The organism is Paenibacillus macquariensis (assembly GCF_900156375.1).
GTDB lineage: Bacteria > Bacillota > Bacilli > Paenibacillales > Paenibacillaceae > Paenibacillus_AQ > Paenibacillus_AQ macquariensis.
This window is the reverse complement of the sequence record NZ_FTNK01000010.1, coordinates 1-115,343: the sequence shown is the minus strand read 5'-3', so window position 1 is coordinate 115,343 and position 115,343 is coordinate 1. Positions and strand designations below refer to the sequence as shown.

The 115,343-nt window shown below is 42.5% G+C and carries 100 protein-coding genes, 9 tRNA genes, 1 rRNA gene, 1 other RNA gene and 4 pseudogenes (1 of these 115 running past the window's edge); 14 read left to right on the top strand and 101 right to left on the bottom strand.

The window, feature by feature from the left end; all coding sequences use genetic code 11:
- The 5 genes from BW961_RS18050 to BW961_RS18030 form a co-directional block, all read right to left on the bottom strand.
- Positions 1-972 carry the start of an ABC transporter permease gene (locus BW961_RS18050; RefSeq protein ID WP_068579902.1) on the bottom strand. Its footprint begins 1,374 nt before the window's first position, so only the first 972 of its 2,346 coding nucleotides appear in the window; the start codon lies at positions 970-972; the stop codon falls past the left edge of the window.
- A gap of 1 nt (position 973) precedes the next feature.
- Positions 974-1,735: an ABC transporter ATP-binding protein gene (locus BW961_RS18045; protein ID WP_068579900.1), complete on the bottom strand. Its 762-nt coding sequence runs from the start codon at positions 1,733-1,735 to the stop codon at positions 974-976.
- A gap of 151 nt (positions 1,736-1,886) precedes the next feature.
- Positions 1,887-3,146: a HAMP domain-containing sensor histidine kinase gene (locus tag BW961_RS18040; protein WP_068579898.1), complete on the bottom strand. Its 1,260-nt coding sequence runs from the start codon at positions 3,144-3,146 to the stop codon at positions 1,887-1,889.
- Entirely contained in the window at positions 3,143-3,826 is a 684-nt protein-coding gene (locus BW961_RS18035) for a response regulator transcription factor (protein ID WP_068579896.1), read from the bottom strand. Before BW961_RS18035 ends, BW961_RS18040 begins: the two co-directional genes overlap by 4 nt.
- Before the next feature lie 254 nt (positions 3,827-4,080).
- Positions 4,081-4,743, bottom strand: a complete 663-nt coding sequence (locus tag BW961_RS18030) for a helix-turn-helix transcriptional regulator (RefSeq protein WP_068579894.1) — start codon at positions 4,741-4,743, stop codon at positions 4,081-4,083.
- Positions 4,744-4,905: 162 nt separating this feature from the next.
- On the opposite strand from BW961_RS18030, the gene BW961_RS18025 reads away from it, so the two are divergent.
- The gene (locus BW961_RS18025; protein WP_326110830.1) at positions 4,906-6,261 is read left to right on the top strand and encodes an MFS transporter; all 1,356 of its coding nucleotides are present in this window, start codon (positions 4,906-4,908) and stop codon (positions 6,259-6,261) included.
- Between the two features lie 144 nt (positions 6,262-6,405).
- Here BW961_RS18025 and BW961_RS18020 read toward each other — a convergent pair whose 3' ends face one another.
- The 9 genes from BW961_RS18020 to BW961_RS17980 form a co-directional block, all read right to left on the bottom strand.
- On the bottom strand, positions 6,406-6,927 hold the full coding sequence (locus BW961_RS18020) for a GNAT family N-acetyltransferase (protein WP_068579892.1): 522 nt from the start codon (positions 6,925-6,927) through the stop codon (positions 6,406-6,408).
- Between the two features lie 2 nt (positions 6,928-6,929).
- Positions 6,930-8,132, bottom strand: a complete 1,203-nt coding sequence (locus BW961_RS18015) for a Gfo/Idh/MocA family protein (RefSeq protein ID WP_068579889.1) — start codon at positions 8,130-8,132, stop codon at positions 6,930-6,932.
- Positions 8,129-8,989, bottom strand: coding sequence for a metallophosphoesterase family protein (locus BW961_RS18010; protein WP_068579887.1), 861 nt, complete (start codon positions 8,987-8,989; stop codon positions 8,129-8,131). The genes BW961_RS18015 and BW961_RS18010 overlap by 4 nt, the downstream gene beginning before the upstream one ends.
- Positions 8,990-9,002: 13 nt before the next feature.
- Positions 9,003-9,908: a carbohydrate ABC transporter permease gene (locus BW961_RS18005; protein WP_082867302.1), complete on the bottom strand. Its 906-nt coding sequence runs from the start codon at positions 9,906-9,908 to the stop codon at positions 9,003-9,005.
- Between the two features lie 10 nt (positions 9,909-9,918).
- Positions 9,919-10,809 (bottom strand): carbohydrate ABC transporter permease, encoded by an 891-nt coding sequence (locus BW961_RS18000; RefSeq protein WP_139331684.1) that lies wholly within the window; start codon positions 10,807-10,809, stop codon positions 9,919-9,921.
- Between the two features lie 120 nt (positions 10,810-10,929).
- The gene (locus BW961_RS17995) at positions 10,930-12,294 is read right to left on the bottom strand and encodes an ABC transporter substrate-binding protein (protein ID WP_068579885.1); all 1,365 of its coding nucleotides are present in this window, start codon (positions 12,292-12,294) and stop codon (positions 10,930-10,932) included.
- Positions 12,295-12,327: 33 nt separating this feature from the next.
- Entirely contained in the window at positions 12,328-13,206 is an 879-nt protein-coding gene (locus BW961_RS17990; protein ID WP_068579883.1) for a DUF6923 family protein, read from the bottom strand.
- Positions 13,207-13,343: 137 nt separating this feature from the next.
- Positions 13,344-14,213 carry an AraC family transcriptional regulator gene (locus BW961_RS17985; protein WP_082867301.1) on the bottom strand — a complete coding sequence of 290 codons (870 nt, stop codon included), beginning with the start codon at positions 14,211-14,213 and terminating at the stop codon, positions 13,344-13,346.
- A 292-nt stretch (positions 14,214-14,505) separates the two neighbouring features.
- Entirely contained in the window at positions 14,506-15,291 is a 786-nt protein-coding gene (locus tag BW961_RS17980; protein ID WP_068579881.1) for an SDR family NAD(P)-dependent oxidoreductase, read from the bottom strand.
- A gap of 240 nt (positions 15,292-15,531) precedes the next feature.
- Here BW961_RS17980 and BW961_RS17975 point away from each other — a divergent pair, with 240 nt between their 5' ends.
- On the top strand, positions 15,532-16,185 hold the full coding sequence (locus BW961_RS17975) for a TetR/AcrR family transcriptional regulator (protein WP_068579879.1): 654 nt from the start codon (positions 15,532-15,534) through the stop codon (positions 16,183-16,185).
- A 76-nt stretch (positions 16,186-16,261) separates the two neighbouring features.
- Here the strand turns inward: BW961_RS17975 and BW961_RS17970 are convergent, their stop codons facing one another.
- The 3 genes from BW961_RS17970 to BW961_RS17960 all read right to left on the bottom strand — a co-directional run bounded on the left by BW961_RS17970 (position 16,262) and on the right by BW961_RS17960 (position 21,976).
- Positions 16,262-18,067 carry a glycoside hydrolase family 3 protein gene (locus tag BW961_RS17970; protein WP_068579874.1) on the bottom strand — a complete coding sequence of 602 codons (1,806 nt, stop codon included), beginning with the start codon at positions 18,065-18,067 and terminating at the stop codon, positions 16,262-16,264.
- Positions 18,068-18,250: 183 nt separating this feature from the next.
- Positions 18,251-18,898, bottom strand: coding sequence for a hypothetical protein (locus tag BW961_RS17965; RefSeq protein ID WP_068579873.1), 648 nt, complete (start codon positions 18,896-18,898; stop codon positions 18,251-18,253).
- 291 nt (positions 18,899-19,189) lie between these two features.
- Positions 19,190-21,976 carry a glycoside hydrolase family 3 C-terminal domain-containing protein gene (locus BW961_RS17960; protein WP_068579872.1) on the bottom strand — a complete coding sequence of 929 codons (2,787 nt, stop codon included), beginning with the start codon at positions 21,974-21,976 and terminating at the stop codon, positions 19,190-19,192.
- Between the two features lie 283 nt (positions 21,977-22,259).
- Between BW961_RS17960 and BW961_RS17955 the strand changes: the two genes are divergently transcribed.
- The 4 genes from BW961_RS17955 to BW961_RS17940 all read left to right on the top strand — a co-directional run bounded on the left by BW961_RS17955 (position 22,260) and on the right by BW961_RS17940 (position 25,756).
- A complete protein-coding gene (locus tag BW961_RS17955) occupies positions 22,260-23,009 on the top strand; it encodes a C40 family peptidase (protein ID WP_068579871.1) in 750 nt (249 codons plus the stop codon).
- A gap of 133 nt (positions 23,010-23,142) precedes the next feature.
- Positions 23,143-23,700 (top strand): TetR/AcrR family transcriptional regulator, encoded by a 558-nt coding sequence (locus BW961_RS17950; RefSeq protein WP_068579870.1) that lies wholly within the window; start codon positions 23,143-23,145, stop codon positions 23,698-23,700.
- A gap of 154 nt (positions 23,701-23,854) precedes the next feature.
- Positions 23,855-25,447: an oleate hydratase gene (locus BW961_RS17945; protein WP_082867298.1), complete on the top strand. Its 1,593-nt coding sequence runs from the start codon at positions 23,855-23,857 to the stop codon at positions 25,445-25,447.
- 15 nt (positions 25,448-25,462) lie between these two features.
- Complete coding sequence (locus tag BW961_RS17940) at positions 25,463-25,756, top strand: hypothetical protein (RefSeq protein ID WP_068579868.1); 294 nt, start codon at positions 25,463-25,465, stop codon at positions 25,754-25,756.
- Between the two features lie 316 nt (positions 25,757-26,072).
- On the opposite strand, the gene BW961_RS17935 is transcribed toward BW961_RS17940, so the two are convergent.
- The 29 genes and pseudogenes from BW961_RS17935 to BW961_RS17815 all read right to left on the bottom strand — a co-directional run bounded on the left by BW961_RS17935 (position 26,073) and on the right by BW961_RS17815 (position 58,248).
- Positions 26,073-26,939, bottom strand: coding sequence for an SDR family oxidoreductase (locus BW961_RS17935; RefSeq protein WP_068579867.1), 867 nt, complete (start codon positions 26,937-26,939; stop codon positions 26,073-26,075).
- Positions 26,940-26,941: 2 nt separating this feature from the next.
- On the bottom strand, positions 26,942-27,445 hold the full coding sequence (locus BW961_RS17930) for a hypothetical protein (protein WP_170878580.1): 504 nt from the start codon (positions 27,443-27,445) through the stop codon (positions 26,942-26,944).
- A 111-nt stretch (positions 27,446-27,556) separates the two neighbouring features.
- Positions 27,557-28,123 carry a MarR family winged helix-turn-helix transcriptional regulator gene (locus BW961_RS17925; RefSeq protein ID WP_076576933.1) on the bottom strand — a complete coding sequence of 189 codons (567 nt, stop codon included), beginning with the start codon at positions 28,121-28,123 and terminating at the stop codon, positions 27,557-27,559.
- 171 nt (positions 28,124-28,294) lie between these two features.
- Positions 28,295-28,957 carry an NAD-dependent epimerase/dehydratase family protein gene (locus BW961_RS17920; RefSeq protein ID WP_068584477.1) on the bottom strand — a complete coding sequence of 221 codons (663 nt, stop codon included), beginning with the start codon at positions 28,955-28,957 and terminating at the stop codon, positions 28,295-28,297.
- A gap of 58 nt (positions 28,958-29,015) precedes the next feature.
- A pseudogene (locus BW961_RS29960) lies at positions 29,016-29,162 on the bottom strand (MarR family transcriptional regulator); the annotation flags it as partial.
- A gap of 595 nt (positions 29,163-29,757) precedes the next feature.
- The gene (locus tag BW961_RS17915; protein WP_068584480.1) at positions 29,758-30,393 is read right to left on the bottom strand and encodes a prolyl hydroxylase family protein; all 636 of its coding nucleotides are present in this window, start codon (positions 30,391-30,393) and stop codon (positions 29,758-29,760) included.
- 263 nt (positions 30,394-30,656) lie between these two features.
- Positions 30,657-31,565 carry a hypothetical protein gene (locus BW961_RS17910; RefSeq protein ID WP_244555989.1) on the bottom strand — a complete coding sequence of 303 codons (909 nt, stop codon included), beginning with the start codon at positions 31,563-31,565 and terminating at the stop codon, positions 30,657-30,659.
- Entirely contained in the window at positions 31,562-32,119 is a 558-nt protein-coding gene (locus tag BW961_RS17905) for an RNA polymerase sigma factor (RefSeq protein WP_068584484.1), read from the bottom strand. Before BW961_RS17905 ends, BW961_RS17910 begins: the two co-directional genes overlap by 4 nt.
- 276 nt (positions 32,120-32,395) lie before the next feature.
- Positions 32,396-33,616 carry an MFS transporter gene (locus tag BW961_RS17900; protein WP_068584487.1) on the bottom strand — a complete coding sequence of 407 codons (1,221 nt, stop codon included), beginning with the start codon at positions 33,614-33,616 and terminating at the stop codon, positions 32,396-32,398.
- Between the two features lie 15 nt (positions 33,617-33,631).
- A complete protein-coding gene (locus BW961_RS17895; RefSeq protein WP_068584491.1) occupies positions 33,632-34,672 on the bottom strand; it encodes an ROK family transcriptional regulator in 1,041 nt (346 codons plus the stop codon).
- Positions 34,673-35,145: 473 nt separating this feature from the next.
- On the bottom strand, positions 35,146-38,409 hold the full coding sequence (locus tag BW961_RS17890; protein ID WP_212568135.1) for an S-layer homology domain-containing protein: 3,264 nt from the start codon (positions 38,407-38,409) through the stop codon (positions 35,146-35,148).
- A 629-nt stretch (positions 38,410-39,038) separates the two neighbouring features.
- Positions 39,039-41,153, bottom strand: a complete 2,115-nt coding sequence (locus BW961_RS17885) for a glycoside hydrolase family 52 protein (protein ID WP_068584498.1) — start codon at positions 41,151-41,153, stop codon at positions 39,039-39,041.
- Positions 41,154-41,204: 51 nt separating this feature from the next.
- Positions 41,205-41,383 (bottom strand): annotated as a pseudogene (locus tag BW961_RS30930) (carbohydrate ABC transporter permease); the annotation flags it as partial.
- Positions 41,381-41,593 (bottom strand): annotated as a pseudogene (locus BW961_RS30925) (carbohydrate ABC transporter permease); the annotation flags it as partial. The pseudogenes BW961_RS30930 and BW961_RS30925, both read right to left, overlap by 3 nt.
- 94 nt (positions 41,594-41,687) lie before the next feature.
- Positions 41,688-43,010 carry an extracellular solute-binding protein gene (locus BW961_RS17875; RefSeq protein ID WP_068584507.1) on the bottom strand — a complete coding sequence of 441 codons (1,323 nt, stop codon included), beginning with the start codon at positions 43,008-43,010 and terminating at the stop codon, positions 41,688-41,690.
- 108 nt (positions 43,011-43,118) lie between these two features.
- The gene (locus BW961_RS17870; protein WP_068584510.1) at positions 43,119-43,907 is read right to left on the bottom strand and encodes a response regulator; all 789 of its coding nucleotides are present in this window, start codon (positions 43,905-43,907) and stop codon (positions 43,119-43,121) included.
- A gap of 1 nt (position 43,908) precedes the next feature.
- Positions 43,909-45,663 carry a sensor histidine kinase gene (locus tag BW961_RS17865; RefSeq protein WP_068584513.1) on the bottom strand — a complete coding sequence of 585 codons (1,755 nt, stop codon included), beginning with the start codon at positions 45,661-45,663 and terminating at the stop codon, positions 43,909-43,911.
- 291 nt (positions 45,664-45,954) lie between these two features.
- On the bottom strand, positions 45,955-48,729 hold the full coding sequence (locus BW961_RS17860; protein WP_068584521.1) for an S-layer homology domain-containing protein: 2,775 nt from the start codon (positions 48,727-48,729) through the stop codon (positions 45,955-45,957).
- A gap of 232 nt (positions 48,730-48,961) precedes the next feature.
- Positions 48,962-50,185 (bottom strand): amidohydrolase, encoded by a 1,224-nt coding sequence (locus tag BW961_RS17855; protein WP_082867439.1) that lies wholly within the window; start codon positions 50,183-50,185, stop codon positions 48,962-48,964.
- 44 nt (positions 50,186-50,229) lie between these two features.
- Positions 50,230-50,751: pseudogene (locus BW961_RS17850) on the bottom strand (ankyrin repeat domain-containing protein); the annotation flags it as partial.
- A 34-nt stretch (positions 50,752-50,785) separates the two neighbouring features.
- Positions 50,786-51,058, bottom strand: coding sequence for a hypothetical protein (locus BW961_RS29955; RefSeq protein WP_068584524.1), 273 nt, complete (start codon positions 51,056-51,058; stop codon positions 50,786-50,788).
- A 73-nt stretch (positions 51,059-51,131) separates the two neighbouring features.
- Positions 51,132-51,332 (bottom strand): cold-shock protein, encoded by a 201-nt coding sequence (locus tag BW961_RS17845; protein WP_068584527.1) that lies wholly within the window; start codon positions 51,330-51,332, stop codon positions 51,132-51,134.
- Between the two features lie 374 nt (positions 51,333-51,706).
- Complete coding sequence (locus BW961_RS31755) at positions 51,707-51,943, bottom strand: EamA family transporter (RefSeq protein WP_342190430.1); 237 nt, start codon at positions 51,941-51,943, stop codon at positions 51,707-51,709.
- A 93-nt stretch (positions 51,944-52,036) separates the two neighbouring features.
- Positions 52,037-52,366: a DMT family transporter gene (locus BW961_RS31750; protein WP_342190429.1), complete on the bottom strand. Its 330-nt coding sequence runs from the start codon at positions 52,364-52,366 to the stop codon at positions 52,037-52,039.
- A gap of 245 nt (positions 52,367-52,611) precedes the next feature.
- Positions 52,612-53,142: an MBL fold metallo-hydrolase gene (locus tag BW961_RS17835; RefSeq protein ID WP_326110848.1), complete on the bottom strand. Its 531-nt coding sequence runs from the start codon at positions 53,140-53,142 to the stop codon at positions 52,612-52,614.
- 218 nt (positions 53,143-53,360) lie between these two features.
- Positions 53,361-54,683 carry a BaiN/RdsA family NAD(P)/FAD-dependent oxidoreductase gene (locus tag BW961_RS17830; protein ID WP_068584531.1) on the bottom strand — a complete coding sequence of 441 codons (1,323 nt, stop codon included), beginning with the start codon at positions 54,681-54,683 and terminating at the stop codon, positions 53,361-53,363.
- Between the two features lie 33 nt (positions 54,684-54,716).
- The gene (locus BW961_RS17825) at positions 54,717-56,021 is read right to left on the bottom strand and encodes an aminoacetone oxidase family FAD-binding enzyme (protein WP_068584534.1); all 1,305 of its coding nucleotides are present in this window, start codon (positions 56,019-56,021) and stop codon (positions 54,717-54,719) included.
- A gap of 265 nt (positions 56,022-56,286) precedes the next feature.
- A complete protein-coding gene (locus BW961_RS17820) occupies positions 56,287-57,051 on the bottom strand; it encodes a sensor domain-containing protein (RefSeq protein WP_068584537.1) in 765 nt (254 codons plus the stop codon).
- A gap of 309 nt (positions 57,052-57,360) precedes the next feature.
- Positions 57,361-58,248 carry a DMT family transporter gene (locus BW961_RS17815; RefSeq protein WP_068584541.1) on the bottom strand — a complete coding sequence of 296 codons (888 nt, stop codon included), beginning with the start codon at positions 58,246-58,248 and terminating at the stop codon, positions 57,361-57,363.
- Between the two features lie 281 nt (positions 58,249-58,529).
- Between BW961_RS17815 and BW961_RS17810 the strand changes: the two genes are divergently transcribed.
- Positions 58,530-59,159, top strand: a complete 630-nt coding sequence (locus tag BW961_RS17810; protein ID WP_068584544.1) for a YfbR-like 5'-deoxynucleotidase — start codon at positions 58,530-58,532, stop codon at positions 59,157-59,159.
- A 996-nt stretch (positions 59,160-60,155) separates the two neighbouring features.
- On the opposite strand, the gene BW961_RS17805 is transcribed toward BW961_RS17810, so the two are convergent.
- A complete protein-coding gene (locus BW961_RS17805; protein ID WP_068584547.1) occupies positions 60,156-61,685 on the bottom strand; it encodes an MFS transporter in 1,530 nt (509 codons plus the stop codon).
- A complete protein-coding gene (locus tag BW961_RS30640) occupies positions 61,682-61,819 on the bottom strand; it encodes a hypothetical protein (protein ID WP_156510116.1) in 138 nt (45 codons plus the stop codon). Before BW961_RS30640 ends, BW961_RS17805 begins: the two co-directional genes overlap by 4 nt.
- A 175-nt stretch (positions 61,820-61,994) precedes the next feature.
- On the opposite strand from BW961_RS30640, the gene BW961_RS17800 reads away from it, so the two are divergent.
- Entirely contained in the window at positions 61,995-62,447 is a 453-nt protein-coding gene (locus BW961_RS17800; protein ID WP_068584549.1) for an Lrp/AsnC family transcriptional regulator, read from the top strand.
- Between the two features lie 551 nt (positions 62,448-62,998).
- On the opposite strand, the gene ssrA is transcribed toward BW961_RS17800, so the two are convergent.
- From ssrA to BW961_RS17750, 10 genes are all read right to left on the bottom strand, one after another.
- Positions 62,999-63,363: a transfer-messenger RNA gene (ssrA, locus tag BW961_RS17795) on the bottom strand.
- A gap of 244 nt (positions 63,364-63,607) precedes the next feature.
- On the bottom strand, positions 63,608-64,090 hold the full coding sequence (gene smpB, locus BW961_RS17790; RefSeq protein ID WP_068584552.1) for an SsrA-binding protein SmpB: 483 nt from the start codon (positions 64,088-64,090) through the stop codon (positions 63,608-63,610).
- 153 nt (positions 64,091-64,243) lie between these two features.
- Positions 64,244-67,180 (bottom strand): ribonuclease R, encoded by a 2,937-nt coding sequence (gene rnr, locus BW961_RS17785; protein ID WP_082867441.1) that lies wholly within the window; start codon positions 67,178-67,180, stop codon positions 64,244-64,246.
- 263 nt (positions 67,181-67,443) lie between these two features.
- Complete coding sequence (secG, locus tag BW961_RS17780) at positions 67,444-67,674, bottom strand: preprotein translocase subunit SecG (RefSeq protein ID WP_068533328.1); 231 nt, start codon at positions 67,672-67,674, stop codon at positions 67,444-67,446.
- A 213-nt stretch (positions 67,675-67,887) separates the two neighbouring features.
- Complete coding sequence (gene eno / locus BW961_RS17775; RefSeq protein ID WP_068584554.1) at positions 67,888-69,174, bottom strand: phosphopyruvate hydratase; 1,287 nt, start codon at positions 69,172-69,174, stop codon at positions 67,888-67,890.
- A gap of 49 nt (positions 69,175-69,223) precedes the next feature.
- Positions 69,224-70,768 carry a 2,3-bisphosphoglycerate-independent phosphoglycerate mutase gene (gpmI, locus tag BW961_RS17770; RefSeq protein WP_068584557.1) on the bottom strand — a complete coding sequence of 515 codons (1,545 nt, stop codon included), beginning with the start codon at positions 70,766-70,768 and terminating at the stop codon, positions 69,224-69,226.
- Between the two features lies 1 nt (position 70,769).
- The gene (tpiA, locus tag BW961_RS17765) at positions 70,770-71,522 is read right to left on the bottom strand and encodes a triose-phosphate isomerase (RefSeq protein WP_068584561.1); all 753 of its coding nucleotides are present in this window, start codon (positions 71,520-71,522) and stop codon (positions 70,770-70,772) included.
- 107 nt (positions 71,523-71,629) lie between these two features.
- Positions 71,630-72,811 carry a phosphoglycerate kinase gene (locus BW961_RS17760; protein WP_068584564.1) on the bottom strand — a complete coding sequence of 394 codons (1,182 nt, stop codon included), beginning with the start codon at positions 72,809-72,811 and terminating at the stop codon, positions 71,630-71,632.
- A 207-nt stretch (positions 72,812-73,018) separates the two neighbouring features.
- Entirely contained in the window at positions 73,019-74,029 is a 1,011-nt protein-coding gene (gap, locus tag BW961_RS17755) for a type I glyceraldehyde-3-phosphate dehydrogenase (RefSeq protein WP_068584567.1), read from the bottom strand.
- Positions 74,030-74,127: 98 nt separating this feature from the next.
- Positions 74,128-75,177: a sugar-binding transcriptional regulator gene (locus BW961_RS17750; RefSeq protein WP_068584569.1), complete on the bottom strand. Its 1,050-nt coding sequence runs from the start codon at positions 75,175-75,177 to the stop codon at positions 74,128-74,130.
- 258 nt (positions 75,178-75,435) lie between these two features.
- Here BW961_RS17750 and BW961_RS17745 point away from each other — a divergent pair.
- Positions 75,436-75,510, top strand: a tRNA-Arg gene (locus tag BW961_RS17745).
- A 187-nt stretch (positions 75,511-75,697) separates the two neighbouring features.
- The gene (gene clpP, locus BW961_RS17740; RefSeq protein WP_068584573.1) at positions 75,698-76,297 is read left to right on the top strand and encodes an ATP-dependent Clp endopeptidase proteolytic subunit ClpP; all 600 of its coding nucleotides are present in this window, start codon (positions 75,698-75,700) and stop codon (positions 76,295-76,297) included.
- A 65-nt stretch (positions 76,298-76,362) separates the two neighbouring features.
- Here clpP and BW961_RS17735 read toward each other — a convergent pair whose 3' ends face one another.
- The 15 genes from BW961_RS17735 to BW961_RS17665 form a co-directional block, all read right to left on the bottom strand.
- Positions 76,363-77,445, bottom strand: a complete 1,083-nt coding sequence (locus BW961_RS17735; protein WP_068584576.1) for a PdaC/SigV domain-containing protein — start codon at positions 77,443-77,445, stop codon at positions 76,363-76,365.
- A gap of 125 nt (positions 77,446-77,570) precedes the next feature.
- On the bottom strand, positions 77,571-78,674 hold the full coding sequence (locus BW961_RS17730) for a PdaC/SigV domain-containing protein (protein ID WP_068584578.1): 1,104 nt from the start codon (positions 78,672-78,674) through the stop codon (positions 77,571-77,573).
- 122 nt (positions 78,675-78,796) lie between these two features.
- A complete protein-coding gene (locus BW961_RS17725) occupies positions 78,797-79,204 on the bottom strand; it encodes a GIY-YIG nuclease family protein (protein ID WP_068584585.1) in 408 nt (135 codons plus the stop codon).
- A gap of 124 nt (positions 79,205-79,328) precedes the next feature.
- Positions 79,329-80,102 (bottom strand): DUF2087 domain-containing protein, encoded by a 774-nt coding sequence (locus tag BW961_RS17720; RefSeq protein ID WP_068584675.1) that lies wholly within the window; start codon positions 80,100-80,102, stop codon positions 79,329-79,331.
- A 209-nt stretch (positions 80,103-80,311) separates the two neighbouring features.
- The gene (locus BW961_RS17715; RefSeq protein ID WP_170878584.1) at positions 80,312-81,331 is read right to left on the bottom strand and encodes a polyamine ABC transporter substrate-binding protein; all 1,020 of its coding nucleotides are present in this window, start codon (positions 81,329-81,331) and stop codon (positions 80,312-80,314) included.
- Positions 81,332-81,470: 139 nt separating this feature from the next.
- Complete coding sequence (locus tag BW961_RS17710; RefSeq protein ID WP_068584587.1) at positions 81,471-82,277, bottom strand: ABC transporter permease; 807 nt, start codon at positions 82,275-82,277, stop codon at positions 81,471-81,473.
- Entirely contained in the window at positions 82,274-83,128 is an 855-nt protein-coding gene (locus BW961_RS17705; RefSeq protein WP_068584590.1) for an ABC transporter permease, read from the bottom strand. Before BW961_RS17705 ends, BW961_RS17710 begins: the two co-directional genes overlap by 4 nt.
- A complete protein-coding gene (locus BW961_RS17700; RefSeq protein ID WP_068584593.1) occupies positions 83,125-84,105 on the bottom strand; it encodes an ABC transporter ATP-binding protein in 981 nt (326 codons plus the stop codon). Before BW961_RS17700 ends, BW961_RS17705 begins: the two co-directional genes overlap by 4 nt.
- A 400-nt stretch (positions 84,106-84,505) precedes the next feature.
- Positions 84,506-85,255, bottom strand: a complete 750-nt coding sequence (locus BW961_RS17695) for an SIMPL domain-containing protein (RefSeq protein ID WP_068584596.1) — start codon at positions 85,253-85,255, stop codon at positions 84,506-84,508.
- A 213-nt stretch (positions 85,256-85,468) separates the two neighbouring features.
- Positions 85,469-86,965: a methyl-accepting chemotaxis protein gene (locus BW961_RS17690; RefSeq protein WP_068584598.1), complete on the bottom strand. Its 1,497-nt coding sequence runs from the start codon at positions 86,963-86,965 to the stop codon at positions 85,469-85,471.
- A 196-nt stretch (positions 86,966-87,161) separates the two neighbouring features.
- Positions 87,162-87,431, bottom strand: a complete 270-nt coding sequence (locus tag BW961_RS17685; RefSeq protein ID WP_068584600.1) for an HPr family phosphocarrier protein — start codon at positions 87,429-87,431, stop codon at positions 87,162-87,164.
- Positions 87,432-87,529: 98 nt separating this feature from the next.
- Entirely contained in the window at positions 87,530-88,459 is a 930-nt protein-coding gene (gene whiA / locus BW961_RS17680; protein ID WP_068584607.1) for a DNA-binding protein WhiA, read from the bottom strand.
- 5 nt (positions 88,460-88,464) lie between these two features.
- Positions 88,465-89,451, bottom strand: coding sequence for a gluconeogenesis factor YvcK family protein (locus tag BW961_RS17675; RefSeq protein WP_068584680.1), 987 nt, complete (start codon positions 89,449-89,451; stop codon positions 88,465-88,467).
- Positions 89,452-89,465: 14 nt separating this feature from the next.
- A complete protein-coding gene (rapZ, locus tag BW961_RS17670; RefSeq protein ID WP_068584610.1) occupies positions 89,466-90,371 on the bottom strand; it encodes an RNase adapter RapZ in 906 nt (301 codons plus the stop codon).
- 66 nt (positions 90,372-90,437) lie between these two features.
- Positions 90,438-91,388 carry an ROK family glucokinase gene (locus BW961_RS17665; protein WP_068584612.1) on the bottom strand — a complete coding sequence of 317 codons (951 nt, stop codon included), beginning with the start codon at positions 91,386-91,388 and terminating at the stop codon, positions 90,438-90,440.
- A 410-nt stretch (positions 91,389-91,798) separates the two neighbouring features.
- On the opposite strand from BW961_RS17665, the gene BW961_RS17660 reads away from it, so the two are divergent.
- Genes BW961_RS17660 through BW961_RS17645 form a run of 4 tightly spaced genes read left to right on the top strand, consistent with a single transcriptional unit; the run spans position 91,799 to position 95,177 of the window.
- Entirely contained in the window at positions 91,799-92,719 is a 921-nt protein-coding gene (locus tag BW961_RS17660) for an ABC transporter ATP-binding protein (RefSeq protein ID WP_139331683.1), read from the top strand.
- Positions 92,719-93,456, top strand: a complete 738-nt coding sequence (locus BW961_RS17655; RefSeq protein ID WP_068584685.1) for an ABC transporter permease — start codon at positions 92,719-92,721, stop codon at positions 93,454-93,456. The genes BW961_RS17660 and BW961_RS17655 overlap by 1 nt, the downstream gene beginning before the upstream one ends.
- A gap of 6 nt (positions 93,457-93,462) precedes the next feature.
- The gene (locus BW961_RS17650; RefSeq protein WP_068584615.1) at positions 93,463-94,578 is read left to right on the top strand and encodes a sensor histidine kinase; all 1,116 of its coding nucleotides are present in this window, start codon (positions 93,463-93,465) and stop codon (positions 94,576-94,578) included.
- A complete protein-coding gene (locus BW961_RS17645) occupies positions 94,575-95,177 on the top strand; it encodes a response regulator transcription factor (RefSeq protein ID WP_068584617.1) in 603 nt (200 codons plus the stop codon). Before BW961_RS17650 ends, BW961_RS17645 begins: the two co-directional genes overlap by 4 nt.
- Before the next feature lie 145 nt (positions 95,178-95,322).
- Here BW961_RS17645 and trxB read toward each other — a convergent pair whose 3' ends face one another.
- From trxB to BW961_RS17505, 28 genes are all read right to left on the bottom strand, one after another.
- Positions 95,323-96,276 (bottom strand): thioredoxin-disulfide reductase, encoded by a 954-nt coding sequence (gene trxB, locus BW961_RS17640; RefSeq protein ID WP_068584619.1) that lies wholly within the window; start codon positions 96,274-96,276, stop codon positions 95,323-95,325.
- A gap of 47 nt (positions 96,277-96,323) precedes the next feature.
- Complete coding sequence (locus BW961_RS17635; RefSeq protein ID WP_068584622.1) at positions 96,324-98,036, bottom strand: tetratricopeptide repeat protein; 1,713 nt, start codon at positions 98,034-98,036, stop codon at positions 96,324-96,326.
- Positions 98,037-98,160: 124 nt separating this feature from the next.
- Positions 98,161-99,108, bottom strand: a complete 948-nt coding sequence (locus BW961_RS17630) for a ribose-phosphate diphosphokinase (protein WP_068584625.1) — start codon at positions 99,106-99,108, stop codon at positions 98,161-98,163.
- Positions 99,109-99,181: 73 nt separating this feature from the next.
- Entirely contained in the window at positions 99,182-100,006 is an 825-nt protein-coding gene (gene hisJ, locus BW961_RS17625) for a histidinol-phosphatase HisJ (RefSeq protein WP_068584630.1), read from the bottom strand.
- A gap of 16 nt (positions 100,007-100,022) precedes the next feature.
- Positions 100,023-100,718: a bifunctional phosphoribosyl-AMP cyclohydrolase/phosphoribosyl-ATP diphosphatase HisIE gene (gene hisIE, locus BW961_RS17620; protein WP_068584634.1), complete on the bottom strand. Its 696-nt coding sequence runs from the start codon at positions 100,716-100,718 to the stop codon at positions 100,023-100,025.
- A complete protein-coding gene (gene hisF / locus BW961_RS17615; protein WP_068584637.1) occupies positions 100,715-101,473 on the bottom strand; it encodes an imidazole glycerol phosphate synthase subunit HisF in 759 nt (252 codons plus the stop codon). The genes hisIE and hisF overlap by 4 nt, the downstream gene beginning before the upstream one ends.
- 85 nt (positions 101,474-101,558) lie before the next feature.
- Positions 101,559-102,299 (bottom strand): 1-(5-phosphoribosyl)-5-[(5-phosphoribosylamino)methylideneamino]imidazole-4-carboxamide isomerase, encoded by a 741-nt coding sequence (gene hisA / locus BW961_RS17610; protein ID WP_170878578.1) that lies wholly within the window; start codon positions 102,297-102,299, stop codon positions 101,559-101,561.
- A 63-nt stretch (positions 102,300-102,362) separates the two neighbouring features.
- Positions 102,363-102,998 (bottom strand): imidazole glycerol phosphate synthase subunit HisH, encoded by a 636-nt coding sequence (hisH, locus tag BW961_RS17605; RefSeq protein WP_068584641.1) that lies wholly within the window; start codon positions 102,996-102,998, stop codon positions 102,363-102,365.
- Positions 102,999-103,001: 3 nt separating this feature from the next.
- The gene (hisB, locus tag BW961_RS17600) at positions 103,002-103,610 is read right to left on the bottom strand and encodes an imidazoleglycerol-phosphate dehydratase HisB (RefSeq protein WP_068584687.1); all 609 of its coding nucleotides are present in this window, start codon (positions 103,608-103,610) and stop codon (positions 103,002-103,004) included.
- A complete protein-coding gene (gene hisD, locus BW961_RS17595) occupies positions 103,600-104,901 on the bottom strand; it encodes a histidinol dehydrogenase (protein WP_068584689.1) in 1,302 nt (433 codons plus the stop codon). Before hisD ends, hisB begins: the two co-directional genes overlap by 11 nt.
- A 91-nt stretch (positions 104,902-104,992) precedes the next feature.
- On the bottom strand, positions 104,993-105,637 hold the full coding sequence (hisG, locus tag BW961_RS17590) for an ATP phosphoribosyltransferase (RefSeq protein WP_068584644.1): 645 nt from the start codon (positions 105,635-105,637) through the stop codon (positions 104,993-104,995).
- Positions 105,638-105,669: 32 nt separating this feature from the next.
- Entirely contained in the window at positions 105,670-106,860 is a 1,191-nt protein-coding gene (locus BW961_RS17585) for an ATP phosphoribosyltransferase regulatory subunit (protein WP_068584645.1), read from the bottom strand.
- A 139-nt stretch (positions 106,861-106,999) separates the two neighbouring features.
- The gene (locus tag BW961_RS17580) at positions 107,000-108,199 is read right to left on the bottom strand and encodes an acyltransferase (RefSeq protein ID WP_139331682.1); all 1,200 of its coding nucleotides are present in this window, start codon (positions 108,197-108,199) and stop codon (positions 107,000-107,002) included.
- Between the two features lie 145 nt (positions 108,200-108,344).
- Positions 108,345-108,854 carry an acyltransferase gene (locus BW961_RS17575; protein WP_068584651.1) on the bottom strand — a complete coding sequence of 170 codons (510 nt, stop codon included), beginning with the start codon at positions 108,852-108,854 and terminating at the stop codon, positions 108,345-108,347.
- Between the two features lie 6 nt (positions 108,855-108,860).
- On the bottom strand, positions 108,861-109,502 hold the full coding sequence (ppaX, locus tag BW961_RS17570) for a pyrophosphatase PpaX (RefSeq protein ID WP_068584655.1): 642 nt from the start codon (positions 109,500-109,502) through the stop codon (positions 108,861-108,863).
- 8 nt (positions 109,503-109,510) lie between these two features.
- Positions 109,511-110,542 (bottom strand): prolipoprotein diacylglyceryl transferase, encoded by a 1,032-nt coding sequence (gene lgt, locus BW961_RS17565; protein WP_068584659.1) that lies wholly within the window; start codon positions 110,540-110,542, stop codon positions 109,511-109,513.
- Positions 110,543-110,552: 10 nt separating this feature from the next.
- Positions 110,553-111,491, bottom strand: coding sequence for an HPr(Ser) kinase/phosphatase (gene hprK / locus BW961_RS17560; protein WP_068584662.1), 939 nt, complete (start codon positions 111,489-111,491; stop codon positions 110,553-110,555).
- A gap of 310 nt (positions 111,492-111,801) precedes the next feature.
- Entirely contained in the window at positions 111,802-112,920 is a 1,119-nt protein-coding gene (locus BW961_RS17555) for an ABC transporter ATP-binding protein (RefSeq protein ID WP_068584666.1), read from the bottom strand.
- Between the two features lie 102 nt (positions 112,921-113,022).
- Positions 113,023-114,129, bottom strand: coding sequence for a PucR family transcriptional regulator (locus BW961_RS17550; protein WP_244555987.1), 1,107 nt, complete (start codon positions 114,127-114,129; stop codon positions 113,023-113,025).
- Between the two features lie 121 nt (positions 114,130-114,250).
- Positions 114,251-114,323 (bottom strand) — tRNA-Lys (locus BW961_RS17545).
- Between the two features lie 7 nt (positions 114,324-114,330).
- Positions 114,331-114,415: transfer RNA gene (locus BW961_RS17540), tRNA-Tyr, on the bottom strand.
- Between the two features lie 11 nt (positions 114,416-114,426).
- A tRNA-Phe gene (locus BW961_RS17535) sits at positions 114,427-114,499 on the bottom strand.
- 24 nt (positions 114,500-114,523) lie between these two features.
- Positions 114,524-114,601: transfer RNA gene (locus BW961_RS17530), tRNA-Asp, on the bottom strand.
- 17 nt (positions 114,602-114,618) lie between these two features.
- Positions 114,619-114,694 (bottom strand) — tRNA-Thr (locus BW961_RS17525).
- Between the two features lie 30 nt (positions 114,695-114,724).
- A tRNA-Val gene (locus tag BW961_RS17520) sits at positions 114,725-114,800 on the bottom strand.
- Between the two features lie 18 nt (positions 114,801-114,818).
- Positions 114,819-114,895: transfer RNA gene (locus BW961_RS17515), tRNA-Met, on the bottom strand.
- A gap of 36 nt (positions 114,896-114,931) precedes the next feature.
- Positions 114,932-115,023, bottom strand: a tRNA-Ser gene (locus BW961_RS17510).
- A gap of 102 nt (positions 115,024-115,125) precedes the next feature.
- Positions 115,126-115,343: ribosomal RNA gene (locus BW961_RS17505) — 23S ribosomal RNA — on the bottom strand; the annotation flags it as partial.

Below are 115,343 nucleotides of genomic sequence, written 5' to 3'. Positions count from 1 at the left end.
GCCTGCTGAAAGCGTAATGAACATAAACTGCAATGTTATGGAGGCAAGAATCTGTCTGCTCGTGTATCCTACTGCTTTGAGGACGCCGATATTAACCATGCCATCATCAATACTGTTTGTCACACGGAACTTGATGACAATCAAGGCGACAAGCACAATCACCGCTGCGAATGCAACCAAAATCATAGAAATAATATTGATTGTCATCGTGCCTACACTTTTCGTCATCTCTATATCCGTCTCCAAAAAAAGTGGAGCTAACGCATTCTTACTTAGATCAGGGAATTTCTTATTGTAATCATTAAGCAGCGTAGTCGACTGTCTATGATCGTTAAGGGCTGCGGACACAATGGTTCCTCCCGCTGTCTCTCCTAATTCATCCGACAATTGGCGATACTCTACATCCGGTAAAAGGAATTTCATGATGCCCATACTAGGTGTACCCAACATAGTCGCTTCAAAGAATCCTGCTATACGATAGCTATAGGCCTTATCCTGATAGTTCATGGTAAAGGTATCGCCTAGTTTGTATCCACCACTTGATTTAAAACTGTAAGACACATAGATATCATTGTCATGATTCGTATGTAGCTTCTCGACTAGCTTCAAAGGTGAGAAAGTTCGATTGGCATCCGCATTAAGTAGCGCAGCGCCACTATTCATATCGCTATCACCATATCGGAATTTGGCTGCATTCACTAATATAATCGATTCCATTTCGGTTTCTTTCACACCAGAATTGTTCTTAAAGAAGTCGCTATAGGCTTCCTTATAGTTTGCACGGTTCGTAATGATGCTAAGATGCGGATCATGTAGTTCCTCAACCTTGTCGTCATAGAAGGTATTCATTTGGGAAATAACGGTTATACCTACGTTGAGTAGCAGCGCCGCTACAAAAATCAGAATAAATAGTGAAAATGCCGCACTCTTACCTTTTTTGATATTGGCCAGGGCGAGATTAACGATTTTCATCCTACCACCCCATTTCGGCGAGGAAGGCTTTTAACTTCTCATGCCTTGCAGCATTGTGCGCCACATCGAAAGCATCCAGCTTTAGGTCTCCACAAATAACACCATCTCGTAGATACAGTATTCTGTTTCCTCTTAAAGCCGTTTTGATATCATGCGTGACCATAACAATGCTCTGTCCATTCTGATTAACCGCAGACATAACATCCAGTACGCTATCGCTTGCAGCAGAGTTTAGTGCACCTGTCGGTTCATCTGCAAAAACAATTTTTGGACTGTTGATTAATGCCCGTACGATACCTGCCCGCTGCGCTTCTCCACCAGAAAGCTGCGAGGGAAATTTACCCCATGATGCTTCATTTAGTCCAACTTGGGTAAGCAATTGTTTCGCTTTTGTAACGATGGCCCGCTTATTCTTACTTACTAGCAATCCGCTCGCTAGCGCATTATCCAGAACACTCATATTGTCTAGTAAATAGACCTGTTGGAACACAAACCCACAATTATTTCTTCTAAAAATCGCAAGTTGATCGTTATTCAGCTTGGAGATATTCTTCTCTTCAAAATGAATCTCGCCTAATGTCGGTTTATCCATACCACTAAGTGCATAGAGGAGCGTCGATTTACCTGAGCCTGAACTACCCATAATTACCGTAAAATCGCCCTTCACTAAGCTGATATCCAGATTCTTCAGGACATGCTGCTGAACGCCACCACTGGAAAATGTCTTACATAACTTTTCTGTTCTTAATAGCCCCTCTTGCATGGATTAACACTCCCTATATAGAAATATTTATTGTAGTTTCTATCTGATCTTGTCCTAGACAAATAAGACTGTAAGTTGGATTACAGTCCTATCATACAAGAGCAATTCTTATTTAATCTTTGTTCAGTTCTTAACTGTTTCTTAATTCGATTTAGGCGAGCTTAATTCTCAGGGTTACAGTAAGACCATCCCCACGGTTATGACACTCAATATCGCTCTGCATGTTCTGCATGAGATATTTAGAAATGAATAAACCAAGTCCTGATCCACTTTTGCCCTCTGCGTTATTCCCACGATAAAATTTATTGAATACTAGAGGTAATTCATCCCCATTAATGCCACTACCATAATCCATAATGCGAAGTTCTAAATGTGTATGCGTAACAAGCGAAGTAATCGTGACCACGGTGCCTGCGTACTTATAGGAATTGCTCAGAATATTGTCAAAAACTTGTTGTAGACGTGTTACATCCGTTAAAATAATACACTCCGGAATGGGATCCCAGCTAATCTGATCATCGTAATTCACATTCGCAATGATGCCATTTAGTACTTCGCTTAATTCCTCCATCACCGTTACCTTTAACTCTTGTAGTTCTTCTAAAGTCGCATGAAACATATCCGTCACCAATAGATTAATCTGCTCTGCTTTCATATAAATCGTATTTAACTGCTTGATCACTTTATCTTCGGTAGCCCGCATCAGCATCAATTCGCTCACTGCTTTAATAGAGGCAACTGGTGTCTTAATATCATGACTTAGGCTAGCAACAAGCTCCTTCTTGCTGCGATTAGCGACATATTCACTATGACGGGCTGTAGCTAATTCCTCACGCATAATATCGAAGCTCTCGGTAAACGCACCGAACGGGTTGTCCTTGTCCATTGTTAAAGGAATATCTAAATTCCCTCTCGCCACATTTACAGCAAAGCTCTGTAACTTTTTGAACGGTGTAAAAACAGTATGGTTTAAAAATATAATGTAGAGGACGCACAGCACCATTAACGTCGTAAATGTCAGCACTATGATGATTAGAAGCTGACTCTTCATATGCTGCACAACTTCTTTATTATCATTATGTATAATAAGCTTGCCTACGAGGCTATCTTTTTGCATCACGTCAATGATCGTATCTCTATTTCTGATGGCATCATTTATTGTCGTGGAGAGTTCCTCAGCTGTTTGGTAGAGTACAATTCCACTGTTATCTAGAACAGCAAATTGCTGATTTATGGTACTGTAATCTCTCTGTTCAATATGACCCCAATGGCTTTCAATCGTCTTTAACATCTTATTCGCTGCGATAATATCCACATGGTTATCTACCTTGGTCTCGATCACTAGCATAGCTAGGACAATACCAGCAATAAACATCGCAATGATGATTAAGAACAACCATTTGGCTCTCATATCCTACCATCCTCTAGAACGTATCCCGTTCCCCATACGGTGGTGATATATTGTGGCTCGTTGGGATTGACCTCAATTTTTTCACGTAAATGACGGATATGTACATTTAGCGTTCCATCCCCCGTAAACGAATCACCCCACACATTTTGGAACAGCTCTTCTTTTGTCACTACCCTGTTTTTATTTTTCGCCAAATAACAGAGCAGTTTATATTCCAACGCTTTAAGCTTGATATCTACACCGTTCACACGGACACGGCACAGCATACAGTCAATCTTGACCTGACCGAACTCTAGCATTTCAGTGGAACTGTTATTCCCATATCTTTTGAGTACCGCCTTTACTTTGGCAAGCAATATACTAAGCGTATAAGGTTTTTGTATGTAGTCGTCTCCGCCTATGTTAAGTGCAATGAGAATATCATCATCACTAGAACGTGCACTAATAAACAGAATCGGTATCTGCGTCGTTTGCCGTAGCCTTTTGCATAGATCAAATCCAGATGTATCCCCGAGGTTGATGTCCAGCAGGATCAGTGATGTTTCATTGTCTCGCAAAAACTGTTCACAACCATCTGCACTCGTTACATACGCTGATTTGACTTCGAACATATTAAAATACTCGCTCGTCGTCTCTGCAAGGACAATCTCGTCATCCACAATTAAACAATCAAAGTTCATATATACTCTCCATTAGACGATAGAATAATAACTGATTCGCACCCCCCATAATATACCACGCAGTAAGAAACTTCCGATATCTTTAATTGAACATCTACAGTACCTTTGAGTGGATCGGGATAGCAAAAAGGCATGCGCTATATCCGCAATATGCCTTCTTGATTGTACTACTTATTCTGTTTATGTTGTTCCCGCAATTTTAGCAGAATCGTTATAGCCTCTTTGATAGTCAATTGCTTTATATTTCGCGATTATTACGCTTCGGCACTTTCCTTAACCCTATATACACAATTTCTTCCTCCTGCCAACATATGCTCTACCCTTTCGATAAGAACGGTATTTCCCAGTACGGTCTGAAATAGCTGCAACTCATTCTTACATAATCCAGCACAAGCATTAGCAACATCACAGATCGGACAGTGCTTCTCAATTAACAAAAGACTGCCGTCATCTTGATCCTTAACCTCCGCCATATAACCTTCATTCGTTCGAATATCGGCTAGTTTCGAAAGCTTATCCCTTACGCCCGATGCGTCACCAAGGTACTGAAGATACTCATCTTGCATATTCTTATTCCTGACAGTCAGCAGCTTGTCTAACCCCTCGTTCCCGAAAGCCTCTTTCATAGAACGAATCAGACTAACTGACAATTCAGAATAGCCGCTTGGAAAGAACCGATTAGCTTCAGGTGTTAATCTCCATAACTTGGCTGGCCGACCCATGGGGCGGGCTTCTTCTTCATAAGTAACTAATCCTTCTTCTTTCAAGGCATTTAGATGTTGACGAATAGCCATCCCAGATAGCATAAATTCAGAGGCTAGTGCCATAACATCCATCCCACCCTCCTGCTTTAGCATATCAATGATCCCTCTTCGGGTTCGAGTTGAAGAATCCTTATTTGTTTCATTCCGCTTCATTAGGGACCCTCCTCCGTACAAACTGATGTGCATCACTCCCTACATTTTAAATATAAATATTTACAAAGTCAAAATGAAGTTGTATGTTTACTTTGTAAAGAAAATTGTTTACTAAGTATCCAGCACCATGGTATACATAAAAAAATTTGGAGGTATTACATTTTGTCTAAACATCAGAGTATTTTCAGCCCACGTTATTTTGCACTATCGATAGGCATCATTCTATCCGTCATGGCGGTTGGATTCGAAGGTTTAGCAGTAACCACGATCGCCCCTTCGATTGCTGCCGACTTGAACGGTATTGACCTCTTTGGTTGGATATTCAGTACGTATCTGCTTGCACAGATTATCGGAACCTTAGTCGTCGGTCGTATTATTGATAGACAAGGACCTGCTATACCGTTTACCTTCGCACTTCTGTTATTTGTCGTAGGACTAATTGTTGCTGCGACTGCAAGCGACATGTATATGATGATCGGAGCACGAGCGATGCAAGGCCTTGGTGCCGGTGCAATGATGACTTGCGTGTACACAGCAATATCATTGAGTTACCCTGATGAATTGCGGGCCAAGATACTCGGAGCCTTCGGTACGGCCTATGTTCTTCCGTCCATGCTTGGTCCATACGTGGCCGGTATTATCGCAGAGCAGTGGTCTTGGCGATTTGTATTCTGGGGAATATTACCGATCTTGATTCTGTCCGCACTGCTTAGCTTACCGGCCTTCAGGAAACTAAGGGCACAGGGTGTGCAAGCGGAAAACGGCGCTACCGCTACATGGATGGCCATATTATTAACGATAGGTACAGGGATTTTCTTAGTTGGCCTGGGCATGTTGCCAACAATTACGGGGATAATCTTAAGTATTGTCGGCTTAGCATTAATGGGATACCCACTACGCAAGCTGCTACCTAAGGGTACTCTTACCCTTCGAAGAGGTATGCCAGCTATTCTAGCAACACGTGGGTTATTCTTCGCTGCATATGTCAGCACACAGAATTTCTTAGTATTAGCATTAATCGATGTGAAAAAGATGACGCCGGATCAAGCTGGATTAATTGTGGCCAGCGCTGCACTAAGTTGGTGTGTCTTTGCTTATCTACAAGGACGATGGGATACGGCTGATCAGGGTCTTGGGCGTAATAAAAGAATTATGCTCGGTGTGCTCCTGCTTACAATTGGCATTGTAGTTGTATTGTGGATTCCAATCGTAACGACTGCCGTAGCTGTTATTGGGCAGATTATAGCGGGCATCGGGATGGGATTAGCACATCCCACGAGTGGCGCGGTGTCCTTTGCCCAAAGTGGCGAAGATGGGGCTGGTAAGACTTCTGCAAATTTGCAATTCGCGGATTCTTTCACACCAGGTGTAGTCATTGGTATAGGCGGTGCAATCCTTGTGGTTAGTCAGGTTGCAGGCTTGTCGATGCAATCTGGATTGATTGTAACGATGGGATTCCATCTCTTGTTAGTCATCATGAGTCTGTTCGCAAGTACTCGAATTAAACAGGCCACCTAAACAATTAACAAACCAATAGTCAGATAAATTTATGAGCATGTTGGTCCAGAATTCCACAATAAAAAGCCGTTCCTTGTTCTTTACAAACATGGAACGGCTTTTATCCCTCTATTATAATCCCATCAGTATAGGGCTACTTTCCCATTACATTCTGTCCTGTTGAAGAATCTGCTTCCATCTGCCAGGGTGACTATCATCTATGTACACAGGTTGGAATCCTAATTTCAAATAAATGCGGATCGCAGGTAGTCTGAAATCGTCTGTCTCCAAATATGCAGCTTCACCACCCGCTTCTCTTATCTTGTGCAAAGCCGCAAGCGTCGCTGCAAACCCAAGACCTTTACCCGAGTATTCTGGAAGCACGCCTACCATATGCAAATACCAATCATTATTGGAGCCACTACTCGTTTCCCATGCTGTAGCTGTCGCCACAGGTTGTTCCCCTCGGCAGATAAACAGAACACGATCGGAATAACACGGCACAGGGTCCCCGATTTTGTCCACAAATTTCACTTCTCTTGTGAAAGAGTGACGAATGAGCTCCTCCCAATTCCGTTCATCTCCTACCTGGAAATGACGAAATCGGTACCCTATTGGACAATGAAATTCAGGTAAGTCAGATAATATTTCTTTCTTCATAATGAGTTTGGAAAGGACCTGCCCCATCGTCATTTCCTCTCTTTCGCTTTGAAATCAGGAAATGATATTACTTTACCACCAGCTTCGACCGATTCCATCGACAAGGAAAATATAGAACTCCAAGTCACTGCATCATACACGTCCACGGAGGGTGTTCGATCCTCCTGAATGGCTGAAATAAATTCCTCCAACACGAGAAAATCCCCACCACCATGTTTCGTTTCGGAAGCGTATTTCCCCCATTCCTTCCATGTCGGATGGTCATGTAGGGGCTGATAGTTCCGTAAAGGTTCCCACATTTCCGACCCGTCTTCTATATTGTTAGGTGAGCGATCTTTGAACCATATCAAATCATCTTCCAGCTGATGACGACCTGTAATAAAAGCACCCTCGGTTCCCTGCAGTAAGTAATGCGTTTTATTATGTGGTCTTACAGAAGTCCAGTCGACACGTAGTTCAATCAGTACACCCTTCTCTGTTTGTAAGACGGCTACCGCACTATCGCCCTGTCTCCAGAAATCCTTCCGTGCTGCCGGGTGATCTTTACCGTAATGTTCGCCAAAGTAATGCTGTAATGATCTTGATTTGGAAACAAAGGTGGACACGCTTACCAGACGATCTCCGTTAGGCTTGTTCAGATTGATCCATTGCGCAAGCGGACCTATCGAATGGGTCGGATAGTTAATCCCATTATATTGTTGATGCAATTGGCCTCGCCACGTAAGGGACCCGTCTGGATGATGGGTCAAGTGACGCAAATCGTGGATATATCCACCTTCTAAATAAGTAATTTCGCCGAACATCCCTTGATCAGCCATATGTTTAATCGTCAGGTTCGAACGCGAGAAGCAATAATTCTCAGACATCATATATTTCAGTCCGGTTCGTTCTACAGTCTCGATAAGTTCCCAGGCTTCCTCTAACGTTTGGATCGAAATGACTTCACTCAAGACATGTTTCCCCGCGTTCAACGCATCGATGGACTGCCTTGCATGCAAATGCATCGGACTTAATATAAATACCGCGTCAATGGAAGAATCCTTCAGCATTTCGTGGTAATCTCGGTACGTTCGAATTTCAGGAAATTTCTCTTTCCATTGATTGAGCACCCACTCGTTCAAATCACAGGTCGCACTCAGTTGAATCCGATCCGAAAGAGAGTATAGGGCATTCATAAAACTTGCTCCTCGATTTCCACCTACGATAGCTAAGCGAACAGGTTTACGAATCATTTGTGCTCCACCCGCTTTCTTTCCGGATAAATGCGGCTTACGATGAGCTCTTGTGCTGTCTCATCCCCTTCCGCGTTCGGGTACTTCTCATAATCAATCATGTTACCAGTAAATTCTGAAGCCCACTCAGTCAATCGATCACTTGCCATGCTAACCATTTCCAACCTGACTTCATGGTCAAGGACAGTCACGATTCGAACAGCGGGAACATCGGGCACGGCTGCGGTCTGAATGAAATGCCAATTCTCTTGTCTGACGATGGAATGAATGTGATTATGACCGTTGAAATAAAATCCGATGCCCTGCCACTGTTCAAGTATCGGCCAAATGTCCAAGGTCGGGTCAAGTGACATCATGGGCTCGGTTGATCTAGCCGTCGTCCCATATAACGGGTGATGACCGAATACGAATAGTGGCTTATCCGTCTGTCTACTCATTTGTACTTCAAGCCAAGCTAACTGTTCTTCATCGATCGTTCCGCTCCAATCGTCACGGTTCTCACGCGCGGTATCCAGCAATAGGATTATGGCATCCGGTTCCTCGATGACACCGTATCGCTGTTGCCGAGTGATTGAAAGAATATCTTGTTTCGGGTAGTTGTACGTATCATGATTTCCTAGAATATGAAGGAAACGACCGCGAAGCTTTCTGCTGTCAATTCGCTTCATCATGTCATTGAATTCGGTTAATTCCCCCGCATGTGTCATATCCCCCACGGAGATATGATAATCGGCATCCATGGACAAGAAATTGTCCATAAAGTGCCCATAATACGCATCGCGAGCTTCTTCCATGGTTAGATTGCAGTCTGTCAGTTCCCTCGGGTAGTGTAAATCACCAATAATCGCTAGTTTCATATTAACTTTCCCCCTATCCTTTAATGCCAGAATTCATAAAGCTTCCGATTACCTGCCGCTGAAACAATAAAAAACCTATCATAAGAGGTGCGGAAACAATCAGCGTCGCTGCACATACGTCAGACCATTGCGCACCAGACTCAGTCGCCTTTGCGAACATCGCCAAACCTACGGTTAATAATCGGTTATCCTCTGAATTTGTTACGATAAGCGGCCATAAGAAGTCATTCCAATGAAAGCTGACGGACACGATAGCAAATGACACGTAAATTGGACGAGACAGTGGAACATAGATTCGCGACAGAATATGTAGACGCGAGGCTCCTTCTACGCGGGCGGCTTCATCCAGCTCCTTAGGTAATTGCTTGAAAGACTGCCTTAGCAGGAAGACGCCAAAGGAGGATGCAAAGTAAGGCAACATAATCCCAAGCTTCGTATCTAACAATCCCATTTCGTTCAACACTTGATAATTAGAAAAAATGAGAACATCCGGTGGCACCATAATTTGCACCAGGAATAACATGAATAAGAAATCCTTCCCTGCGAACTCGACCCGCGCGAACGCATAAGCAGCCATCGTCATTGTGACAAGTTGGACAACCAGAACACCACTGCACACAAGCAACGTATTCATGAAGAATTGTCCGAATGGCGCTGCCTGCCATACATGAATAAGATTATCGAACGTCAACCCCCATGACCACCCTGTACCAATGGTGGATTCTTTTGGAAGAAAGGCCGTTCTCACGACCCATATGAAGGGTATCATCCATACCACAGCAAAGCCGAAGCCGATCCCATTCCATAATATCTGAAGGATTCGACGTCGTGTACTTTCATAACGTAACGTGCGATTGTCTACCAATGGCTTACGGTATTTGCGATTCAACAACAGTGGCAGCTTTAATGGATTACCCATGAACTCCCTCCTATTCATAATGGATTTTATGGTCCCATCCAAAAAACTGTATGGAAGAAATGATGAGTAGCAATGCAATCATCACGACGGTCATCGTCGCAGCCATACCCTGATCGTAGAAATTGAAGGTCGTATCGTAGATATAGTACAGTAGCAAGTTACTCGCGTTGTTCGGCCCGCCTTTTGTCATAATCCAGAGATGGTCGACTAACTTAAAAGAATTCGTTATCGCTACAACAGCCACGAACAATGTGGTCGGCATCGTGAGCGGTATGGTAATTCGCCGTATGGACGTGAGCGCACCGACACCACTCACCGCAGCTGCTTCATATAAATCCTTGGGAATCTGTTGCATCCCCGCTAAATAAAAAATCATGAAGTAACCCGCTTCCTTCCATACCATCATGACAATTAAAGCCCCCATCACCGTATCCGGTGATCCAAGTAAATTAATCGGTTGATCTGCAATCCATGAAGCAAGTCTTGCCATAATCCCGAAATGCGGTGTATACAGAAACAACCAAATGTTCGCCACGGCGATCATCGGTATCATATTCGGATAGAAAAATGAAAGACGTGCAAGCCCACGGCCTTTTATCGCCTTGTCTGCAAACAGTGCCATCAAGAACGCTAACGCTAGTGAGGTCGGTACTGTTCCTATCGCAAACCCTATATTGTTACCGAACACTTTCATAAAGACTTCGTCTTTCAATAGATTCGCGTAATTACCAAATCCCACGAACATAGGTTCAGGCGTCGCTAGATTCTTCTCGTACATGCTAAGCCACAACGATTTCAGCATGGGGTAATAAGTAAACAGGCATAGAAACAGAAGCGAAGGTAATACAAGCCCCCAGCCGAATCCGTTTCGTCTAAGCTTCTCACTCCATCCGGCCATCATACCATCAAGTCCTCCCTGATTAAGGTTCCACGATAATTGAATGAACGAAATATGTCAGGACAAGCGAACACGGCTGTCCTGACATTACTCGAACATTTAGACTTTAACCTGCATTTATGATTACTTATTGAAGGGAGCGAGCGCTTGATCCGCTTCTTCTTGCGCTTTCTTAAGTGCACCAGCTGCATCAATCTCTCCAGCCAAAGCAGCTTGTATCTGATTGGTGATCGCCGTCGACACTTTCCCATGGTTATGGGTGGATAGTTCTCTGAACGCGTATTCCAGTTGATTCCGCGCAACAAGTGCTTGCGGGAAGTCCGCCGTGTATTTCTTCATCGCTTCCGTATCGTACGCAGATTTCCGTACACCGACATAACCTGATGAACTGCTGAATAATGCAGCTTGTTCTGGCGCTGTCATATACTTAACGAATTCCCAAGCCGCCGCTTGTTTCTCAGGAGATGTATCCTTGAAAATATACAAGTTCCCGCCGCCCGTTGGCGATCCGAATTGCTTCTGCGCTGGTGGAAACGCCACGCCGAACTCGAATTTGGCGTTATTCTTCACGTTCGTTAAGTTGCCGCTCGTGTGCATCATCATCGCTGTTTTACCTTGAATGAAGTCGGTTGGCACCGTAGCCCAATCAATCACGCCTTCTGGCATGGCCTTCTGTTTATGGGACAAATCTAGCCAGAATTGCAATGCTTCAACATTCTCCGGTGAATTGAACATCGCTTTTTTACCATCGGAAGACATTATGTTTTGCTTGGGATCGGTAGCGTTTTGCCTTGCAAGCATTTGAAACATCCAATAGGAATCATCATTACCCGGGATTTCCAAACCTGCATGACCATCCCTGTTTAATTTCTTGGCGTACGTCACAAGTTCATCCCATGTTACAGGTGGCTTCTCTGGATCTAAACCTGCCGCTTTAAACATTTCTTTGTTGTAGTACATAACAATCGTGCTCCGTTGGAACGGAATGCTGTAAGTTGTATCTTCTGTCTGCGTATCTTCTAGAAAGGCAGGATAGAAATCCGACATCTGAATATCCGTATCTTGAGCGATAAAATCATCAAGTGGAATGATCGCCTTCATATCCAGCATGCTGTACAATTCCGTCGACATCATGACAGCCACATCCGGCGGTTGTTTCGCCTGAACACCCGCTTGGATTTTCACCGTATTATCACCATAATTACCTGTGTACACAGGATTCACTTTAATATCCGGATGTTGTTCCATGAATGTGCTTGCCATCCCGTCGATCACTTTAGTCAGTGGACCACCAACATTAACTGGATAATAGAATGTGATCTCAACTTTCTTACTCTCCTTGGTTTCCGGTGTACTTGCAGTTGTTGAAGGTTGAGCGGTATTAACTTCCTTCTTTACCTCTGATGAGTTATTCGATTGGCCGCAACCTGTGATCGTCATTATAGAAACCAACAGCAACAACGCCGTTAACTTGGATTGCTTTAACATTTCTGCTATCCCCTTTTCCACTTCGATTCGGATTTAAAATGCATAATGGCGAAAGTTCAAACTGATGCGATTCGAACCTACGTCAAGAATATGAAGTTGTGCCCCATTGGCAGTTGGTAGAACCGCAATTCCTTGTGCTTCCGTGCCGCTAGGTAAATTACGATCAAAGACAACGGATACGCTGCCGGTATCCGTATCGATCTGATAGACCGTCTGGGTTGCATTATCCGACGATGCGTATAAGACACCGTTATACATTTCAGCCCCTTGGATTCGATCGATACTTTGTGTAAGAGGAACTGTTCTAATCAGATGCATATCATCAAGGCTAAACACATTCAATACACTGGCATTGCTCCACTGAGCTGTGTAGACCTGTCCGCGAGCGGCATCTACTGCAACCCAAGGCACGCCTCCAATATGTAAATTCAGCGGTAAGGCGTATGATGTGCCCGTATATTGCAAGGTATTTGCATCATAGAGGGCGATATAAGGATGCTCGTAATGATCGCCATCTTCAATGGGAGCATAAATTTTTCCATTGTAGTACGAGATATCACCTATGTGGTCTCCACCTTGGGCAGAAATTGCCGATGGAATAGCCAATTCATTTCGTGCCTTCACTGTTTTGCCGTCCAGTGCAGTGCGCAAGAGACCATAAGGCGAACTGAAGATCCATGAGTTGCCATCCGTCGTCACACCTTGGCCTCGTTCAAGAGCATCTAGCAACCAGAAAGTTTGCTTGGATACCTCATGCCAAGACCCACTAGCCGCTGCTACCTCTGCATCCATAACCACAGTTGTGCTTGTCGGGTTATCCAATCCGACATCGGCAGCGGATGCTACCATAGATAAAGCACTAGTCGCAAGAACGCCCGCACACATCAGACCGAATAATCTCGTTAATTTCATGTTTCTCTCCTCCTAATAAGGTTGTAGCTCGGCACCTTCGCGCCTTGCTTCAACCTCATTATAGGGCTAGCCTCTACCTCACCAATTGAACAAAACACGTCTTTCCTTGAACAAAACTCTCATTTGCATAAATTTAATCAAACACTCGCTTGATGAGGTTTCGATGAGATTTGATTAGCATACAGTTTCGGGGTAAGGCCTGTCTCACGCTTAAATAATCGGGTGAAATGCCCTTGATCGGCAAACCCAACCTGAGCGGCTATTTCCTTTAGACTCACTTTCCCTGAACGAATAAGAAATTTAGAACGTTCGATTCTTAAACGAATTAAATAATGATGTGGTGTAAACCCGGTTTGTTGTTTAAAGATACGGATGAAATGGGACTGGCTCATATTGGCCATCGAGGCTAGCTCCGTCAGTTGAATCTCTTCTTCTAAGCTTTCTCGCATAAATTGAATCACCTGAAAAATTTCTTGATTGGCTGGTGTTTTGCTATTTGAATGTTGGGGGATCACAGAGGAGTAGTGTTGTAACAAATGAATGATCAACATATTAGATAATGAATCGCTGTATATTTTTCCTTTAGCTCCGCCATTCTGCAATTCTTCAAGCATCCAGAGTCCTAGTTGTAGAAGCTTCGAATCTTTGACATGAAATTTGCGGTCTAACTGTATATGGCCTTCTGTCAGAAAGCCGGATTCACGAGCGATCTCTTCGATGACCGAAGGCGTAATTTCAATCTTGAGAAAATAGAGCGAGGTTCTACCCCAAGGGCAAAGAATACTCTCATTACATGGGGCAATGTGAATCGTATAATAATTTTCATAGTAGGCTGTGCAATGAATCCCTATCAAATACTTAGACTCCGACGAAGGGCTGAACGCTTGTTGAGGGCTATACCATTGTGAAACCTGAATCTTATCCCAACCATATGTATCGCTTGCAACAACAGGTTGGAACGCATTAGCCACGGGAGGTGATCCTTCAAATTGTTCCAATTCTTTCATATCTATCCCCCTTGTTACCCCCAATATATCAGTCTTGTATGCGCCCCACGTCAATGAGCTGTAAAGGCTATGTTAATTTCCCTACTGGGAACCATGCGAATTTCCCGTTCCTGTCGTTACATTGCCCTCTGCATAAATAATAGTTATCAATAAAGAAGGCATGCTGTGATAACCACAACATGCCTTCTTTATTGATAACTCTATTATTAACGATGACTCACCTAACAGTTGAGTCAAGAGTCGAATGAAACAGATAGAATAGTCTAAAACGATTGCAAATCATTGTGATTTATTAATGACGTGTTCGTAGCATTCGTCCGACAATATAAAGCATTTGTTTTCTTGTGATGAAGCGAGACATTTGAGCAGAGATATAGTTCTTAAACCCTGGGATGACAAATACCTTTTTAGCTTGAAGTGAGCGAAGAGCAACATGAACCACATTTTCTGGAGTATCCCGTTTCCCTACAGATGCTTCATCTGCCCCCACAACATTGAAAAATTCTGTTTCCGTTGACCCAGGGCATAACGCAAGAAATTGTACTCCACGTTTTCGATTTTCCTCCCATAGTGCCTGTGTAAATGATAACACGAAGGCTTTAGTAGCACCATATACGGCCATATTAGGAAGAGGTTGAAATCCTGCTGTTGAAGCTACGTTAATGATCACTCCGCTTTTCCTTTTCAACATTTCTGGTAAAAATAAATGGGTAAGATCTACAACCGCCAATACATTAAGCATCACTTCTTCATGCTCCCTTGGGCCAGATAGTTGTTCAAATCGTCCATAAGTAGCGAATCCTGCATTATTAATTAGAAAATCAACACTCAGACCACGTTCCTCACATTCTTGATAGACCCTGATTGGGGATCCTTCTTGAGATAAGTCTGAAACAATCACTTCCGTTTGAATACCGTGTTCTTTATGTAGTCTCTCTGCTAAAGCATTCAGTTTGGCTTCCGAGCGAGCGACTAGAATCAAATGTCTTCCTTTTGCTGCCAATTCATGCGCAAACGATTCGCCAATGCCCGATGAAGCACCTGTAATCAACGTCCATTTGTTTTGTATCACTATCATCCTATCATTTCCCCCTAAATTAATACGATTTAGAAACAGTGTTTCATTATGAATCATTGTATATAAATAGGGTTATAATGTCAAACGGAGAGCTTGATAGAGCAACAAGGTCTTTGGTTCATTACTTCATACCATGTGTGATCGTATTTATATTCGCAATTTACAATTCAAAACAGTAAAATAATCTTTAGAGTACAGGGATAATTGTAGAAAACTAATGTTCTAAGGGTGTGAAATTATATGCATAATTCGTCCGAAGTGCCTTCCATAAATGGTCGTAAAGTTACAACCTATCCAAATGTAAAACTTCAGCATGCCGAAATGTTGAAACTTAATATTATAGAAGCTGCCGCATCGATTATGCAGGAACACGGTCCTGAAGCCGTAACCATTCGTAGGGTCGCTGAAAAGATGGAATGTCCAACAAAAATTATTTATAACTTGTTTGGGAGTAAGGAAGGTTTGGCTAAACGACTTTTCCTAGAAGGATGTAAATTGTTATCTACTGCCTTTCAAGCAGTTCCAGAACAGGCAGATCCTACACTATATCTTCGCGATCTTGGACAAGCTTATTGGGATTTCTCACGAAATTATACCAGTTACTATATGGTGATGTTTGGTGGAGCCTTTAGTGAATTCAAACCAGAAGAGGAAACTTTACTGGCTATCAATACTGCTTTACAACAAATAATCACTATTATTACACAAGCGATTGAGCAAGGATTTATTTCAGAGAAGGACCCCCTCCTTGTTGTTAACCTTATCTGGGCAACGCTACACGGTACAATCCACCTGCATTTAGGAGGACACATTCAGCATGAGGCAACAGCTAAATTGTTGTATGATAAATCTGTAACGAATTTAATTCACACATTCTTTCGAAGTGATAACTAAATCAGTAAAAAATATAAGCCGCTATCTTGGAATGTTCCATTGATGGCGGCTTATTTATATCATTTAAGTTCGCACTCTAAGGATAGCTCAAACCAAAGTTTATTGGATAATTCGCATTTATGGTTACTGGTAGTTTCCCCTTAGGCTTAGAACCAAATATGACCTTGACAGCTGCTTCCCATGATACTGGGATCGGTGTTATCCAGTACCAATTATCCAATGCATAAGTTGAGATATAAGCCTTAACGTCAGGGTATCCTAAAAGGTCGTCAGGGCTACCGAGAGAGACAGCAACCATAGGCTTCCCAGTTGCAATTAATCCGTTCACCATGTCAATTTGCCCTTGGGGTATGGCCTGATCTGACTTCGTAAATACAATAATTCGATCTGCTTTCGAAGCCTGTTCAACAGCCTGTTCTATCGCCGATTTGTTAGCATCCAATGGTTCGCCTTGGGCTTCAGCGGCTTGAAAGGAAATGACTTCTCCTTTACTTACTTTCCTTACCGCCTCCGCAATCCCATCCGCATAAGCCATACTGACGACAAGGGTTGTTGTATTTACTGCAGGATCAAAAGGTAGAATGTTGTCATTCTTCACTAGTGTTATGGAATCCAATGCAATTTGCTCCGATTGTTCCCAATGTTCTTTGCTCCCCACGACTTGCGTGGCATGATCAATGTCTACGAATCGGTGATCAAACATGTTCAGCTTCAATTTATAAGTTAAAATCCGTTCCACTGATTCATCGATTCGACTACGCTCTAACTTACCCGTCTGCAATGCTTCATAAAGGGTATCTAACGTATCATATTGGTCGGACTCGGAACCATTGGCCATGACGATGTCCGCTCCAGCATTCACCGCCATCACTGCCGCTTCACCCGCTCCCCAATTGTTGGATATCGCTTGCATGACCATCGCATCGGTGACTATGATCCCTTTAAACCCCATATCCTCTCTCAATAGTCCTGTGAGAACTTTTTTCGAAAGTGTTGCAGGCAATTCAGGATCAATTGCATCAATTATGATATGTGATGTCATGATAGATTCAATACCTTGATCGATCACCGCCTGAAATGGAGGGAGATGCACGCTCCGCAATACCTCTTCGCTATACGATACTTTGGATAATGCCGAATGCGTATCGAATCCTGTATCTCCATGCCCTGGGAAATGCTTGGCGCTAGAGATGATTCCTTCGCTTTGATAACCCTTCACTTCTGCTACAGCCATATCGCTAACTAACTTCGTATTCTCACCAAAAGATCGAACACCAATGACTGGATTCTGAAGATTAGAGTTCACATCCACCACAGGGGAGAAGCTCCACTGGTAACCCATCGCTTTGGCTTCAATAGCCGTCAACCGTGCTGCTTGTTGCGCATACTCGATGTTTTGTGTAGCCCCAATGGCCATCTGTCTTGGTAAGATTGTTGCTTCTCCTGGAACTCTCTGTGCAGCACCATATTCCAGATCACCAGAGATAAATATAGGGATACCTAATCTAGATGCTGACGCCAATTGTTGTAGTTCATTATTAAGCCTAGCATTCTCAGCAGCAGTATCCATTCGTCTGTTCAAGAGCGCACTGCCCACATAATATTCCTTGATCATCTTCCTTGATAACGAATCTGCTTGATCTGTAGGTGTATACATCACCAGTTGACCTATCTTTTCTTTGTCATTCATTTGAGCTACAAGTTCTTTAGCCTTATCCTCATTGGACATTTCATTCTCTAGAATCTCAGTAATGGATGCACTGGGTATAGGTTCAGGTTTGCTGTTACTTTTTCCTACAACATTCATCCGATTTATTGCGTATGTAGTAGCTGTTGCGATTACTAATATAGATGCGATTACAATAACAAGTTTCTTTTTCATTGTTACACCCCTCTTCTCAATTCTATAAGCCGAATGAATTCGAATTGAAATTTCTCCATTAATCAAGTTAAAAATGATTTCAATTAACATCTTTGGGTTAGTGTAACCCGTCAAAATTATTGAAAACAATATCACAAATTAATGATTTATTATACATTTAGATATCTGTAAAAGGATGTATGCTCAATCTCCTTCCTTATATTGTTCAGTATAATGGCTCAATTGTTCAACAATTTGTATGGCTTCCTTTCGTGAATTGGCAGGTGCAGAAATAATAAGATCCGTAGTTGATTTTCTATCACCATCAAGGGGTTCAAAAACCCAAATCGTTAGTTTATCAAAATGATCAGACATCCAAATCACACCTAATGCTTCAATATTAACTGTTCCATTATCAATAGGAGTGTAATGTAACATTCCCCCACCCTTAAGCATAGATTTGTAAAAAGTTATATCAATTACTTCATTTGTCTTTGTGTATTCAAAATTATCAATCATGATTGAACCCTTAAACTTAGGATCCGAAAAAAATCTTGTATATAATTTTCCTTTAACAGAAATAGTGATATTTTCTACATAAGTGTCATCATTCATTCGAAATTGGACAGCAGCATACTCTTTATCTATTGTGCTGGGAATTCCCGATATCGCTATTACAATGCCAAATAGTGACGCAATACATAACAGCAATAACATTACTTTTAATACCGGTCTCAAGAAATAATAGAACTTATCTCGAATTCGCTGAGATTTCATAAAATTCAAATATGCTGCTTCTTTTTCTTCACTAGTCTCACTATCGAATTTCGAAAAATTAGGATCTATATTCATAAGGTTATCTCCCCTCTATACTACTTTCTTGGAATCTTACGAAAGTGATTATCACCTTATGTCACAAAATAATGATGTCGTGCCGCCATTGCAGTTTTGTATTACATATTCTGGATATTTTACTAGTTCCCTCTTTATTTACTCATGTCCCTTACCTGTATTGAGCGCGGTGATTAACACCTCCGCGAATTATTGCACAACCAAAAGGCATGAGTCCGGTACAATACCGAACTCATGCCTAACACAATAACCTATTTCACTTTATGGAACCACTTCACATTTGGGTTGTGGTTAAATTCGGTTAAATTCAATCCAATCGATCTGCAATCCTGGTTTGACGAAATCTAACTTCATCTCATAAAGGCCTGCTTCCAATTGAACTTTAACAAGTTTCTGTCTAATCCATCTGCCGTCTGTACCATTCGTTTGGATCGTCGTCACCGGCTGTTCGTTCAACATGACATTGCAAGCACTTTGTGCAAGTTCCGATTCCGGAGACATGATGTGCACAATAATCCGATACTCGCCGGCCGCGTCTACTTTCACAACAGTCGATCCAACTGTGGCAGGTTTCACCTGTGCATTGTCAGATAATAATTGCGCTTGTTCCGGTGAAAGAGCCGGATTGGCTGTGAATGTATCGACCACTTCTTCAATCACCTGTTTTCTAGAGAATACTGGTGCTTGCATAATGAACTGGCAAATATTGATGGCGCTACGCTGAAGTTCGCCACGAGTCAGAGTCCCATTGTCCAAGGATTCTATAGTATTGTCGTCATACGCATTAACTTCCGCCCCGTAGTTCATGACCACCATGTAGAGATCGTTCTGCGCACGAACCATCCAGTTCATAAATTTACGATCTGCTGTGCCGCCTTCAACTACGTCATTCATAATTGCCCACCAGTCCGTCATCACGATGCCCTTAAATCCCCACTCCCCACGAAGAATTGTGGTGTTCATGTCATAATTGGACGCTGCCCAGTGTCCATTAATCGGATTGTAGGAGGTCATAATCGAATTCGCTCCGCCCTGCTTCACTGCGATTTCGAAACCTTTCAGATAAATTTCCCGTAGCGCGCGCTCAGACACGATGGCATCGACTTTACTGCGATGTTTCTCTTGGTTGTTGCATGCGAAATGCTTCAACGTGGCATTGGAGCCACCTTTCATAATCCCGCGCGTGCATGCTGCAGCGAATACCCCAGAGATCAGCGGATCTTCTGAGAAATATTCAAAGTTACGTCCGTTAAGCGGGCTGCGTCGAATATTCAGACCAGGACCAAGTAACGCATCAATGTTGTAGCTTAATAATTCGCGACCTTCCATGACATAAAGTTCTTCGACCAGTTCCGTATTCCAAGTAGCCGCAAGCAACGTTCCGATAGCAACCTGCGTTGCTTGTTGCCCGCTGTCCATCCGAATCCCTGATGGGCCATCTGCCGTACATGCAACTGGAATACCGTAGTCTAACAAGCTGTCACTTACTCCACCGAAAGCAGAAGCCGTACCCGGTGTAACCAATGGACTACTCATGCCTTCTCCTCTTACGATCACAGCTAGATCCTGATCGTTAAGTTGGGCAATAAAGGCTTCCATGCTGACTTTTCCTTCATGTACGTCTCTTAGCTTGTAACCCAGATTGCCGGTTTGCTCCAGGATCTGCGGCAGATTGTGTTCAATTCGTTCTGCCATTGAAACTTTACGCTTCGGTACTTCTGCGAAGATCAGTTCATACGAACCATCTTCATTGCGGGCGCCGGGCTTCATTCTCGTAAAGTCTTCCGTTGGCGCCATTGCTTCTTGTAATTGTTCTACGACTTGAAGAGTCTCAACAACGTAACCGTTCTGACCCTGAATGCCGATTTCCTCCACATGTCTAACGCTAGTTCCGACATAAAGGCGATATGTCCCTTCTTCCAGTACATAAGCGGAAGGATGCCCTGTCACACCCGCATCATCATAGGAAGCCATCGAATGAACAGGGAAACTTACGGTGAGATGTTGCGATTCACCCGCTTGAAGTTCCTTGCTCTTCACGAATGCAGCTAGCACTTTAGCTGGTTGCCCAAGCTTGCCTTGCGGTGCTTCGTAATAAACCTGCACGACCTCTTTTCCTGCATAGGTCGTTCCGATATTGGTTACGGCTATAACGATTTCAACGTATTCTTCACCATCTTTGGTGGTCAGTGTAGCTTCTTCTGACATGATTTCGAACTGTGTATAAGATAATCCATACCCGAATTCGAACTGAACTTTTCCTGGTCGAAACGTTTCGAAAAAACGATAACCTAAATAAATATCTTCTTGGTAGACATTTTTAAATTCATTGCCGTAATTCTGAGTGGATGGATAATCCTCAATTGAATAAGCAATGGTATCCGTTAATTTACCGCTAGGTGTCACTTCTCCGACCAACACATCGGCAATCGCATTACCACCTTCCATGCCACCATGCCAACTGTAAATAACACTTGCAATCGGATGTACATAACTTTCATCGTTCATCCAACTCATATCGATAATATTTGATACATTCAGTACAACAACGGTTTTCTCGAAATAGGTAGTCACTTTCTTCAGCATTTCTACTTCTTCTGCTGTTAATTGGTAGCTTCCCGCCTCATTAGCATTATCCTGATCTTCTCCTGCTGTACGTCCAATAACAACAATTGCCTTATCAGATTTATTTCTTGCTTCTGATACTAGTTCATCCGTTAAATCCATTTCTTTCTGGTGCCACGGTTCAGCTGCCCAGCCGCCTCCACCATTATTAAATGGATTTTGCTCAATCCACTGTTCATATACCGCTGCTAATTCTTCGTTAATGGTAATATCCTTCTTGCTCCGAAGACCGTCGAGCAGATTGGTTGTATGGGAAACATGGACACTCCCCCCTGAACCAGTTCCACTACGATAGTAATTCACTTGCGTTCTGCCGAATACTGAAACGCTTTCTTTTTGTTGAATGGGAAGAGTCTGTCCTTCATTTCTTAACAGTACAGCACCCTCTGCTGCTACTTTTCTACTAAATTCAGCAAAACCTTCTAACGGAACTCCTTGTTTCTGTGTGTTCAATTTATTCCCTCCTGGTTGTCATTTTCAAACGTATAAATAGGTAGTAGGTGTCTGACTTCAATAGTCTTCAATGATTGCCTCTTAATACGTGTGAGACATCTACTTATTACCATAGTAACAAATTATATTGAAGGACGTTAAGGCTTTTAAATATTACATCCATTATGAGTGTACAAATCGTAATCGAAAGGTACGAATGTACACTTTTTCCCTCCCTATTTGAATCAAAAAAGACAATTATAGACATTCTAAAATCATATTACCTAGAGAGGTATGTGATTTAGTGAGAAAACTAAGGGTTCAGGTGCTCACATTGGGATTAAGCTGTAGTATTATTCTGCTCTCTGCATGCTCGTCAAACAATGAAATAAGCCCACGTTCCGTAAATGACCACAAGACAAATATAGTTACAGAAGAACAAACCAATGATCCCGATTTGTACTTCGGAGATTTAGGTGTTAAACAACTACCTAATTCTCACCACATACGGAATTTAACTGCTGATCCGAGTAAAAAGGTGTTACTAGATCCAAATGGACTCCCACTCATCGAACAACACCCTAACCCTTCCACTAAACCGAGTCCTAAGAATTATGTGGAGAAGGTGATAACGACCGCTGAATCTTTTATAGGAACCCCATATTTATATGGTTCTGATCGAACGGAGCCATCAACGTTCGACTGTTCCGATTATATACAGTGGGTATTCATGACTTCATTGGACATGTACTTACCATGGGATTCGAGGGGTCAAGCTGCATATGTACAAGCCTTTTCCAAAAAGCACTATACTTCATTGAAAGAAGCAAAGCGTGGTGATTTGTTATTCTTTTCTAGCTATAGAGGAGACAACGCATCTGACTATGCAAATTTAAAACCTTCCGAAAAGATAATTACCCATGTAGCTATTTATATGGGGAATGGAAAGATCATTCATTCTCCTTCTAAAAACAGCGGCGGGGTTCATATTGGCGAATTGACGTGGAGGCAGTTAAATAACCGCTTCGTCTTGGGAGGAAATATTCTAGATTAACTGTTAACCAGTGTTTGTCTCTTAACGGACATTATAAGCTCCTTGTACCGCTTGGCACGGCAAAGTTATAATAAACGAGAGTTTATACTATCGAATATTATAACTCTCTATAGCTTGAAAGGAGCTGTGCGATATGTCCGTGATAACTAAAAAGGCTTTGGCCGCATCTCTTAAAGTAATGATGGGAAAATTATCGCTAGATAAAATTACAGTTAAAGATCTTGTTGCTGACTGTGGAGTGAATCGACAGACGTTTTATTATCATTTTCAAGATATATATGATCTATTAGATTGGATCTATACGAGGGAAGCACTGGATAGTATCTCTAATTATCGTACATATGACACGTGGCAACAGGGATTTCTGAAGATATTTCATTATGTACTAGATAACAAGAAATTCTGCATGAGCACATATCGGTCGATGGGGCGAGAACACTTGGACCTGTTTCTCCACCAAGCGGTATTTGAGCTGCTGATGGCCGTCATCGAAGAGGTCAGCGCAGATATGCAGGTACGGAAGGAAGATAAGAATTTTATCGCGAATTTTTACACCTATGCGTTTATCGGTATTATGCTGGAGTGGATCCGAAACGACATGAGTGAGGATCCAGAGTTTATTATTGAACGATTGAGCGTCCTAATTGAAGGCGATATGGAAAAAGTAATCAATAAATATGCGATGAGCTGATAATAAGAAGCTACTTTATCCTATATGTTTAGACAATGTGGGGGCAGTGTATGGATTTCATACACTGTCCTTTTGGTGTCTAAGGTAACTGATCCGTATGTGAAGTATATTGATTTTACAAAGAAATATAAATTAACATATGGAGGTTACATCTATGAAAAAAGAATACGAAAACAAACAAGTTTACTTTATTGGCGGCGGTCTAGGCTCACTCGCAGGTGCTTCCTATCTTGTGCGAGATTGTAATTTTCCAGGTGAAAACATTCATATTTTAGAAGGTATGCACATTCTCGGAGGAAGTAATGACGGTGCGGGTAACACAACCAATGGCTTCGTGTGCCGCGGAGGTCGTATGTTAAATGAAGAAACCTATGAAAATACATGGGAGCTGCTATCCTCCATTCCTTCAATCGAACAAGAAGGCGTGTCCGTATGCGATGAGATTCTAGCTTTTGACCATACGCATCCCACACATGCGAATGCCCGCTTGATTAACAAAGACGGCGAGGTTCTGGATGTCATGTCCATGGGATTTAATACAGCCGATCGATTAGCGCTTGGAAGATTAATGATCACACCAGAGGAGAAACTGGACAATTTGCGGATCAGCGATTGGTTTGCGGAGACACCACATTTCTTCGAAACGAACTTCTGGTATATGTGGCAGACAACATTCGCCTTCCAGAAATGGTCTAGCTTGTTTGAATTCAAACGCTATATGAGCCGTATGATATTTGAATTCCCTCGTATTCAAACACTTGAAGGGGTTACACGTACTCCTTATAACCAATATGATTCGATTATTTTACCGATCAAGACATATCTTGATGGTTTCGGCGTTGATTTCAGCTTGAAATATAAAGTGACGGATCTCGATTTTGAAGAAGGAGACGGTATCACGGTAACAGCTATCCATTATGAGCAAGATGGTAAATTGGGTATGATTCAACTTCAAGAGGGAGATTTGTGCATCATGACCAATGGCTGTATGACTGATAATGCAACCTTAGGCGATCTGAATACACCTGCTAAGATAGTGTCAGAGAATCCGATGTCAGGCAACTTGTGGGCCAAGATCGCAGCTAAAAAAGAGGGACTTGGCAATCCAGCTCCGTTCTTCAGCAATGCAGAGGAAACGAACTGGGCATCCTTCACGGTTACTTGCAAAGGTGACAAGCTGTTGAAGATGATCGAGAAATATTCCCGCAACAAACCAGGCAGTGGTGCTCTAATGACATTCAAAGATTCCAATTGGTTGATGTCGATTGTCGTTGCGGCACAGCCTCATTTTAAAAACCAGCCGGCAGACACAACGATATTATGGGGATATGGTCTGTACACCGATAAAGAAGGCGATTATGTCAAGAAGCCAATGCGAGATTGCACAGGAAAAGAAATGCTGGTCGAACTGCTGCACCATCTTCATATGGAAGAGGATATGGATGAAGTCATGGATAGCGTCGTGAATGTTATTCCATGCATGATGCCATACATTGATGCACAGTTCCAGCCACGTGCGATGAGCGATCGTCCAAAAGTGGTGCCAGATGGCTCCACGAACCTAGCAATGATTAGTCAGTTCGTTGAAATTCCTGAAGACATGGTATTCACTGAAGAATATTCAATTCGCGCGGCCAGAATTGCCGTGTATACCTTGCTGGGATTGAATAAGAAGGTGTGCCCGGTAACACCTCACATGTATGATGTTCGTACCTTGATGAAAGCATTGAATACCTCATACAGATAAAGGAGGAAGTAATCGATGAACGGAACCTATAACATTACGATGCAAACCCCAATGGGAATGGAAAAAGGAACAATCACATTCACACAGGATGGTCACTCACTTAACGGCTCATTGAACATCTTAAGAGGCAGTAACGCATTTTCGAACGGGAAGATCGAGGACAATGCGTTCGTATTCTCAGGGGAGATCAAGAAGTTAATTACCAAGATTTCTTATACGGCAAAAGGTACTATTGAAGGAGATCACTTGACGGCTGTAGCTGATACCAAATACGGCAAGCTTGCGATCGAGGGGAATCGGGCCATATAAGAATTCATTCATAACTCCATAACCTAAGGGCAATCGCTGAGAATAGCGATTGCCCTTAGGTTATTTTGATTATATTAGATGAAGCTTATCATTCGACTGCCGCGGTTTTTTTATACAGCAATAGGAGACTCCTTGTTATAGCAGATGCGGCTGATAACCCTGCATTGATGTAATCCCCTCTAACCGTGGAGATATGAGCATTCGCTAAATCCACCACTTCGCCTACCACAGCAATCGTGCCAACCAGATTTTTTTCTTAAGATCGAAACAAAACGCTGCCAACGACACAAACTTGAAAAATAAGTGGACTCCGCCTCTACCGGAAATTTTCTATACACTCATGTAAAAAGGCGTCTATCGTGCGGGGCTCTCTGCCGAGCAAGCGCTTCACAGTGTCATTAGGCTTTTCTGGCACAACCGTAGACATGGTTTGAATTTCCACAACGTGGTTCGCGAGCCAAGGAGGCATGTGTCCGTGCTCGATTAGATTGCTGAGTAGTAATTGGGGCTCCATGTTGATATAGCGTATCGGCCGAGCAAGCAGCGCGGATAGTTTACTGGCGATCTGGGGATAGCTGAAAATCTCCGGACCCGTAAGCGTATATATTTGGCCGGATACCTCTGGGTTGGTCAGAACCTCTGCGGCAACATCCGCGATATCGCGACAGTCAATGAAGTTACATGGTGAATCGCCCATGGATCCGAAGAAAATATCTTGCGTTGTGACCGTTGGTACAAGGCGAAGTAAGTTTTGCATGAACGCATAGGGGCGCAACACAGTATGGGTGATACCCGATTCGTTCAGGGTTTTCTCGATTTCGCGATGCCAGCCAGCCACTGCTACTGGAGAGCTCTTCTCAAAGGCAGGACTGGAAATCTTTACGATGTGCTTGACGCCAGCTTCGACGGCAATCTGAATGATCGAAGTCTCCAATTCGATTTGTCTTGGACTGTTGGACATTGCAAGGAAGAGCTGGCTACCTCCTGCAAATGCGCCACGCAGCGATTCGGGGTCGGAAGCATCAGCCGATGCGACCTCGATAGTCGATCGTCCTTTTTCTCCGATCTGATCACGCAACTTCTCTGGCTCTCTGCTCAGCGCCCGGGCGGGCACGCCAAGATCAACCAAACGTTCCAAAAGCGCACTGCCTATCGTACCTGTTGCTCCCATAATAACTATCATTTTTATCTTCTCCTTTTGGATGAAAAATTAGTTGTGACGGCAAGATGCCACCGCCATGTCACTATCGTGCTTGCTATAAATCCAGATAACGGGAAATCGATCCAGACACGACCGACCCAGGCCAAGTGATCAATCGGAATAAAAATTCCCAGTAAATCTGATGTCACCCATGCGGCTAATAGCCCCAACAAAGCCCCGGCCAACGCGAACATCCCTACCACAACCAAGTGAGGTGCGCCGATGATCCATCGTTTACGGCCCCCTCGGCTGCGCAACCAAAGGCCAAGAATCAAAGCCACCAAGGCCGATGTTCCACCGATTGTGGTTAAGGCCCCTATTTGGAGGCCCTTGTCGCCAGAGATCAAGCCCCCGATACCTGCCATAATGGCAGGACCAGCATAGGCCATTACAACTTCACGCCACAGTACAAAAGTCTTTCCCTTGGAACCAGCGGCCTTGATCCCGTAAACACCATCTGTCTGATTCGGGTAGTTCATTTTGTTCATCTAGTTACTCCTCCTTACTTTTTTAAATAGTTCTGCGATTCATTTCAGTAATATAATGATTAGGAACCTAACTATATAAGAGTAAAAATAGGCTAGCTTCACTAGCCCATTCTACTCATTACTGATGTTTTCCTTCGGTTTCGAGCCTAGTTCGCCCGTAAGTGCTGAGATGCCTTGTGTGACTCGGCCTAGCAGGTCGAGAAATACACTGCGCTCCTCGATATTGAGTAAGCCCACCATTGCTTCCAACCGTGCGAAATGCTCAGGAGCCATTTCACGGAGCTTCTTCGCGCCTTCCTCCGTCAAAATAACCGATCTCTGACGGCCATCGTCTGAGCTTGATCGCCGAGATACTAAGCCATCTCGCTCAAGAATGTCGATAAGACCAGTCACTGTAGCACGTGTAACGCCCAGATGCTCCGCTAATTGCGAAGGCAACTCTTCTCCTTCGTTATCTTCAAGATCTGCCAATAAACGATATCGCCCTGTTGATAAACCGAATCTGGAGAAATGAATCTCTGAAGCATGTCCAAGCTTGGCTCCCGCTGCCATTAGCCTAGACGCGACGAGTATAGCCTGTGCGTCTATGTCTAGGTTATAGCGATCAATCTGCCGCTTGGATTGTACAAGCGAGGGAATAGCGCCAATGTCATTTGTTACTTTATTATTGTTGTTCATATATATAGTATGGCTCCTAATTACTTTTGTGTCAACACATTTTTATAACACATCAACACCCCGCCTTTCTTCATATCTGGAACTGTATTCCTCCTCGACCACTGCAAAAGGCTACAGCTGTATTATTGAGCTCAGATGAATTAGATTATGAGATCAGCCAAAAGTACCCGATTAGGATTTAGCCAATTTTTTGATATCCTTGCTTTCGAGAATAGATTGGTCATACCCTTTAGTAACGGTATGAATCATTGCAATACCAAGCTCCTTTAAAGACACTGTAACGTTTGGAAATAGTCTTCTTAGAATAGGAAATAGCCACATAAATGCATAATAAGATTTATGCGTATTTTTTAATCCCTTTATTGGATTGATGTAGGCAGGGCGAAACATGTATGCTTTTTTGAAAGGTAGCTGCATGAGGTGATTTTCTGTCTTGCCCTTCACTCTTGCCCACATCCTTTTTCCTAGCTCTGTACTATCCGTCCCCATTCCGGAAACATAGCAGAACACCATATCTGGGTTCAAGCCTGCGAGCATTTCTGCCATATGCACAGTAAGATCAAACGATAATCGTGAGTATTCCTCCTCCTTCAAACCACCAGAAGATACACCCAAGCAAAAGTAGCATGCATTATAGTTGCTTAATTGAGACTTTATTGCAGATAAATCAAAAAAATCTTTGTGGATGATTTCAGTTAATTTGGGATGTGAAAAGCCGCATGGTTTGCGGTTAATCACTAAAACTTGTTCCACATCAGGATGCTGCAGGCATTCATGTAATACACCCTCGCCAACCATCCCCGTAACACCTGTAATTATCGCTCTTATTTTCAAGATGGATCCCTCCTTTTTCTCAATTAAATTGTTATTAACTATTCGTCTGTCCATAGTGAAGCTTGGCTCCCGCTGCCATTAGCCTAGACGCGACGAGTATAGCCTGTGCGTCTATGTCTAGGTTATAGCGATCAATCTGCCGCTTGGATTGTACAAGCGAGGGAATAGCGCCAATGTCATTTGTTACTTTATTATTGTTGTTCATATATGTAGTATGGCTCCTAATTACTTTTTGTGTCAACACATGTTTTTATCACATCTTCAATTCTAGGTATTCACCTTTTTTTCTACAATGGTAAGATTGGCCCACAAGAAAGAATTTCCCCCACCCCGTCTTTCTTCATATCTGAATATTTGATTCTCATCAACCGAAGATCATACCAAGTATAATGAAGTTATATATACTGTCACATCTCATCTATTCTTTTAGCACTATTAATATTAAGCACTCTACATGTGTGGTTTCTGTTAATTTAATACTACCGATTCTATTCGCAACTCTACTTTTCGTTCTATGACCTTGATGGGTAATAAAAAATATCAAAAGAACACGAAATCAGAGATTCAAAAGCAAGCTTAGAAAAAGAAAGAGGTTTTAAAAATTGTATTTTTAAATTCTGATGGCAATAGAACGGCGACAAATCCACCGCTAAAAGAAGAAAACCGCTATATCAGCGGGTCTTTCAAATGGAGGTGGACTCGAAACCCTGTCCGAAAGTATCGACACACAAGCTGCGCTTAGTTAGCGTTGGGTGTCGTCACCGTGCTGATGTCACTTGAGTATCGCCCCTTAAATAACTTTAGTCCCCTTCTCGAATTCGTTGTTTACGCATCCATTGCGTAGCTACCCATTTTTCACCGCGGATAACAGGTTCACCACAATGCAACGTTAGTTCGTTTAATGTTTGATTATTATAGAAGTATTCGAAGTAAACAGCAGATCCTTTAACTGGTTTCACAGTAATACCTAAGTTTGGAAGTGTTGTTTCTCCTCCTTCTTCTACATCATTTAAGTATATGATTAATGTACTTATTCGATTGTTAAGACTTGAAGGGTTATTGGGCCCAAAAAAATCATAATGTTCTTTATATTCTTGTCCAGGTTCATAATGTAAAACTTGTAGTCCTTCAGCATGTGCAATGGGTACCTGCATTAAGCTTGATATGCGGTTCTCAATGATATTAATTAATAGGCTTTCGTTTTTATCAAAAAACATACTTTTGCTAGTACGAATCTGACTAACTTCTTTATTCACTAATTTCGATTGTTCAAGACGAGATGCAGCAGACCCAATAAGTGCTTGGCATTCTTCATCGCTTAGTACATGATCTAATTTCATTATTAAAGGTTCTTCATTTAACACTGTAGCAGTAATGATGTGATTGTCGATAGAATAGATGGATTGAATGGGTAAAATAGAAACTTCAGTTATCATATTAATAATCAATCTCCTCTATAACCTCTTAATGATGACAAAAACTTGAACTTTTAAATAAAGTATTAAACATTTACATTAATTACTAATATACTATAAAAACAATTTAAATATATGAATATATCCTAATATGACTACGGTCCGTTAATATCTTCATGAAAATAAACAACACCATCCTTAATCGGATGGTGTTGTTTATAAAGCATTTTTCACACAAATATATTCATACGATAAGTTAATACTCTGGCTCCGAACTCAATTACTCAGTAGAGCGGCAGTGCCTCTTGTCTAAGCCCTACGAAGATATCACCGAATTGATCAAAGAAGGCATCCGGCAATTGATAATAAGCATCTCCCATAGACACGACTTTTAATTCTGGAATGATGTACATGGCCATTTGGGTCCCGTCCTTGATGTTGAACTGTAGTTGATACGATTTCCCTTCAGATTGCGCCTGTCCAATAGCCTCGTATTCCTTGTTGGTTAAATCAGCATTTGTTGCGCTATACAGGCCCTCTATGATGGACTCTACAAAAGCATGATCTGTCATTTTCTTAAGTACGTCATTTCCCACATGGTTTAGAATATGGATTTCTTTTGCACGCTCCTTCAGATTAGACATATCTAGATACTCCTTTGCAGTCATCTCAGAATCATTTACCTTGGCCACGAGTTCTGCCAGATAATAATTTTGTTCGTACTTGACCGCAATGCGAAAATGGAATGGGTATGTCGGAATTTCATATAGCTTTCCACCAACAGCGAACGTCGAGGAATAATCCTTTTCCACATTATTGTCTCCACCGTTCTTCCCCGTCTCAGGGTTGATATCATACTCTAATGTGCCAAGCGATTGTACAGGCTCCAGTCCTGTGAACTTAAACTGAGCGCCATCTTCTACGAATGCATAACGATATCCGTTGTAATTCAGAATTTTTCGAATTCCCGTTGGGGAAGACGAGACCTGTGTCTGTTTCGATATTTCCAGAGATGCAGACTCAGGCGTAGGGGGAGATTTATAAATGGCCAGTCCTACCACCAATGCAAGGCAGGCAGCGATCGTTCCCCATCTGACATATGGTTTTTTATTTGTCCGTCTCGCAGTATTAGCTTCTTCTACTAAATTACCGTCTACGTCACCAATGGCTTTAAAGAGATCTTTATTATTCATAATACATAACCCTCTTTCTTAAGGTATATTTGAAGTTTTTTTCTTATTCTGAATAGAATGGATTTGGTTTTGCTTTCACTTATTGCAAATCGCGAGGCAATATCCGTCATAGAATCAGAGTACCAATATCGTCTCAGAAAAATATTCCGATGATCTTCCTTAATGCTCTGCAGAAATTCGCTTATCGATTCGGCCATTTGTTCTCCCTCGTATTGACTTTCAACATTGTCTGAAGAGGATACACAGTCGTTTAATTCATCAAGAATTGTCTCAAATTCTTTATTCCTCTTCTTGGCCTTGTAATAATCGTATTTGTTCAAGGCGATATTCCGCGTAATCCTCCCCAGAAAAGACGACAGTTTCTCAGGAGACTTCGGCGGTATCGCTTCCCATGCTCCAAGAAAGGTATCGTTAACGCATTCTTCTGAATCTTCCACATTAGACAGAATGTTACGGGCGATCTGGGTACAATATTTTTTATATTTTTTGGATGTTTCTTCTACTGCTGATTCATTGCGAGCAAAGTACAATTGTATAATGTCTCTATCATTCACTCCATCACTTCCGTTCGGTTTGATTAAGGCCTTCACTTATAAAGTAGGAAAAGAAGCGTTTAGGTTGCAAAAATATTTATTTTCTTATGTAATTAAGGCTGGCAATCAGTATATCTTCATAAGCTTCGACATTCGATTATGTTTCAATTCACGCGCCTCGATTAACTTTAATAAAATGAAAAAAAAGCCCCTATAATAGAGACTTTTCCACATTATTCGTTTCCTCATTGCAAGCATTAATACAATCTCAATCGAACCCGAAATCCTTAATACGCTTTATTGAATACTTTTCCTAATGCCTACATGTAATTTCTTCAAGAAATGATTTAGTCTCTCTGTACACAACAGCATCGCGATAGCAAATATACTAACGAACCACGGAAAGATACTAATGTTCATATTGGTTGCAAGTAATCCCAGCAACGGAGGTATTAGCGTACTACCCGTATATGCAGCTGCCATTTGAAAGCCCATGATGGACTGAGCCTTCTTTTTCCCAAATCGAGCAGGTGTTTCATGTAGCATACACGGAAATATAGGTGCTAACCCCAATCCTACAATCGTAAATCCAACAAGCGAAAGGATCGGTGGAAATGGTAACACTAGCAGTAATGTTCCGAATAAAGCGATAAGCTGGCCGTACCTAATCAGCATTCGACTGCTCATTTTAAACGTAATAAATCCAGTGATCATTCGCCCAACTGTAATGCCTATATAGAACCAAGAAACCCATTGTGCCGCTGTTGCTGCCGGTAAATCTTTTATATTCACAAGAAAGCTACTGCCCCATAAGCCCATACTTGCTTCGATTCCACAGTAGAATAAGAAGGTTAGCATCGCTAATTTGACCCCTTTTATATTCCATGGCTTCGTATTCTCCGCAATTTGATCTAACTCTTGATTCATCGCTTCATGTTCGGCTTCAGCATTTATGACATGACTACGTTTAGCAACCTTATCCCATAAAGGGAGCGTAACGAATAGAATGACGACTAGAATAAATTGAACACCCGCTACGATGAGGTAACCTTGTCTCCACAAATTGTTGCCTGAAATAGACGAAGCCATAATCATTGGACCCAGTGTAGCACCTACTCCCCAGAAACAGTGCAGCCAACTCATATGATGAGCCTTATAATGAATAGCCACATAATTATTTAATCCTGCATCTACAGACCCCGCACCTATACCGAGTGGAATTGCACAAATAACTAACCAAATAAGAGAAGGAGACCATGAAAAACCAAGTAACGCTACTGCTGTCATGATACAACTTACAAGCGTCACTTTCCCCGTACCAAACCACTTTAGTACTGTACCACTTAACAAGCTTGATACAATCGTACTACCTGCAATAACCATAGAAATAATTCCTGCCGTTCCTAATGAAACATTCAGATCCATGCTCATCACAGGCCATGCCGATCCAAGTAATGAATCAGGTAATCCCAAGCTGATAAAAGCCAAATAAATAATAATTAAAAAGAAAGTTGCCATCGTTATCTGTACTCCTTAGTGTTGATCATCTATTTGTTGTGAAATCAATACACTCAATCCAAGACGCTGTAATCCATTTAGATAGTCATGCTTCAAGTTACTTACTGCTAACTCTGGGAGATGTTCTCTTGGAACATATGTGGCACTTCGCTCAGTAATTTGGTTGAGCATGACCGTATCTATTTCATCATCACACAAAATAATATAATGAGGATTCAAGATTGATGTGATTGTGCCCACTAATCGGCTAATCGCATCTATATTTTCCGTCATATGTGCAATACTCTTCTTCCCACTATCTCCATTGGCTAAGGCTTCTAGGAAGTTTCTATCGTCATACTGGGGAACAAATGAGACTTCTCCTGAAAAAAAGGTTTTCCCTCGCACAATTTCACCATTGATTACAATCCCTGCACCAGGACCATTTTTCCCTAAATACAAATATAACAAAGAAATCCTTTCTACCATTTCCCTTTGAGCCATATAGCCGATTGCAGCAGCATTCATATCATTCTCTACAACAGTCGGGATAGCGAGTTGCTCCTCTATATGCTTCTTAAGATCAAGATTATGATAGTTCTCATACCCTGGTATATGAAAGATTGTTCCGTTATTAACTGCACCTGGGACACCAATAGCCACAGCGTTCATATTAGGATAAGCATTCTTCTTGCTCTCAATAAATGTGGTTAGCTGTAACACATCTTCCTCTAGCATACTATGGGTGTTCCCTTGCTCAATGACTTCCCCTAAGCAATTAAACACAGCATAATTCGTCTCACCTTTCTCTAGAAAGATGGCTAGACCCAACATATAATTCGGCTGATATGTATATCTTATAGCTCTTCTTCCCCCACTTGATTCATCAAGACCAACGGATGTAACTTCCCCTCTGTTCTCCATTTGCTTCAGGAACTTACTGATGGTCGGAAAGCTAATTTGTAAATTGTGACTCAACTCAACCTTCGTAGCACTTCCATGCTCTAACAGTTCAGATCGAAGGCAACGAATCACTTCTGATCTTGTATGTTGTGAAGTAAGTCGTATCTCGCTCATCATACTCACCACCTTATAATCAAAGTCACACTCACTTATTAAACACGTTTAATAAGTCACTACGATGATAGCAGGAATACGGGTTACTGACAAGATGGAATTTGAATGTACCACTTATTCCCCCCACTTTGAATCAAAGAGAACAAATACATACATTCTAAGAACATATTACCTTATAAAGGTATGTGAGTGGAGGAATCATCATGAAACCAAAAACCATAAATCGGTATAACCAGACTACTGGAAGAAAATCACATTGGCCAAAATGGCTATCGTTACTTGTTGGACGTTTATTGCTGTCATCGTTTCAGAAGCTAGCTCAACCCTTGTTTTCATCATAAGATATATGTTGTGTGAGGTATCCCCTATGCACGCAACTCGAATATGGGGAATTACGCCTATAACAGGAAAAAACCGTGCAGCACTAAGGCTTCACGGTCTTACCATACTATCTTTTATCGACGATTCACAACTTAGATTAACCCAGACTTCTGCAAAAGCTTCTGGATCATATTTGCTACTTCCGCTCTTGTGATGGGGTTCGTCGGCTTCAGTCCTATGTCAGAACCTTTTACCAGACCGTTCTTCACCGCCGCGGCAACCTCTGGCTTCGCCCACGCATCTACCGCCGACCCATCTGTAAACGAGGCAAGTGCGGATTCTGCCTCTGCTCCGTTGACGCTTGCGTGAAGTCCCGTCCACTTCATCGCTCGTGCAATCACTGCCATTGCTTCTTGGCGGGTGATCGTATCGCTTGGGTGGAATGCTCCATCTTCGTACCCTTGGATGATACCGTACTCCTGAGCTTCCGCTACTGCGCCAACGTACCAATCACCGGATTTCACGTCCCTGAATGCGGAGGTTTTCCCGCTCTCGGCAAGTCCCAGCGCCCGCACGATAATCGCCGCGAATTCGGCGCGGGTGATCGCTGCGTCAGGATTATAGTGCGTCGCATCGACGCCATTGACTACCATCCGCGACGCCATGTCGTTCACCATGTCTTTCGACCAGTGCTGCGCGACATCGGCAAAATTTACAGGATACCGCCGTATAACCAAGTACGTACTGTTGGTCAAGCTGTTCACTTTGGCAAAGTATTTGCCATCCACTACAACAATCTTGGTAGGTACATGCCGAATGTTTCCGTCCGGCTCAACAACCACTCCTGTGGTACTCATGTTCGGATCAACGCCATCTGAAATCGCAATGGTTCGTTCCACATACGCGTTAAACTTCGATACTTCAATGGTCTTATCTCCATAGATGCCTCTCACCGTAAAGCTCATTGGTGGAGCGACCAGCGTGAACTCTCCCTTGGCTGCCGCGTTCTCCAGCATTTTCAACACATCCGCTGTCGTTGCGGCAATTTCAATCTGCACCTTGATGTCCTGCAAGGCTACCGACTTGCCCACTTGCCCAGATATGGCATTCATATTAAGTTGTTGCGCTGGAATCCTATAGGTCGCGCGATCGGTTTTAATCTCCAGAACGGCTTGCTGGCTTTCCATCTTTTTTACCATCTGACCGTTCAGTTCGACAACGACCACATCGGATTTAGCTTTCACCGCAATCGTGATCACCACATTTTGACCCTCCGCCGCGATTTTATCACTCAACATATTCTGATCAACCACTACCGTTGTTACGGTTTGGCCGTTTCGTTTAGTGGACGTTGCGGTTCCCGCACCCTCCACCTTTCCATTGACAATTATATCCACTATTGTCTTCGTATTCTCCGGTATCGTTGGAGTAACGGGTGCAGATGGAGTACTGCTGCTACTGCTGGATTCCGCTCGCGGGATGACCGCATTCGATTCGGCAGACGACACACTTTTTCCTATACCATTGATCGCTTTCACCGTAAACGTGTAGCTCGTTCCATTCGTCAAACCTGTGAGAGTAATCGGGCTTACTGCTCCGGTCACAACTACATTCCCTGGTGAAGAAGTTACTTCATATCCTGTAACTGCGCTGCCTCCGTTATCGGCTGGAGCCGTAAAGGTAACCGTCGCTTGTCCGTTTCCAGCGACTGCCGAAATATTCGTCGGTGCTGCCGGAACCGTTGCAGGAGTTACGCTCGCTTGATTCGATTCTGCACTCATGCCACCCAAGTTGCCTGCTTTCACCATGAAGTAATAAGCAGTACCATTGATTAGATTCTGTACATTGTAGGTCGTGTGAGTCACGGTGGCAACTAAATCGTCACTAAATTGACCTGAAGCAGTCGCCATATAAATATTGTAATACGTCGCTCCCGTTACCGTATCCCAAGTTAACGTTACTTGACGATCTTCCCCAACGGCCACGAGGTTTTGCGGATTGGCAGGAGCATCTGGCAAGTTCACCGCTTGCGTCACGGTCAACGTTACAGGTATCATGTTGTCCGCCGATATCGTGATTGTTGCCGTGTACGTGCCTGCGGCCAAGCCATCATTCGCCGTGACCGTAAAGCTTGTTGCAGGCGCCCCGCTGTTTAATGTCGCGCTAGTTTGCGTGATCGCAAAATCGTCCGCATTCGTACCGCTAACCTCTACCTTTAGATTAGGTAAATTACCAGTTCCGGTATTCGTTACTTCGATGTTTTTGGTCTCTTGTGTACCTGATTGATAACCTTGAGTAAGTGCAGTCAACGTTGGATTCGTTATTGCAGCAATCGTATAGGTAAGTGCTGCCGTGACGGTAATCGTGGCTGTAGCTGTTTTGCTGCTATCTACCGTTGACGTGGCCTTGATCGTATAATCCTCCATTGCTGTATCCGCCGCTACAGTAACCTTCCCTGTACTATCCACCGCAACTTTGTTAGTTACGTCGCTGCTGGACCATGTGACCGTCGTTGCTGCACCTTCGCCCGCATTCACGGTTGCTGTAAGCTGCTGGCTGCCTCCTTGCACGACGCTCGGGCTGCTTGGGCTAACGCTCACACTATTAATTACTGGAGATGAAAGCTTTTTGATTTTTTTACCGCCGGATTCCGTCACATACACATTACCGCTACTGTCTACGATTACCCCCCAAGGACTTGAAAAGCTTCCCGCACCCGTAATGTCCATCCAACTGCCGTTCGACAGTTTTTTAATTTTGTTATTGCCGGAATCCGCAACATACACATTGCCGGCACTGTCTACTGCTACGCCAAAAGGAGATAAAAAACTTCCCGCTCCGGTGATGTCTGTCCAACTGCCGTTCGACAGTTTTTTGATTGTGTTACTGTTGTAATTCGTCACATATACATTGCCGTCATTGTCTGCTGCTACACCAAAAGGAGAGGAAAGGACTGCCGCTCCGGTGATGTCCGTCCAAATTCCGTTCGACAGTTTTTTTACTTTGTTCGAGAGGGAATCCGTCACATACACATTGCCGTTGCTATCTGCCGCTATACCAACAGGATTTGAAAAGCCTCCGGCACCCGTAATGTCCGTCCAACTGCCGTTGGATAGTTTTTTCACTTTTCTTCCTGAGTTATCCGTCACATATACATCACCGTTACTGTCTGCTGCTACGCCAACGATTGCATTGAAGCTTTCCGATCCGGTAATGTCCGTCCAACTGCCGTTCGACAGTTGTTTTACTTTGGCTCGGCCATAATCCGACACATACACATTGCCGTCACTGCCTATTGCTACGCCGGAAGGATTGCCAAAGCTTTCAGATCCGGTAATGTCCGTCCACGTTTCAGTTGCCGCAAATGCTAAATTTCCGCCCGCAACTAGCTGGAGCACAGGGAGGGCAACCAACAAAAAGCTCATCACCACCACAAATACTCGTTTCTTCATTTGTTTCTCTTTCATTTCATAATCAACCTCTCTTCCCTAAAATGTATCCCTTTAAGCAACCGTTACACTTCCTCCGAAACACAAAAACACATCCATATACTTTCTACTGCTTGAACAAAGACCCCCACATCTCTTAGAGCAACAGTAAATACATCGTGACCGTAAATGCCTGATTGGCAGGAACTCCAACACTATCACCAGGGTCACAGCCCCCCCACTCCATGCAATACATTATATCTATTGGTTCTCACAAATTTCTCACAAAACCGCGATCTGCTGTCGAAAAAATAAGAAAAACCGTCAGAATCCCTGACGGTCCTTTTTAGGTTTCTCATACATCGGCAAATTTGTGCTCATACCCATGAACACCTTTGCAATACTCAGGATACTAATCTCCTATATCGTAAGCTTCTCTTATAAGTATAATCGGATGTGAGTTGCAGGTGGAATTTTGAGTTAACGTGTTAAGCTTGATGCATGCTGGAATCGGCCTCTAAGGTAAGACTCGAAGACTGTAAACATATACAATAACAAAAACAAGCTAGTATCGCTCTCAAACGATGGATCAGCTTGTTTTTGTTTATAATGCTAGGTTACCTGAACTCCTCCAGCCACAAAATACTTGTCACACCTCGAGGATAATATTTACTACCAGAAATTTCACCAGAGATAATCTGATCACTCCAGCTCCAGATGGATAACGTGGGATGTGTCAGCCAAGCAACATGCGCGGCATCTGCGAGCTTACCTTGTTCGTTCCAAGGTAGCCCTAGAATATGTCGTGCTACAAACTGACATAGATAAATCTTACTAAGCCAGCTATTATTGCTTGTAGAGGAGATCTTCCAGCCTCCATCTTCAAATAAGCATACACCTACACGAAGCACCTCGTGCAGATGTCGTTGTAAGGCTTGAATATAGTGTCCATATTCTCCGGTTGGTTCCAGCGCTTCCAAACACCCTGCATAATAAGGGAAAATTAACCCCTCTATAGCTGGGATAATTCGCGATTGATTGCCTTCCCCAATAACAGCGGGAATTGTACCATCCTCCCCGACATGCTCTACAAGGGTTGCTGCACATTTTCCGGCTTGTTCCGCAGCGATTTGTGAACATGCCTGATTACCCATGCGTGTGAACTGCTTCTCCATCGCAAGATAGGCAGCCCAACATTTTCCTGCCAGATAGATGTTATTTCTCGCTTGCCCTAAAGAAACATCCAGACTATCATACGTTGTAATCTCAGCTCCGCCCATTGTGCGGGAGCTGTCTAAGCCCATTACACCATTGCGAAGTACAGGATTCGGATGGTCACGATTCAGCATACTGTCCAGACATTGCTCAAGAATAGAATGATTCTGATCCATCCAAGCCGTATCACCAATCTGCTCTGTATAGACGGTTGCGCATAGAATCCAGTTTACTAATTGCTCATGTGTCATATGAGAGAAGCAGCCGTCAAGACCATATAGCTCGTAAGAAGAGTAGTGAGGACGGGATACGACGTTTCCCACACCCATGTCATGAGTAAAGCTGAGCCCACCTGGATATTCCGTCGTATCTTCCGGAAAGCGAATCGTATCCGTATAGCTGAATCGTTCGATGAACATATCCAGTTCATTTTTGACCGTCCATGGATTCATTTTCAATTCATAGAATAATTGATCTACCGTTAAGTCAAAGGTATTCATCATCCGATACTCACCTTCATTAACGATCCAAAAAGGCTTATCGTTATAATCAAGCAGCTGCGTGGAGCCGTAATAGCTGCGGATCGAATGCGCCATCATAAACTGTTGATCTGCAGATAAATTTTGTTCCTCAATCATCTGATTAGATTCTAATGCAGCTTGCGCCAGTACATCATAGTGCGTAAGTGCATACTGCGCTACAGCTTCAATATTATGAAAGAAGCGACTGTAATAGTAGCTCGCATCTATGCCAGCGGTCACGAATCCTCCGCGATGGAAGCAAAGTGCGAAGCGGAATGTAGAAACTTCTCCCGGTTCTGCATCCGCTATGAGTGCTGCGACGGTTCCAAGACCAAAGGTCCAGTTCTCTTCCATGGTATTACCAAGGATGTCTTCCATACTGAAATGCATAGCAGAACGAACAGATGCATCTTTCGATACGATGGCTGTATTTCGGCCTTGTCCAACCCCTACGATGCCAGGACACGTATCATCGAGGCGGCGAAGTGAACTATAAGGGTCACTGCCTTGATAACCAAAGAAGGCACGCCTTTTTCGGCTAGATTTTGTATTATCAATGATGAGCTCTGCCAGAACAGCAGGTACAAGCACTTCTCTCAAATCATCCTCTGACGCAATCTCAGGATCGGGAACGGATCGAACAGGAGAGTAGATTCGAAATGTAATATCCCCGGCTGACCATGTATCGGTTCCAAGTTTGAATTCACGAGTCACATCTTCTTTAGCGAACGGGTACAGCAGTTTCGGTTTATTCTGATTTGGATCGGGATTGTCCATATCATAGCGTTTGCCTTCTTCAGATTCTTCCGTGTTATGGAACGGCAACGTATCGTACCCCGTACCATCCTCTTTTTCAAGACCAATAAATACATTTTGCTTTGGTGAACGTCCTAATTCGAGATCGAATCCCCCGCCTGCATTTGGAAAGCCAAGTGTGAAGCTCGCAAATGCACCAATCGGTGAATGATGTGCATTGAAGAAATAATTCGTAGTCATCAGCTTTCATTCCCTTCAAGTATTCATCTTTAGTCTAGTTCAATTCTTTCATCAGCCTTTAACCGAACCCGCGGCATCCCCTCTATAATTCGATCGCTTAAGAACAAGAACATGATCATAATAGGCATAATACTAATCATTAACGTTGCACCAATTGCGCCCCAATCCGTCGTATATTGACCAATGAAATTTTGAATGCCTACTGTTAATGTTTTTAGGTGATCCGAGGAATGCCCGGCACTCTCCCAGAACTTCAAATCTTTCAAAAAGACAACATAGTTTTCAAGTCCAATAAATTTCATTTTGCCAATGCCGTTCCATTCAATTAACCCGTAATAAGCAGTCAGCAAGATAGGGAGGTATACGATGGCCATTATGAGTAGTAACGAGGGAAGCACATAGTGTGCAATGATTTTTTTATTCGAGAGCACTTTATCCAAGGCCGATCAACTCCATGCTTATTGAATATTTGAAGAGAGGGCTTCCCTTCGAAAGGAAGAGAAGACCCCCTAGATTCATTCATCCATCATGCACCTATTTGGCGAGCGCATTATCATGCTCTTCCGAGAATTTCTCTGGTGTAATTGCCTTGCCAAATAGAGCTTGGATCATATTCAGATGGGTTTCGGCTGCTTTTGCAGGCATTTGAACATCGGCGAATAGTGTGATGCTGCTTGCTTGATTCATTTCCTTGAACAGATCTTTATACAGTTGTGGTAAATCCATAGACGCGGCATCTACCTTCGTCGCCGGAATAACTCCTGCACCGGTTACGGATTGATCGCCCCACTTCATGACGAAGTACTCTACGAATTTTTTGGCCTCATCTTTGACCTTGGAGTTCTCAGCAACGAATAATCCAACACCAGGTCCACCGACCCAGCTATTGATATCGCCCTTTCCACCTTCAACGGTTGGGAACCTGAAGAACCCGACTTTGTCGCGGAATTCCTTTGGAATCTCTTCATTGGTCGTAAAGTTCGGAATTTCCCACGAGCCCATTAGGAACATAGCCGCTTTTTCGTTTAGGAATTCAGCCTTTGCTTCTTCATTCGATAGACCGTTGAACCCTTTAATAAATGCATTGTCATCCACGAGAGATTGAATCTCGGATGCAGCTTTAACCAAGCTTGGATCTGTGAATTTGACTGATCCGTTAATCGCGCTAGCTAACGTTTGTTGTCCAGCAATTCGATCTGCCATATACATATACCAGAGCGATCCAGTCCAACGATCCTTATTGCCGAGTGCGATGGGTGCAATGCCTTTATCGGTTAATGTTTTCACAATCGTTTTGAACTGCTCATAGGTTTGCGGTATTTGTAATCCGTTCTTTTCAAAAATTTCTTTATTGTAGTAGATGGGAGCAATATTAAATTCAATAGGCAGGGCGTAGGTCTTTCCGTTGATTGCATATGCTTCAGTTGTACCTGCCACGAATTTCCCTTCCAATTCACCACTTAACAAGTCATCCAGCGGAGCAAAGAGATTACCTTCCACATAAGGTTGGAGAAATCCAGCTGCCCAAGTTAAGCCCACATCAGGGAGCCCGTTGGAAGCTGACAACACTTTCAGTTTGTTTTTATATTGCTCATTTTCCAGAACCTCTTGCTTGATGGTAACATTGGTGTGCTCAGCCTGATATTCCTTGATGATTTGATTAACGATTTTATTCTGTCCAGCAGATACACCTTCGGGCCATAAGTGCATGAGCTTCAAAGTCACTTTATCTCCACCAGAACTGTCATTTCCTGAAGTAGCTGTCGTTGAACTAGAATCTCCTTTGGAGCTGCATCCAGCTGCGAGCAAGGCAATGCACATCGTAAACAGCAGTAACGTCCATGCTTTACCCTTCATGTCGAATTCCCCTTTTCATCAAATCGTTAAGCTAATGTAAACGATTTAATTATATTGTAGACCGCGTTAGAAGCAGATGGAAGGTAACAAGGATTGGGACTGATACCACTAATATTGGGTGTTATTCTCATTCATGCTTTGCCGATATTGCCCAGGGGTAAGTGACTCAAAGGAGCGAAATACTTTAACGAAATATTTAGCTGTTTGATAGCCGACGTGTTCTGAAATCTCATTAATAGATAGTGAGGTGTTTACTAACAACTCTTTTGCACGTTGCACTCTACGCCTTGTGAGATATTCACTGAAGGTAAGACCGATTTGCTCCTTGAACAAGACACTGAAGTAACTCGCATTCATATGTAAGCGGGTGGCAATTTCATGCATCGCAATCGGTTCGGCTAAATGTTCTTCCAGATAACTAATCGCATCACGTATCGTTGTATTGTACCCCTGCCCTTCCTCATGGTGCGCCTCCATCAACCGAGTATCTACTATTTTCTCCATTCGCTTCATACGGTGGACATGTTCATCCTTTTGCAATCCCAGCTCGACAGCTTGAATTAATTTGGCTTTATCGATGGGCTTGAGTAAATAGTCAATGACGCCAAACTTCAAAGCAGTACGCGCATATTCAAACTCCGAAAATCCTGAGATGACGATAAGAAAGAGCGATGGATATTGATGATGGAGCTGTTCAATCAATTCAAGACCGTTGATTTCTGGCATCCGAATATCCGTGATCATCAAATTTGCCTCATGTTCCTCAAGCCATACGAGCGCCTCCTTTGCACTAGCAAATGTCTCAAGCTGGAGAGTGCCTAGACCCCAAGTCTCAAGCGTTCTGCGGATTCCTTGTCTTGTTCTTGGTTCATCATCTACGATCAGAATGGTCTTCATGCTACAACTCTCCCCATATCTCATTTGGTATTTCAAATCCAATGGTGGTTCCTTCTCCCACGTGACTTTGGATCATTATGCCTTTGGATTGTAATGCGTAATATAGATGAAGTCTTCGATCCACATTCACTAAACCAATCCCTTTACCGTTCGAAATAATTTTTTTTCCATCCTGCAGAGTGGCGTATAATTGCTGCACCATTGCTTCATCCATACCAGGTCCGCTGTCTATAACCATAATCCGTGTATAGTCAGGCGTGGTAGCAGCCTCAACACGGAGAACAACGGTACCTTGTTCATTTCTTTTTTCCACTCCGTGCATAATGGCATTCTCCACAAGTGGCTGAATCAGAAGTTTCGGTATCGGAATGCTACGGCATGCTTCATCCGCCTCAATACGCCAAATTAGACGGTCAACGAGACGCATTTCCATAATTTTAAAATAACGTTCGGCATGATCTAGTTCATCCCCAATTTTGACCCATTCATCCTCATCACTACGATTAATGACATAGCGGAATAATCCTGACATGGCGACAACATTATCCGCGAGCTCTGTTTCTCCTTTTTCGTCCAGAGACCAGAAGAAGGCTTCTAGTGTATTGAACAAAAAATGTGGGTTAATCTGGGATTGAAGCGCTTTCAATTCAGTACGACTTTGAATAATTTCCTTTTGATAGACAACTTGAATCATTTCATTGAGTGAATTAACCATTTGGTTATAGGAATAATTCAATTCTGCGATCTCCATTGTAGAAGAGGTATCTGGATTCAGCTTCAAATTGCCGAGTCGAGCACCTCGCATCGCACGTATTAAGTTCAAAATCGGCCGGGTGATCATCGTGGAAAGAACAAAGGAACTGACAAGGAATAACAACCCGCCAACGGCAATAGAGACAATAATAGACGTTCGCAGGACAGATACACCTTCAGTCGTATACTTAGCAGGTGTTAGCATTACAAGCGTCCAGCCCGTAACATCTGATTGCTGCTGTATTTTCATGTAACTCTCACCATGAATCATCACTGTTTCATCATCTCGACCTATTTCTGCAATAAGGCTCTCATCCGCTAGGAAATCAGCTGTTATTTTATTTCCCGCGCCATCTAATAAAATCATCAGTTCACGCTGTGGTTCATCCGATGTTCGTAATGAATCGGACAGTTCAAAATAATTCCGATCCATTCGTAGCATGATATATCCTCCATGTATAAAGGATCGGTTAATCAACCGTACACTTCGAATGGCGATGACACTCGTTGAGTCGCGCGGATCTAGGCCACACCAGACAAGCTTGCCCTTCTGTTCATCAGCTTGATAAATCCAAGATTCGGTCACACGATCCTGTAACAGCGCATCATCAAGCGGAAGTAATCGCCGATAATCCTCCGTATATAGCTCGAGTGAACGAATTCCTGTTCCATAAGCCTCATATCCGCGCACAACATCCTGAAGCGATTGTCTTTCACTGAAATTGACTTGCTTCCCACTGTGCTCTCTCGTAAGTATACTCTGTAAGGATGGATTCGTGGATACTTGCATAAGGAGCGAATCAACTTGTTGATAAAGCGCTTCCAATTTACCAGTCGCTTGTACCGCTGTTTGCTTAACAAGACGTTCAGCACTATTTCTCAGCAAGATAGAGGTCTGATTATAGGTAAATGTTCCACTGGATATGAGCACAATGACCATAACCAGCATGAATCCTATGAAAATTTGGTTGCGTAGCGTGTTCCATCCCTTTAGTCTATTCAAATCGTTTCCCCTCCCTTTAGAATTTTACAGGGCGTAACCTTTGGAAACATTATAGTCTGGTATCTTTTTTTTAGCTATGTAAACTCAATAAATGCTTTTGAGGAATATCAGCCACCTGTTGCAAGGAATACTCGTCCCCCCAATAATTTGACATAGCCAACTGGTTACTTTCAATATACAAGAAATAAAGAAAGTGCACCCCCTAGAATTCATCCATTAACCCAATTGGGCTTTGCCAAATGAATATTCTAAAAGGTGCACTTTTTGTTAATTTGAACATATTACTTATGATTACATGTTAAAGGTAATCATAAAGCGATTCATAATTGTTGCGACTTCAGCACGTGATACGGCACCCAGTGGATCAAGCATGCCTTTACCCTTACCAGAAAGTAAGTCGTTGCTTACAGACCACTTCATCGCATCAACTGCCCAAGTTGAGATTTTGTTCACATCTGTGAAAGCGACTAATGACTGGCTAGCGTTAATATTCAATTTGTTTGCTTTTGCATAATTGAATAGCATCTGTACAAGTTGTTCGCGAGTAATAGGTTGATCTGGAGCAAAGTGAGTACTATCAACCCCATTGACGATGTTATTCTGGCTTGCCCAAGCTACCGCATCACTGTAATAGGCATTCGTATTAACATCTTTGAAGTGAATTGACCCAACTTCAGGTTTACCCGCTAAGCGGTGCATAACCGTGACCAGCATACCACGAGTCATCGTATTGTTCGGGCTAAACGAATTTGCCGCGGTACCCGTGAACAATCCATGTTCCACAACATAGTTAATGGATGAATCTGCCCAGTGATTCGAAATATCACTAAAAGTAATAACAGGCTTAGTAGGCTCAGTTGGCTTCTGAGGTTGCTCTGGAAGTTTCTCGAAGGTCACAACAACTTGATCAGATGATTTCAGACCCGTCAATTGAGTGAGTGCTCCCTTAGATATCCCATTGATCGTAACATCTTTAACCTGATAGCCTTTGTCAGGTGTTATTGTAATATTGCCATTTGAATCAGCAGTAACTGTTCCTCCACCACCTGAGACAGACGCATTTGGCTTACTAGAACTGTTCCCTGGCGAACTGTTGCCTGACGAGTTGTTATCTGGCAAGTTGTTAGAAGGGTAGGCTCTAACGATAAAGGTATAGGGTTTATCTATGCTATGAGCATCGCGAGATATCGTTGCAGTCAATGTAATACGCATATCCCCCATACCAGAGGATGGACGTGTAACAATCGCGGTGTTGTTGTCGATGCGAATAATATTCGCATTACTACTCTTCCATTCAATCCTGGTACCATGCAACCCTTCAGAAGGGAGGGGAATGTTAGTAGTAATCGCACTCGTATCACCAAGTGTTGAAGTTACACTAGTAATTGTATCGGTAACTGCCTGCTCGTCGCTGAGCGCGGCGACATTAACAAAGATCGGATTGGAATAAAACCACAAGCCAGCATAGTTACGGTCATTAATATTATTGAAGCGTTCCTCATTCTGCTCCGGCTCGTCACCCCTAGCAAATGATTGATCTTGTAAAGGCTCGCCGTTCTCTGTGAAGCCTGCTACGTCTGTACCAAGGTTCGTACCGCGTAAACGATAATAACGGTTTGTATCCGCAGGTACCTTATAGGAGACAGTATAATAGCCGTCGACATCTGGTTGTCCCCAATCTTCTTTCGTAAAACGTTTAATGACTTTCGTCGTGTCATTGGTGGTATTGCTAGCATATTGACTTTCATCGATCTTGCCCGTCACTTCTCCAGAGATCAGATCGACATGATCAACATAGACATCATTGGTGACTGATGTATCGTGCGGGCTAATTTGTGCATAGTTGTTGTGCTCTGGGCTCTTGAATCGAATGCTGATTGTTGTAAGATCCCCTTCGGTCACTTGTAAATCCTCACCCATTTCAGCTTGAGCACCATTTCCAGTGGCATTGAATTCAAGCGCATTGATGAGATCACCATACACCGCATAGGATTTACCTGAACGCATACCCTCCACAATATCTTTGAAGGTATTACCCTCGACCCAAGTATTGTTTCGCGAGTACTCGCTAGGCCAATAACCGCTTGAATAACTTCGATTGCTGCTCACCTTAAAATGAAAGTCAGAATTTGTGAAGTTCCAGAAGTGGCGACCCTCACCAAGCATGGCATCCCACATTCCGCCGACCTTTGCGACCATGACGTCAGCTCCGCCGTATACGTCATTTAACTCCGATCTATTCCCACCAGCTGCCATTTGGTTACCCGGTAAACCTTCCATACCAAACACAATTTCAGGAGCAATATCATTCATCTTACGAAGGTCTTCGATAGTAACAACACCGCTACCACCATTATGTCTAGATGGATGGTTAAGCAATACATAGCTCTCCGGGTAATTTGTTTTTAGCCACTCAATAGCTTCAAAGGTTTTATTTTTATCAGGTTTCAATGTATCTTTATCAAGCCTTGCTCCCCAAAGAGCAGTCTCATTTGAATGAAACCTACCTGGAGCTGTATCGTAGCTGTACAACCACTCGAATTGATGAATAGCATCGATGGGTACTGCATCACTGTCGGAATCAATAATGCCGACAGCGCCATGATCCAATCCCATCATGTCCCATTCGAAACCAGAATAAATGGACTTACCTGCGTATTTGCCAGTAGCTTGGAGCGCTGAAAGCTTGTCCTGCTGTTCTTTAATCGCTTCCCAACGTGCAGTAGGCTTTTCGTTACCATCTGGATCTCGCGGCGAATTGCGCAAATGATCAGATAGCACGATGTAATCAAAGGGATTGCCGTAAGTCAGTGATGTAATTGTTTCTGCAGGCTTCTTGTCAAGATCCTCTCGAAACGCAGCATCGAGTACATTTTCCAATTTCATAAAAGATTCGGATGCATCTGCCGATTGTATGGTGTGGGTGTGGTACTCGCCTGACATCCATCTTCCTGTTGAATTGGTGGAAGGATTGTTCTCTGTTGCAGACACCGTCATCGCCGTACTCTGTGCAAGCATGCAAAAGGCGAATGAGGTACAAATTAAAGACTTCAACTTGCTGTTCATGTAGTTATACTCCCCTTCGAATGCATAATGATATCGATTTAAGTATATAGATGAACTGTAAATTCACATGTTAAAGAGATGAAGTAATTTGTAAACAATTCGCTTGGGAGCACAACTTTTATAATTTGTAGATATCCTGTCTACAACATATGAAAAAAACCGCTCAGTGAGCAGGTTCTTCTACTGGAGGTGAACCGTAGCTGTGCAAGACCACAATTCGCCGCCGTTTAATTTACAACGAACCGCTCACGAGGCGTCCCTCGTTCCATACCGCTTGACGCTCCGCCCTTCGCGCTATCGCTTCCGCCGAGCAACTTGCATGTAGCAGTACAAAGCTCGCGACGTCCCCAACCTTAGGCCATACCTGTTGACCTTTTGAATCGAGAGGCTTTATCCCCCCTGTAATGAAGCCGAGGGCTTGAGATAGCGATAATTCATCATTATACCCATACAATTCTGCGAACCGTCCTGCTTTATCTAATTGATCTCCATTTCCGAATGGAGACCAGTGATCCGTAAGACTATCCGTTGCCAATTTCACCGTTACACCGTTATTATATAGCATGGGGAGCGGCATCATTATTGTGCCAATCGGAACCGTCGAAACAATGGACATGCCTAGCGAGGCCATCCGTTTAGCAACTTCCTCTGCCTCTTGTGGCTGCGCACCTGCAAACCAGAATGCATGACTAACGGTTACCTTTCCTTGTAAACCAGCTTCTTCGGTCAGATCAGCTAATCGCATCAGAGTTTGCTTCCCCGCTTCATTTCCGTCATGTAAGTGAATATCAATACCAGCATTATTCAGAACCGCTAGTTCTACCATGGTCTGCAATGATTTCTCTATATCCCCATCTACTGTGAATGGATCTACTCCGCCTACATGGGTCGCCCCCTCTGCCAAAGATTGTTTTACGAGCTCGACAGAGTCCGATCGAAGTAGTCCATGTTGCGGAAATGCTACAATTTCAGATGATATTTTCCCAGAAAACATGTCTAGGGCTTGCTTTGTTGCCTCTAATCGGTGCAGTCCGCTAACAGGCTCGATGTTACAATGGGTACGAACATGAGTAGCCCCATATCCCTGTATTAGAGTCAAGATGCTTCCAGCTTGTTGTTTTGCCATTGGAAGGAGCTTCGGCAATAATATCTTCTCTTCCTCAATCCGTTCGAAGATACTTGATACAGGCTTTACCGCTTTCCACGGTCCATCGAAATACGTTTTATCCAAATGAATATGCGCCTCCTCAAAAGATGGCAGCATCAATAACTCTTTACAGTCATATTTGGGAAGATCACACTGAAGCGTTGTTTCCGTCCCAACAATTTCAGCAATAGCACTGTTCTCAATTCGTATATGACAAATCATTGTATTCGTACCAACTACTTGTCCATCTTCCATGTCATAACCCTGTTCTAATCTTACATTCGTTAACCAATAAGAAGCATTCAACATACTGTCTCATCCTTTTCGTAACTATTTAATATGTACCTTGCTAACTAAGCCCCAGCGTCTATCAATATACGTTCAATGGCTACAAAATGATGCGCTCTTGCATGCTCTAGCGGCGTAACGCCATCCCTATCTGGAATAGTTACATCTGCCCCATATTCAATAAGAATTTCTATGACCCGCTGTTGCGTTTCCCCGCCATTATTTAATATGATCGCTTCCATCAAAGCTGTCCACCCTAGATCGTTAACATGATTAACATCAACATCTGATCGAGTAAGCAACTCTTTGACAACTTCCACATAACCATGTTCCGAAGCTGGAATAAGTGCTGTTCCTCCATACCGATTCGTGATCGCCGGATCTGCACCTACATCGTTCATTAACTTCACAATTTCGAGGAATCCTTCCGCACCAGCATACAAGAAAGGATTGTCTAATTTATGGTCCTGTAAATTAATATCTGCTCCAGCTTTGATCAACGCTCTAACCGTATCTACCTTATTCCCGTACGTCGCGGCTAAAATTGGAGTTCGTCCTTGACCATCTCTAGTATTGATATCTGCCCCAGCTCATAAACCGCATAAATAGGCTACCTCATTCTCACGATTCTACTTGTATGGTACCATAGACTTTTACCCAATGAGAAATAATGGATACAAAATGACTGCCTGCACCGGCAGCGCGAACGTAACGAGCCTCCTTAGTATTCACCGTGAAACTAACTATTAAGTTCATGACTGACCGATATCGGAAATAGACAAGCAAGTTAAGGTCATACTGAATCGGATGTCGAGGACAAGTAAAAACCCATAACATAATGTTCTGGTTTTTTTGTAAGGAGGCGAGGCGAACCCCTGTCCGAAAATAACACATCTGTATCCCTCTTTATACCCTGACCACAAATAAAAAAGCCCCAAACATATTGTTTGGGGCATAGAGTTCTACATTAAAGTTTTACGACATTCTCGGCTTGTGCTCCGCGAGTGCCTTGTGTGATATTAAATTCAACACGTTGGCCTTCGTCCAAGGATTTAAAACCGTCTCCAGTGATCGCGCTGAAATGTACGAATACATCACTACCGCCCTCAACTTCGATAAATCCAAATCCTTTTTCTGCGTTAAACCATTTCACTGTACCTGTTTCCATATTAATTACCACCTAATTTAAATTTACATGACATTCTTATCTCTAAAAATAAAAAATCCACATATGGTACAAGGTTATTAATTTAAGAACAACCCTCTACACTATGTGTATTTGTTAGGACGCTACTTCAATAAATTTATTATAGCACATCTAAGTCTATTAAGATACTAATTTACAGGTATATGAATACATTGGTAAAAAATGATAGGTTATAATCCAGAGATTGAATCTCCGCGTTCTTCCACTCTGGCAATTCCACCAACGTAACACAGGATTCTACGGGTTTAATTACAGTTTTGATGTCACCCGAACGCCCCGTAACCAATCAATCCCTATTTGCTCACCGAGGATTTGTTAAAGGATCAACCTATTGTTCACTTATATCGCATTTTTCGTTGATACGTAGATAGCATAACTCCTGCTAGAATGTACAAAGACCCTAATATTTCTACACCTGTAATTGGTTTGTACAGTAATATTAATCCCATAATCATGGCTACAAAAGGCTCTAAATTAGATAGTACAGATACTTTTGAAGCATCAACATGTCGAAGAGTACCCTCGTCATAATAATCATAATTGCGAATGTTATCATCGTTACAACAATCCACATAAGTCCATTGTCAAAATGTAACGAGGATCCACCGCCTATTACAACGACACAATATATGCCTATGATCGTTAGAATTAGCCCCATCAACCTTTTATGCGAACAAGCCAGTTAAAATAGGAGTCATAGCTAAAATGATGGCAGATGTTGTTGGATCAGCTGTTTGTAAACCTCTGAAAAAGGACCATTGATTTATAAATACACCAATAACACCAAGAAATAAAATGGAGAGTACATCCGATTTATTCACTCGCTTGAAATTCTTTTTGTAAGACGTTAATCCAACTAAAAATACCACAATAAATAAAAGTCTCAGTGATGTTAACAGACCGGGGGAGAAGTCCTCAACTAAGATCTTACCAAATACAACATTGCTACCCCATACGACTACACAAAAAGTGAGCCAACTATAAGCTTTTAGCATCAATAATCACCCTTCAATAATACCGATTTCACGGCATGTCCATAAGCACACTAACAAAAAAATAGACCGCCTAAGGTACGCGGTCTATTGTACTGATGGTCAGTAAGCATCGGTTCTTCTTTGTAGTATTTATTATAACCTCCATGCTTTATTCATGCACCTCATTCATAGAGGAATTAATATCCTCTTTCAAAATTTTCGTTATTCAGAGATTTTGGGCTTAGTTTAATTGTAAAGAATAAGATTCACTCCAATATGAAGTTTAAAGCTCCAATTTGCTCGTTGACGTTATTAGTACACAACCCACCATGGAAACAGATCACTTTGCTTATATCGTAATCAAGAAATTTACTTAAAGATTTAAGAGCAGTAGACATATCCGGAGCAGTATGACCATTGGGGCCTCTTAATTGGCCATTCATACTGAACATCGCATCGCCAGCAATCAGAATCTTACTCCGCTTTAAATACAAGCTAATATGACCTAGCGTAAAAATCACTGATATACCGCCAAAGTAAGGGAGTTCATCGCCTTCACTTAGAATCTGGTTAACCTTTGCTTTAGGTGGATTAGTAACGTAATGCTGCATTTCTTCTGGAAGATCCAGCTTTAATAGAGGTCTTTCCCCTTCGATGTATGGTCGATCTATTTCATGAGCATATACTGTTAATTCAGTATCTAATTCTTCAATTAAGGTCGGTAAACTTCCTATATGATCAATGTCCTGATGAGTAAGAATGACAGAATGCAATCTATCTATTGGCACTACTCGTATTGCGTTTGAAATATTATTGCGTTGGTAATTAATACATACCTATTTCAGTAGCTACAATATAAATTAGACTTTATATTCGTCCACACGAAAAACAAAAAAGACACCTTAACGGTGTCTCTTCTGATAATACGTATGGTGGCAAACCGTGGCTGTGCAAAATCACAATTCGCCAGAGTTTGCTCAATGCATGCAAGTATTCCACCGCAAGGTGCCAGGAGTCAGCAACCATCTTTCCCATTACGTCGATCAGCAAGTGCCATCGCGGCGGCATAGCCGGAGCTCCAGGCCCATTGCAGGTTATAACCACCGCAATCTCCATCCACATCCATCACCTCGCCTGCCAAATAGAGCCCAGGTACTAACTTAGATTCCAACGTTCCTTCGATTAGCTCAGTCGTATCGATGCCACCGGCTGTTGTTTGCGCATTCGTGAAGCTATTCGTATCGGTCACTTTAAATTCCCAATGCTTCATGATTCTATAAAATATTTTCTTGGTTTTCCACGATAGATCCTGACAAAGCAGGTGAAGCTGTTGATCAATTCCTGCCTCTTTCAGCAGGACAGGAATCAGCTTCTTGTTTATGATTCCGATAAGGGAATCCGCAACAGTCCTGTGTCCGAAGATCCCCCAGTGCGTTTCCAGAAACTCAACTATCTCTTCCTCCGTGCGGCCAGGCATCAATTCAACCGATAATGTCACAGATTCTCCTCTACCGAGATTATACGCAGCCTTCCTGCTTAGCTGGAGTATTGGCGGGCCAGAGATGCCATAGTCCGTAAAAAGAATTTCGCCATATTCAGTGCGGATGACTTCATTGTTTACGATAATATGGGCATGTCCCTCGAATTTAATACCGGACAGTTCCTTCAAATGAGGATAATCTAATTTCAATTGCACAATGCCCGGCACAGGATCGATAAGCGTGTGTCCCAGACGTTGGACAAGCGTATAACCTGATCCATCCGTTCCGGTCTTCGGAGCAGTAAGCCCACCCGCACATAGAAATAGGTATTCGCTAGTATAAACAACCTGCTCCTCTGTCTCCATTTGACATTTAATCGTGAAACGCGGATGTTCCGTCGAGACGATAACATCCAACACTTTATTCTTGAAATATATCGGAACATTCCGATCCTCCAGAGCAAGGCGAAAAACACCCGGCACGGATGCGGCTTGCAACGACATGGGATACATCCGACCATCCTCTAAGGGTATAAGAGGAAGCCCGAGCGAGGAGAAAAAGTCGATCGTCTGGCGCACACCAAATTGCTGTAGAACAGGCAATGGAAATCCAGCCTGATTGCTGTGATACTTGTGCGATAAAGCGACCGCTTCATCCGTACCCGTCGCAGTGGATTCGTTCGTAATGTTGCAACGCCCATTGCCCGTCGTTAATATCTTCTTCCCCATCCGGTCATTGCTTTCAATAATTGCGGTATCAATACCTTGGTCCCGTGCAGTAAGAGCAGCCATCATACCTGCAGCGCCTGCACCGATAATTAACAGCTCGTGGTGCTTAGAATTCTGATCCTCATACATGTTGATCGATGCATCCCTTTTCCTATGAATTCATTAAATTTGCTTAGCAAGCGCCATCGCGGCCGCATAACCGGAACTCCATGCCCATTGTAGGTTATAGCCGCCGAAATCCCCGTCCACATCCATCACCTCGCCAGCCAAATAAAGCCCAGGTACTAGCTTGGATTCCAGCGTCCCCTCGATTAGCTCAGTCGTATCAATACCGCCGGCTGTTACTTGCGCGTTCTCGAAGCCTTTGGTATCGATCACTTTAAATTCCCAACGTTTCAATATTCGACAAAATATTGTTTTGGTTTTCCTCGAAAGATCCTGGCAAAGCAAGTCCGGCTGCTGATCGATGCCTGCCTCCTTCAGCAAGACAGGAACCAACTTCTTATTGAAGATGCCAAGTAGAGAATCCGTAACAGTCCGATGTCCGAAGGTCCCCCAGTGCATTTCCAAAAACTCAACTAACTCTTCCTCCGTGCGGCCCGGCATCAAATCAACCGATACGCTCACAGATTCCCCTCTTGCGAGATGATACGCAGCCTTCCTGCTTAGCTGGAGAACGAGCGGGCCTGATATGCCATAATCCGTGAAAGCAATTTCACCCTTTTCGCTGCGGATGACTTTACCGTTTACGATGATATGGGCTTGTCCCTGAAGCTTGATATTGGACAGCGCCTTCATATGCTGATAGTGCAGCTTCAATTGCACAATAGCTGGCACAGGCTCAACCAGGGTGTGCCCCAGACGTTCAACAAGCCTATAACCAGGACTATCTTTGTCCGCATTCGGACCGGTAAGTCCACCCGTACATAGAAAAAGGTATTCACTGGTATAAACAACCTGCTCCTCTGTCTCCGTTTGGCATTTTATCGTGAAGCGTGGATGATTCGTCGAAACAGTAACATCCAACACTTTGTTATTGAGGTATACTGGAACATTCCGATCCTCCAGCGCAAGTTCAAAAATATCCAGCACCGATGCAGCCTGCAGAGACATTGGATACATGAAGCCTTCCTTCAATCTTGTAAGCGGAAGCCCAAGCATAGAGAAATAATCGATGGTTTGACGGATGCCAAATTTCTGCAGTACCGTAATTGGAAATCCAGTCTGATTGCTGTGATACTTGCGTGATAAAGCGACCGCTTCGTCCGTACCCGTCGCAGTGGATTCATTCGTAATGTTACAGCGGCCATCACCTGTCATTAATATCTTCTTTCCAATCCGGTCGTTGCTCTCCAGAATGGCAGTATCGATACCCTGATCCTGCGCAGTAACGGCGGCCATTAGTCCTGCAGCACCTGCGCCGATAATGACTAATTTATGGTGGGTCCTATTTTGAAATTCATTCATGTTTTTCGATCACCCTGTTTCACATTGTAAATAAATATTATAACATTAAATGACTAGTAAATCCTAACTTACATCTGAACAAATATGACATCCTGATTAGAAAGGTGCATTGTCTGTTACTAATGGCCCTCCAGCGCTCTTACCATAATTATTCCCATTTCAGCGCGACTCATAGACATATTGGGTAAAAAATATATACGATTATCATGTATTGCCCAATATCCAATTCAAAAAAGGAGAGCTTCTAAAGCTCTCTATAGGCTGGCTACATCATCCCTTGAACGGGCTGATCTTCTTGGTACTCATAATATTGTGACTGAGCCTTTGCATGTATTTGTGCTTCCACTGAATGCTGCTTATATGGCTCGTCCACATACATGATTCTACGTTGAATTTGCATGAGCCCATTCACGACGCGAAGCGCGATCCAAAAAAGCACAAGCCCAACGCCTACGTAAAGCATATATTGCTGATTATAGGTCCAATCGATATGAAAATAACTAAACAAAGTATTTTCTAAAATATCAATCTTCATCTCATTCATCAAAATGATATGCACGACTGGAAGAGCAATAAATCCTAATCCTAGTGAAATCACCGTTACCATAATAACAAAGAATACAATGCCTGTTACAAATCTTAGTAATACGAGCAGCAGATTTCGAATGAATAGCCCACCATCAAAACCTCTCACCATTCGCATCAACCAGTTCTGCCCAGATTCAGACTGTTGATTGTAGGTATACGAAACGGGAGGAGTAGGTAAACCTAAAATTTGTCTAATCATGCTTTGTTCAAAATTCACAATCCCATTCAACAGCTTAGCTACTCCAAAAAACAATGGTATTCCGATAAATATTGGAGTTAAACCGATTGATAGTGCAAGTCCCGTTATCGCTACTGTAAAATAAATAATCCCTAACGGGAGAGATATCAATAAATAGAGGATCGTTGCATAGGTTTTTGGATTAAACAGCACCCAATTCACCTTACCTGTTGGCGCCTTTGCCGTCGCTTCTATGGCCTTCATATTCAAACACTCCTTTGACTTCATACGTCACATTTTGAGTTATAAATCCATTATATCCGTCTTATTTGCCTGACATAACCGTCTTAGGGCGTGTCTGAACCTAGACTTTAGACTAGGACTGTTCCTGTACAGATGAAATTATTAAAGCAAAGACGCTAATTTTCTTCTTATCCTGCTGATGAGGCTGACATTCCGCATATGGCAAAAGGTTCAGTGAAAGAACTCAGCGAAGCAGGCCAATAGACACCCCCTCAACATTTCCCACGAACTCCTTCGAACCATTTCTAAGAATATAGAAAGACTAAAGAATCAGCCCCTCGTTCCCTTATATCGCGACTTCCGTTGATATGTAGATAGCATAACTCCTGCTAGAATGAACAAAGACCCTAATATTTCTACACCTGTAATTGGTTTGTACAGTAATATTAATCCCATAATCATGGCTACAAAAGGCTCTAAATTAGATAGTACAGATGCTTTTGAAGCATCAACATGTCGAATATTATTATTCCAAATAAGTGTGGCTATGCCATGTACAACAACGGCAGTTCCGATTAACAGCGTCCAATCCGTCATATTCGAGCTCATTCGTAAAGGTGTATCTAGCGAGAAGGCAAACGGAATCGATACTATAAAGCCCACTAGATTCGAATATAATGTGATTGTGAACGGATCTATTCTTTGCGAGAGTACCCTCGTCATAATAATCATAATTGCGAATGTTATCATCGTTACAACAATCCACATAAGTCCTTTGTCAAAATGTAACGAGGATTCACCACCTATTACAACGACACAATATATGCCTATGATCGCTAGAATTGACCCCATCAACATACGGATCGTTAATTTTTCCTTCAAAAAGAGAGCTGCTAACAAGCCAGTTAAAATAGGAGTCATAGCTAAAATGATGGCAGATGTTGTTGGATCAGCTGTTTGTAAACCCCTGAAAAAGGACCATTGATTTATAAATACACCAATAACACCTAGCAATAAAATGGAGAGTACATCCGATTTATTCACTCGCTTGAAATTCTTTTTGTAAGACGTTAATCCAACTAAAAATACCACAATAAATAAAAGTCTCAGTGATGTTAACAGACCGGGGGAGAAGTCCTCAACTAAGATCTTGCCAAATACAAAATTGCTACCCCATACGACTACACAAAAAGTGAGCCAACTATAAGCTTTCAACATCAATAATCACCCTTCAATAATACCGATTCCACGGCTTGTCCATAAGACCCAACAAAAAAAAAAATAGACCCCCATCGTAAAAGGATCGTAAGGTACGCGGTCTATTGTACTGACGGTCAGTATGCATCGGTTCTTCTTTGTAGTATTTATTATACCCTCCATGCATTATTCATGCACTTCTATAATCTACCATTTTGATTTAATTCTCCTATAACAAATCATCCCTATACTAAATAGAGTAAGGTAACACCATCACTTATATACGAAGGGGATCGACACTTATGGGAATTCACACTTATTTTCAATCGCTCAACGATCTCGAACGTATTATTCGCTGTCCAGGTAAATTCAAATTTGAAGAACACAGTGTATCTGCTCATTCGTGGAAAGTTGTGCAATATGCTAAAACCTTAGCCGATATTGAGGAAAGTAATGGCGTAACTGTGGATTGGAAGAAACTTTACGAAATTACAAGCAGCCACGATTACGGTGAAATATTTATTGGAGATATCAAAACTCCCGTGAAACATTATTCTCTCGAACTTCGTGGTATGCTCCAGCAAGTAGAAGAAGGAATGATTGCACATTTCATTGACGAAAATATTCCAGAGGAACTCAAATCGATCTTCCGTAGACAATTACGTGAAGGTAAGGATGATTCCGTAGAAGGGTTAATTCTTGAAATGGCTGACAAACTCGACCAAGTCTACGAAGCCTTTACTGAACTAAGAAGGGGCAACACGGAGAAAGAATTTGTTGTCATGTACCGCGAGGCGTTGATTAAAATCAAGAATATCAAACTACATTGTGTAGATTATTTCTTGCAGCACATACTTCCTGATCTTGTTGAGGAAAGTTCCAATTGTCCTGTTGATATCAAAAAGATTACAAAAGAAGCATTAGACTTCTAAGTGTCTTATCTATAACTCTCACGAAATGCAATTCCACTTATGCTATTCTAGCTATTCCACCGATTTCTGAATTCCCCTCTTGATTGGCTCGTACCTTCAACTACAAAATCGTATGTCACTAGAACTTATTCACCCTCCCCCAGTATTCTAAGTGCAGAAATAACAGCTTCTTCTCTAGATGCTGTTTGTTTTGGTGGCAATCAATTGTTGCCGCGCCCTATTACTCCGACCTATGGAGTGAATAAATGTGACTTGGGTCCCCCTGATGTTTTTACTCACAAAGAAACACAATTTGATCACCTCACTCGGTGGTTGCTGTATCTTCTATATCATAATTTTCATTCACACTCGTAAAAACATCTAAATTTTTAGTATTGAAATACTATCGGGCAGTCCTAATAATTGTTCTTAAATTTGAATCTCCACTTGTTTACCAGTTATATGTTGCAGTTTAAAAGCAGGCCGTCAATCTATTCTTGTTAAAACAGCCTCCCTCTTGAAAAAGATTATAATACGAAGTGAGACCACCTTAATGGGCGGTCTCACTGGTACTACAAATGGAGGCGAGGGGGGGTCGAACTCCCCCTTACTTATCATATTATTCGCATTATCACTGTTTGTAATACGGTTCACTACTTTGCTTGAGCAATACTGTCACATCTCGTCTAGACATTGCGAACCATCAATATTACGCACACATGTGTTGAATGCTTATTATTGATAAAATGTACGGGGCAATTTATGCCCCCGCAACATCGGTCACCTAAAACGGAACAAAAATTTACGAGGGCACTTTTCTAGATATTACAGGCGTGAGGTAGCCGGGGTAACCGTGGATCGGCGATGATTAAACCTGTGGACATCGTCGCGCAGCCCGAACAACCCGTGATCCCTGACTCGTCTTGCGCGGGTAACAACATCTCACGCTCGCACAACGAAAAGCTGATCTATTGCTACAAGATACTCACAAGTAACCACCTGCAGGCGTGATGCCCTTCACACCCTAGCTGCTCTCTTGGATCCAAAAATCATAAAACTGATCGCGGCCAAAACCCACACACCAATGCCACCATAGAGCATCACCAAGCCAAATCCGTGCACAAGAGCCGCGTGGACCACGGCTCCGGACGCATCCAGAGAGGACAGTTCTGGCAAACCCTGCTTGAGAGATGCAAAGTTTCCGGCAGCTATTTTCCCGGCCAAAGCCCGCAATTGCGTTGTATTGAGTGTCCCTGGAAGGGTTCCCCTCAAATAAGACAGGATGCCTTCCTGCAAAATGAATCCCATCACGGCGATGTTGATGGCTAGACTGATCAATCTGGCACTCATGTCTATACCGGAAGCCATGCCTGCACGGGTAATCGGAACTGAGCCAGTAGTCGTGTTGGTCACAGGCGTGTTGGTCAAGCCCAGCCCGATACCAGCCAACAGGGAACCCGGGAGCATGGTCAGCCAGTTGGCGTGATCGCCTCCACTGCCATATTTCATCAAAATGAAGCCCAGGCCGATGATGAAAAGACCCAATGGGATAACTATACGCGGCTGATAGCGTAACGAAAGACGCTCTGCCATTGGCGGGATCACCAGGGTAGGCAGCGCATAAGCCAAGAGAGACAGCCCGGCGGCTACAATGCCATAACCAAGACCGCTCTGAAAATAAATCGGCAGATAAATCATGAATGGCCAGAAACTGAAATTCATGCCGATGGAGCCAAGGATAGCGCCGGAAAAATTGCGTATCTTGAATACGGAAAAGTCGAACATCGGATGGGCGCTGAGCTTTTCCACAAAAAGAAAAATAATGAAGCTTGCTGCAGTTGCAACAAGAATGCTGATGGATGCTATGCTGGTAAAGCCTAGTTCGGGTCCTTTTGTGATAAAGTATGCCAGACCAAAGACCGTCAACGAAAGCGTGACAATACCGATAACGTCCAGCTTTTCTGCCTGCGGATCACTGGATTCCTCCACACCCCCAAAGACAAGGATCAAAGTAAGGATGGTCAGCGGTACGTGGACCAGAAAAACCCAATGCCAGTTCAATACGGCCACGATCATCCCCCCGATAATGGGTCCAAACCCGAGGCCGATACCGAACACGATCCCCCATGTTCCAAAGGCTTTGCTGCGTTCTCGTCCTTCCTGAAACCGATGCGAAAGAATGGCTATCTGGCAAATCTGCATCGCACCAGCACCCACACCTTGAAGAAAGCGACTGACGATTAGAACCGATGTGCTTTGCGCCAAACCACAAATCAGGGATGTAATGCCAAACAAAACGAGGCTAATAATAAAAATGCGCCTCCTTCCATAACGGTCAGCTAGGGACCCCACAGCCATCAGAACCGTCGCACAGGCAATAGTGTAGGAATTCATAATCCATTGCATATCCTTGAGATTGCCATGCAATACCTTTTCCAGGGTTGGCAGTATTACTGGCACACTGGAAATTTCGAGGCCGAACATTAGCGCGGACAAACATATCGCAGCCAATGCGATTATATTTTTGTTTGAATGGGAGAGAGTCATTGAGAGTACCCTCCAATCTTAGATTTGGCAATAGCACCAGCCAGCTTTTTTTCGTCAATTGTACAATCAATAACCTCATCAATACGTGCCTGTAAATCTTCTATACCTGCCTTATTTAAGTCGTATTTGCTCATTGCTTGCCATTCCTCTCTGACTTCTCATGTGTGAATCGCCCTTATTCATGTGAGTCTTATTATATAATTTAAATCGTTCATTTTACATAACACATCAAATCAAATATGATGATTATACAAAGTAATAAAAGTTATTTTATTTAAAATACCTTAAATTTAAAGGAGCACACTCAAAGTGGATCATGTAGACAAACAAATCCTCTTCTATCTTCAAAACCAGGCAAGGATTTCAATGACTGAACTGGGTAAAAGCGTGGGGTTGTCCCAACCTGCTGTAACGGAACGAGTTAAGAGAATGGAAGAAAGGGGAATAATTGAAGAGTATCGTACCATCATTTCTCCTGAAAAAATTGGGAAGCATGCGGCAGCCTATATGTTGTTTCGGACTAGGGACTGCTTAGCATTTCTTGATTTTGTCCATGAATCTCCCCATGTTGCCGAGTGCCACCGCATAAGCGGAGAACACAGTTATTTATTAAAAGTAGTGACGGAATCCACACGCACGCTCGAAGAGTTTGGCAATCAGTGCGATAAATATGGAACCTATACAATCCTGATTGTCATGTCTTCACCGATCGATCATAGTCTTCTAATTCATTCTCTCAAAGAAGCAAATGGAGTTGACTAATGCCAAGCAGAAATTCCAATAAACGCTGCATACAATCCAATTGTTCCAAGACTATGGGTCTTTTTAGTCTTTGATTACTTGTTCTGCACGACGGGACTCGAGCATCCCTGTATTTTAGTATTCGTTGGAAAACACCGAATAAGAAATGGTTAACCGATATCACGGAATTCAAATATCATCCGGATCAGAAAGCACATTCAAGTTCCATTTTCGATCTTCATGATCACACCTTTGAAGAACTCAGAACCGACATTGATGCCTACATCCATTTTTATAATAACGGACGATTACAGATAATCTTACAAATCACAATTTTTAGATAGGAATTATTTCATGGATTAACGACTACAATGCAATCAAATTAAAAGAGCCCAAGCATGTTCTACGCTTGAGCCAAAAAAAAGAGGTAAGTGTGGCTTAATTCAACAATTTCTTATGAGCAACACACAGCACTCCACATGTGCGGAGACTGATGTCGACTCTTTTGTAGACTTCTCGTTTACAATTCTCTCTCTAAACAAGAAAAAACCCGCTATATCAGCGGGTCTTTCAAATGGAGGCGAGGGGAGTCGAACCCCTGTCCGAAAATATCGACACATAAGATTCTACGGGTGTAGTCACAGTTTTGATGTCACCCGAGTATCGCCCCGTAACCGGCTATACGTTGGGTCAGCCTGATTATCTTCTTCAGCTCACCCCAGGCGGAGATGAGACAGCGTATTCCACTATTTGTTAGCCCCTAGTCTAGTCACATGGACGATGCTAGGTAGGAGCACGCTAACAGGTTATTAAGCTGCTAATGCGTAGTTGTTTTGTGTTTTGCCATTTAATAGGCTTTAGCGTTGATAAAGTGGACGCGGCCCCACTACCCGCTACTCATGCTCAAACTATCCCCGTCGAATCCATAAACGCCCCCTTAATATAAAGGGCTTCTAGGATAGAATCTTGAGTAGCCAAGACATGATGCTCTATTCAGTATCCTTTTCCTCCATGAAAAAGGACAACTAGAAGGTAATCATTCAACAAGATCAATTGATCTCGTATAACTTAGTATACCACATTTCCACTACACTATGATACTTTGTTCAAGGAAATGTAGGTTATGATTGCCAACGCCGAGCTTCTAGAGGCTTACGCTTCTTAAAAATGCACTCGTTCGCTTACCTAGCAATCTTCTGTTTCTCACGAAGCGCACGTAGGATATCACGCTGTGCATCACGCTTAGCAGCTGTATCACGTTTGTCGTATTGTTTCTTCCCTCGACCTAGACCAATAAGCAGCTTCGCATAGCCATTCTTAATATAGATCTTAAGCGGAACAACAGTATAACCTTCTTGCTTCAATAGCCCAACCAATTTCTTGATTTGTGCCTTGTGCATGAGTAGCTTACGCGTTCTTGTTGGATCAATTGGATTGCTGCGATTGCCTTGTTCAAATGGGCTGATGTGCATATTGTGAATGTTGATCTCACCATTACGAATCGTTGCAAATGCATCACCAATATTCGATCTACCATTACGCAGTGACTTAATCTCTGTACCCGTTAAGACCATTCCAGCTTCATACGTTTCTTCTATGAAATAATCATGGGAAGCTTTCTTGTTCTGGGCCAAGACTTTCCCGTCACTATTGTTCTTACCCATGTCCTCAACCCCTTAGATCATTATAAAAAATGGATTCTGGTAAACATATCCTCGCGTAGAAAGAGGAATGTACCAGAAATCCATTGTATCAACTGCACCCTTCAAAATCAAGATGAGACAAGCCTTCTGTAGCTCTACGCTTCGAAAGGAAACCTACTTCTCTTCACTCGGAGTTCCAGTCGTCTTATTACTATTGTCTTCTCTGGATGGACGTTTCTGTGAATCGTTTCCACCTGCATTGTTGCCTGGTGTAGCATTTCCACCTAGAAAGATTCCGCCGCGACCAGAAGATTTACGAGCGTTACCACTCGATGACTGGCTGTCGTTACGTGTAGGTTCACTAGTCGATGCTGCACCGTATCCGCCTTTACCTGAACCGAAGGCAAACCCAGGGGCACGTGATGTCTGCAAGGCATCATAACGACCTGCTGGAGCACCTGCGCCACGATCGCGCTTGCCACGTCCTGCACCCTTATCCTTGTTACCACCCTCACGTCTTGGAGCTAATGAGCTACCACGACTAGCTGGTTTAGTATTCTCACTCGGAGTTGCAGCTTTTACACCTTCGGTAGTAGCAGTAACACCTACACCATTGTCGGCTACTGGTTTAAACACAACGTCCTTATTCCCTTTACGTTTGTTGAAACCGCCGGATTTACTCTTACCTCTAGCGCTTCTGCCTTCAGATGGCTTACTTCCTGCATCTGTAGACACAGCATTAACTATTGTACTATTCCCCGTATTCATCGCTCTCTTCTTACCTCCACCATTTGCACCAGGCGCCTTTGCGCCTCCGCTGTTTGGACCAATTTTCCCACCGGCTGCCTTACCATGAGGCGCCTTACCACCACGAGCTCCGTCGCTCTTACCGCCGCGACCTGTACCTCTACCAAATCCACCACTTGATCCTTGTGGACGACCCCCACGATCACCTCGACCGCCCTCAGCACGTGGCTTCATATCCAATAATTCGAAATCAATGGTATGATCATCCATGTTCACTCGAGCTAGACGTATTCTCAGATCATCCCCAATGCGGAATACTTTAGAGGTACGCTCACCGATTAACGACATAACCTTCTCATCGAAGTGATAATAATCGTCTGTCAACGCGCTCAAACGAATGAGGCCTTCAACTGAATTCTCTAGCTCAATGAACATACCGAAGTTAGTCACACTGCTGATCATTCCATCGAACTCTTCGCCAACTTTATCTAACATATACTCAGCTTTCTTAAGCTGATCCGTATCCCGCTCGGCTTCTACCGCAACACGCTCACGTTCAGAAGATTGTTGAGCGACATCTGGCATACGTGAAGCAAGATATTCCTGACGTTTCTCCGTCAATACACCCTTGTTCTCGATCACTTCACGAATAACACGGTGAATGGCAAGGTCAGGATAACGACGAATAGGTGATGTGAAGTGTGAATAGAACTCAGCCGCCAACCCGAAATGGCCCGACGTGCCTGCATCATACTTCGCTTGCTTCATGGATCGAAGCATCATCGTACTGATCACCTTTTGTTCTTTGGTGCCTTGGATATCTTCAAGCAATCCTTGAAGCGCTCTTGGATGAATAGCGTTTCCACGACCTTTGACATGATACCCAAAGTTCTCAGCAAATGCTAAGAAGTTCTGTAGTCTCTCAGGATCTGGATTCTCATGGATACGATATATGAACGGAACTTTTAGCCAATGGAAATGCTCCGCTACGGTCTCATTAGCCGCAAGCATGAACTCTTCGATCATTTGCTCCGCGATAGACCGTTCTCTTTTGACAATATCGATCGGCTTGCCTTTATCATCTATTACAACTTTGGACTCTGGGAAGTCGAAATCTACCGCACCACGGCGCATCCGATTACCACGAAGTTTCAAAGCCAAATCCTTCATCTGACGGAAGTTGTCCACCAAATCACTGTAACGCTCCATTACTTCAGGATCTTCATCCTCTAGAATTTTGCGTACATTCGTATACGTCATACGTTCTTTGGTTCTGATCACACTTGTAAACACATCGTGATTGACCACTTTCATGTTCTCGTCAAATTCCATTTCACATGACAAAGTTAGCCTGTCCACCTGTGGGTTAAGACTACAGATCCCATTAGATAGACGGTGTGGCAACATAGGAATAACTCGATCGACCAGATACACGCTACATCCACGATTATAAGCTTCCTTATCTAGTTCAGACCCTTCTGGCACATAGTAACCTACATCGGCAATGTGTACGCCAAGAAGATAATGACCATTTGGTAGAAGTTCTACGTTAACAGCATCATCTAGATCCTTCGCATCTTCCCCATCAATCGTTACAATCACTTTGTCGCGCAAGTCACGTCTACCTTGTTGAACAATCTCTTCATCCGTAATGGAATCCGGTGCTTGTTCTGCTTCCGCAGTGACTTCTTCAGGGAATCCCTCTGGCAACTGGTGTTTGCGAATAATTGAGATAATATCTACACCCGGATCATCCTTGTGACCAAGTACCTCTGCTACTTCACCTTCTGCAGCTGATCGACCCTCGGGATAATTTACTATGCGTACAACGACCTTCTCACCATCAACAGCACCATTAAATGCATTTTTAGGTATAAAAATATCGCGGTTAATCCGCTTATCATCCGGTAACACGAAGCCGTATGCTTCGTTATTCTGGAATATACCCACGATTTGCGTAACGGCCCGTTTCACAACGCGGATGACTTCGCCTTCTAATTTACCTCCGGCAGCACTCTTAGAGGTCACTTTTACAAGAACGATATCGCCGTTCATAGCACTCTTCAGGTCATTTGCATTGATATATACGTCTGGATGTTCCCGATCATCAGGAATAAGGAACCCAAAACCTTTCGCATGCGCTTGTACACGACCACGTATAAGATCCATTCGCTCAGGTACGCCATAACGATTCGTACGTGTTAGAATAATTTTTCCATCCTGTTCAATGGCATTCAGTAGCTTCACAAATTCCTTGAAGTCCTGCGCCTTATCAATACCAAAATGCTGTTCTAGCTCCTGGTAAGTCATCGGTTTATAAGCGGTCTCCCGCATAAAATCAAGAATCTCTTGTTCTGTTATCATCTTTATCACCTCAGATAACTTGCACTTGTAACTGCAAGCTCTTATGTATCCTTTGCTTCATATTATTTCTTTACGATTTAGTTGTTTACCAATTATTTCTTTACTATACCCTTACCCTAGTATACACGATTTCAATCGGATACATCCCATTTGCTCTTTAGCTAATTAGAGGGGAGGAAATCAGAGGAAATATTATTTTACTTAACAAAAAAACCTTCACTCCACATAGGATATGTAAGAGCGAAGGTTTCAAGAAATTTTCATTAGCTAACAACAGCTACAGCGATAGCAAGGATAAAGAATCCTGCCGCTAAAGCAACCGTTACACGTTGAAGGACTAAGTCCATACCGCGAGCTTTACTTTTACCAAAAAGATGTTCAGCACCGCCGGAGATGGCGCCGGAAAGACCTGCACTTTTCCCTTTTTGTAAAAGAACCACCGTGATCAAACCAATGGAGAAAATGACGAGCAATACTTGTAAAAAGAGTTCCATTCATTCCACCTCCTAAACGTGTCGAACATTCTCTTGGATTCCAAGAAGAAAATTGTTCATTATTTACGGAAAACAGCATTCTTATTGTACCACATCCAACCTATATTTGACAAGATTGTCTGTTCGACACTGGAACCACTCAAGTAGAACGATTCTAATAATACAAAAAAGCCAGTCGGTGTACACCCGAACTGGCTTTTATCTATGTTTAAATTATTTCTTTAAGTTGTAGAAAGATTTCATACCGTTGTATTGAGCCAATTCACCCAATTGATCTTCGATGCGAAGCAATTGGTTGTACTTAGCAACACGGTCTGTACGTGAAGGAGCACCTGTTTTGATCTGACCTGCATTTGTTGCAACTGCGATGTCAGCGATTGTGCTATCTTCTGATTCACCTGAACGGTGAGAGATAACAGCTGTGTAACCAGCGCGCTTAGCCATTTCAATTGCGTCAAACGTTTCAGTCAATGTACCGATTTGGTTAACTTTGATCAAGATAGAGTTACCAATACCTTCTTCGATACCTTTACCAAGACGGTCAGTGTTCGTTACGAACAAGTCATCTCCAACAAGTTGGATTCTGTCTCCCAATTTCTCACTAAGCAATTTCCAACCTTCCCAGTCATCTTCAGAACATCCATCTTCGATGGTGATGATTGGGTATTTGTCAGCCCATGATACAAGTAGGTCAACGAATTCTGCGGAAGTGTAGGATTTACCTTCACCTGCTAAATTATATTTACCATCTTTGTAGAACTCAGTAGAAGCTACGTCCATACCTAGGAATACGTCAACACCTGGTTTGTAACCAGCTTTTTCGATCGCTTCCATGATTGTGGACAATGCTTCTTCATTGGATGTGAAGTTAGGAGCGAATCCACCTTCATCACCTACAGCTGTGTTCAATCCTTTAGCTTGTAGAACACCTTTCAAGCTGTGGAAGATTTCAGCACCTGTACGAAGCGCTTCTTTGAATGAAGGAGCTCCTACTGGCAAGATCATGAATTCTTGTACGTCAACGTTGTTGTCAGCATGTTCGCCACCATTAACGATGTTCATCATTGGAACTGGCAATTGTTTAGCGTTGAATCCGCCAAGGTACACATAAAGTGGTAGATCCAAAGCATCAGCAGCAGCGCGAGCTACAGCCATGGATACCGCTAGAATAGCATTAGCACCCAATTTACCTTTGTTATGTGTTCCGTCTAGAGCGATCATCATTTTGTCGATACCTAGTTGATCCAATGCATCCATACCAATAACTTCAGGAGCAATGATGTCATTTACGTTCTTCACAGCTGTCAATACACCTTTACCAAGGTAACGAGATTTGTCGCCATCACGTAGTTCTACTGCTTCATGAGCTCCAGTGGAAGCACCGGAAGGAACGATTGCACGGCCAAGACCGCCTGATTCCAAATAAACTTCAACCTCAACTGTTGGGTTACCGCGAGAATCTAGGACTTCGCGAGCGTAAACGTCAGAAATAATAGTCATGTATTTAATCTCCTTTTTTGTACAATATTTATGAAACCTTGTTATATCTTTATTTACGACTAGCAATCATGGATAATCCAGTCATTTCAGCAGGTTGTGATAATTGCATTAGATCTAAGATCGTCGGTGCAACATCTGCCAAAATACCTCCGTCACGCAACACAACATCGGATGCTGTTAGAATGAACGGTACTGGATTCGTAGTATGCGCAGTAAATGGGCGTCCTTGCTCATCAAATACCATATCAGCGTTACCGTGGTCAGCCATAATAATCGCTACCCCGCCTTTAGCAATGACAGCATCTACAACTCTACCCATACACTCATCCGTCACTTCAACTGCCTTGATCGTTGGCTCAAGCATACCTGAGTGTCCAACCATATCAGGGTTAGCAAAGTTAAGAATAATAGCATCGTGGTTCTCCGCCTCGATCTCTTTCACACATGCATCAGCCACTTCATATGCACTCATCTCTGGTTGCAGATCATATGTAGCTACTTTAGGTGAATTTATGAGAATACGAGTCTCACCTGGCAGTTCCGTATCACGTCCACCACTGAAAAAGAAGGTGACATGTGGATATTTCTCTGTCTCGGCAATACGTAGTTGTTTCTTGTTGTTCTGTACCAATACTTCCCCGAGTGTGTTATCCAGGTTCTTCGGTTCATACGCAACGTACCCTTCAACCGTTTCACTAAACATCGTCAGACATACAAAGTGTAAGTTCTCTGGGAATTTATCTCCACGATCGAAACCGCGGAAGTCCTTATTCGTGAATACTTGAGACAATTGAATGGCACGGTCTGGACGGAAGTTCAAGAATACAATAGAATCTCCACTCTCAACCGTACCCACAGGGTTCCCTTGCTCATTAACAATCACGGTAGGTTCTACAAATTCATCAAAGACTGACTTCGTGTATGACTCCGTTACGGCTTGAAGAGGATCCGTATACTTTGGTCCATCTCCATAAACGATGGCACGGTATGATTTCTCAACGCGTTCCCAACGTTTATCACGGTCCATAGCATAATAGCGACCTTGTACTGTTGCGATCGTACCGATCCCAACTTCCTCAATCTTAGCATTCAATTGTTCAACGAAATGCTTACCTGAGTCAGGAGAAACGTCACGACCATCTAGGAATGCATGAATATATACTTCATCCAAGCCTTCCTTCTTCGCCAAATCCAACATCGCAAATACGTGTTCTATGTGGCTGTGTACTCCGCCATCCGACAAGAGACCATAGATATGGAACTTCTTATTATTATTCTTGGCAGAGCGTACAGCTTCAACCAAGGTCGGATTCTCATAGAACTCACCATCACGGATGGATTTGGAAATACGAGTCAAGTCCTGATAGACGATACGGCCTGCACCAATATTAAGATGACCCACCTCTGAGTTCCCCATCTGTCCTACAGGCAGTCCAACCTCTTCGCCACAGGCAATGAGTGTTGAATTAGGATATTGGCTCATCAACCGATCATAGTTAGGTTTCTTGGCTTGTGCCACAGCGTTTCCTTCTTGCGTATTACGCAGCCCGAAACCATCCATAATGATTAAGGCTACCGGTCTTGGTGCTGGCATCTTACTTCGCCCCCTCAACTAGCTGTACGAATGAAGTTGGTTGCAAGCTAGCACCGCCGACTAATGCGCCGTCAATGTCGCTTTGGCCCATATATTCTACCACATTCTCAGGCTTCACACTACCGCCATATTGGATGCGGACAGCGTCTGATACGCTCTCTCCATACAAACCTTTTACTAGTTCACGGATATAGGAAATAACTTCATTAGCATCTTGTGCTGTAGAAGATTTACCTGTACCAATAGCCCAGATTGGTTCATAAGCGATAACCGTTTGAGCTACTTGTTCAGCAGTCAAACCTTTCAAAGCACCTTCAGTCTGTACTTTACATACAGCCTTAGTCTGGTCAGCTTCACGTTCTTCTAACTTCTCACCAACACAGATGATAGGTGTAATACCATGTTTGAAAGCAGCATGTGCTTTCTTATTTACGATTTCATCGGATTCAGCAAAATATGCACGACGTTCGGAGTGACCAATAATGACATAGTCTACGCCTAGATCTTTCAACATAATTCCGCTGATTTCACCTGTATAAGCGCCATCATCTTCGAAATGTAAGTTTTGTGCACCGATTTTAATAGCAGTTCCCTTAACAGCTTCCACCAATGCTGGAAGATTCGTGAAGGGAGCACAGATCACGCTCTCTACACCTGCTACTTCTGCTTTACCTTTAATTTCTTCAATAAACGATTTAGCTTCTGGAACAGTTTTGAACATTTTCCAGTTACCTGCAATGATAGGCGTTCTCATGCTATCCACTCCTTTTAGCCTCTTCACATATATATCTGACGAATGATTCAACCTCGTCGTACGTACTCGATTGAATCACCCGCCATTCATAAATGAACAATGAGGATTTATTTATTGTTCAATGCTTCAACACCAGGAAGGGCCTTACCTTCCATAAATTCAAGAGATGCTCCACCACCTGTAGAGATGTGATTCATCTTGTCAGCAAGATGGAACTTCTCAGCAGCTGCAGCAGAATCGCCACCACCAATAATTGTGTAAGCGTCTGTATCAGCACAAGCCTGTGCTACTTGACGAGTACCATTCGCGAATGGCTCCAATTCAAATACGCCCATTGGTCCATTCCATACAACCAATTTGGAGTTCTTGATGACTTCAGCATACAAAGCACGTGTTTTTGGTCCGATGTCCACGCCTTCCCAACCTACAGGAATGCTATCGATATCAACGATTTGAACATTTGCATCCGCGCTGAAATCGTCAGCAATAACGATATCGACCGGAAGCATAAAGTTCTTACCAAGTTCTTTCGCTTTCGCGATGAATCCTAGCGCAGTATCAAGCTTAGAATCATCACATAGGGATAGACCAATCTCATGCCCTTGTGCTTTAAAGAACGTGTAAGCCAATCCGCCACCGATAAGAACATTATCAGCAAGGTTGAGTAAGTTATTGATTACGTCAATTTTATCTTTAACCTTAGATCCCCCAACGATTGCAGTGAAAGGACGTTCAGGTGTGGAGAATGCTTTACCAAGCACGGACAATTCTTTTTCCATCAATAGTCCAGATACCGCTGGTAAAATGTGAGCGATACCTTCAGTAGAAGCATGCGCACGGTGAGCGGCGCCGAAAGCGTCATTCACGAACAAGTCTGCTAGTTCAGCAAATTGTTTCGCTAGTTCAGTGTCATTCTTCTCTTCTCCAGGATAGAACCGCACGTTCTCAAGCAACAATACGTCACCATTAGTCATTCCAGCAATTTGGGCCTTAACAGCTTCGCCTACAGCCTCATCCGCTTTGATAACCTTCTTACCAAGCAATTCAGACAGACGCTCAGCAGCAGGAGTCAAGCGCATAGATTCTACGACTTCTCCCTTTGGACGTCCCATATGACTTGCCAAAATAACCTTAGCTCCGCGTTCTACCAAGTAGTTAATCGTTGGTAGCGTTTCACGAATACGTGTATCATCGGTAATTTTACCATCTTCGAGCGGCACATTGAAATCGACACGAACAAATACTCTTAACCCATTAACTTCTACATCACGTACACTCTTTTTATTCATCTCCACGTTCCCCCACACCCATTATATTTTTATCGATTGGAATCCAAGGAATAACATTTCAAAACAACTACGGCTTAACGCCAAGTAAGAGCGTAACCGTTATCCAACGCACATTATCTTAAATTTGAAATTCTATTTCATTATTGTAGAAAGAGCGGAAACCATATTACCCGTTTCCGCTCTTTAAATTTGCTGTCTTTGGCTGTATTACTTAGCCAATTTAGCGAAGTGCTCCAACGTACGAACAAGTTGTGCTGTGTAGGACATTTCATTATCATACCAAGCAACAGTCTTAACCAATTGTTGGTCACCAACAGTCAATACTTTTGTTTGAGTTGCATCAAACAAGGAACCGAAAGTAATACCTTTGATGTCAGAAGAAACGATTTCGTCTTCTGTGTAACCGTAAGTTTCGGAATCAGAAGCTGCTTTCATAGCTGCGTTAACTTCATCAACAGTTACTTTTTTATCAAGAACAGTGATCAATTCAGTCAATGAACCAGTTGCAACTGGAACACGTTGAGCTGCACCATCCAATTTACCTTTAAGTTCAGGAATAACTAGGCCGATTGCTTTAGCAGCACCAGTTGTGTTAGGGATGATGTTCTCAGCTGCTGCACGAGCACGACGGAAGTCACCTTTGTTGTGTGGAGCATCCAATGTATTTTGGTCACCAGTGTAAGCGTGAATTGTAGTCATCAAACCGGAAACAATTCCGAATTGATCTTGCAATGTTTTAGCCATTGGTGCAAGACAGTTCGTTGTGCAAGAAGCACCAGAAATAACTGTTTCAGTACCATCAAGGATGTCATGGTTAACGTTATATACAATTGTCTTAACGTCGCCAGTAGCTGGAGCAGAGATAACGACTTTTTTAGCGCCGCCTTTCAAATGCTTCTCAGCTGCTTCTTGAGATACGAAGAATCCAGTACATTCAAGAACGATTTCTACGCCAAGCTCTCCCCAAGGCAATTCTTCAGGGTTACGGTTAGCTAGAACCTTAACTTCTTTTCCGTTAACTTTGAAGAATCCGTCATGTACTTCAACGTCACCGTCAAAGCGACCTTGTGTTGTATCATATTTTAAAAGATGAGCTAACATTTTAGCGTCTGTCAAGTCATTAATAGCAACTACTTCGATACCTTCCACAGCTTGAATACGGCGAAATGCAAGGCGACCAATACGTCCAAATCCATTAATACCAACTTTAATAGTCATTTAATAGTTCCTCCCAGAATTCGTTTTTATTTATTCAAGACGGGTTATTAAGCCTGTCGTGACAACAACATCATACTTCGGTAAAAAATATTAATATTCTAAGTTGTGAGAGCCTTTTCTTCCATCTCTCTCTCAATTTCCAGGGCGCAAGCTTCATCTGTAACGAGTATATCTTCCTGACCGAACTTGAGAACGGCGTGTATTGCTCTGGCTTTACTCTTACCGCCTGCAATCCCGATCACAATTTCAGTCTTCTTGATATCCTCCAGTCGAAGACCTAGAATCATCATCTTGTGAACTATAGCACCCTCGTCATTGAAATAATAACCAAAGGACTCTGCGATAGCACCATCGGTCCTAATCGCTTCAACAGTAGCCGAATCAAGCTTTCTACGACGTGTCATTTCCATGGCATCACCAATACCGTGTACAATAATTCGCGACTGTCTGATAATCTGCACAATTTCCTGAATGTTAACATCTTGGACAAGTGATTGATAAGCATCTTCGCTGAGCAAGTCAGGTAGATGTAATAATCGATATTGGGCGCCTACACTCTTAGCCATCGTTGAGGCAATGGTGTTCGCTTGGAACTCCATGCTCTCTCCCAACCCTCCACGGGCAGGCACGAACCAAGTCCGTTTAACGTGAGCAGATGACGGTTGCGTCAATTGCTCAGCCACTGCAGCAAGTGTAGAACCTCCTGTAACCGCGATTATATCTTCATCACCCATGACGCTAAGCAGCGCTTTCGCTCCTGCACGCCCCAGCTCTCGCTTGGATAACGATGATACTTCTGAATCACCAGGCACAATCACTACTTTACGCAGTCCATAGGCTTGACGAATTTTCTCTTCCAAATCAGCGAGTCCGAATAGATTCTTAGCGATGGGTTCAAGCGACTCAAGCAATTTCTTACCTGCATCACTTATTCTCATACCCTTGCTCTCAATCTCAATCAATCCTTGTGATTTCAACAGGTCCGTCTCGGCACGCAACACGCGTTCCGTCATATGGAGCGATACAGCAAGTGTTCTGCGACCGATCATATCACACAACATGATGCGGTGAAGAATGCTATACCTTGTCTTGAGTATTTCCATGAGATCAGGTAGAAGCTGCTTTTGTATTTCCAATAAATTTCGCACGCTCTCCACTCCTGCTATATTCTCAATGGCCTTAAAATGTCCCATAAGAACTTTTTATGTCCCACTACCATTCTACTCAATATTTGCTCCTGTTGCAAGTGTTCCATGAGTATATTTTACAACGACTTATTTTCTTATACATCATAGCTCGTCCACCCATGCCATACCTGATTCATAAGCCTACTTATAGAAGGTGGACATTGATATCCCTTGCTATTCTGCCATAGATATCATATAATAATTCTTGCTATTGATTTTGCGCCCGTGGTCAAATGGATATGACGTAGGCCTCCGAAGCCTGAGATCGAGGTTCAATTCCTCGCGGGCGCACCATTTATATTTTACAATAGCTAACTACTATATTATTAACCAAACCATCAAAAGCCAATCATGGCTCTTTTTTTTGTCTTGAGTTTGACTTTCTTTGACTTTTTGATTTAAAATGTTTATCATGTGGTAAATACGGTAATCGTATGTATAATAAAGGTTATAATTTAGCTATTAAAGGGAGGTTTTCAACGTGGGTTTCATTCCTATGGTCGTTGAACAAAGCAACCGCGGCGAACGCGCATATGACATCTATTCTAGACTTTTGAAAGATCGCATCATTTTCTTGGGCTCTGATGTTAATGATGTCGTTGCCAATTCCATCATCGCACAATTGTTATTCCTAGCTGCTGAAGATCCGGAGAAGGATATCTCCTTATATGTAAACAGTCCTGGTGGATCGATTACAGCCGGAATGGCGATATTCGATACGATGCAATATATTAAACCAGATGTATCCACCATCTGCGTAGGTATGGCCGCTTCAATGGGTGCATTCTTGTTGAACGCTGGTGCTATTGGCAAACGTTTCGCTCTACCAAACAGTGAGATCATGATTCACCAACCTTTGGGTGGTGCGCAAGGTCAAGCATCAGATATCGAGATTCGTGCGCGTCGCATTCTCAAAATGCGTGATAAGTTGAACAAAATTTTGTCCGAACGTACAGGACAACCGCTTGAGCGTATTGAGAAGGACACTGATCGTGATTACTTCATGAGCGCTGCAGATGCTGCATCCTATGGTATCATCGACAAAGTAATCGAGCGTCCGTTAGCATTAGATAGTAAATAATTAATTCAAAAAACCTTACTCCTATATATTAGGGGCAAGGTTTTTTTGTATTTTCAGAAAGAAATCTATTTAAAAAGGCTAGTCCCTTTCGGCAACACCTGATTATACGGAATCAAGAACGTTGGAATGCCCACAGCATACGGTGTATGTTCATACTGTTGAAAGAACACCGCTAGCCCATCTGGTTTGAGATAGTAGTCCGCGTCAGTATCAAGGCCTTTAAATTGCCCATAATAGCCATTGATGTCTTTTAGATTCTTCTCTACGAGTTTGTCTAACTCCAATTTGTAATTGGGATTTTTCTCTTTCAATAGATCCTCTAATGTAATTACCTTCCCATCCTTCAATGAAAAAGTAAACCCTGTTCGAATGGTACTATCGTGGGCTCCTCCAGTATAGCTGTACTGATCTACGGCTAGGCTTAACACGTCATTCTCATTGTAGGTTACGACAAAATTCTGAAAAGCTTGGTACATGTAATCGACAGAACTATCTCTCTTCTTCTCCTGTTCTTTCGAATCTTCTATAAACTGAGTCTTGTACTTCTCCAACACAGCGTTGATGTTCTTCTCAGCCTCTTTATTCCCTAATCCACTAACGGTAGGATAACGCATCAGGAATAATGTATCCTTCGTCTTCGTTTCTAATAGCTCCGTTGCAATTTTAATATCATTCTCAACTCTCAGTGTCATACTTAAGGACTTCAGAGATGGATCCCATACACCCTGTACTCCCAAATAGTCGCTTATTAGTTTGAAAGGGATGTAGATCTTGCCGCCAATATTCTTCACTTCGTAATCGTAAATATAATAGTTATTAACGTTTGCATTTACCCCATATTCAGATACATCCATATTTAACTGTTTATATCCACTGCCAAGGCTGTAGGTTCTTGTTCCTGGATTATAAGATAAAGCTATCCTTAGCTGGTCTCTCAGTACAGTCACCGGTATGAGAGTATTCCCCTGATTAATCAACCCCTTTTGGGATACCGTCTTACCCTTCCATTTCAAAATAACCGATGTCTGTTCCGCCGTGTTCTTCGTCGTTGGTGCCGCAAAGACTGTGGCCTGTCCTATATATCCAAAGCTTGTTATTAGGAAGCCTGCCAGCATTGCTGAAATGCTATATTTCAATACTCTATTCATAACTAACACTCCCTTCATTACAACCCAATTAATGGTATTACCCAAACAGAGGACATCGAAACATAAACATTTTTTCAAAAAAAACCTTGCTCCCACAGATTTCGGGGGAACAAGATTAATGAATACTATTCGAAGAGGTGCGTCCCTTTCGGTAATACCTGATCATACGGGATGACAAAGGTCGGATTGCCTGCAGCATAAGGTGCATATTCATACTGTTGGAAGAACAACGCTAACCCACTTGTTTTGAGATAATATGAAGCATTCGCATCAAGTCCTTTAAATTCACTATAATAACCCTCGAATTCCTGTAAACTCTTCAATACGAATTTATCTAGTGTTACTTTGTACGTAGAATTCTTATCTTTCAAAAGATCATCGAGCGAAAGTAGCTTCCCGTCTTTCAATGAGAATGTTAATCCTATGCGATTGTTCATACCATGTGCTCCACCTGTGTAACTATACTGATTCATTACAAGGCTTAACAAGCCATTCTGATTATAGGTCACGAGATAATTTTGCAGGAATTCATAAGGATGCTCAACAGAACCATCTCTATTCGCAGCCTGCACATTAGATGCATCAACGAACTCCTTCTTGATCTTCTCTAATACAGAATTAATCTCTTTCTCCGCATCCGTACTCACAAGCCCACCGATGACAGGGTACTGCAGAAGAAATGATGCATCCTTAGTCTTCGTGTCGACTGACTCTGCTGTGATCACAACGTCATTCTCCACTCTAGGAGTCATACTCAAAGACTTTAATGACGGATTCCACACGCCTTGAACCCCTAAATAGTCACTCACTAATTTAAACGGAACATACAACCTGTCCCCGATATTCTTCACTTCGTACTCATTCACATAGTAGTCATTCACATAGTAGTCATTGATTCTGGTGTCTATGCCATATTCAGTGACAGCTATATTTAATTGTCTATATCCAGTACCCAGGCTATATGTTCTCGTTGCCTGATTATATGATAAAGGTAGCCCAAGTTGATCTCTCAGCACAGTTACAGGAATCAATGTACTCCCCTGACTAATCAATCCTTTTTGAGATATCGTCTTATCCTTCCATTTCAGAAGTACAGATGTCTGCTGTACAGTGTTCTTCGTGATCGGTGCCGGTCCCGCAAAGGCTGATGTCTGTCCTGTAAAACCAATACTAGTTACAAGAACACCTACCACTAATACGGCTGCACTATATTTCATTACCTTATTCATTTCTAAGTAATCCCTCCGACGACTAAATAATGGTATTCCACTCATAGTATATCGAATTAGGAAATGAATAAGGTAACATCCGAGTAACAGTATTGTCGCTAGTTATCTGCACAAGACGGGTACTACGCGCGCGTGTGGTAACCCTTGTCTCCATAAGGCTCCAACTTATCTAGCCACTTCTGCTCTAACTCCACTAATTCATTTCGATATTTTTTATTCGTTGGATGGTTTACAGGTACGTTCAAAGGGATCATCCCAATAAGAGATTCACCTTCTTCTAGCTTCAGTTGCTCCAATATTTCCAACTTAAATTGTTGTTCACCATATTCCTTCCATTCCTTCTGCAAGGGTACACAATCATGATTCCCCATGTTTAGTATAAATACCTCTTTATTCAGCGCTCCATGTAAATTCAAGCTACTTCCAATCCACACCTTACCATTCACCAAATTACAAATCTGAAACACACCTATCTTGCGTGGTAGCTGTTGATACTCGTTGACTAACTGTTTACGTCTTTGTTGATCCATTATCCTTCACTCCTATAACTTCATTTGTTATTTGTATAGACTGAACTAAAGGTGAAATTGAACTTTAGTTCAGTCTATTTACATAGATTGAGCTAAAGATGAAATTGACGTACTTTAGTTCAGTCTATTTCGCTTTACTTTTCACCCAATAGCGACTACCATCTGCTTCTCGGTCCATAAATCCATATTCGATCAAATAACGTCTTAATGTGACATAGTCATCTAGGCGCGCTTTCAAGATTTCATTGACCTCTTTCTCCGAATAGTGCTTTTGAACATCAAATAATTTCGTGAGATATCGCATAATAACAATTCTACGCTTCTCCTTCTTCGGGAACTCCTTTAACGGGCCATCTAAGCCTTGATTGAAATAGATCTTGAGAATCTCTTCGTTCTCTTGTTCCGTAATGGCATGCCGCTCATCCAGTAAGGAAGGGGAATCATGAATGTGAATATACTTGCTCTTATGACTCGACCGCTCCTCTACAAGTTCCATAATGGACAGAAACACCTTCGCTTGCTTCATCTTCTCCCGTAATGTAAACCGATGATTACGAATAGTAGAGGAACTTCCGCCATCTAATTCTTTAACGATCTCTTGATCGCTGAGTCCCATTTGAAAATAGTTCAGTAACGTTCGTTGTAACTCCGTTAACCCAGTCCATTTCTTATCGAGTCCCAGTAAAAAGTCCACCATCGACGTATGCTCACTCGCAATATGACGACGCACATACTTCTCAGCTTCGTATAATACGCCCTCATCCTGATAGATAATGCCTTTCTCATAACGTTTGCCGCAGACCAAACATTCATACACCTCGTGCTCTTGATCGAACACGTATCCTTGCTTCATTTCTTCCATACTTGCGTTCCAGAACAATTCAGATAAATGAGTCATATTCATAGACACCCTTCAGTTTCGTTTGCTTTATTAATAAACATTATATATTATTGTTTGTTTTATTTCAAGTTACACATCAGAGTATACGGGAGTCCAATTCCCATTTAACATAGCAAAAAAGCAGTCCAAAGCTACGATTGTAGCTTCGAACTGCTTTCTGTGTATCCCTTACCTTACTAGCAATTTAGGCGGATAGGATTAGGATATTATTCCCGTCCACTTTTCAATTCTGTCCAATAACGGTCATAGAATTGTAGGCTATCGCCTACATCACTTAACCACTCTACTCGATTTAATTCATCCGCAGAGAGATTAATCATTGTATTATTGCGGTATGTTTCACTATGGAACTCCATAGCCTTAGTATTTGGATCACTATATCCAATCGCTTCATAATTCGCTGCACTTACTTTAGGATCTAACATATAATTAATAAATTTCTCTGCTAACGCTTTGTTCTTAGCCCCTTTAGGGATGGCGTAGTTATCAGAGAATATCGTTGCGCCTTCTTTTGGTACCACATAGGCAATATCAGGATTGTCTTTCACAATATACGCGGCATCCCCGGACCATACTGTGCTGATCCAACCTTCTTCTTGAATCATTTTTTGTTTAATTGTATCCGTATCAAAAGCAAGCACGTTCGGAAGTAATTTCTTAAGATCATCTACGGCAGTTTTAATCTCCGTTTGATTAGTCGTACTGTTAGAGAAACCATGTTTCTTAAGAGCCATACCGATCATTTCACGGTTGTCATCCAATAGCAATACTTTGCCCTTGTAAGCTGGATTCCATAGATCTTCCCAACTATCGATTGGGTCTTTAATATATTTCTTGTTATATGCAATTCCGGTTACACCAGAAGTATAGACAATGGAATATTTATTGCCTGGATCGAACGTTGGATCTTTGAATGTATCCGCAATGTTTGTGTAATTGGGGATATTATTCTTATCCAGTGGTTCAAGCAGATTGTTCTTGATCATCGTCTCCACCATATAATCAGAAGGTTGGATCAGATCATAACCTCCGCCTCCAGCTTTAATCTTAGCTAAAAGGTCCTCATTGTTTGCAAAAATATCATAGGTTACGTCCACATTGAACTCTTTCTCGAAATCTGATATTACCGTTTCATTGAAATTATCCGCCCAACTGTAAATATGCAACTTCTCCTTAGAAGAACAACCAGCCAACAGAGAAATGGCCAACACGCCTACTCCTAGCATACTTAACAATCCAGTTCTTTTCACAGTTACGTATCTCCTCTCTTTCGTCACACCATTGTATTTGAAAGATTCACAAGCCATGACTCTCACAGCTTGATTATCTAACATTCAAGATAAATTAGTTCTCACACTTTAGACATTAAAAGGGCAGCATCTTATGTTTCTTCTGACCTTTACCACGGTTCAATACGTATTGCGCTAACAATATTAACGTAATGCTAACGAGAATTAACAGTGTACAGAGTGCATTGATCTCCGGTGAGATTCCTCGTTTTACTTGTCCATAAATATAGATTGGAAGCGTCGTAGAGCTAGGCCCAGCCACGAAGAAACTAACCATGAAATCATCAAGGGAAAGCGTAAAGGCGATCAACGCCCCCGAAATGATACCAGGCGTAATCTGTGGTAATGTAACATGCCGAAACGTTTGCCAATACGTAGCTCCCAGATCCTGTGCTGCTTCTTCAAGCTGTCTGCCCATACCTGCCAATCTGGCATTCACGACAACATATACATAAGACATACTGAATGTGATATGAGCAATCATAACCGTGGACTTTCCTAATGGAATCTGTAGTTGACTGAACAATACCAACAACGACAGTCCCATGATAATATCCGGTATAATCACAGGCATATACAGCACCCCATTTAGCGGACCTCTCCACTTCCTCGCTATATCCCGCATGGACAAAGCTGAAATTGTTCCTAAAAGGGTGGCTGCAATCGTAGATACTACTGCTACAATGAGACTATTCGTTAAAGCTTCCATGACGTGGCGATCTTTCAGTAAGGAAACATACCAGTCTAAGGTAAATCCTTTCCAATCTCCGCTTAGTCGTGTGTTGTTGAATGAATACACCATAACAAGTACAATCGGCACATAAATGAAAATCATCATTAGCGCAGAATGAATACCGAGAAGAGGATGTCCTTTCTTCTTCATACGTTCCCCCCCTCCCTTGTTCGATCGCTTCGAGACTTCATCACTCGGCTAAATAATATAATCAGTACGAGCGAAGTCAGGACAAAGATAACCGAAAGAGCTGAACCGAAAGGCCAATTGCGCGCCCCTAGGAACTGAGCTTGAATAATATTACTAATCATAGAGGATTTAGACCCCCCTAGAATATCTGTCACAACAAACATTCCTGCGGTAGACACAAACACGAGCACAGACCCGGTCATAATACCTGCTTTACTCTGTGGTAATGCAATGTGCCAGAATGCCTTCCAACGACTAGCCCCTAGATCACTTGCAGCATCTAACAAACGTCGATCAATCTGCTCTATAGCTACATATAGCGGTAGCACCATAAAAGGAACAAAATTATAGACCATTCCTAGCAGAACAGCTCCCTTTGTATACAGCATTTGCAAGGGTTCATCGATCCATCCGAAATGGATCAATAAACTATTGACCACGCCCTGAGTTCTGAGCAACAATACCCACGCATAAGTCCGAATCAAGAAATTAATCCAGAACGGAATTGTAATCAGAATCAGACCCCAATTCTGCACTCGGGGAGAGGAATTCGCTAAGTAGTAAGCTAAAGGATAACTTACAACAAGACATATCACTGTCGTTGTGATTGATAGCACAATCGTATCCCAATAAATACCCAGATAGAGGGAGTCCCAAAATGTTTTATAGCCTTCCCAACTAAAACTATAGACAACATTACCCAGTGTGTCGCGTTGCATAAAAGACATCGCTACGACGATAAGCATAGGTACAATCAGAAATAAACCTAACCATATGAGTACCGGTGTAAAGAACCATTTAGACTTGTTCACGGCTGGATCACCACCTCATCCTTAGGGTTCCAGCTCACCCCAATTCGCTCACCTACTCGCCAAGATTCTTCATCTGTAGAATCCAGTACGATGGTTACCGTCAAGGCTTGTTGCTCACCTACTTGATCAAGTACAACCATTAATTTATGCACATTCCCTAAATACAGTACATCTTGAATTACGCCTGACTTCATTGAACCTTCTTCGCTTCGTTGCGGGCGTAGTTTCTCAGGTCTTACGGCAAATGAACCTTGGGGAGAAGTGAAAATATTATTCTCACCGACAAAAGTTGCAGCAAACAGCGTACGTGGCGATGAGTAAATTTCTTTAGGGGTTCCGATCTGCTCAACCTGTCCATTATTTAAAATAACAATGCGATCAGACATCATCATAGCTTCTTCTTGATCATGTGTTACATACACGAATGTAATACCAAGTGTACGTTGAAGATGCTTCAACTCGGTTTGTAAGTTTTTGCGTAGTTGTAAATCGAGCGCACCAAGTGGCTCATCAAGCAATAATACTTTAGGTTTATTCACTATAGCTCGGGCAATAGCTACTCTCTGTTGTTGACCTCCTGAGAGCTGATGAGGGTACCGCGATGTTAGAGCCGTTAATTGCGTCATGGCAACAGCCTCTGCAATCCGCTCCTTTTGTTGTTCCTTCGGAATCTTTTTCATTTTAAGACCAAATTCAATATTTTCTTCCACAGTCATATGCGGAAATAGAGCATAATGCTGAAATACTAAGTTCAAATCTCTTTCGTTAGGAGGATTATCGGTAACCACTTTCCCAGCAAGCACAATATTCCCACTAGTCGGTTGTTCAAATCCCGCAATCATACGAAGAATGGTCGTCTTGCCACATCCACTCGGTCCAAGCAACGTGAGAAATTCACCTTCCTCAATAACCATAGACAATGGTTTCACCACCACTTGCCCTTGAAATTGTTTCTCGATCTCAACGAGTTCAATCATAAGTACCATCCCCTTTTTTATCATATATCCGTTCATTTATCCTTGAGTATATAACCTCTTACATTTTGAAAAAGCCATATCATCTGTATGGCTTACTTTTATTGTTATTATTCAACCATTTGATTTCAAAAATTCGTAGCATTTTCGCATATTCACTATAACGTTTTTCTCCTTGAGGTACAACATCTTTCTATCATCATCGACAAGTACCTGGCAACTTTCGTCACAATATAGTAATGATTGAGATACAAGTAAGAATAGCGAATGAAGTGCATTTTATAATTTCTTATATTTGAACAAAAACCTATACTATCTTATTATCACAAAAAAGTCACCTTTCCGCGACAATAGCTTGTCGAAGAAAGGTGACTTTTGAGCGCACAACGGTTGTTTTTAGAAATTATTTAAGTTCGAACTGAACACTAAGCTGCGTAGACACTTTCACTTCGCCTGCTTCAACAGCTGTTGGGCCTGCTGCGTCCATACTTGACTTCGAATTCATTAACATCTCTCTTTGTCCGTATACGATGGAGTCATTAGCATCACCTTGATTCACAACCAGTACTATACCTAATGTCCGATTTGCTGCTTTGGCAATTGCATTTGCCTTCACAGTAGCATTCGCCATGGCTTTCTCAATCACTTTTGTTTCGAACTGGTCACTATTCTCTACAGAGAAGCGAACATTATCAATACTATTTGCCCCAGCCGTTGATGCTGCATCAAGCAATTGGCCAATTTTAGTAAGATCACGATACGCAACTTCAATGGTATGATTCGCGTTGTATCCTTTTACCTTTTGCCCTTCTTTTTCCGTGTAGACGTAATTAGGTTGTACATAGAACTGTGTAGTCTTGAGATCTTTATCAGCTATCTTCCATGTTTTCTTCAATAAATCATTCAGTTTCTGCATCTTAGCCGCATTTGCCTTCTGTGCCGCTTGAGCCGTCTCCGCCTGTGAAGTTACACCGATCGATAGATATGCGATATCCGGTGTGATGGATATTTCACCTTTACCGACAACATTGATCACATTACGTTGAACTTCATCCGCATACACTTTCGATCCCAATGAACTCACCCCTGTTAACCCAAACACTAACGCCCCAGCAATCATTATACTTCCTGTCATCTTTACCCAACTTTTCATAACTTCGCCCCCTAAAAGTTTTACGAAGTAAAACTTACTTCGTAAGCATTAACCTAGTTTTATGAAGTAAAGCTACTTCGTAAGCGTAATCCTAGTTTTACAAAGTAAAACTTACTTCGTAAGCAGTTCATCCTTCATTTACCTTTTAGACGAGGTTTATTGGAAAATGTTGCATAGAAAGACAAACAATTTTGATTGCTAAATTTAACTTGCCTATTCTACCAGTAATCTAAGGTTTTTCTCAGCATTCTTCGTATTATCCAGACTCACTTGATTGTTGTTAAGTAAGGATTGTAGGGTTGCCGAAAGTTCTTCTAAAGTAGCTGACGTCTGCTCATTAACAGAAGCCAAATGATTCGTTGAATCGCCCACAGAACTAGAGAACTGAGTCACTTTCTGCATCATACCTCCATACTCCTCCGAAACTTGGAGTAGTGTTCCAATGGAACCTTTAATAGATTCAAAAGCATCAGCTGTCTCTTGGGTCAGTTCACTGCTCATTTGCATACGTTTGGCTACCAAGTTCATTCTTTGCAGCGTCCCATTCGTCTGTTCTGAGAATCCTTGTAGTTGCGTCGTAATCTGTTCTGCCGAATTTGAGGTAAGCTCTGAAAGTTTACGTATTTCCATAGCAACGACGGAGAAACCACGTCCATATTCCCCTGCACGGGCCGCTTCTATACTCGCATTTAGAGAAAGTAAATTCGTCTGATTCGCTATTTCACGTATAGTCTGGCTAAATTGAGAAGTTTCATTCACACGCACCGTAAGTTCCTGAATATCGGACGCCATCGCATCAATTTCCTCTTTGAATTCAAGGATTGTACCACTTAACGTCTCGACCTTTTCCTTACCCATTATAGATAGATGGTTCGTCTCATTGGTCTTGTCGATAAGTGTCTCCGTAGAGGTTGTCATTTCATGTATCATAACGCCCATCTTCTGAATCGAATCATTAATGGAAAGTGTTGTATCTACTTGCGTTACAGCACCCGTTGCTATTTCCTGAAATGCCACGTTCATTTCTTGAAACGAAGATGTGTTATCTTCCATAGATTGCGTGATATCTTTCATGTTTTGTGACACGACAACGACATTTCCCACTAATTGTTCCTTCTGTACTTGTTGATCATTCAGTAAATATTCTGATTGCGTACGCGATTCCTCTGTATTCTTCTTTAATGCTTCTGACACACGTAGCAATAAAATAACTATAATACACGCAACCACATAACTACCTATGATTGAAATACCAGTTCCAGAGGTATCTATTCCTTGTATATTCGCCGTGCAAATATATATTGTGAAGCCTAATCCTATTACCAAAGTAATGTATGTAATACTCTGTTTCATGCTAATCAAAGAAAAAATAATTAAGTAATACACCATAGTGATAGCCATTATTGAAGGTTCGTTAATAATTCGAAATCCGTAGCTTAGTAACGTACCTATCATTCCGATATACGCATTCGTGTGTATATATTTACCTTTTAGATGAAACCTTAACATAAATCCCAAAGTAAGAATGCTACATACGCTGCTGATATTATTCATCGACGTAATGTCAGTAGATACTGTTCCTAGCCCCATTACAGTTGAAATAAGTACAGCAATAATAAGAATGAAATTACGTCTTATAACATCCCTATCTCTAACAGAGATTGATTCATCTTTGTGCTTATTAATAGCTCCCAGCAATGATGATTTCATAATTCTTCTCATAACTCCCTCTGATCTGAAATGTTTACTTATACCTTATTTGATAACACTATGTAAGATATTATATATATCGGCAGGATTCTTATCATTGATGAGATCTGTCCATAACAAATTACACATTAATCAAAAAAAAATAGCAGCTAATCCCTATGATGGGTAGCTGCTATTTGTTCGTGATATTGGGGTCTTATTGATTCTCTAATTCTTCCTTACTTACCAAATTTACTAAAGCGGTTACAGCCTGCTCGGCATCAGCACCATCTGCGCTAATATCAACTTCCGTACCAGAACTGATTGCAAGGCTCATGATTCCCATAATACTCTTTGCATTCACTTTTTTATCATCTTTTTCCACGAAAATTTCAGACGAGTACTTATTGGCTTCTTGGACAAACAACGCTGCCGGTCTCGCATGGAGACCCGTCTTTAGACGGACAACTACCGGGTGTTTTATCATGGAAACTTACCCCCTATTTATAAATCTGTACACTGTACACACATTTAATTTAAGAACATTATACCATTATAACATGAAGGACACTAGAAGAAAAAAACTCAGCCATTACGAATCTTATCCGCCATCTCATCAAGCTTACGTAGACGATGATTCACACCTGATTTACTGACGGCACCTTTTAGCATTTCGCCAACTTCCTTCAAGTTCATATCAGGGTGAACAAGCCTTACTTCGGCTACTTCTCGCAATTTCAGAGGCAAATTCTCAAGTCCCAACTCACGTTGTAACAATTTAATATTCTCAATCTGCCTTACTGCCGCGCCAATCGTCTTATTCAGATTCGCAGTCTCACAGTTAACGATACGATTCACAGAATTCCTCATATCTCGCATGATACGAACATCCTCGAATTTGAACAACGATTGATGTGCACCGATCAAGCTGAGAAATTCAATAATTTTCTCGCCTTCTTTAATGTAAAGAACAAAGCCCTTCTTACGCTCAATAAACCGAGCATTCAACTTAAACTGGTTAGCTAAATCTACCAACGCCTTGCAGTGATCTTCATACATAGAAGAAATTTCGAGATGGTATGAAGAACCCTCCGGGTTATTAACGGATCCACCAGCCATAAATGCCCCTCGTAAATAAGCCCTCTTACAACAGTTTTTGCGTATGAGATCTGACTCAATATCTGGTGTGAATAGAAAACCTTCTGAAACAATATACAGTTCCTTCAGAATTTCCTGTACACGAGCAGGTATGCGTACGATATAGACGTTATTCTTCTTCAATCTCATTTTTTTACGCACAAGTAGCTCAGTATGTGCCTGGAAATATTTTTTGATTAAGGAATAAATCCGTCTTGCTATCGCGGCATTTTCTGTCGAGATATCTAATATGACCTTTTTATTCGATAACTGAACAGAACCATTCATACGAATTAACGCTGATAACTCAGCTTTCTCGCAGCATGCCTGTCCTTCGACCATAGTTAATTCTTTTTTCGTCTGTGCCGCAAACGACAAGGGACTCACCTCTCTCGTAAAATCCAATTTTGCACGAGCTGGTAGATATGTTGACTTAGCTTCTCAGCATCATGTCGTAGATATGTCCGGAATAGGACTAGCGTATCGGCAATAACCTGGTAACCTTGTCCTTGCACTTCATCCCAATCCACTTGAACGGGCCTTGCACCCTTTTCGGCATATCTATCTTGCACTTCCGTTGGAATATCACCATTATTTACAATGACATAATCAAATAGCTGTGTACCCACATGATCGTAGATCGCCTTAAGATGATCACTTACTGTATAATTGTCGGTTTCTCCGGGTTGCGTCATTACATTGCATATAAAAATCTTAATCGCTTTTGATGCACATACAGCCTCAACAAGTTTGGGAACGAGTAAATTAGGAAGAATACTTGTATACAAACTACCGGGTCCAATCAAGATGGCATCCGCTTGTCGAATCGCTTCAACAGCTTCTGGCAACGGCTCCACGTGAGCCGGATCAAGGAAAACACGCTTAATTCTTCCACCGTGTTCCGGTATTTTGGATTCTCCGACGACAATACTCCCGTCTTCCATCTCAGCACGAAGCGTTACCGCAACTCCTGCAGCAGGCAGTACTTGCCCCCGAACAGCAAATACCTTACTAAGCTCCCGTACTGCAGTTACGAAGTCGCCCGTAATATCGGTCATCCCTGCTAATATCAAATTCCCAAGACTATGACCTGCAAGTCCTGTACCACTGCTAAAACGATAGCTTAACATTTCCGAAAGTAGCGGTTCTACATCTGCAAGCGCAGTTAATACGTTACGAATATCTCCTGGTGGAGGCATCTGCATCTCACTGCGCAGAATGCCTGAACTTCCTCCATCATCAGCTACAGTGACAATGGCTGTGATATCAAGCGGCTTTTCTTTCAATCCCCGAAGCATAACGGACAATCCCGTTCCTCCACCCATAACAACAATTCGCGGACGCGATCCAGTTGATTCTGCCACTTTCATCATACTTCACCTCATTAATGCCGGTCACGATCACGCTCAGAGTCTCGGTGGCTAACGGAGACCTTCTCCGTCTTACTAACACCCAGCATCTTACCTAGGTACTCAGCAATTGCAACTGAACGATGCTTGCCCCCTGTACATCCGATAGCGATAATGACCTGGCTCTTACCTTCTTTATAATACTGTGGAATTAAGAAATGGAGCATATCCAACAATTTAGTTAAGAACAATTGGGTTTCAGCCCACTTCAACACATAGTCATACACTTCACTGTCTTGACCCGTCCGAGGACGCAAATGATCCACGTAATGCGGGTTCGGCAAGAATCTTACATCAAATACCAGATCCGCATCGATTGGAATACCGTATTTAAACCCAAATGATGTAATATTCACAGATAACGTATTAGGTTCGATATTAGAGAATCGAGAAATGATTTTCTCTTTCAACTGCCCTGGCTTCGTATTACTTGTATCGATCAACTGTGTTGCAGAATCTTTAAGCTCCTCCAACATCTTGCGCTCTAAGCGGATACCATCAAGCGGCATCCCCTCTGGAGCTAGCGGATGACGTCTACGACTCTCTTTATATCTTTGTACTAGAACCGCGTCTGTTGCATCAAGAAATAGAATCTCGCAACGCATCGTGAAATGCTCTTTAATATATAATAAAGATTCAGATAAGGCCGTGAAGAACTCTCGCCCTCTTAAGTCAATGACTAAGGCGATTTTAGCGATCTTACCGTTCGATTGTTCTATTAATTCTCCAAACTTAGGGATCAATACAGGTGGTAGATTATCCACACAGAAGAATCCAAGATCCTCTAAGCTTTGTACTGCAAGTGTTTTCCCCGCGCCTGACATCCCTGTAATAATAATCAAGTTGGCCATGGCCGACGTAGTATTTTCAGTTTCCTGCATCAGCTTCCACTCCCTTGTCAATGAGTCCCACCAGCTGTTGACTGGTATATTCAAACAGGAAGCATGCTATGAACGAAGAAGCAGACCTGCAGCCCCAACAATTCCTGCTTTGTTACCTAATATAGCTGGTAGAATCGATACGCCACGTTGTAGTGGCTCTGGCGTGAATTTTGCAAATACCTCGCGAACTTCATTAAAGAGAATATCGCCTGCATATGCAACACCACCGCCAACGATAAACACTTCAGGGTTCAATACAGCGGCTACAGCTGCCATCGATTTACCTAAATAAAATGCTGCACGGGTTACAATACGTAAGGCCACTTCATCGCCAGCTTTGGCTGCGTCGAATACTTCCTTCGCGTTCATCACTTCTACCGTTGAGAGCGTTGTACGATCTCCACGTTCAACTGCATCCTTCGCCATACGAATAATACCTGTTGCAGAAGATACGGTTTCTAAACAGCCCTTTTTGCCACATCCACATTGGATAGCTTCCAAATCGGGAACAACTGCAATATGTCCAACCTCTCCTGCCATTCCTGACGAACCTTGATAAATCTTACCATCTAAAATAACGCCCCCACCTACGCCTGTTCCAAGCGTATAGCAGACACAATTATCCAATCCGCGTCCCGCGCCACTCCAAGCTTCGCCCAAAGCAGCCACATTAGCATCGTTATCTATTTTTACAGGCTTGCCAAGACGCTCCTCTAGAAGAGAACGTATCGGAACATCCGAAAAACCTAAGTTGGGTGCTTGAACAATAATCCCTTCACGGACATTCGTAAAGCCGGCAACCCCAGCTCCTACACCTACTAGCTGATCCCAGCTAAATGGTGATTTCTCAACAATGTCACGCACATATTGCACGATATTGTCAATTACGACTTCAACGCCTTTTGCAACCTCCGTGGGACCTTCATGCGTTAGAAGAAGATTCCCCTCTTGATCACAAATCCCAACTTTAATCGCCGTTCCACCTAAATCCACACCAACATAGATACTTTCAGACATGTTCCAGCCACCTTTTTTCAATCTAAAATAGTTTTGAGCCTACGTACCCACTATAAGTGATGCCCTCATTCTGGTCAAGAGAAGCTAGACTCTATCATAAAGCCATTCGATAGAATTAAAGCTTCATTATATAGCCTATTCAGAGGATATCATGTGAGTCATTGCAGCTTTTGTGATTAATTGCACAAGCAATATAGATAGTTATGACAATTGTCATCTGCATAAGGTGACAGTCTTAACTAACAAGTACGCAGCATATTTCTTAAAATATAAGAAAGAATACGTTCCACTTGATACTTCGTTCCTTATATTTCCGCTAAAACGAGTTCCGTCTATGAAAAGGATGGCATTGCCGTTTCTACTAGTGATGAAGTTAAGAGTTATTTCAAATGCCAATGGAGGTTTTATGTATGGACACAATTGTGGAAATGAAACATGTAAGCAAGCAATTTGGAAATAAAAAAGCTGTGGACGATGTCTCCCTTTTGATTGAAAAAGGCTCTATCGTTGCCATTCTTGGTCCTAACGGAGCAGGAAAAACAACGGTGATATCCATGTTATTAGGTCTGATTAAGCCAACTCAAGGCACCGTACAAGTAATGGGTAAGGACCCTAGGGATATAGAAGTACGACAAAAAATCGGTGCAATGCTACAAGAGGTTAGTGTCATGGATGCTTTGAAGGTACATGAGCTCATTGATTTAATTCGTAGCTACTATCCTCGGCCTCTTGATATCGATCAACTGACTCCACTTACGGGTCTACAAGATAAAGATCTAAACCGATATGCCAATAAGTTATCTGGCGGTCAGAAGCGTAGACTTGGGTTCACTCTCGCACTTGCTGGTAACCCTGATCTGATCTTCTTAGATGAACCCACCGTCGGGTTAGATGTAACCGCTCGTCGTGTGTTCTGGGATCAAGTCCGTACACTGACGACACAAGGTAAAACCATTCTATTTACAACCCATTACCTACCAGAAGCTGAAGACTATGCAGACCGCGTTATTTTATTTGATCAAGGGGTTATCATTGCTGATGGTACACCTGACGCTATCAAATCTAAGCTTACCTTATCCTCTGTCTCCTTTAAATCGGAAGATTCTGATCTACGTGACATCCTACGCAAATTACCAAATGTTAGTGATGTATATGAAAAGGACGGACGAATCTATACCGTTACCGAAGATACAGACGGCATGTTGGCATCCATCTTTGAGAATAAATTCGCAGTAAGGGATATCCGAGTCGAACACGGTCGCCTTGACGATGCTTTTGAACAATTAACAACACATGCTGAAATAGATAACAAAGGAGCGGTTAAATCATGATGAACGTGATAACCATGCAGTGTAAAGCGGAGTTGCTAAGAATATTCCGAAATCCTTATTATGTATTCTGGTCTTTGATTTTACCTATCATTTTCTATTATATATTCACTCGGATCGTGAACACCAACACCGACGATAATGGATTATGGCAAGCGCATTATTTGATGTCCATGACCACATTTAGTGTGATGGGTTCTTCCATCATGACGCTGGGTATTCGTATCGTACAGGAACGGGTTCATGGCTGGTCCACGTACATGAGAATTACGCCACTTCCTGAAGGTGTGTATTTCTTTGGCAAAATGTTCGGGCAATCAGTGATGCATTTATTTTCTATTATCATTATTTTTGTAGCTGGATATATCATCAATGGCGTGTCCCTATCTGCGTCACAGTGGATTCTCAGTGGATTGTGGATATTAATAGCATGTGCACCATTCCTAGCCTTAGGTACATTAATTGGAACAATGAAAAAAGTGGACACTGCAAGTGGCGTTAGTAATGCAGTCTATATGGTATTAGCTATATTGGGCGGCATGTGGTTCCCTACGGATTCATTTCCAAAAGGATTGCAAATGGTGAGTCACTGGTTACCTTCCTATAACTTTGGAAATGGTGCTTGGGAGCTTATTCAAGGCAATGCCCTTAGGTGGGAAAATATACTAATTTTAATCGGATATCTTGTTTTCTTCGTGGTATTATCAACTTATATCCGAAAAAAACAGGAAGTGGTGTAGCTCCCTATGCACGAACGCTTTAATTTTTTCCCCAAAAAATTAGGATACTTCCCTTATTTTTGGCTCATTTATATCTTATTTCCTGTCTTTTATATGGCTCAAGAGCATGGTATAAAGATGGTATGCGGTTATTTAATGATCGGGGTATTCGTGGTCTCCTATCGACAGCTTTATTTCGCTTCAGAGCAAGGGAGTTTTTCCTATTGGCTTGCCTCACAGATGGCTATTATTACGATTCTCAGCTTATTTTATAACCCTTACAATTTATTCATGGGTTTCTTCACCGCTAACTTCATCGGATATTACACTAATTCGTTAAAATTTAAGATATCCTTAATTTCATTAGCAATCATTGAAATGCTACCGATTGTTCTGAATTTGAAGAACATTCATCCAATGGAATACTTTTTCTTTCTCCCGTTTATCATCATAATGCTGATCACTCCTTTTGGAATACAATCTATGAATAAACACCGACAGCTTGAGATGAAATTAGATGAGGCCAATGAACATATTAAACAACTCGTTAAGCGAGAAGAAAGGATGCGTATTGCAAGAGATCTGCATGACACACTTGGACACACATTGTCTTTGATTACCTTGAAGAGTCAGATTGTGGATCGACTCATTACTAAGGATCCAGCACGTGCTCAGCTCGAAGCCAAAGAGATTGAGCGTACATCAAGGGCAGCACTTCGTCAGGTTCGCGAACTTGTATCGGATATGCGTGCGGTTACGATCGCTGAAGAAATGCTGGAGGTACAGGTCATTTTACAAAGTGCCGATATCGCCTCCCATTTCGAAGGGGATACTGACCTTGTCGGAGTACCCGATCTAACTCAGAATATTCTCAGTCTATGCCTTCGGGAAGCGATTACGAATATTGTGAAGCATAGCGGAGCGAAGCGTTGTTCGGTTCGCCTTGAACATAAGAACTCAGAAGTTACGCTCATCATTCGTGATGATGGTATTGGGCTCAAAGAAGATCATCAAGATGGCAATGGATTAAAAGGCATGAACGAACGTCTTTCTTTAATCGAGGGTTCTTTAGCAGTATCTTCAGGGGAAGGTACCATATACTCTATCAATATACCTATCATCATTAAGGAGGAGACCGCATGATACGAATCCTTATTGCCGAAGACCAACGAATGTTACGCGGTGCATTAGCTTTACTATTAGATTTAGAAGATGATATCGAAGTGGTAGGTCAGGCTTGTGATGGTGAGGAAGCCTTGTCTCTCATCACTTCCCTTCAACCAGATGTCTGCTTGCTGGACATCGAGATGCCCGTCAAGACGGGTCTGGATGTCGCTGAACAATTGATCGAACGAGGTTCCACTACTAGAGTCATCATTCTAACCACCTTCGCTCGTACCGGTTACTTCGAGCGTGCCGTAAAAGCAAATGTTCAAGGATATCTATTAAAAGATGGACCGACTGAGCAACTTGCAGAGTCTATTCGACGTGTCATGAAGGGGCATCGAGAGATTTCCCCTGAACTCATATTCGGGACGATAAAGGAAGAGAATCCACTTAATGCACGTGAACGTGAGATTCTATCTCTATCTGCTCAAGGGAAGACAGCCAATGAAATATCAGCCATGCTACACCTTTCCTACGGAACGGTACGCAACTATATCTCCGAAGCCTTGAATAAACTTGATGCTAAGAACCGCATTGAGGGTATCCGGGTGGCAGAGCAGAAAGGCTGGTTGTAGGGTGGAAAAGAAATCCTACAATGATGGAAATGTAACGATTATGGGATTGGGACTGGATTAAGCTAATCCCCCATTATTGCGGACAAAAAAACCTGACGGATATTTCTCCGTCAGGTTCTTCTTATTTAGCAAACGTAATTTAGTACTACTCGCCTAGGGTCTGGCTCCAGTCATGAACCATGTTGCCTTCAATGAATTTCTCTGCATCCATAGCAGCCATACAACCTGAACCTGCCGCTGAAATAGCCTGACGATAACGCGTATCCTGCACATCACCACATGCAAATACACCTGGAATGTTTGTTTCCGTCGTACCTGGCTTCACAACGATATAACCTACATCGTCTGTCGTGATTTGCTTGTTCAAGAACGCGGTATTTGGTGTATGTCCAATCGCTACGAACAAACCATCCGCTTCAATCAATTCTTCCTCATTGGTCTCATTGTTAAGTACTTTCAGACCTTTAAGACCCATACCTTCTGTAACCACTTCTAGAGGTGTACGATTCAATGCCCATAGAACCTTTTCATTCGCGCGCGCGCGATCTTGCATGATCTTGGAAGCACGCATCTCTTCACGACGATGAACTAGCGTTACGCTAGAACCAAAACGTGTTAAGAAGTTAGCTTCTTCCATTGCGGAATCGCCGCCTCCAACCACGATGATCTTTTTCCCACGGAAGAAGAATCCGTCACACGTAGCACATGTACTAACACCACGTCCGATATTCTCCTGTTCACCTGGAATGCCGATATATTTCGCTGAAGCACCTGTTGAAATAATAACCGTCTCAGCCAGTAATTCTCCCATGCCATCTACATTGACCTTAAACGGTCTTGCCGAGAAATCTACCGTCTCAACCCAACCCGTTTTAAATTCAGCTCCGAAACGCTCTGCTTGCTTACGCATATTATCCATCAATTCAGGTCCCATAATACCTTCTGGGAAGCCTGGGAAATTCTCAATTTCAGTCGTAGTCGTTAACTGACCACCTGGTTGCATACCTTCAATAACTAGTGGTTTCATATTCGCACGTGCTAGATAAATAGCTGCCGTTAGTCCTGCTGGACCCGTTCCAATAACAATCGATTTATACATTTCGTTTGACCTCCCAATTGGATATATCTCATGCCTATAACTGTATATTAACCATTTCTATCCTTCATATGACATACACTATCCATGCGTCGTGCATATCGACTGACGGTGGATGGAGAAAGACCATATCTTCTAGCTATTTCCTGATAGGTCGTCGGTAGTCCTACCAATTTGATAGCCCAATATTCAAGCGCTGCTGACCAAGCCTCTGTATGACCGAGCTCAGGCGTATCTGGATAACTTTTATGCAGAAATTCAGTCCATAGATTTTGTATATCATCCTGTTGATCCAAATTCCACGATTGATCCATCATTTGTATCGTCTTATTCACAACCGTGCGTGATGGCTGATCCAAATCTTTAGAAATCTCGGTATCTACCACCTCAGAAGATACCATCTCTTCTTGTGTCGAAAATTCCAATAAAGAGCTTTCTATCCCTAGTCCTTCTAGTACAATCACGGCTGCTTCTTTAAGCTCTACATCTTCTTCCGCATCACGTATGAATGCTTGTAGAACCCGCTTCACCTCTTCATCACCAATCCATGCAAAAGATTGAATAACTTGAAGTTTGGTCGCATGATCTCCATGTCGAAGTGCCCAGAAAAAGGATGACCGTACCAACGGATTATGTTTAACCTCATCGGTTATCCCTTCACCGTTATGTTCCCACGCCTTAAGCTGTTCTTCAAAGGGGAGATGATAATGGTAGTTAATTTTAGGTTGCTGCGTGGTTCCTTCTTGAAAATGCTGAAGCTGAGATAAGTAAAATCTCGCAACATCAGAATCCGAATCAAGCTTTGCCGCAAATCTCCAATTTCGCTCCGCATCAATAAATCGTCCACAGTTGAAAGCAGCTGTAGCTGTGTAGTGATATACACTTGGATCGCTACTCAGCTCCTCATCCTTAAGTAACCGTCGGAAGTGCTGGAAAGCTATCTCATGTTGACCCAAAATTCCCATCGTTGTAGCAAGTTTGAACAGATGCTCTTGATGGAAAGGAACGGTAATCGTAAGTAGTTGTAACAGCGGAAGCAACTGACTTACATCATTCTCATGTTGATAAAAGATAGCCAAGTTACATAACCCATGTAGATTTCCAGGGTCTTGCTCCAATACCTCTTGGATTGTTTGCTTCGCTTTATCAAACAGACCCACATAATAATAAGCAAGCGCTAAATTATTACGAGCCGCTAGGAAATCGCCATAGTTCTCTACAATTTCCTCAAGTAGTTCTACAGCTTGAGCAAATTTACCCTGTTCTAGAAGCGTACGAGCATGCTCATGTTCGATCATTCCTTGACGACTCTTAATCCGAGTTAACTTCGCCGGACGGTCTAACTCATACAGAAGGAGATCCATCATTTCTTCAGCTTCGTGTAGAAACTGACCTTCCGAATCCTCTTCCAGATAAGTGACAAGTGCTTTCTCAGCTTCTTCGAAATTCTCCATATTGGCAAAGTTGTTCGCCATATAGAAATAGCATTCCGTCATAGCCGGATCAATATGCTCGATAATATCGACAAGGACAGAATTGGAACCTTCATAGTCGCCCATCTCTGACATAATGCCGGCCATATTACAATGATTCACCGGATTCTCCGGTTCATACTCTACTGCTTTACTGAAATATTTCAATGCCTTGGCATATTGATTACGTTCTAGCGATTGAACTGCCCTTTCGAAGAAGAAATTCGCATTGAAATGGACAGGTACTATTTTATTGTGTAGGGCCTCAGCCCGTAATTGTTCATCATTCATTGAAGCAAGGCACCTCCTCTTTCCTACTATCCTGTAACCCACATCCTAGTATACCACAAGTTCATGAGTCCTTTTAAGTAGGGAGATTCTTCTTCATGAATACGAAAAAAAGACACCGCACGGTTTACATGCCGGAGTCTTTAAACAATGTCGCGATGGATCCGCCTTCTACAATAATTCGTGTGGCCTGAGCTAACATCGGAGCCACCGATAGTACTTTAACCCGTCCGACATGATCATCAGGAAGTATGATGGAGTCCGTGATCACAACTTCTTTAATATTAGGATGATTCAAGCGTTCTAGGGCAGATCCTGAGAAGAGACCATGTGTAGCACAGACATACACATCCTTCGCTCCACGCTCCTTCAAGCCTTCTACCACATTAATAATGGTCGTCCCTGTATCTATGATATCTTCGATAATGATCGGTGTTCTACCCTCAACATCACCTATCACGTGTGTAATCACGGATTCATTATGAGAAGGTCTTTTCTTAATCATTATCGCGAATGGAGAATCTAGATGATTCGCCAATTTCTCAGCCATTGATGCACGACCAGCGTCTGGAGATACGATAACCGGATTACTAATATTCTTAGATCTCAAGTACTCACTAATGAGATCTAGTGCCGTTAAGTGATCTACAGGTATATTAAAAAAACCTTGAATAGCAGGAGCATGTAAATCCATTGTGATTACTCGATTAGCACCCACAGTAGTCAGAACATCAGCTACCATTTTGGCGGATATCGGTTCACGTGGAGCTGACTTCCGCTCCTGACGTGCGTATCCATAGTACGGAACGATTATGTTTACCGTGCGAGCTGACGCTCTCTTGGCAGCATCGATCATGACAAGCAGTTCTACAAACATCTCATTGATCGGATGTGATAGCGACTGCACGATGAATACATCACAATTGCGGATACTTTCCTCGTAGTTAACATAAATTTCGCCGCTTTTAAAGCGGGAAAGTGTAACATCACCTAATTGTTCGCCCAGCTTACTACAAATATCTTCCGCAAGCTTTGGATTCGAAGAACCGGTAAAAATACGCATCTTGTGTTGCATAGCATCCTCCTGATTTCAAGACTGTAATTAGGCTTGAATTAATCCATATGTAATTGCATTATACAGGATTCTGCTATATTTCAAAAGAAACCTCAGATCTTCTCCGCTCTTTAAACACAGATAGTTGTCGATAACCAACTTCCCATAGGAGAGACCTTGCTTTATCTAAATGTTCTCCAAGTTTTAATGGGTCATGTGCATCCGAACCAATCGTAACCGGGATACCCAACTTAAAAGCTTCCGTTACCATTCGTTTACTTGGAAACATTTCCTCACAAACTTTGGATAAACCAGAAGCATTCAGCTCCATGGCCATCCCACTTTTCCGTACGGCTAGTAGTGTTGAATTCTCTAATGCTTCCACATCAGATGTTAGTTCTGGTGCCGGTTTGTAACCAAAACGTTTAATCACATCCACATGCCCCATAATGTCATAGAATCCTGTTGCCGTGGCTTTCTTAACTGCATCATAATACTGTTCATATACCGCGAGAATATCCTTACTCTCCCAGTGATGCGTCTGACGATGATCACTTATATCCCACTCTCCAAGAAAATGCACCGAACCTATGACATAATCCCAAGGGTATGATGTAACGATACGTTCAATTTCAGCTTCATATCCTTCAATAAAATCGCCTTCGAGTCCTACGCGAACATCAATCTGACCCTTATATCGCTCCTTAAGAGCAAGACACTCCTCAACATAACGAGGAAGTTCGTCCATGGGCATCGCCATTTCCGGATAGTACGTAGCAGGATCGACATGAAGAAGAGGCATATGATCCGATAGACCAATCTGGGATAGACCAATCTCAATCCCTCTAAGAACGTATTCCTCCAGTTCTCCGATTGCATGCCCACAACGGACATGGTGTGTATGGTAATCGATTAGCATGGTCCGAATTCCTCCTTTAATCGCGTCTAGGGCGTTCGCTGCGCAAACTAAGTTCAGCCATAATCTCATCTAACGGTAATTTACGTTCTTCTAATAACACTAGTAAATGATAGATTAGATCACTTATTTCAAGACGTAACTCAGCATTATCTTTATTCTTAGCTGCAATGATCGTCTCAGAAGCCTCTTCCCCTACTTTTTTAAGGATCTTATCGACTCCTTTTTCAAATAAGTACGTCGTATATGCCCCTTCTGGACGTTCTTTCTCACGAGCTGAGATAATCTGTTCTAGCTCTGCTAACACCGCAAAGCGTCGGCTATCTTGGTTGCTTGTCGATGTAAGGTCTTCATTCTTCTCCAGTGGAACATCGTTAAAGAAACATGTCTGCTCGCCTGTGTGACAAGCTGGGCCTTGAGGTTGAACCTGAAGCAATAACGTATCACCATCACAATCGTAGCTTAGTGAACCGATGCGTTGTGTGTTACTAGACGTTGCACCTTTATGCCATAATTCATTTCTGGAACGGCTCCAGAACCACGTTTCTCCACTTTCTATGGAAAGCTTGAGTGACTCCTTATTCATATAAGCCATCATTAATACTTCTTTGGTTGTGATATCTTGAACGATAGCAGGCACAAGTCCCGCTTCATTAAAGCGGATCTTACTCTGTAATTGTTCCCATGTTTCCTCTTGATTTAGCTTGTTACTCATCGTATTTCCACTCCTTTTTGCTTTAAGTCCATTTTCAAATCTTGAATCGTCATTTCTTTATAATGAAAAATAGTTGCAGCTAGTCCCGCGTCAGCCTTACCACTCGTAAATACGTCATGGAAATGTTCTGAGGTTCCCGCTCCACCTGAGGCAATGACAGGGATACCCACAAGTCCAGATACAGCCGAAGTAAGAGGAATGTCGAATCCATCCTTTGTACCATCCGCATCCATACTAGTCAGTAGAATCTCACCCGCTCCTAGAGACTCTGCTTCCTTCACCCATTGCAAAGCGCGAATACCTGATGGTGTACGTCCGCCATGTGTATAGACTTCCCATTCTCCCCAAGCCTGATTATACTTGGCATCTACCGCAACAACGATACACTGTGAACCGAAGCGACGTGCACCTTCTGAGATCAACTGTGGATTCACCACCGCTGCTGTGTTAATACCAATTTTGTCCGCACCAGCTCGTAGAATTCTTTTCATATCATCTACATGCGAGATTCCACCACCGACCGTGAATGGAATGGTAATTTCACCTGCGGTCTGCCGAACGACTTCGATCATCGTTGCGCGACCTTCCATAGAGGCTGAAATATCTAAAAATACGAGTTCGTCTGCGCCTTCTCTGTCATACAGCGCCGCCAGTTCCACCGGATCCCCAGCATCACGTAGATTGACAAAGTTAACGCCCTTTACCACCCGACCATCCTTCACATCCAAACATGGAATGATACGTTTAGCTAGCATATTTCTCTTCCCCTCTACCTTTAAATTCCTTATCTATGCAGTGTACAAGAAAGGGCGCAGGTTGACATCCCACACCCATTCCTTGCTATCCCTGTTTCTTAATCGCTTGTACAGCTGTTTCCAGATCAACACTTCCCGTATACAATGCCTTACCTACGATAGCTCCACCTATACCTTCATAGTGATACGCACTAAGACTAAGAAGATCATCTAAGACTGTAACGCCTCCTGAAGCAATAACGGTACGACCGCTACTCACAGCTAAAGCACGGATAGCCTCAACATTCGGTCCTTGCATCATTCCATCTCGAGAAATATCTGTAAAGATAAACGTTTCTGCCCCTTTAGATGCTAGCTCCTTAGCCAATACTTCTGCTTTAACTTCGGAAGTCTCAAGCCAACCCCGAGTTGCAACATAACCATTTCTTGCATCAATACCAATTGCTATCTTATCTCCATATCTACCCAATACCGCTTCTGTAAAAGGTCGGTCCTCGATAGCTGCAGTACCAATAATAACTCTGCTTACGCCAAGTGCTAATAGTCTTTCTACATCCTCTATCGTACGCAGCCCGCCTCCGACTTGCACCGGTACGTTTGCTCCCTTAGCTATAGCACCAATAATAGCATCATTCACAGGGTGTCCCGCCTTAGCCCCGTCCAGATCCACTAGATGTATGTATGTTCCGCCTTGCTCTTCCCACGCCTTCGCTACTTTCAAAGGACTATCATTATAGATCGTTTCTTGATTGTAATCCCCTTGCACCAGTCTTACACATTTCCCATCACGTATATCAATAGCTGGATAGATGATAAAAGAAGACATCTTCATTAGCCCCACTTTCTTCTCAACCTATATTTATAAATCATTCATGATCATTAGCAATCTCTAAAAACGGACCTCATTCGAAGGTTCACCCGTAAGTTTCAGGAAATTCCGCAACAGGTTCATGCCAAGCTCCCCACTCTTCTCAGGGTGGAACTGCATACCAAAGACGGAATCACGGCCCACAATCGCCGTTACATCATTTCCATAGTCCGTCGTAGCTAGAACATCCGTCTTCACTTCTGGAAGAACATGATAGGAATGTACGAAGTATACATAGCCTTCCACAAGCCCTGCGAATAGAGGACTGTTCTCTTCACGATACTGAAGCTTATTCCATCCCATATGTGGCACTTTGTAGTCGCCACCTGTGAAGCGTACTACCGAACCCGGTAGAATGCCAAGCCCTTCATGCGTGCCATGCTCTTCACTACTGCTGAATAGCAGCTGCATACCGAGGCAGATTCCGAGTAGCGGCTGCTTACCTGCCGCTACCTTCTGCACTGTCGCATCAAGCGAACTCTGCCGTAGATGCTCCATCGCATCGCCGAATGCGCCGACGCCAGGCAAGATCACCCCGTCTGCGGCTAGAATCTCGCCTTCATCGCTACTGATGAGCGCCTCATAGCCAAGTCGCTCAACGGCCTTACTCACACTGTGTAGGTTCCCCATGCCGTAATCCACAATTGCGATTGCCACGTATTACAGCACTCCCTTCGTGGAAGGCACACCTGTCACACGCGGATCAATACTCGTCGCTTCGTCTAGCGCACGTCCTAGCGCTTTAAATACTGCCTCAATCATGTGATGCGTATTCTGTCCGTAATGGACAATGACGTGTAACGTGATACGTGCTTCAAGCGCGAGCTTCCAAAGAAACTCATGTACAAGCTCTGTTGAGAAGCTTCCCACTTGTGATGATGGATATTCTGCACGGTATTCGAAATGAGGGCGATTACTCACATCAATAATGACTTGCGCCAAAGCCTCATCCATCGGTACAAAGACACTAGCATATCGTTTGATTCCCCGCTTATCACCTAGTGCTTCCTGAATGGTCTGTCCTAAGCAAATTCCGATGTCCTCAACCGTGTGGTGATCATCAATCTCAATATCACCTGTAGCTTTTACCTTAAGATCAAATTGTCCATGCTTCGTGAATAAATCCAACATATGATTCAAGAAAGGAACATCCGTCTCCATCTCCGAAATCCCAGTACCGTCTACGCCAAAGGAAAGTGAGATGTTCGTCTCATTCGTCGCGCGACTAACACTTGCCATACGCAAGTTCTCATTAATATTATTGTCCATCATTAACCCTACCTTCCTTTTCAAGCCGAACCTCAATCGCTCGAGCATGACCTTCTAATCCTTCATGACGCGCAAGCTCCATAATCATGGCACCGTTCTGTAATAATGCCTCTTTGCTATAATAGATCATACTCGATTTTTTAATGAAATCATCCACATCTACAGGGGAAGAGAATCTAGCCGTACCATTCGTCGGAATAATATGATTAGGACCCGCGAAGTAGTCACCTACAGGTTCAGAGCTATAAGGACCTAGAAAGATAGCCCCTGCATTCTCTATGCTACCTACATAAGACATAGGATCCTCTACAACGATCTCTAAATGTTCAGGAGCTAACCGATTCACAACGGATATTCCCTCTTCTATAGAATCCACCACAATGATGGCACCATAATTTTCAATCGAAGCACCTGCGATATCTCGACGTGGTAACAAGGCTAACTGCCTTGCCACTTCGACTGAAGTCGCCTCGGCGAACGCTTGGGATGGTGTCACGAGAATGGCTGAGGCCATCTCATCGTGCTCTGCCTGCGACAATAGATCTGCGGCTACATAGGCAGGGTCAGCACTATCGTCGGCCAATACAACGATCTCACTCGGTCCAGCGATGCTGTCTATATCGACGGCTCCATACACTTCACGTTTCGCTAGTGCTACATATATATTTCCTGGTCCACATATTTTATCGACAGGGGCGATACTATCCGTTCCATAAGCCAAGGCCGCAATGGCCTGTGCTCCACCAACACGGTAAATTTCATTCACACCTGCTTCAGCAGCTGCCACAAGGATATAAGGATCAATTCCCTCTTTACCATTGGTCCCCGGTGGTGTGACCATGACGATCTCCGGTACACCAGCCACTTGTGCTGGAATAACATTCATAAGAACAGAGGATGGGTATGCTGCCTTACCACCCGGAACATAGACGCCTACGCGTTTGAGAGGACGAATAATTTGCCCCAAAATACTTCCATCCGGTTGCAGATCCATCCAAGAGTTTCTCTTTTGTCTCATATGGAATGACCGAATATTAGCTGCTGCAGCCGTAATAGCTTTAACAAATGATGGTTCTACATGTTCGTATGCCGCTTTCAATTCTTCAGGCGTAACCCTTAATTGTTCGGAAGAAAGCACCGTCCGATCAAATTTCTCAGTATAACGTAGGAGTGCAGCATCGCCTTCAATTTTGATATCACTTACGATTTGTTTGACAGTCGCATTCTGCCCCGGCGTACCATAATCCACTTCACGTTTCAAATCAAACTCCTGAATCGGTACAATTTTCATCCTCATTCGTTCCTTCCCAATAAGCGTACTCTACTTCACTGTCAAAGCTGTTCTTGTTCTTTAACCTACGTTGTTATCTTATCTATTTTTATTACTTTATCTTTATTTCGGTTACAGGAATCACCTTTTGTAGAAGATCACATAGCTCTTGAATCTGAGTGTTCTTCATGCGATAACTCACACGGTTTGCGATCAGACGACTCGATATTTCAAAAATACTGAGCATTTCCACGAGCCCATTATCCTTCAACGTCTGACCCGTTTCCACCATATCCACAATTCGATCAGCTAATCCAATCAACGGTGCCAGCTCAATCGATCCATTCAGCTTAATAACTTCAACCTGTTGTCCCTGCTCACGGAAATATTGGGATGCAACATTAGGATACTTCGTAGCCACGCGTTGCTGTATACCTGGTTCCCAATTGGGAAGCCCAATGATGGACATCCGACAACGTGCAATTCCAAGGTCCAATAGCTCATACACATCTCTATCCTCTTCAAGCAGAACATCCTTACCTACAATACCAATATCAGCTACCCCATACTCTACATATGTAGGTACATCCACCGGTTTGGCTAGAATGAACTCCATGCCCATCTCTGGTAGTGGAACTACCAATTTGCGTGAATCATCCACATCTAGTGGAATAGCTAGCCCAGCTTGACGAAATAAGGCTGCTGCCTTCGTATAAATACGTCCTTTTGGCATTGCCACCTTTAGTATTTCTCCCACGTGCTTTTCCCCTCCTTATCCTTTAATATGTATCATTTCTTAGTCGTGTAATTAATAACATCACTATATCCTGTTACTTCATTATTTACATTCTGCTCCGCTGATACTGACTTGCCCCCACGGACTAACTCGGTGACAACAATACATCCCTCACTCCGAAGTCTAGCAGCTTCTGCAAGCCCTTCTTGTCTTCGATCTGTATCATACTGGATTAATACTCGCTTTTCTTCTGGATCCTCTATACCGTGTACACCATCTAGAATCCGATTCGTCTTGAGTGCAAATCCCGTTGCAGGAATGGCTCGCCCGAATTGTTGTAATAGATTATCATAACGCCCACCATTACATACCGGAAACCCTAACTCTGACGCGTAACCCTCGAAAGTCATACCTGTATAATAGGAGAAGTCGCCAATCATCGTAAGATCGATCAGTACATGTTCCGACACCCCATAGGCCTCAAGAACTTCCCATACCTTACATAAATGATCAATCGATGCTCTAGCTTGTGGATTAGAACTTAACTTCAATGCTTGCTCACAAATTTCTTTCCCTCCACGCAGCCGCACAATACCGTCAAGAACACTACCCTGTGCTTCCGTTAAATCAAGTTGACGAATGGTATTACGGAATCCCACATAATCACGACGTAAGAGACCTTCCTTCAAAGACTCCTGATCATCATCTCGACCTGGAACAATTTCTTCGAACAACCCGTGGAGGAATCCAACGTGACCCATCGCGATTTTAAAAGAAGACACCCCAGCTGATTTCAACGATTCAATCGCAAGTGCAACCACTTCGGCATCCGCTTCCGCTGAATCATCGCCTACTAATTCAACACCGGTCTGGAAGAACTCAGCTTCTCTACCCGCTTCCTCTTCAATCGTACGGAATACGTTAGCATGATAAGATAAGCGAATCGGTAAAGACTCTTCCTTCAGAAGAGAAGATACTACCCGAGCAATCGGAGCCGTCATATCCGAACGAAGCACTAACGTCGTACCTCGATTATTGAGTAATTTGAACAGTTTCTGGTCTGATGTGGAACTCGCCACACCTACCGTATCGTAATATTCCATCGTTGGAGTCATAATTTGTTGATATCCCCAGCGATCCATACATTCCAACACATTGCGTTCAATCTTACGTAATTTCTTCACGGCGTACGGAAGGTAATCCCGAACACCAGTTGGTTTTTCAAACCCTTTTGGCTTTGACACTATATTCACCTCGACTTAGAGAGTACTATCATTTAACTCGTCAAATACTTTAGTGCGGTAATGATCTACCATGCTACCAAAGTAAAGAATTTCTGCTATTTTAACATGAATAATTCAGTATCGTCAATGGGGAAAATCCCTAAGAACTCAATTCAGTTGATTGCTTCTTAGCCTGTTTGGCGAGCTTCTTTGCTTTTGGCGATAAAGAACGCGGAACATTCCCAAGAAACACCCAAGACCACGAGACTCTTTTGAAATAAAATTGTACAATACCCCAGCTTAGAAATAAGGCTACAAGTAATCCACCCAATATAAAGATAAGATATCCTATAGATTCTGGTGGAATTTGATAACGGAATCGACGATATTGAGCCAGAATAAATGGGTGCAGCAGATATATAGCGAAAGATAACTCTCCCATCCTCATTAGAAGCGCTACCCCTCTTCCAGAAGGCTTTCGGTAAATCACAAATGTAGCATGCAATAGGATTAACGCAGATAACATCGAATGCACATTCCAAATAAGTTCATACCATAGGCTATCGACTGTATCCCCCGTTGTCCGCGTATAATACCACAATTGAACATGAATGAAAGCCAATGCTAACCAACTCACCCAAAGTGCAACCGTCCATAATTTCTGTCCATCCGTCAAATGACCCCATGAGTTCATCAACCATGACTTTATTCTGCCAAAATTAATCGCTATATAAGCACCCATCATATAATAAGCCAAATATGTAATTGCATAACTCCCCTTGTTAAGTAGGTGTAAATTGTACTTATTATACAATACAAACCCCCATTGTAGTGCAATTCCTAAGGGGATAGCCCATTGTACGATCGAACGCTTCGATTGAAGTAATTTCAATATAAATGGAAACAAAATATAGAATTGAATACTAATAAACACAAAGTATAAATGCGTATATGCAGTTCCCGTTAATAAAGCAGTCCGTAGTTCTAGCCATAACTCCATATAGGGCGTACTGTTTAGTTGTCCCAACGTATATTTACTATATACAAAATATGCCGTAGATGCGATAAAATATGGCAAAATAATATATAAAAGCCGACGTCCATAAAACCGAGAAATCAGCCGAATGGTTAATGGACGTTCATAATAGTTATAGAACAGCACAAACGCACTAAGAAAGATAAATGATGAAGTACCATATTTGAAAAAGATATTCATAAAATTATATACATAATAAAATGGCGAGGATAAGGCCTGTACCCCTGCAGCATAAGAAGAGGCATGTACATTAAGAACACCTAATAAGGCTAGAGCGCGGAACACATCCAGCTGAGGCAGACGCTCTTTTTTAATTAAGGTCACAGTAACTTCTCCTTTTGGTAACATATTTCGTCTTATGTGTCCTCTCCAATTCATTTATTTCTCATGACATCAATTAAACTCATTTTGAGGTTATATAACAAAAAGCCCAAAGTCATTCACTCTGGGCTCACTACATTAGATGTTATTATATTTGTATATCTTCATCATTTGACTTGGAAGACTTTAATTCACGTAATGGATTACCGCCTACGAAGGCGTTTGCTGCTACATCCTTATGTACAACAGATCCAGCTGCAATAATAGCACCGTCTCCGATTGTTACCCCTGGTAAAATAGTGGAGTTAGCCCCCACCATCACATTCTTACCAATAATTACATTACCCAGGCGGTATTCTTTAATCAAGTACTCATGCGCCAAAATCGTAGTATTATATCCGATGACTGTATTATCCCCTACCGATATGTTCTCTGGAAAAAAAACATCTACCATCACCATCAGACCAAAGGCGGTATGTTTGCCTACCTTCATCCCTAACATATGGCGGTATATCCAGTTCTTCACTTGAAGGATAGGACAGTAACGAGCCACTTGAATACAGATGAAATTTTTGACCCCTTTCCAGGGACTGACCGTTCTGTAAATCTGCCACAGCGCATTCGGACCTTCCACCGGATATCGGGTTACCTTTCTCACTTCATCTTACTCCTGTTCTACCAAAGGATATAAATCGTTCATGGAATGTAGGATATAGTTCGGATTGTACTCCCTAAGTACATCCTCACCCTTCAGCGACCAAGACACACCTGCTGACCATACACCTGCAGCATTTGCCGCTTGAATATCTACAGGGCTATCTCCAACCATTAAGGTCTTACGAGGATCAGAACCCAGTTCTTTCAATGCTTTAAGGACAGGTTCAGGATGCGGCTTAGGATTCTTCACATCAATCACAGTCACAATAGATTTCATATATTTCAGTAGCCCAAACATCTCCAGCACCTTCAAAGTACCTGGACGATTCTTCGTTGTGACTACACCCATCGTAATTCCCTTACGATGTAACGCCTCAATCACTTCTAACACCTGAGGGAATGGCTGAACCATATCATCATGAACCACTTCACTATAGGTTCTATAGGCTTGAACGAAATGACTCACATCTTCAACACCAGAGAAACTTTGCATCTGTTGCTCCAAGGTCATCCCCATTTTAGGAATGATTTGTTCCCTTGTAAAAGGTGCTGGAGCATGTTTCTCTAACACATGTATAAAGGACGTTATAATAAGCTCATTCGTATCTATAATCGTTCCATCCAGATCAAATAGTATCGTGTCAATCATGCTGTCGATTACTCCTTTTTATCCTCGGTTGGTACCTCTTCTGCATATACAACAGGTTCCGAGGGAATTACCTTCTTCGTTACTTTAGTTGTGGAAGCTACTTCCGGCATCGTATCTACATTTGCTTTTGTGGACACGATAGGGTCCAGATAACGTTCTGTTGCTTTGCCTGATACACGGCGATAAATGATAAACGCCACGGCACCAATAAGAATGAAGATCGGTAACAACTGCGATATTCTTACATTGCCATAGGCAACATCCAAATTACCATACTCAAAGCCCATTGCTTTCATAGGACTCCAAAGTCCGTTTATTAATGAACCCAACCACTCTGGACCTTGAAAAGCTAAACTATCCGTACGTAGTCCTTCAATAAAGAACCTTCCAATGGAGTACCATATTAAATAAGAAAGGAATAGCTCAGCAGCTCGCAAAAACCTCTGCCGACGTAGAACCAATAATATGCCAAGACCTACTAGGTTCCAAAGGGACTCATACAAGAATGTAGGGTGATGGAATACCCCTTGCACATTCATTTGGTTAACAATGAAATCCGGTAAATGTAACTTATTTTGCAAAAACGATTGTTCTACTGGGCCACCATAGGCTTCTTGGTTAACGAAATTTCCCCAGCGTCCAATGATTTGACCAACGATGAGTCCAGGTGCACAAATATCAACGATTCTCCAAAATCTATATCCTTTATGCCGGGTGTAGATGAGTGCAAATATGATCGCCCCGATTAATGCTCCATAGATGGCGATACCGCCATTCCATATTTTGAACACATCCCATAGATTATCTTTATAATCTTCCCATTTGAATGCAACATAATAGATCCGTGCTCCAATAATAGCGGATGGAACTCCCATTAATAATAGATCCATAAAGAACTCTGAAGAAATCCCAAATCGCTTACCTTCTCTAATCGCAAGCATAAGACCCACTAAAGCACCCAATCCTAAGATCAAGCCATACCAGTGAACTTTTAATGATCCAATTGAGATTGCAATCGGATCGAGTAATAACGTTTCCATTGAACCCCTCCTAATCCATATCATCCATATCTTCTGCTATAGTCGCTGTTAACTTGTTTGTGAATTGAAGCGCAGCGTTTAGGCCCATTTTTTTCAATCGATAGTTCATGGCAGCCACTTCAATGATAACTGCAAGATTACGACCAGGACGAACCGGAATCGTCACCAATGGAACATCTGTATCAATAATTCGTGTTGTCTCTTCATCTAATCCAAGACGATCATATTGTTTATCTTGCTGCCAAGCTTCCAGCCTAACGACTAGCGTAATCCGTTTATGATTACGTACAGCACCTGCACCAAACAAAGTCATGGCGTTAATGATACCTACCCCACGTATTTCCAGTAAGTGTCTAATCAATTCAGGAGCAGAACCATGAAGCTGACTATCCGATGTTTGACGAATTTCCACTGCATCATCTGCGACCAGACGATGTCCTCTTTTCACCAACTCCAAGGCTGTCTCACTCTTACCAATACCACTGGTTCCTGTAATGAGCATTCCTACACCATATACATCACACAATACACCATGAATCGTAGTTGTAGGTGCTAACCTTCTCTCCAGAAACCCTGTGATTTTACTGGATAACGTCGTTGTAGACATACTACTGCGTAACACGGGTAGATTCTTCTCATTACTAAGATCAATTAACTCTTGTGGAACTTCAAGTGAGCGAGTGACCACGAAACATGGGGTCAGGTCCGAACAGATTCGACGCATACGTTCTATTTTCTCTTGTGCTGTTAACATCTCAAAGAAAGCTAATTCTGTTTTACCAAGCAATTGAACACGTTCTTGAGGATGGTATTCGAAATAGCCGGCCATTTCTAGTCCAGGTCGATTCAAGTCATCCACGGTAATGGTACGTTTGAGACCATGCTCCCCAGCAATCACTTCTAGCTGAAATTGTTGCACTAATTCAGATACTTTAACATTCTTACCCATGACACATCATCCCTTCATCAAACTACTCTGCATAGATTGAACCAAAGTTTACACTAACCAAACACCATAGATGCTAATCAGATTATCATTATGAGGTTCGTCTTTAGTTCTTTCTATCTATCTATTATTTTTAGACTAATTTCCAAGATATATGACCTTGTGCCAATGTATTCATCGTAATTGAAATCGCTACCGAATGCAATCACTGCCTCTTGATCACTATGCTCAACAATGGATTGGATAATAAATCATAAAAAAAACCGCCCTTGAGGGCGGTTTCTCTATATTCAACAATCGCTATTTATTAATCTTAGATTAGAACATTAAGTTCAGACTCGATGTCGAAGATATGAACTTTGTTCATATCAATAGCCAAACGAACCGTATTACCATCACGAGTAGTAGAACGTCCGTCTACACGAGCAATAACCGTATCTTTACCTAATCCGCTTAAGTATAGCAACATTTCATGTCCAAGGTTCTCAGTAACATCTACAGTTGATGAGAACATTGTATTTGGTGATGCTTCCAAGAATACAGGCTCTTCATGAATATCTTCAGGACGAATGCCCATAATTACTTCTTTACCAATCATTGATTTGTTCTTCAAGATTTGAGCTTTACCACCTGGAACTTCTACATCCAAGCCATCAGCGCGGAAGCGTACAGAACCATTGGATTCACTCAATGTACCTTTGATAAAGTTCATTGTAGGAGATCCGATAAATCCTGCAACGAATAGGTTACTTGGGCTATTGTAAAGCTCTTCTGGTGTAGCTACTTGTTGAAGGATACCATCATACATAACTACGATACGATCACCCATCGTCATTGCTTCTGTTTGGTCATGCGTTACATAGATACAAGTCGTTTCAAGGCGTTTAACCAGTTTAGTGATTTCAGCACGCATTTGTCCACGAAGTTTAGCATCCAAGTTAGAAAGAGGCTCATCCATTAAGAAGACTTGTGGATCACGTACGATTGCGCGTCCTAGAGCTACACGTTGACGTTGTCCACCAGAAAGTGCTTTTGGCTTACGATCAAGTAAGTGTGTAATATCTAGAATTTTAGCTGCATCACGAACTTTTTTGTCGATCTCTTCTTTTTTCACTTTACGAAGTTTCAAACCGAAAGCCATATTTTGATACACACTCATATGAGGATACAAAGCGTAAGATTGGAATACCATCGCGATATCGCGATCTTTAGGAGCTACATCATTTACAACACGGTCTCCAATATAAAGCTTACCATCAGTAATTTCTTCCAGACCAGCGATCATACGAAGAGTTGTGGATTTACCGCAACCAGATGGTCCAACTAGAACCAAAAACTCTTTATCAGCAATATCAAGGTTAATAGCTTCAACTGTTGCTTTATCGGCACCTGCGTATTTCTTTGAAATATTCTCTAAGCGTACTCCAGCCATTATTATTTCCCCCTAAGTGGTATTATTGAAATCGAATACATTTTATAGTCTTATATTACCGAACATCGTCTAGGCTGACTATCCACAAACTGCACAAAAATCCTATTTCCTTTTCGTCACTTTATACAATAGCATTGTGAGTTTTACTAGAACGGCATCACCAAAACTCCGAACATCAAGCCCAGTCTCATTCTTAATCTTATCTAATCGATAGAGAAGCGTATTTCGATGGATATACATTCTCTTTGCCGTCTCACTAACATTACAATCTAGTTGAAAAAAGGTTTCTAATGTCGACAGTGTCTCTGGATCAGTAAACAAAACGGAATGATCCCCTACCTGTTCAAGAAATCGACCACGTTGATTATCTGGAATACTGCTAACGAGGCGTTCTAGCACCAAATGCCACGGTAAATGAATATGCTCTGTAATATGAAAAGTTTTACCTAGAACAATCGTTTCCCTTAGCATGGCAACTGTGCCAGGCAACGTGTTCATTGGATCTATCGAAGGTGCTACAGACAAATGAAACACCCCAACCCATTCACTAGCTACCAATTCATACAAACCTAAAGTGAACGCAGATAATATCTCTTCTTCTGTTTCTTCTACCTCTTCATCCTTGTCATCCATAGATCCGGAGACCAATTCCTTTTGTGCTAAGATCAACCACTCATAATCTTTCAGTGGAATCAGTATAACATCCCCATCGAAATAGCTAACTAACAATCTCTTTAACTGAAAATATGGAATATCAGGTAAATGAACCCCTTCGCACACTAGCAATAAAGGTACCATCTCTGAGACTATACGCTTCTTAATTGAAATATTATCTGGAATATGGCCTTCTAATCTCCCTGACTCTAACTCTGAGTGAAGCCATGAACTTAAATTCTTAACTTCCCTCTCTTCCTCGGCTTGAGGAGATAAAGATTGCTGCATTTGAACCCGCACGTTGCTTAGGATCAATTCCATAAATTGAACTTCCTCTAAACTTAATGCATTCAACTCTCCAGCTAAAACAGACATTCTACCCTCTCTACTATACAGAGGGAACCACACTTCGCCCTCATTCACAACAGAATCCATCAATGTACTATTCTTATAATTAAAAAAAGAGCTAGAATCCTGTTTGCTGAGTTCTTTAATTGTTAGAGGAATACCTACAATTTGCTGTAACTTTTGACGTAATGTCTCCATCTCCATCATGGGCAATCACCTACCACTTTACCTTTTTCTTCATATAGTAACATATTCGGACCTAAAAGAAGAACAAACAAAAAAGCCATCCACCTCTAAAGGTTGATGACTTCTTTGATAACACTACTGATGAGCCATGAAGGATTCGAACCTTCGACACCCTGATTAAAAGTCAGGTGCTCTACCGGCTGAGCTAATGGCTCGTACTAATGGTGGAGGATGATGGATTCGAACCACCGAACTCGTAGAGAGCAGATTTACAGTCTGCCGTGTTTAGCCACTTCACTAATCCTCCGAAATAAAAGGTGGCTCGGAACGGAATCGAACCGCCGACACAAGGATTTTCAGTCCTTTGCTCTACCGACTGAGCTACCGAGCCACATATTGTATTCATAAATAAAAATGGCGGAACCGACGGGATTCGAACCCGCGATCTCCTGCGTGACAGGCAGGCATGTTAGGCCAACTACACCACGGTTCCACACTTTTAAGTAAAAATGGTGCCGTCGAGAGGACTTGAACCCCCAACCTACTGATTACAAGTCAGTTGCTCTACCAGTTGAGCTACAACGGCAAATCTATTCTAGCTTGTTTAAGATAAATATGGTGGAGGCTGAGGGGATCGAACCCCCGACCCTCTGCTTGTAAGGCAGATGCTCTCCCAGCTGAGCTAAGCCTCCTGGGTATTGTAATATGTATGGTAGCGGCGAAGGGGATCGAACCCCCGACCTCACGGGTATGAACCGTACGCTCTAGCCAGCTGAGCTACACCGCCACAATAAACAATACTACATATTCATGAAAAGATTAATGGCGGAGAGAGTGGGATTCGAACCCACGCACCGTTTACACAGTCTAACCCCTTAGCAGAGGGTCCCCTTATAGCCACTTGGGTATCTCTCCAAATCATTCATGAATCAGATGTTTGATCACCTGAAAACTAGATACGAATGAATTTGCAGTTCGAAACTTGCATTTGCTTCTAAAGCCTAAACTTTAGAATATTAGGATAAGCCCTCGACCGATTAGTATTGGTCAGCTCCATGCATTGCTGCACTTCCACCTCCAACCTATCTACCTCGTCGTCTTCAAGGGGTCTTACTAATTGGGAAATCTCATCTTGAGGGGGGCTTCACGCTTAGATGCTTTCAGCGCTTATCCCGTCCGCACGTAGCTACCCAGCTATGCTCCTGGCGGAACAACTGGTACACCAGAGGTGCGTC

Bases quoted from the DNA above. Each gene is read 5' to 3' on its own strand.
- BW961_RS17555 (WP_068584666.1), bottom strand. From the start codon at position 112,920: ATGGCTGGAGTACGCTTAGAGAATATTTCAAAGAAATACGCAGGTGCC.
- smpB (WP_068584552.1), bottom strand. From the start codon at position 64,090: ATGGGTAAGAACAATAGTGACGGGAAAGTCTTGGCCCAGAACAAGAAA.
- BW961_RS17995 (WP_068579885.1), bottom strand. From the start codon at position 12,294: ATGTTAAAGCAATCCAAGTTAACGGCGTTGTTGCTGTTGGTTTCTATA.
- BW961_RS17910 (WP_244555989.1), bottom strand. From the start codon at position 31,565: ATGAATAATAAAGATCTCTTTAAAGCCATTGGTGACGTAGACGGTAAT.
- BW961_RS17695 (WP_068584596.1), bottom strand. From the start codon at position 85,255: ATGAAAAGTTGGGTAAAGATGACAGGAAGTATAATGATTGCTGGGGCG.
- BW961_RS17715 (WP_170878584.1), bottom strand. From the start codon at position 81,331: ATGCTAGGAGTAGGCGTGTTGGCCATTTCTCTGTTGGCTGGTTGTTCT.
- tpiA (WP_068584561.1), bottom strand. From the start codon at position 71,522: ATGAGAACGCCTATCATTGCAGGTAACTGGAAAATGTTCAAAACTGTT.
- BW961_RS17915 (WP_068584480.1), bottom strand. From the start codon at position 30,393: ATGATAACTGAAGTTTCTATTTTACCCATTCAATCCATCTATTCTATC.
- BW961_RS17845 (WP_068584527.1), bottom strand. From the start codon at position 51,332: ATGGAAACAGGTACAGTGAAATGGTTTAACGCAGAAAAAGGATTTGGA.
- BW961_RS17690 (WP_068584598.1), bottom strand. From the start codon at position 86,965: ATGAAATCATCATTGCTGGGAGCTATTAATAAGCACAAAGATGAATCA.
- hisD (WP_068584689.1), bottom strand. From the start codon at position 104,901: ATGAAAATTGTACCGATTCAGGAGTTTGATTTGAAACGTGAAGTGGAT.
- rnr (WP_082867441.1), bottom strand. From the start codon at position 67,180: ATGATAACAGAACAAGAGATTCTTGATTTTATGCGGGAGACCGCTTAT.
- BW961_RS17950 (WP_068579870.1), top strand. From the start codon at position 23,143: ATGTCCGTGATAACTAAAAAGGCTTTGGCCGCATCTCTTAAAGTAATG.
- BW961_RS17945 (WP_082867298.1), top strand. From the start codon at position 23,855: ATGAAAAAAGAATACGAAAACAAACAAGTTTACTTTATTGGCGGCGGT.
- BW961_RS18000 (WP_139331684.1), bottom strand. From the start codon at position 10,809: ATGATGGCCGGATGGAGTGAGAAGCTTAGACGAAACGGATTCGGCTGG.
- BW961_RS17900 (WP_068584487.1), bottom strand. From the start codon at position 33,616: ATGGCAACTTTCTTTTTAATTATTATTTATTTGGCTTTTATCAGCTTG.
- BW961_RS17980 (WP_068579881.1), bottom strand. From the start codon at position 15,291: ATGATAGTGATACAAAACAAATGGACGTTGATTACAGGTGCTTCATCG.
- BW961_RS17985 (WP_082867301.1), bottom strand. From the start codon at position 14,213: ATGAAAGAATTGGAACAATTTGAAGGATCACCTCCCGTGGCTAATGCG.
- hprK (WP_068584662.1), bottom strand. From the start codon at position 111,491: ATGGGTAAGAATGTTAAAGTATCTGAATTAGTGCAACAATTTCAGCTA.
- BW961_RS17815 (WP_068584541.1), bottom strand. From the start codon at position 58,248: ATGTTGAAAGCTTATAGTTGGCTCACTTTTTGTGTAGTCGTATGGGGT.
- BW961_RS17805 (WP_068584547.1), bottom strand. From the start codon at position 61,685: ATGACTCTCTCCCATTCAAACAAAAATATAATCGCATTGGCTGCGATA.
- BW961_RS17855 (WP_082867439.1), bottom strand. From the start codon at position 50,185: ATGTTGAATGCTTCTTATTGGTTAACGAATGTAAGATTAGAACAGGGT.
- BW961_RS18010 (WP_068579887.1), bottom strand. From the start codon at position 8,989: ATGAAACTAGCGATTATTGGTGATTTACACTACCCGAGGGAACTGACA.
- BW961_RS17860 (WP_068584521.1), bottom strand. From the start codon at position 48,729: ATGAACAGCAAGTTGAAGTCTTTAATTTGTACCTCATTCGCCTTTTGC.
- BW961_RS17870 (WP_068584510.1), bottom strand. From the start codon at position 43,907: ATGAAGACCATTCTGATCGTAGATGATGAACCAAGAACAAGACAAGGA.
- BW961_RS17940 (WP_068579868.1), top strand. From the start codon at position 25,463: ATGAACGGAACCTATAACATTACGATGCAAACCCCAATGGGAATGGAA.
- BW961_RS18045 (WP_068579900.1), bottom strand. From the start codon at position 1,735: ATGCAAGAGGGGCTATTAAGAACAGAAAAGTTATGTAAGACATTTTCC.
- trxB (WP_068584619.1), bottom strand. From the start codon at position 96,276: ATGTATAAATCGATTGTTATTGGAACGGGTCCAGCAGGACTAACGGCA.
- secG (WP_068533328.1), bottom strand. From the start codon at position 67,674: ATGGAACTCTTTTTACAAGTATTGCTCGTCATTTTCTCCATTGGTTTG.
- BW961_RS17660 (WP_139331683.1), top strand. From the start codon at position 91,799: ATGGACACAATTGTGGAAATGAAACATGTAAGCAAGCAATTTGGAAAT.
- BW961_RS17885 (WP_068584498.1), bottom strand. From the start codon at position 41,153: ATGACTACGAATTATTTCTTCAATGCACATCATTCACCGATTGGTGCA.
- BW961_RS17650 (WP_068584615.1), top strand. From the start codon at position 93,463: ATGCACGAACGCTTTAATTTTTTCCCCAAAAAATTAGGATACTTCCCT.
- BW961_RS18035 (WP_068579896.1), bottom strand. From the start codon at position 3,826: ATGAACTTTGATTGTTTAATTGTGGATGACGAGATTGTCCTTGCAGAG.
- gpmI (WP_068584557.1), bottom strand. From the start codon at position 70,768: ATGCCAGCACCAAGACCGGTAGCCTTAATCATTATGGATGGTTTCGGG.
- BW961_RS17645 (WP_068584617.1), top strand. From the start codon at position 94,575: ATGATACGAATCCTTATTGCCGAAGACCAACGAATGTTACGCGGTGCA.
- eno (WP_068584554.1), bottom strand. From the start codon at position 69,174: ATGACTATTATTTCTGACGTTTACGCTCGCGAAGTCCTAGATTCTCGC.
- BW961_RS17675 (WP_068584680.1), bottom strand. From the start codon at position 89,451: ATGAAAGTGGCAGAATCAACTGGATCGCGTCCGCGAATTGTTGTTATG.
- BW961_RS17810 (WP_068584544.1), top strand. From the start codon at position 58,530: ATGGGAATTCACACTTATTTTCAATCGCTCAACGATCTCGAACGTATT.
- BW961_RS30640 (WP_156510116.1), bottom strand. From the start codon at position 61,819: ATGAGCAAATACGACTTAAATAAGGCAGGTATAGAAGATTTACAGGCA.
- BW961_RS17630 (WP_068584625.1), bottom strand. From the start codon at position 99,108: ATGCAACACAAGATGCGTATTTTTACCGGTTCTTCGAATCCAAAGCTT.
- BW961_RS17925 (WP_076576933.1), bottom strand. From the start codon at position 28,123: ATGAACAACAATAATAAAGTAACAAATGACATTGGCGCTATTCCCTCG.
- BW961_RS17720 (WP_068584675.1), bottom strand. From the start codon at position 80,102: ATGACTCATTTATCTGAATTGTTCTGGAACGCAAGTATGGAAGAAATG.
- hisB (WP_068584687.1), bottom strand. From the start codon at position 103,610: ATGGACAATAATATTAATGAGAACTTGCGTATGGCAAGTGTTAGTCGC.
- BW961_RS29955 (WP_068584524.1), bottom strand. From the start codon at position 51,058: ATGTGTTATTTTCGGACAGGGGTTCGCCTCGCCTCCTTACAAAAAAAC.
- BW961_RS17820 (WP_068584537.1), bottom strand. From the start codon at position 57,051: ATGAAGGCCATAGAAGCGACGGCAAAGGCGCCAACAGGTAAGGTGAAT.
- BW961_RS18030 (WP_068579894.1), bottom strand. From the start codon at position 4,743: ATGAAGCGGAATGAAACAAATAAGGATTCTTCAACTCGAACCCGAAGA.
- BW961_RS17970 (WP_068579874.1), bottom strand. From the start codon at position 18,067: ATGAAAAAGAAACTTGTTATTGTAATCGCATCTATATTAGTAATCGCA.
- BW961_RS17725 (WP_068584585.1), bottom strand. From the start codon at position 79,204: ATGGATCAACAAAGACGTAAACAGTTAGTCAACGAGTATCAACAGCTA.
- BW961_RS18040 (WP_068579898.1), bottom strand. From the start codon at position 3,146: ATGAGAGCCAAATGGTTGTTCTTAATCATCATTGCGATGTTTATTGCT.
- BW961_RS18015 (WP_068579889.1), bottom strand. From the start codon at position 8,132: ATGATTCGTAAACCTGTTCGCTTAGCTATCGTAGGTGGAAATCGAGGA.
- BW961_RS17965 (WP_068579873.1), bottom strand. From the start codon at position 18,898: ATGAATATAGATCCTAATTTTTCGAAATTCGATAGTGAGACTAGTGAA.
- gap (WP_068584567.1), bottom strand. From the start codon at position 74,029: ATGACTATTAAAGTTGGTATTAATGGATTTGGACGTATTGGTCGCCTT.
- BW961_RS17930 (WP_170878580.1), bottom strand. From the start codon at position 27,445: ATGAACAAAATGAACTACCCGAATCAGACAGATGGTGTTTACGGGATC.
- hisA (WP_170878578.1), bottom strand. From the start codon at position 102,299: ATGTCTTCTTTTATCATCTATCCAGCTATTGATATACGTGATGGGAAA.
- BW961_RS17735 (WP_068584576.1), bottom strand. From the start codon at position 77,445: ATGAATAGAGTATTGAAATATAGCATTTCAGCAATGCTGGCAGGCTTC.
- BW961_RS17550 (WP_244555987.1), bottom strand. From the start codon at position 114,129: ATGATGGAGATGGAGACATTACGTCAAAAGTTACAGCAAATTGTAGGT.
- BW961_RS17935 (WP_068579867.1), bottom strand. From the start codon at position 26,939: ATGATAGTTATTATGGGAGCAACAGGTACGATAGGCAGTGCGCTTTTG.
- BW961_RS17655 (WP_068584685.1), top strand. From the start codon at position 92,719: ATGAACGTGATAACCATGCAGTGTAAAGCGGAGTTGCTAAGAATATTC.
- ppaX (WP_068584655.1), bottom strand. From the start codon at position 109,502: ATGATTGACACGATACTATTTGATCTGGATGGAACGATTATAGATACG.
- BW961_RS17830 (WP_068584531.1), bottom strand. From the start codon at position 54,683: ATGTATGAGGATCAGAATTCTAAGCACCACGAGCTGTTAATTATCGGT.
- hisF (WP_068584637.1), bottom strand. From the start codon at position 101,473: ATGCTAGCTAAACGTATCATTCCATGTTTGGATGTGAAGGATGGTCGG.
- BW961_RS17700 (WP_068584593.1), bottom strand. From the start codon at position 84,105: ATGATTGAACTCGTTGAGATCGAGAAACAATTTCAAGGGCAAGTGGTG.
- BW961_RS17665 (WP_068584612.1), bottom strand. From the start codon at position 91,388: ATGTCTGAAAGTATCTATGTTGGTGTGGATTTAGGTGGAACGGCGATT.
- BW961_RS17730 (WP_068584578.1), bottom strand. From the start codon at position 78,674: ATGAATAAGGTAATGAAATATAGTGCAGCCGTATTAGTGGTAGGTGTT.
- BW961_RS18005 (WP_082867302.1), bottom strand. From the start codon at position 9,908: ATGGGTAATCCATTAAAGCTGCCACTGTTGTTGAATCGCAAATACCGT.
- BW961_RS17895 (WP_068584491.1), bottom strand. From the start codon at position 34,672: ATGAGCGAGATACGACTTACTTCACAACATACAAGATCAGAAGTGATT.
- BW961_RS18020 (WP_068579892.1), bottom strand. From the start codon at position 6,927: ATGGGGCAGGTCCTTTCCAAACTCATTATGAAGAAAGAAATATTATCT.
- BW961_RS17760 (WP_068584564.1), bottom strand. From the start codon at position 72,811: ATGAATAAAAAGAGTGTACGTGATGTAGAAGTTAATGGGTTAAGAGTA.
- hisIE (WP_068584634.1), bottom strand. From the start codon at position 100,718: ATGAGTAACAAGCTAAATCAAGAGGAAACATGGGAACAATTACAGAGT.
- BW961_RS17635 (WP_068584622.1), bottom strand. From the start codon at position 98,036: ATGAATGATGAACAATTACGGGCTGAGGCCCTACACAATAAAATAGTA.
- lgt (WP_068584659.1), bottom strand. From the start codon at position 110,542: ATGGAAACGTTATTACTCGATCCGATTGCAATCTCAATTGGATCATTA.
- BW961_RS17710 (WP_068584587.1), bottom strand. From the start codon at position 82,277: ATGAAGAAGAAAGGACATCCTCTTCTCGGTATTCATTCTGCGCTAATG.
- hisJ (WP_068584630.1), bottom strand. From the start codon at position 100,006: ATGCTAATCGATTACCATACACACCATGTCCGTTGTGGGCATGCAATC.
- rapZ (WP_068584610.1), bottom strand. From the start codon at position 90,371: ATGCAGGAAACTGAAAATACTACGTCGGCCATGGCCAACTTGATTATT.
- BW961_RS17825 (WP_068584534.1), bottom strand. From the start codon at position 56,021: ATGAATGAATTTCAAAATAGGACCCACCATAAATTAGTCATTATCGGC.
- BW961_RS17975 (WP_068579879.1), top strand. From the start codon at position 15,532: ATGCATAATTCGTCCGAAGTGCCTTCCATAAATGGTCGTAAAGTTACA.
- BW961_RS17990 (WP_068579883.1), bottom strand. From the start codon at position 13,206: ATGAAATTAACGAGATTATTCGGTCTGATGTGTGCGGGCGTTCTTGCG.
- BW961_RS17875 (WP_068584507.1), bottom strand. From the start codon at position 43,010: ATGAAGGGTAAAGCATGGACGTTACTGCTGTTTACGATGTGCATTGCC.
- BW961_RS31750 (WP_342190429.1), bottom strand. From the start codon at position 52,366: ATGCTAAAAGCTTATAGTTGGCTCACTTTTTGTGTAGTCGTATGGGGT.
- BW961_RS17685 (WP_068584600.1), bottom strand. From the start codon at position 87,431: ATGATAAAACACCCGGTAGTTGTCCGTCTAAAGACGGGTCTCCATGCG.